We start from the raw sequence: 115343 nt of genomic DNA, 5'->3' as shown, positions 1-115343 counted from the left end.
AGAAACTCATACTGCGGTTTCTCAAGCACCACCAGATCTGCTGCCTTGCCAGGTTCAATACTGCCGATCTGATCTGCTTTTCCAACAGCAGCTGCCCCATTCAGGGTAAGTGCACACAAAGCTTCTTCCAGACTCATTTTCATATGGATCACTGCAAGGGCAAATAAAAGAGGGATACTGTTGGTAAAACAGCTTCCTGGATTATAGTCACTTGCCAGTGCCACCGCACATCCGCTGTCGATCATCTCCCTGGCCGGAGCATAAGGCTTATGGAGACAAAAAGCTGTAGCCGGAAGCAATGTGGCAACCGTATCCGAAGCTGCAAGTTTCTCACAGTCTGCTTTTCGTATCATCAGCAGATGATCTGCAGAAACAGCCCCGACCTCGGCCGCTACGCCGCTTCCGCCTAATGCTTCAATTTCATCCGCATGTATTTTCACGCCGAATCCCATTTCTTTTGCTGCCAGAAGATACCGTCTGGACTGCTCACAGTCAAACACACTGTTTTCACAGAAAATATCCACATACTCTGCCAGATTCTTTTCTTTTACTACCGGAAGCATTTCGCGGATCAGAAAATCAATATACTCATCTGACCTGCCTTTATACTCTTCCGGAATAGAATGTGCGCCAAGAAATGTATTTACCAGGGAAACCGGCTGTTCCTTTTTCAGGATTTCCAGTGCTTCCAGCTGGCGTAGCTCGCACTCTCTGTCAAGACCGTATCCGCTTTTTCCCTCCACTGTTGTAACGCCCATGGAAAGCATATCTGATAGACGTTCTTTTCCGGTCTGCACCATTTCATCCAGGCTCATGCTTCTGGTAGCCTGCACCGTGTTCCAGATTCCGCCGCCGGCTTTATGGATTTCCAGATAAGAGGCGCCATTAAGCCGCATCATAAACTCATCAGGCCGGTATCCTCCGAAAATAAAATGGGTATGGGAATCTACAAAGCCTGGAAGAATGCATTTTCCTGTCATGTCCTTCAGAATTATATTTGTTATATGATATTTTTCCACTGTTTCCTCATTTGGACCAACAGCAAGAATTTTTCCATCTTCTATTACAATCGCAGCATTCTTCAGGCGTTTTACCTTTCCCATATCTTTTCCATGAAGTGCCTTGCTCCCTTGTGGAGTAACCACTTCTGAAATATGAGTTAAAATTGTACGTTTCATAGGCACCTCATTTACGGTTCCTCTCTCTATGAATGGAGAAAGGAACCGTTCTTATTTTTATTCTTCAGTTCCACCGATAAAAGATCCATCGATCAAGGAATCCAGATCTGGTTCTGCATCAATCAGTCCCATATCCAGCCACAGATCTGCTGCCATTTTTGCAACATCCTGAATGTCACCATCATAGTAATCAGCATTTCCGTCTTTGTCATAGAATTTAACCTCTGCCATAGACGCCTGAAGGTCTTCCGGAGTCTCATCACCTGTGTACTCCATCATGATCTTGTATGCATCATCCGGATCAGATTCCATGTAGGCAAGAGCGTCATACCAGCCTTCTACAATTGCTTTTACAGTTCCCGGATACTGGGCTGCGAAATCCTTATCCATTGCAAGGGCATCTACGATAATACCAGGAGTTTCGCTGCTATCAATGAGAACGGACCCATTATCTGTTTCTTTTGCCTTGGAAAGCCATGGCTCCCAGGTTACCGCCGCATCCACTTCACCGGCCACAAAGGCTGCTCCTGCATCTCCGGAGCTCATATTCACAGCCTGCACATCATCTAAGGTCATTCCTTCCTGCTGTAACAGATACTGGAACCAGAAATAAGAAGCTCCACCGGAAGTATCAAGGGCTACTGTATGACCCTTCAGGGATTTGATATCCGGGATATCTTTCAGGGCACTTAATCCATCGCCGCCATCAGAGGTGTCCAGTGCCAGAACAATAGAAATGTCCATGCCGGATGCAGCACTCATAACATGGGTATCTACCGTTGTAGACATTCCCTGAATTCTTCCTGCTGCCAGAGCAGATTTGGAATCTGTTTTTGATTCAAAAAACTGTACATCCACATCAGCGCCATGATCATCGAAAAATCCTTTTTTATCTGCCAGATAAAGAGGCGCATAACCGATCCAGGATGCCTGTCCGAGAAGGACCTTGCCATCATACATTGCATCACCGGTGGTCTCCCCGGCATCTTCTGCTTCATCGGTAGTTTCTGTTTCTTCAGTGCTTTCTGTTTCTGCAAATACACAGACGCTGCTTCCGGCAATCCCCATTACTGCCATAACTGTAGTTAACAGTGTTGCTACGATTCTTTTCTTCATAGTTTTTCCTCCTCGTTCTTAGATGTGGCTGCTGTTGTTCCCTTCAGGCAAAAGCTGCTCTACAGTGAACACCGCATTAATTTACTTGCTTTTATGAAAACCTCTGGGGAACCAGTTCCCTGAGGGATTTTCAACTACTTTGCGTTTGGCTTTTTTCATTTAACAGTTTTATTTAACGGTTTAACCGTTCCATGGTTTCTTTCACTCTTCTGGAAATCTCCCGTTCACTTACTGTCGTCAGCTGCCCGTCTTTTACAGTGGGCTTTCCGGCTACGATCACGGTGCGTACCGCAGTTGGTTCCATGGAGTACACAATATTAGGAAGCATCTGCTCCAGAGAATCACTAAGAGGCATCATCGAAAGATCTTCCAGATCGATTCCTACAAAGTCCGCTTTATAACCCTCTTCAATTTTTCCAATCTTAAAGTTCAGAAGCAGGCCGCCATTTTCTGTTCCCATCTGGAACGCCTGTTCATAATTGACACAAAGAGCATCACAGGTTTTCGCTTTCTGCAGAAGAGAAACCATCCGCATTTCCTCAAAAACACTGATCCGGTTGTTGCTGCAGCCTCCGTCACTTCCAAGTGCAACGGTCACTCCGGCTTTCAACATTCCCGGAATATCTGTAATTCCATCTGCCAGAAACATGTTACTGGAAGGACAATAGACCAGGCCTCCTTTTTTCTCACCCAGAAGAGCGATTTCCTCTGGGGAAAGCCATACACCGTGGATGATAACCATGGAGTCATCCACAACGCCCAGCCGGTCCAGATATTCCAGAGTTCCAAGTCCATCATGTTCTTTTTTCACCTGTTCCACTTCGAAAGGCTCTTCTGCCACATGAATATGAAATTTCACATTCAGTTTTCTGGCAATTTCATGGCCCCTCTGGATCATCTCCGGCGTAGCAGCATGAAGACTGTGCGGTGCCGGAAGAATATTTACCATGGGATCGTCCTTGTATTCCTCTGCCAGATATAAGGTATTTTCCACAGCCTGCGGAACCGTTTCTACATATCCTGCCGGAGCCCCGTCCCAGTCATACATGGTCCGGTTCAGGGAAAGCCGGATCCCCAGATCCTTTGCAGCCTGTATGATCGCAAGGTCGCTTTCCCTTCCATAATTATGGAGGTAAAAGAAATCCCCCACTGTGGTTACGCCACGCTTCATCATTTCCCCAAAAGCGAACAACGCACCGTTATAAATATCCTCTTTGCTCATTTTCGGAGAATAATAATACAGGGATCGGTCTCTCCATTCCAGGAACGGCCGGTCTGCTGCAATTCCACGGAGAAGGCTCTGGAAACAATGATTGTGGGCATTGACCGCTCCTGGCAGAAGCACCTGTTCACTGAGATGGAGCTGCTTGGCCTGGGGATATTTTTCCAGAAGCTGTTTCTTAGGTTCCACGCTTATAATGGAATCTCCTTCTGTGAGCACTCCGTAATCTGGGTAAAATTTATTCTTATAATAAAGATATTTTGGAAATATTAGTTTCATGGCAATTCCTCGTCCATTTTTAAGATTGTATCAAGAGCAAGCTGGCCTGCTTTTATCACATCTGCATCTTCTGTAAATTCTTCCCTGCAATGTCCCTTGCCGCCTACACTTCTGGTGAAAATCATTCCGACTTTTGTAACCAGCTGCATATTTGCGGCATCATGTCCTGCCATGCTGACCATTACATTTTCCGGTTCCTTCATCTTCACCAGATTTTCTTTTACGATCCGCTGGATGTCTTCATCCATAAAACGTGCCGGCTGGTCCAGAAGGACAGAACGCTGAAGCTTTACGTTTCGGGAGTCTTCTATTTTCTTTGTCAGTGCATCCAGCTGTTTTACAATTTCTGTTATGATTTTCCGTTCACAGGTACGGATATCTATGATTCCAACTGCACTTCCAGGAATGATGTTGGCTTCATTGGGATTTACCTTCACATATCCCATCGTACCTACCACATCCGGATCTTCATAGGCTGCCACAATTTCGTTAAGTCCTGTTGCGAAATCAGCCAATGCCAGGAAAGCATCTTTCCGGTCAGGCATCATGGTGGTTCCCGCATGATTATTTTCCCCGCTGATTCGGATTTCTTCCCGGTAGATTCCTGTAATGGTGCTTACCCCGCTAAGATGAAGTCCCTGGGCTTCCAGGTGTCTGCCAAGCTCATTGTGCACTTCCAGGAACCCAGCAAGCTCTCCTGGCTGGATTCTTGCCTTCTCCAGCTCTGAAATATTGCCGCCCAGCCATTTGATAGTATCTTCCAGGCTTTTCCCTGTTTCCCGGTTATATATATGGGTAAGATCGTCCTTCCGGAGTCTTCCGCTGATCACTTTGCTTCCAAGTGTAGATAAATTATAGGGATTGGGTTCCTCTCCTGTGAAAGAAATGGCATATAGGGGATGCTTCAATGGAATTCCCTGTTCCACGATTGTTTCCAGTACTTCGGTGGCGATCAGCACTCCCATCGCCCCATCGTATTTCCCTCCATCTGGCACGGCATCGTGATGGGATCCGATTACCAGGGGTTTCCTGTTTTCAAGCCCCTGGTGTCTGACCCAGAGATTTGCGATGGGATCTGTTTCCGGTTCTGCTTCCAGGTGCTCCTGCCAGTAACTTTTCAGCCATTCACGGGTATCATAATCAGCCTGGGAACCGAGGCTTCTATCAATTCCACCTTTTTCGTTAAGTCCAAACTGGGCCATCCGGGTCAAATTCTGGAGAAGACGTTCTCCGTTGATCTGATATCCCATGTGGTCACCTCCCTGCTTTACAACTTTTTCTCCATGCGAATTATTTTGGATGTCAGTTCCAAAATGCCACGAATGAGTTCCAAGATCAAAAGCTTTATTGTGCAAGCACGAACAGCTTTCTAACCTTTATAGAATTTCCACATAGCCTTCATCTGCATTTACCAATACTGAGTCCCCATCTTTCACCGTTTTATAAAATTCAGGATCCACTTTATCAACCATTGGGATGTCCATGATGATCGCGCTGGAAACAAGTACGGTTTCCGGATACTGGATGATCATAGCTTTTGGCATATTCCCGTTTTTATTCAACTGGAACAATCCATCCGCCTGTACTACTGAGCTCCCCTTTCCGCTTGGGAAAATCAGGATTTTTCCGGCCATGGATTTTCCATATAAAGCATGTGCCGGTTCTATGACAACTCCGGTTTCCGGCCGGATCAGGTAAAACATAATGTCATCTTCTGACACAATCGCTTCCGCGGTTGCTTTTCCTTCTGAAATTTTGTGGCATGTAAATTTCTGTCCCATATATCGTCCTTTCCGGCTGTATTTTTAAGCCTGAATTTTCTTTTTCTATTTGCAGCTGTTCAAATTTTCATACAACAGTTCCTGTAAGTGCAGCCTCAATACAGGTATCCAGATCACGGATCACAAATTCAATTCCCCGGCGTTTCGGATAATATGCACATTTTGGAGATTCCGTAACACCGAATTTTCCGCTTAAACCATGCCAGCAGGGCTGATCCGGACAGGTATCGGGAACAATGTAACCGCCGGCTTTTTCAATTGTTTCAGATATTCCCATTCTGTCTGCAAGCTCTTTTACGTGATAGGAAGTAAGGATCCACATTGGAACCTTCAAGGTTTTTCCATCCAGCTTCCCTGCAATGTGCATGCACTGTTCCAGTGTAAAATGTGGACATCCGAACATTGCGAAATCAATTTTACGGTTTCCGGTGTTAGAAATCTCTTCCAGTATCTCGTCCAGATCCTCATTGGTAATGGTTACCACACGTTCTGGTTCTTTTCCGCCGAAAGCCTGTTCCAGTGTCTGCGCCTCAGGTGTAAATCCTTCAATGTGATACATTCCATAGGCTCCTGAGGTGTTCAGCTGTGCACCCAGGTTGGTAAGTGCCTCTTTCCCGATATGTTTTGGAAGGCCGGTAAATACCGGAATTCCCTGGCCAATTTTCTTTCCGCAATACCCCAGGAGATGATACTGGAAATCAGATTTCATATCCGCTTTCACTTCTACCAGGATATTTCCTTTTCTGTTTTCATCCAGAAGCAGGCCATATTCCGGAACATATCCGGTGATTGCTGCGCACAGGGCACTGTTGGCTCCTTCACGGTTGCTTCGCGCCCCCCACACGGAATTGATATAAGGAGTGGCACTGGATTCAGAAAATGCACAGATCTCGCCGAAGTTTGGCACGTTTGTTGCTACATATGGAGTACAGTTATAAGTAAGGATCGCACCAAGCCCTTTGTAAGCATTGTGTGTCCGCATCATCATGGCCGCATCTTCCTCGGATACCATGTTATGTTCTTTAAAAAAGGATACGCAAAAACCTGGATTTACAGTTGGTGCAACCCTACAGTGGGCTCCTGCTGCCAGCAGCTTTTCCGCAAACCAGAGGTCTGCATCCTGGTTGCTCAGTGCCACATGTGCCCTGGTAATGGGAACCATTCTCGGTGCATCAAAGGATTCCCCGATGGCCACCTGGATTTTCATGGCATAAGCTGTTCCCTCTCCGTATTTTCCATCCAGCATGTCCTGCTGTTCCTGTGTCAGCTTCATATATGATCCGCTCCTTTCAGATAGCAAAAGGCGCCCTTCTTATGAAGAGCGCCTTTGTTCTCAGTTTACTTTTGCTTCACGTTAATTTACTTTACGTTCACTTTGCGTTATTAAGTTTAGGTGAATAATAATGCTATTCCTGTTTTTTGTCAAGAATAATTTTATTATTTTTCAAAAAAATTATTTTTTAAAAAGTTATTTTCCGAAAAAATTATGGCACAAGACATCCTGTTTCTCAATCTGATCCAGACGTGCCTGCACATCCGGAATTTTTTTGGAAACATCTGTGATCAGCAAATTCATCAGTGCCATGGGCGTACTGTAAAGGTCAAAAATAGAGGAAACCGTTGTTGGCACCAGCAGATTTAAAGAAGAAAAGCGGCATAACGGGGAAAACCGGCTATCCGTTATCACAGCCAGTTCAAAACCGGCTTCTTTTAATTCTCTTGCCTTATCTACCAATACCTGTGGATATCTTGGAAAGCCCACGATCAGGATCAGGGTATCCTCTTTTTTCTTATTCAGTGAAAGGTAATCCCAGCTTTCCTGGCCTGGGGTAATCATCTCCACACCATCACGCAGCTTGTCCATGGTATATTTCATATATGGGAGTAAGGTTGCCGACATGCGCGCCGATAACAATATGATGTTTTTTTGCGCAGCCAGCTTTTCAACCACACTGGTATAAGCATCTTCCTGTACAATTTCCTTGAGAAGCCGAAGATTCTCCACCTCTTTCTCAATCACATCATCTGTATGATGCGAGCTGTTGGATGTGTAATAATAACGCTGAGGTGCAGTTATCTCTTTACCCACCATTTTTTGAAGGCAGCGGAGAAAATCAGCGTAGCCCTTGTACCCAAGAGCAATAAAAAACTTGGATACGCTTGCCTGGCTCACCGACAGCTTCCCTGCCAATTCCCCTGCTGTCATAAAGATCAGCTCCATATGATGATTTTCTACAAAGGCAGCTATTTTCTGATATACCACAGAATCCGCTGAAACCTCCAGCATCCGTTTTACTAATTCTTCCATTGTGGTGATTTCCAGTTCTTTCGTGATTTCCAGTTCTTCCTTTGCGGTAATTTCCATTTCTTTTTCCTTCATAAGCCCTCACCTGTCTGCCGTAATGGCTTCAACTGTCTATTCCAAACACCTGCTGGTGCAGCTTTCGTCCTGTTGGTGTCGCGGCCAGTCCACCCTCCGCCGTTTCTTTCAATGCAGCTGGCATGGCATCTCCCACTTTCTTCATGGACCAGATAACTTCGTCAGCCGGAATTGCACTTCGGATCCCGGCAAGGGCAAGCTCTGCAGCCACAAATGCACCTGCGACGCCAGAGGCATTCCGCTTGATGCAGGGAATCTCCACCAGACCGGCAACCGGGTCACAGACAAGACCGAGAATATTTTTCAGCGCAGTTGCCACCGCAGAAGCAATCATGTCAGGCGTCCCGCCAGCCAGCTCCACAATTGCCGCAGCCGCCATGGCAGATGCGGAACCGCACTCCGCCTGACACCCGCCCTGGGCTCCTGCAAGGGAAGCATTATTGGCGATCACCATTCCCACCGCCGAAGCTGTAAAAAGGGACATCACGCATTCCTTTTCTGTAAGCTTATACTGCTCCTGCATGGTCAGCACCGCTGCTGGAACAATGCCGCAGCTTCCGGCTGTAGGAGCTGCCACGATTCTTCCCATGGAAGCGTTTAACTCGGATACCGCAAGAGCGCGGTAAAGAGCGCCTCCAAGAAGGGGACCGGTAAGATTCCTTCCCTGTTCTACAGCAGTGCGCATCCGGTAGGCATCCCCTCCCGTAAGGCCACTGGTGCTTTTCAGACCCGGGGCACTTCCAGGCTGGATACAGGATGCCATAACCTGATAGTTTTCCTGCATTTTTTCATATATTTCCTGCTCTGGCAGCTCCATCTGCTCTGCCTGCTGTGCAAGAACCAGATCTGATAAGCGGCAGTCATTGTCCTTCGCCGCCTTTAACAGGGACTCTATTGAATGATAGTTTAATTCCACCATAACTTTTCCTTTCTATAACGCCAGCCTCGTACTTGAATAAATGTTCTCCAGGCAATTGATCCGCTCATTTAACTCCGGACCAAAATGGCTGTCACTTTCAATGGTCATAACAGCCAGACCACCTTTTTCCTTACGGGCCAGATGAAAATTACAGATATTCACACCAGACTCAGCCATCAGTTCCGTAACTGCTGCAATGGTTCCCGGCGCATCTTTATGAAGTACGATCAAGGCCGGATTCTGCCCGGTAAGAGAAACCTCCATTCCATTCACACGGGTGATCAGAATATTGCCGCCGCCAATACTGCTGCCCCGAAGGGATACTTTCTCCCCGCCTGCCCCCACAAGAGTAATCTCTGCTGTATTCGGATGGGCGTCCTCCAGCTCTCCTGTTTCAATCTGAATCTTCAGCCCCTCTTTTTTGGCAACATCAAGGGAAAAGCGAATACGCTCATCGTCTGTTTTCATGCCAAGGATTCCGGCTACCAAAGCCTTGTCTGTGCCATGTCCCTTATAGGTTTTTGCAAAAGATCCATGTAAAAAAATATGTGCCTGTACCGGTTTTTCCCCAAGAAGTGCCCGGGTCACCAGACCAATCCTCGCCGCTCCCGCTGTATGGGAACTGGATGGACCGATCATAACAGGCCCCAGAATGTCAAATACATTCATATCATTTTCCTCTTCCTTTTTACTGACAGCCATCAGATGCGTCTGCATCTGCTCTGTTATTATCCCATCTTAACATTAAAACATACGATTTACAACATGATTACAGCGTGTTGGTTGCCTGTATTGGTTTCCTGTTGGTTGCCTGAACCATAATCAGTTTACTGTTCACTCCGCGTACAGTAACCGTTTCGCGATGCACAGAAATCATGCATTCCCATGATTTCGCGCCGCATTTCCCGGATTTCCTGTAACCTTTGGTCACAAAAAACACATCGCAAATACCAAAAATATCTTTACAGCAATAAAATGATGTGCTAGAATGCGGTCATCAACATAAAAGAGAGTGAAAACAAAGCCGTTTTCGTGGTAATACGCCATGGAAGCGGCTTTTTTCATAGCACAAAGAGGGGTAAGAAATGAACGACAGAGCAGAAAAACACATCAGGGAAGAAGTAACGGAGCCTCAGAAAAAACAGGAAAGCTGTACTGCGGCAGAGGTGTTAGTAAAATGCCTGGAAAAAGAAGGCGTGGAATATGTTTTCGGCATTCCAGGCGAAGAAAACCTGGATATGATGAATGCATTGGAAAAATCCAGTATCCGTGTTATCGTTGTACGTCATGAACAGGGTGCCGCATTTATGGCAGACATGTATGGCAGACTTACCGGAAAAGCAGGCGTATGTTTTTCCACCCTGGGACCTGGAGCAGCCAATCTGATCACAGGAACAGCAGACGCCAATTCCGATGGTGCACCGGTAATTGCCATCACCGGCCAGGTGGGAACCGAAAGAATGCATCTGACTTCCCATCAGTACCTGGATCTGGTGGAATTATTCGCGCCCATCACCAAGCGCAGTAAGCAGATTGTCAATCCTGATTCCGTAAATGAGATCATGCGGATTGCTTTTAAATATGCCGAAAGCGAAAAACCAGGCGCATGTCACGTGGACTTGCCTACCAACGTAGCGAAAATGAAAGTAACACCGGGACTTGCAGAAATCCCCATTGATAAGCAGATATACTCCAAGGAATATGCATCTTTCAGCAGCATCGACCAGGCCGCAGCTCTGATCTATAAGGCCAAGCATCCTGTTATCCTTGCGGGACACAGTGCTGTCAGAAATCATGCGGGAGAGGCACTTACCAGCTTTGCAGATGAGCTGAAAATACCAGTAGTCAATACAATGATGGCAAAAGGTATCATCCCCTACAAAAACAAATATTCCATGTGGACCATCGGAATCCCCCAAAAAGACTACCAGAATGAAATCCTGGACATGGCAGATCTGGTAATCGCCGTGGGATATGACATTGTGGAGTTTGCCCCGGGCAAATGGAATGATAACGATAAGCATAAGATCATCCATATTGACCAGCGCCCTGCCCATATCAACATGCTCTATCAACCCCAGGTACAGGTTATCGGCGATATCTCCTATTCCCTGCAGCAGATCCAGTACCGCAGTGACGCCAAGGAGGAACCTACTGAAATCCTCGGTCTGAAAAAAGAAATGGTAGCGGAATACGAAAGCTACGCTGAAGATACCTCATTTCCAATGAAGCCCCAGAAAATCTTATATGATGTGCGGAAATTCATGGGAGAAGACGACATCGTGATTTCCGATGTAGGCGCTCACAAAATGTGGATTGCCCGTGAATACAACTGCTATAAACCAAATACCTGCATTATCTCAAACGGTTTCGCGACCATGGGAATCGCTGTTCCCGGGGCTGTAGCTGCCAAGCTGGTCAATCCAAATAAAAAGGTGCTTGCAATATCAGGGGATGGCGGGTTCATGATGAACAGCCAGGAATACGAAACAGCCCTTAGGGAAGGTGCCCCTATTGTAACCCTGATCTTTTCTGATGCAAGCTATGGACTGATCAAATGGAAACAGATGGATCATTTTGGAAAAAATTGTTTTGTAGATTTCACCAACCCGGATTTTGTGAAATATGCCGAGAGCATGCATGCCAAAGGATACCGGGTGGAAAAGGCAGAAGATCTGATTCCCATCCTGGAGGATGCCTTTAAACAGACCGTTCCCTGTATCATTGACTGCCCGGTAGACTACAGCGAAAACACGAAATTGTCGGAATATCTGCATGAGAAATTTGAATAGAGAAAGGTGATGGTTGCTGCTATACCTGGGTGAAAAGCTTGTGTAAAATCTTTGTCTTATAATTTTCCGTTTATTTTGCCTGGTTCCTGTGGTAGAATAACCACATAGATATGATTAGAATTAAATTCAAAAGCTATATTATTCTAAAGCTTGTTTGAAAAAGGCTTTCTGCAAAATACACCGCAAAGTGAGGTGTCCAGATTGCAGGAATGATTTTTCAAACATGCTCTCGCATTATAGAAATACAAATTCGGGAAAGGCAGGCAATTCATGAAACGAGTAATCACTTACGGCACTTTTGATCTGCTACATTACGGACATATTAATCTGCTCCGCAGAGCCAAGGCTTATGGAGACTATCTGATCGTAGCTTTGTCTACAGATGAATTTAACTGGAATGAGAAGCATAAAAAATGCTATTTCTCTTATGAAAAGAGGAAATCCCTGCTGGAAGCCATCCGTTATGTGGATCTGGTCATTCCAGAGGAAAACTGGGAGCAGAAAGTCAGTGACATTAAGGAATATCACGTAGATACTTTTGTCATGGGAGATGACTGGGAAGGGAAATTCGATTTCCTGAAGCCTTATTGCGACGTGGTATATCTGCCGCGAACACCTGAAATCTCCACTACGCAGATCAAGGCAGATCTGCAGAAATAAATAATGTAAATCATATGGAGTGTACCCGCAGAGATAATCCTGTAGGTACACTCCTGTTTTATTTTAAGTCTTGTGGATACACTCCATTTTATTTTAAGTTCTGGTAACACTCCCAATTTTATTTTCCAAGGCGAATCATGTTCCAGCTATGCTTTCCAAGTACTGTAGCGAGCTTACCGCCATCAATTTTAGATGCTTCTGATTTCGCCGGAACTACCGTATCTGGTGCCGCTTCTGTATTCACAGCTTTCATATCTTCATTAGTAAGTATAATGTGCTCTTTCACCTGATATCCCTCGAACTGGCGCAGGTCACAGCTAACCTCAAGATCCTCTTCCAGGCTCTTATTCACGGCAAAAATCGTAAGGGTGTCTTCCTCTTCATTCCATACACACACAGAGTCTAGATAAGAAACATCACTGTAGTTCCTGCTGTCATATACTGGTGCCAGAACCTGTGTATTCAGCACAGTTCCGCGGCCGAAAATGCTGGTGTACATATACGGGTAAAAAATAGTCTGGCGCCATGCTCCTGTATCAGAGGTCATAATCGGTGCAATAACATTTACCAGCTGTGCCAGGCAGGCCATTTTCACACGGTCAGCGTGACGAAGCAATGTGATCAGCATACTTCCCACCAGAAGTGCATCTTCGAAATTATACACATCTTCTAACTGATGCGGTGCTTTTCCCCATTTTTCCAGCTTCTCATCCGCTTCGTTGCTGTGATACCAGACATTCCACTCGTCAAAGGACAGATTGATCCGTTTCTTTCCATGCTTCTTCGCACGTACAGCATCACAAATGCTGACCACGCCGGAAATGAAATCGTCCATTCCCTTGGAATTGGCAAGGAAATCCGGCGTATCATCTGCTGCATTGCCATAGTACTGGTGAAGAGACATATAATCGACCAGATCATAGCATTCGTCCAGAACTGTATATTCCCAGTCACCAAAAGTCGGCATTCCCAGGTAGGAGCTGCCACAGGCAACTGTCTCGATTTCCGGATCCAGCATTTTCATAATACGGGAGGTCTCTGCTGCTGTCCTTCCATATTCATAGGCGGTCTTGTGCCCCATCTGCCATGGACCGTCCATCTCATTTCCCAGACACCAGGTCTTAATATTGTGAGGCTCTGCGTGACCATTTGCCTTACGCATATCACTGTAATAAGTGCCACCCTTAAAGTTACAATATTCCAGAAGATTTCTGGCTTCCTCTGGCCCCCTTGTACCCAGGTTCACTGCCATCATAATGTCTGTGTCTGCTTTCTTCGCCCAGTCCACGAACTCATCCAGACCGAAGTGGTTATTCTCGATCACGCCCCATGCAAGCTCTGGCCTGGCTGGACGCAGTTCCTTAGGTCCTACGCTGTCCTCCCAGCGGAACCCGGAAACAAAGTTACCACCTGGGTAACGGACAATGGGAACCTGGAGCTCTCTTACCAGTTCCAGAGTGTCCTTACGGAAGCCCTGTTCATCAGATAGATGACTTCCTTCCTGATAAATTCCTTCATAGACAGCACGGCCCAGCTGCTCGATAAAGGAACCGAAGATACGCTTGTCTACCTTACCGGTGAGAAAATATTTGTCAATAATGATCTGTGCTTTTTTCATGGGGATCCTCCTTTTATTTCAGCTATTTAGCAGCTGAACACTTCTATAATAATATCTGACTTTTCGTTTACAGCTCAATTTGCTGTATGCTCTTGTTTTCTATATCTTCTCGTTTCTGTTTGTTCTTATTTTCTATATGTTTCTATTTCTTATTTTAATAAAAACCAGCTATTTTTCCAGTTTTTTTCTTCCGATATAGTTGACTTTTTTTCCGATAATCACTACAGTGAAAGAAAGACCTGAAGGGAGGTTATATAATGAGTGATCCGAATGCTTCAGATATGAATTTTTCCATCCAGTTCTGCGAATATAATTATTCCAACCCGGATTATGACCAGATCTACCGCCCCAGTGGAAGCGGTGATTATCTGTTTCTGCTTTTTAAGACACCTATGAAGGTTTATCTGGACCAGAAGCTTTGCATTTCCAGGGAAAATGCCTGTATTCTTTATGCTCCCGGATATGAGCAGCATTATAAGGCAGTACAGAAATTCCGGAACAGTTATCTTCATTTTTCATGTAGGGAAAATCCAGGGGAACGTTTTGGGATTCCTTTGAATACTATTTTTTATCCCGGGAACCCGGAAGACATTGATAATTGCATCCGTCTTCTGCACAAAGAGCATATATCAAATGATTTATTTTCCGATGAGTATGAATACACTCTTTTCAGACAGCTTATGATCACGGTTGCAAGAGGACTTGAGTCACATCAGATACGGGGAAATGGAACAGAGGGGGAGGAGCTTTATTCGGCCTTCCGGAAGCTCCGGCTGGAAATGCTGACGAATTACGCCAGGCCATGGGACACGCAGGAGCTTTGTGCTTCTGTTAATCTGGAAAAAAGCCAATTCTACTCCTGCTATCAGAAGTTTTTCCAGAGTACCCCACATGCGGACCTTCTACAGATCCGGATGGATAAGGCAAAAAACCTGCTGACCAACCAGGCGCTCACCGTACAGCATATCGCGCGGGCGTGCGGATTTTCGGATTTTTCACATTTCAGCAGGTATTTTAAGAAACAGACAGGATACTCTCCGGCACAGTGGCGGAAGCGGCTTGTTACAATCTGCACATCTTAGCGGTACTTCCAGATACCATGAAACGCGTAGGACAGGAAAAAGCATGCACTTTTCAGCGGCCCGTAGCCAACGTACCGATATACCTGATACGTCATAGCTGCTGATTTCATTTTATTCCTGGACTTGCCGCCTTCGGACAGGCGGTATTTCAGATACGGCTTATCGATTCCAGTAGCATGACCATACTTACGTACTACCTTCAGCCAGGTGATGTAATCCTCATGGCTGTCGTCATGCTCCATAGGAAATTCCAGGGCTACCTCACGTAGGATCAGTACTGAGGAACAATTGATGCTGTTATGTTTCAGAAGCTGGCGGTAATCCAGTCTGGATTTAACTGGAATGTATTTACCTGTTGAGGTGCCATCTGGATTCATCAGATCACGGCCAGTGGAACACAGTACGTCACCAGTCTTGTCAAGTGCTTCCAGCTGGGCGGACAGTTTCCCATCTTCCCACCAGTCATCAGCATCCAGAAACGCGATATATTTCCCCCTGGCCATGGAGACACCACGGTTGCGGGAACCGGCTGCACCGAGGTTGTGCTCATTCTTTACATAGATAAAATCCGGGTGCTTTTCCCAAGGAGACAATGCTTCTCTGGTTCCGTCGGTGGAACCATCGTCAATGATGATCAATTCCAGGGGGACATTCTGGGAATAGACGGACTGAACTGCCTGGGCAATGTATTCCGCACCATTGTATACGGGCATGATGACAGAAACAAGGGGAGAAGGCTTCTGCGGACTGCTTTCTTCTTTCTTATGTTTATCTGGTGCTTCCTGGCTCTGCATTACTTTCCGATCATCTGCTCTTTCCACGTTCTGTATTCCTTTCGCTTCTTGCTTCTACAGGACTTGTGTTTCCTGATCTGCAATGATTTTCCTCATTATAATCCAGAAAGTTTGATTCGTCCAGCCTCTCCATAGTTTTCATGTTTTGAGCTTACGCCAGACCAAATTCTGTCATCATTTTTCTACGATATGTATTATCTGTGCTCGCCAGCAACAGATCATCTATACGGCCTTGGGAAATCAGCTTCTGGTTCAGTTTTCCCATAAGGTTTTCTCCCTCGCTTCTTCCCTCCATGCGGCTATCCTTCATCATATCATCAAACGCTTTACACATATCGAAATTACCTCCTACAATCTCTACTTCTTTTTTTATATTCTTCATTGCTCTGATTCCGGACAATACTGTCAATAGATCATAGGTGTCTTCTGACAGTTTAGAGAAAACACTTTTATTCGCTTCTATATATGTCAGCAATAAGCTGTTTTCCCCCCAAAATAACACCATTCAAAAGGTCTGCTATTCGGTGTAAATTCCTAAAATATTCAATTGATACCGCATTTGTCTCCTTCATGCACACTCCTTTCCAGGTATGATATTGTGTGTAAGATAAAGCAGACGAACGCTGGGGAATACTGGAATATACTAGAAAAACTATATTTTTGACAATTTCTTTATATTTAGCTCTTTATATCATTATATGTAATTTAGTTTTGTTTTTCAAGTATTAGTATATTTTTTTCTTTATCATTTTCACACATACATCATCGTTTAATATTCTAATCTTTAAATGGAACAAGCTGGTCGAATGACCGGATACAGATTCTTCTGTAAGATTCTTTTGTGAAATTTACTTCTATGAAAGCAGTTCTAGTATAAGACCACTGTAAAGAAATTGTCAATTAGACATTATGGACAAAATATCCTGTGATTGCTTGCATCAAGCTTTCACAGGATACTCTAAAATGCACTATTTTAAATCACGCTAAACCAGAAAAAACTTATTTAATAATCTTCACCCATGGGTCTCCGTAGGCATTTGGATTAGGTCTTGCCTGTCCTTTATAACCAGCTTTATAAACATACGCGGTTCCATCATCATCTATAAATATATCACCGTATGACGATTCAGGAACATTGCCTTGAGTATCAACATCATTGGATGTATAAAATCTACCCGAAACCATCGCAAAGTTGCTTTTTCTATTATCTGACATTGGATTAAAATATCCCCACTGATTAAATTCTTGTCTATTAGTTTCCAGAGATATATAGTATATACCTTCAAAACGAACAATTTGCCCCGTTTTCCAACTATACCAACCATTGGTGGGAGCAGTTGGCCAATCAACCATGCCATTTTTTTCTACAATCGACTTCCAAGCATCTCCCATTGAGGGTATCGGCGTCGGAGTTACAGAACCTCCTGTTCCCGGTGTAGAATTCTCTCCAGAATCTCCACTTCCACCACCAGTGCCACCATCACCCCCCCCCGATGTTCCACCAGATGTCCCTGAGTTTCCCCCGCTCCACTCAAACGAAACATACTCTCCCGTTGAGCCTGCCACCGGATGATATGTAACCTTACAATACCCATTCGGTCCCGGTTCGCCAATCCAATACGGTGATCCAGCGCTCGACGACACCCCTCCAATCGTAATCGGCAGCGCCGTCTGCCAGCCATCCTGTTTCTGTTTCAGAGGCTGTACCGTAATGGAATACTCATTTTTCTGTGAGTCATATATTGTCTGAGTACTGTCTTTCGTATAGATTGCAGTGGTATCCCCTGTTATCGCAGCCATCATCACTTCCGCGTAGGCTGACCTGACGTCTGAAAGATCAACTGCCTCCCGGCTTTTTTCCAGCTGGCTCGTAAAAATTGGAATGGCAATTGCTACCAGCACTGCAATAATTGCCACTACAATTAACAATTCTGCCAATGTAAAACCACTGACCGATTTCTTTTTTCTTTCCATAAACATTTCCTTATCTCTTGTATAAGTATTTTCTTACTCTTATGTATAAACATTTCCTCATCTTATATACGGCATTACCTTGCTCTGCTTATATAATTATAAGGAACAACTTACACAGCCCTTTTATTCTATGTTTTTATTAATTAAACGTATTTTTTGTCTTTCAATAATAGCACATAGCCATATAAAAATCCATTTACATTTTTTACAAAAGAATCCCCTGTTTTCGTAGAAAATACATATTGATCTAGAAATACCGAAGAAATAAGAAAACACCGACGCCAGTCTTTCTTATCAAAAAAATGATACCTGGACATATCGCAATATTTCCCGCACAATACATCCAGATATCATTTTTCCGATGCCAAAGCATATTCAAGCACAATTTTCACTCTGACACTTATTTCAGTTTCAAACCATCCTTAAAAGCATTTCCCACCTTTTCCCCAAGAACCAGGTAAGCATTGTTTACAGGGTCATAGCTGATTGGTTTTAATTTGGCAGGATCAATATGACCGTCAGTAAGAATGGCTTCATCTGCATTGATATTCACGATCTCACCAACCAGAATGCCATTGTCAAAACTTTTCACTTTGCACTCAAGTGCCATTGGAAGCTCATCGATCAGCGGTGCATTGACAAATTCACTTCTGGTCGCATGGAAACCGGCTTTTGCAAACTTGTCCGGTACTTTTTTCGCAGATTCAATTCCTACATAATCGCTGGCTGTAACGGTATCTGCAGTTGCCATGCTTACGGTGAAAGCGCCTGTCTTAGCCATATTTTCTGTAGTTTTGTGATCAGCCATGCTGATACTGATCTCATTCATATCCGTAATGATTCCCCATGCCGCATTCATTGCATTCGGCACACCATTCTCATCATAGGTCGCAATGATCAGCACTGGCATTGGGTATAGCCATGGTTTCGCTCCAAAATTAACTCTGCTCATAATTGATACCTCCCGTTTTTATACCATTTTTCTGGTTTGATTCTAACGCCTGATTCACAAAACAGCAAGATGGAATCTGGCACTGTTCCTAAAACTGTTTTCCAAAGTTCTCTATTTGATCGGCGTATTCAGGTCAGACCAGGCATATTTTTTTGCATTCTTTCCAATGTCCCCTGTTCCTTCCAAATAGTAGCTTTCTCCATTTCCATTTATTTGTACTCCATACCAGGTAACACCGGAACTTTTTTGTTTCATTGTCAGATTCTTTTGAATACCATTCTTCTCCAAAAAATCCCATACAAGCTTGTAGCCGTGAAGATTACCATCTGACGCATTATGGTATTGGACTCCATTAATAATAAGATCATTTTTAACCTGTCCATTATTTCCACTAAAGCCACCGTTTTTTTCATTCCGGGACACCACTACCTCAAGCATAGCATCTTTATTATTAAACACAAACGATTCATCGTTAATCGCATTCGCCAGCACACTTCGTATATTCCGGGCATTTTCCACGTCTACCGCCCGCCTTGCTTTTTCCAGCTGGGAAGAAAAAACCGGAATACTGATTGCCACCAGCACAGCAATGATCGCCACCACGATCAGAAGTTCTGCCAGCGTAAATCCGCTCTTTTTCCTATCCAAATTTCCTCATCCTACCTAAGTCTGTCAAATCAATCTTCTGTATCTCTCCCACTTCACCCGTCGGGGACAACGGGCAGACTGCGTAATTTCTGGTTTCATTTCCTATCCTAACCTTGGCTATGTAGTGCCAGCTGCGCCAATCATCTGAACCAATCGGGTAATCACCATAACAGTTATGAATATCATCAAAACCACCAATCAGTTCCGCAAACTGGCAAAGTGCAGCTGGTGAAGTGCAGGAATCCCAACGGTAAGATATGAAGTACGGGCTATTTGGCTCAGACGCCAGGGACACCAGATACTCTCCATGAACCGTTACATATTTAAAAAGTCCTGGCTTGGTGAGATACTCACATACTGCATCCATTTTTTCAAAAGGCGTCATGCCTGACGTGGTGGTCTTGTTAATAATATCGGTCATCCATGCCTTTGCAGCCTTATCATAATCCAGCACATTCAAAGTCATTCTTTTGGCAACCGTGTAACCGGTTAAAGAATATTCACGGAATTCAACATTATAAGTCCCCGCTTCCGAAAATCTTACATATCCGATATAACCGCCTTTTACTTTCTTCAAAGATGAGGTCTCAGAATCATCATTTTCGTAAGGAATATCCTCATATATATGAGTCGTACCACCAGAATACACATTTACGAAAGGACTTTTTCCATTGCAAAGCAGCTCAAAGGAATTCAGATCCGGATTGTCTGTCTTTATAAAAAGAGGCTTTATACAATCTGTATAAATATCCGCTTTCTGCTTATCCAGTCCATAAATTTCATAGGTATATCTGGCAGGTTCTGTGCCTTCCTTATCATAATTTGGCAGATCAACCTTGCGGATTTCACTCCATGGGCTTACGACTTTCACGTTATTGCGTACTGTGTAAGAACGAACCTTCACATAATAACTTCTGCCAGTATTTAAATAATAAAAACTGATACTTCCAATGCCATTGTACTCGCTAACGCATCGGCTTACCTGAATACTTTCCTTGAACGCATTGTTATAAGAAAGATAACCCTCATACCCGGTGTAAGCATCTGATGATGAAAAAGTTCCCGGGCAATTCAGCTCAATCCATTCATCTCCATAATCTACGGATTTCACATTCGGAACCGGAAGGCTCTTATCCAGAGTTTCCGATTTCACCTCATAGGAAGTCTCCACACGGGGATCATACAGTTTCTGGGTAACCTGAACAGTGGAAGTGATTTTCTGACCGTAAATATCTGTAATCGTGATCACACATTTTCCTGGCTCCAAAGTCTCGAAGTCACAATATCTGTTTCCTTTATCTCCTAAGGAATAAACAACTGTTTCATCGGAAATGTTGATATCCTTTATATTATTGGAAGTCTCAATTCCGTAGTATTTTCCACTTTCCAGGGTGATACTGGATTGTCCTTCTTCAAAAGTCAGCTTTGGCAATGGTTTCGTTGTAGGAGTTGGGGTCGGCTTTTTGGTTGGAGCTGGTGTCGGCTTTTTCGTTGGAGTCGGCTTCACAGCTGTATTACTGCTTTTTCCTGTAGTTTTGCGGGAAATCGCCACGGACCAGCCGGAGTAATATTTCTTTCCTTTTACAGTCATGTAAGTACGGACTTGCATATAATAGGTAGTTCCTGCTTTCAGACTACCGATTGCGAAGCTTGTCTTCTTATTCCCTTTCACAGTCAAAACCTTGGCATTTTTCAGCTTGGAATTGGTAGAATAACGGAGCTGATAGCCGCTTGTCTGGGCAGTCTGCTTCTTCACCACTACATTGATACCATTTTTCCTGGCACTGGCACTTATGATCTGTGTCTTCGGTGGCAAAATGGTAAACTGCCTCTTCACCGTCCCTGTGTAAGCGCCTTTTCCTATAATCTGAATGGTATAAGAGCCTACATTTCTGCATCCTGATGAATACTTCACCGTATAATTTTTCTTCTCTTTCAGCTTTTTGCCCTTATAGGTTACCGTCACTTTCGGGCGCTGCACTTTCTTATTATAAGTAAATTGCCCGGCTGATAATCTGATCTCGGCATTTTTCAGATTCACCTTTGACGCCGCAGATACCTGAATAGTGCCACCCAAAAGGATCAGGCAGAACGTCAAAAGATAGACCAGCCATTTTCTCTTATGTCCATTCTTTTCCATAAAAAATACTCCTTCTTTTTTGATTCGATTTTAGCACCTGACCACTAAAATAACAAGGTCTGGATATATCTTTTAAATTAGCTCCATAAAATTCTGTTTTTCTGTTTATTCTGTTCATGCCAGCAATCCATAAAATTGGTTGTGTTCAAAAACAATTATAATAATCCAATTTTTCATTTACTTTTTTCAGCAAAATAGTACAAATTCATACCTCAATGTGCTATATTAAGAGAAAGGTTAACTTTTGACCTTGACATCATATTTTACAAAAGGAAATAAGGTGGGGAAGGTAATGAAAAATAAGAAAGGCTTTACACTGGCAGAACTTTTGATCGTGGTTGCCATCATTGGCGTGTTGGTCGCAATATCCATTCCGATATTTAACAATCAGCTGGAAAAGGCCCGGCGGGCAGTTGATATCCACACCGCCAGGGATATCGAGTCTATACTGGCCACCGCTGTAAACGATGGAAGTGTACAGTTCCCGTCACAACTCGGATCTAATAATTATTCTATATGGGTTACACTTGCACGGGATGAAAATAGTTTTCCTAAAGACTATAAGAAAGACCAAATAAAACATGGAACTTTATTCTGCGGCGTAGATCCCGGCACAACTATAAATGGAGTCTCAAGTAACCCGTGGAATGCCTATCATCAGGGAATAGAAAATTTATTAACAAATTCCGGATTAAATGTCGATACCTTAAAAATAACCAGTAAATCAAATAAAAATAATGGGTGGGACTGGATAGTGATAAATGTGGGATATAACAAAAACAAACAACTTTCCACCCGAATATATAGTGGCATGGCTAATGCAGACAGCGAACCCACAAACACTACTGTTATGAACAACTCTAATATTGCCAAATATATTGGCGGCCAGAATTAGCTTGGAAGGCTCGCTTTTTTGAAAAAGGCAAGAATATACCTTTCAAAATTCCAATTTCTATCTGCTGCTATATCCCGCCTTCTTAAACTCCGAAAACAGGGCATCTATTTCCACTGGTGTGACACAGATCAGGTTCATAGGGGAGGCCAGCTTCTTTAAAGCCGTAAGCGGAATTTTCTTATACTCTGCGTGGGCATTGTAGGCTTCGGAAAATGGCTCGATCAGTTCCGCTTTTCCCATAATCTGCAGGCTTCTCAAATTGCCAAAACTGTCATATTTATCATAGACAGCCAGACATACATTCTCGTTTTTTTCCAAACCTATGAATTTCCTGCCACCCTCTGAAAGCATCCAGAACTTATCGTCGTGGAAGCTGTATTCTATAGGTGTACATCTAATGTAATCCCCAGTGCCTGTGGCAAGCGCGCAGGTATTATTTTCATTTATAAATTTATATACAGCCTGCTTCAATGTCTCCTTCGGCATCTCGGTCTGTTCTTTTTTATCCCAGTAGGTTGCTGCTTTTTCAAATTCTTCATGTGTCATTATGATTGCCTCCTGGAGTGTGCAGATTATATTTTTCAAACACGCTCTTTTATTTTTCTGGTTTGATTTTAGCACCTGACCTGATAAATAACAAGAGCTCAAAAAGGCAATCATATCGTCTGGCAAAGTGTATCACTACGCCACGTTTTCAACAGAAATCAATTTTTCCAATTCCCTTGCCTCTTCCAGAGACATCTTTACCGCAGTCCCGTTTCCGTTATCTTTCACTTTAAACACCTGAACTGCAATTTTTATATTATCACCACTTTTTAAATCATCTGCTTTCTTATAAGTATAAGTCTCATCTGACTCATATGTTGTGTTCACAAACTGCTTCTTTATATTATTATCTCTATAGTCTGTAACATTGAGTGTATAGTTTTCCTTGGAACCTGTAATATTACGTCTTCCAGAATTCACGATGATATTATTATCACTGTCCACAATAAAATAACCGATCTGATACGCATATCCTTCACTTATACCCTTTTGAAGCGTAGGACTTGCACTTGTAATTGCAGCTGTGGTAAGCTGCTGTTTCGTTCCATTTGTTGCAGTTAAAAAGTCAGTAATCGCATTGCAAGGCCAATTTGCGTCATTATGACTTCCTGCCGACGCATCTAAACGGTTATCATCCCCAACACTCCAATGATAGTTTACCCGCAAGGTTAAACCATTCCAGGTTAATGTTACTTCCTGATTAGTCATGTTATATGCGACGATACATTTTCCATCCCCCATAACATTCCCTTTCCACCGTGGATCATCAGAAGTAATCCCACCTACATTCAAAACACCCTTAGTAGTCCAGCCATCTTTCTTTTGCTTCAAGTAAACAATTTTATTATATTCTTTGGTAAAAGCGTTATAATATACACTATTCGTATCACCAGTATTCGCTTCTGCCATAATCTCCGCATACGCGGCACGCACATTGGCCAAATCAGTTGCCTCACGGCTTTTTTCCAACTGTGAAGAAAAAATAGGAATGCTGATGGCAACAAGCACACTGATAATTGCAACAACAATAAGCAATTCTGCCAGTGTAAAACCTTTATTTTTTGTATTCAATTTCAATACTTCCTTCCTTTGCTATGTGGATTTTATTATAGCAAAAGAGCAGGAATGTGTCTATTCCCGTTGGTATTGTACCTGGCTGAAAAATTATCAAGATGGAATAGTGTTTCCCTCACATGATTCCGTTTTCTCTCAAAACCTTAATCGCTGATTTTCCTTTTCTGCAGCCTCCGCCCGATTTTTCAGCAGGAACTCCTTTAGAATCCCTTCCTGAATGCATTCCTGCACCGCCTGTTCTATCGCAGTTTTCACAGGCAATGTCTTCTGGTGTTGCCTTACTCTTGCTACGAAATCTGCATATTCCTTCAAAATCTGGCATTGCTCCATCAGCTTCTGATTATGGCCTTCATTTATGTTAAGAACAGTGACCTTCAGCTCTAATTCCGGCTCCCCACTGAAATTCTCATATGCATCTGACAACCGGTGCTCGAACCGTTCCCCAACCTCAGACTTGCCGTTATAAAATACAATAAACCTTGGCGCTGGCAGTTTCTGCTGTCTGGTGGAATATAGGGAAATCTTCTTCTGCTTCACATACTTCTGATATTCCTTTGCAATATAAAGAAGGTCTCTCAACGGAATATTTGGATTATACGTGGACTGGTGTTCCCACAGGAAAATGTTGCAATCCAGGATAAACGCAAGATCATTCTTCACTCCCATGTAAATCGCACTGTCTAATGTCACAATTTCCAACAAATCCGGATCACGGTAATCTCTTCCGTTTAAGGCATTATACAAAGACAACAGGTTCTTCTTATCAGAAAAAAGCATTCGAAAAATCGTGTCCTTATATTTCACATTGCTGGAAAAATTGTCCTAAGAAAATTAGTTTCCTTCACATAATTCCGTTTTCTTTCAGAATTTCTCTTAACAGCAAGACTTCCTTTTCAGCAAAATCTGCTCGTATTTTTTCAGAATCCGCCCGTCTGCGTTCTCTCTCCGTATTCTTCCGTTCCCTTTCTTCTCCAATCCGAATTCCGATCTCCTTTCCGATCTCCTTCTCTTCCCTCCGTATAAGTTCCTCTTCCTCTTTCTGGTTATACTCAAATATGCTCATTTCAATAACCTCCGCCCGGTTTTCCAGCAGGAATTCCTTTAGAATCCCTTCCTGAATGCATTCCTGCACCGCCTGTTCTATCGCAGTTTTCACAGGCAATGTCTTCTGGTGTTGCCTTACTCTTGCTACGAAATCTGCATATTCCTTCAAAATCTGACACTGCTCCATAAGCTTCTGATTATGGCCTTCATTTATGTTAAGAACGGTAACCTTCAGCTCTAATTCCGGTTCCCCGCTGAAATTCTCATATGCATCTGACAACCGGTGTTCGAACCGTTCCCCTACCTCAGATCTACCATTATAAAATACAATAAACCTAGGTGCCGGCAGCTTCTGCTGTCTGGTGGAATATAGGGAAATCTTCTTCTGCTTCACATACTTCTGATATTCCTTTGCAATATAAAGAAGGTCTCTCAACGGAATGTTCGGATTATACGTGGACTGGTGTTCCCACAGGAACATGTTACAATCCAGGATAAACGCAAGATCATTCTTCACTCCCATATAAATCGCGCTGTCTAATGTCACAATTTCCAACAAATCCGGGTCGCAGTAATCCCTTCCGTTTAAGGCATTGTACAAAGACAAAAGATTCTTCTTGTCAGAAAAAAGCATCCGAAAGATTGTATCTTTGTATTTCACATTAACCGCCTTTGTCACCTCATCCGCCTGCTGTGAGTCCTGTTCTTTTACATTCGCTGCACTCTGTTTCACCATATTCAATTCTCCCTTCCCAGGAGACTCGAATCCTACGTTTCAGACATCTCCTGCTCTTACTTAATTTGGAATGAAAAGCATAGATTTCTGAAATGTATTTAGATGAAAATAGATGGCGCAGGACGCGCCCTGATAATTAGAAGAAATATGCTTTGTGTTTATACTAACATATCCGCGTGGTTTTGAGAAGAGCGAATATATTAAATAAGTATAAATTTTATCTTATTAGTTTTATTTTGTTATTATGCATGCTGTATTATCTATTATAGTCAATATATCAGTATGGTATTATACTTATAAAAATGAATATGCTACCGAAAAAAGCCAAAGAATTCTCAAACGTTCAAAAAATAAAAATCCTGCACCGATGATACAGATTGAAGCACCTTCACCAGTACAGGATTTTGTTATCTTAAAAACAGTATTTCATCTGACTTGAAAATCAATCTAGGAAAATTAACAAGATAGAATAATATTTCCTTCACATGATTCCATTTTCTCTCAGAATTTTCCTTAACCGCTGATTTTCCTTTTCAGCAGTATCTGCCCGAACACTTTCGGCATCAGCCCGAACGCTTTCGGCATCTGCCCGGGCACTTTCAGCATCGGCCCGCCTGCGCTCTCTTTCTGTATTCCTCCGTTCTCTCTCCGTATTCTTTCGCTCTCTTTCTTCTCCAATCCGAATTCCGATTTCCTTTCCGATTTCCTTCTCTTCCCTCCGTATAAGCTCCTCTTCCTCTTTCTGGTTATACTCAAATATACTCATTTCAATAACCTCCGCCCGGTTTTTCAGCAGGAATTCCTTAAGAATCCCTTCCTGAATACATTCCTGCACCGCCTGTTCTATTGCAGCCTTCACAGGCAATATCTTCTGGTGTTGCCTTACTCTTGCTACGAAACCTGCATATTCCTTCAAAATCTGGCATTGCTCCATCAGCTTCTGATTATGTCCTTCATTTATGTTAAGAACGGTAACCTTCAGTTCCAATTCTGGTTCTCCACTGAAATTCTCATATGCATCTGACAACCGGTGCTCGAACCGTTCCCCTACCTCAGATCTACCATTATAGAATACAATAAATCTTGGTGCTGGCAGCTTCTGCTGCCTAGCGGAATATAAAGAAATCTTCTTCTGCTTCACATACTTCTGATATTCCTTTGCAATATAAAGAAGGTCTCTCAACGGAATGTTCGGATTATACGTGGACTGGTGTTCCCACAGGAACATGTTGCAATCCAGGATAAACGCCAGGTCGTTCTTCACGCCCATATAAATCGCACTGTCTAAAGTTACAATTTCCAGAAAATCCGGATCACGGTAATCTCTTCCGTTTAAGGCATTATACAAAGACAAAAGATTCTTCTTGTCAGAAAAAAGCATCCGAAAAATCGTGTCCTTGTATTTCACATTGACAGCCATTGTCTCCTCATCTGTTTGCCGGGAACCCTGCATTTTTACGTTTGCTGCATTCTGTTTCACCATATTCAATTCTCCCTTCCCAGGAGACTCGAATCCTACTCTTCAGAAATCTCCTGCTCTTATTTAATCTGGAATTAAAAGCATAGATTTCTGAAATGTATTTAGATGAAAATAGATGGCGCGGGACGCGCCTTGATAATTAGAAGAAATATGCTTTGTGTTCATATTAACATATCTGTGCGGTTTTGGAAAGAGCAAATATATTAAATAAGTATAAAATTTATTTTATTAGTTTTTATTTGTCAAATATGCCAGCTGAAGAAGACGAGGAATCTCTAAACACTCAAAAAAAGGAAATCCTGCACCAACGATACGGATCGAAGCGCATTCGCCAGCGCAGGATTTTATTATTAAAAAAAAGTATTGTCCCAGGAAAAATCAACAAAATCAAATGACATTTTCTCACATGATTCCGTTTTCTCTCAAAATCTCCCTTAACCGCAGAATTTCTTTTTCAGCAGAATCTGCTCGAACGCTTTCGGCATCAGCCCGGGCACTTTCAGCATCGGCCCGCCTGCGCTCTCTTTCTGTATTCCTCCGTTCTCTCTCCGTATTCTTTCGCTCTCTTTCTTCTCCAATCCGAATTCCGATTTCCTTTCCGATTTCCTTCTCTTCCCTCCGTATAAGCTCCTCTTCCTCTTTCTGGTTATACTCAAATATACTCATTTCAATAACCTCCGCACGGTTTTTCAGCAGAAATTCCTTAAGAATCCCTTCCTGAATGCATTCCTGCACCGCCTGTTCTATTGCAGCCTTCACAGGCAATGTCTTCTGGTGTTGTCTTACCCTTGCTACGAAATCTGCATATTCCTTCAAAATCTGGCATTGCTCCATCAGCTTCTGATTATGGCCTTCATTTATGTTAAGAACCGTGACCTTCAGCTCTAATTCCGGTTCCCCGCTGAAATTCTCATATGCATCTGACAACCGATGCTCGAACCGTTCCCCAACCTCAGACTTGCCGTTATAAAATACAATAAACCTTGGTGCTGGCAGCTTCTGCTGTCTGGTAGAATATAGGGAAATCTTCTTCTGCTTAACATACTTCTGATATTCCTTCGCAATATAAAAAAGGTCTCTCAACGGAATATTCGGATTATATGTGGACTGGTGTTCCCATAAGAACATGTTGCAATCCAGGATAAACGCCAGATCATTCTTCACTCCCATGTAAATCGCACTGTCTAATGTCACAATTTCCAACAAATCCGGATCACGGTAATCTCTTCCGTTTAAGGCATTATACAAAGACAACAGATTCTTTTTGTCAGAAAAAAGCATCCGAAAGATTGTATCTTTGTATTTCACATTGACAGCCATTGTCTCCTCTTCTGCCTGCCGTAAGTCTTGGTCTTTTACATTTGCTGCATTCTGTTTCACCATATTCAATTCTCCCTTCTCAGGAGACTCGAATCCTACTCTTCAGACATCTCCTGCTCTTATTTAATCTGGAATGAAAAGCATAGATTTCTGAAATGTATTTAGATGAAAATAGATGGTGCTGGCGCGCCCTGATAATTAGAAGAAATATGCTTTGTGTTTATACTAACATATCCGTGTGATTTTGGGAAGAGCGAATATATTAAATAAGTATAAAATTTATTTTATTAGTTTTGAAATATATTTTTTCAATGGTATTACACTTGCCAGAAAAATTCATTAGAAAAATTACCGATAAAATCAACACGATAGAATAGAAATGCAACTAAGAAACGGAATCGCTACCTCAAAAAGATAAAAAAACACAAAAACTATTTACATGTTCCGGGCTAAATATTTACAACTTAAAAAGGTAACCAGCAAAAGTTCCCCAAAACGATGGCTAAGATTGGATTATTATAAATATTGGATATGTAAATGAAAAATAGAGGGACACGCATATACAATGAAATGAAAAATAGAGACGGTGATCCTAGTAAGACTCCCATTATAAATAGAATACTTCTAATACTGGGGAATTTGTAAATTGAGTGAAATAATATTTTTCATTTTACAACACTCAGATATGTAAAAGGACATTTTACGGCGCACATATTTAATAGAATAAAAGAATAAAGACTCAAGCAACAATCATTAAACAATAAAATTTATTGCTATACGAAAATACCTTACACAACTTAAATAGTAAGATTTAAATTGTGCAAGGTATTCCATCACCTTAAAATTCAGATTTTAAACCAATTTTCTCTTTTATATTAATCAACTTGGGTATAACCAGTTGGATCACTAGATACAACAGCAAAAGTTCCAGCCGCGCCACCAGTTGTACTTGGAGTATATATTACCCACACCTTTTTAGGAACAGTATTATTTGAACCCGTACCCATTATATCTTTTTCAGTGGTCGCCAGCTCACCTGTAAAATCAATTGTTGTCTGCCATTCTGCTTTTTTCTGTTTTACATCAATTGCCTTGGACTTAACTTTTGCAGAATCTTTTGTAAGAACCGCTGAAGCCACTTCCGCATATGCTGCACGTATATTAGCCGCATCTACAGCTTCTCTTGATTTTTCCAACTGACTATTAAAAATAGGAATACTTATCGCAACCAAAACAGCCGCCTAACACGCATCCTGCTCCAAGTAGTAATAGTTTGCAGTATCTCGTAAAGGGTGTCAAAACTGAAATGACACCCCAAGAATGAAAATGACACCCCTACCAAAAATTTGACACCCTTTAACAGAGAACTGTCCCAATGTTTAATAGCAATTCTATTTTCCCATTTCCTTTTCAATTCCCGTTTCTTCTACCGCCAAAACTTCTTGTAGCTTACTTTCAAAAACCCCATTATCTCTTCCTCCCAAATCAATATCTGTCTCAGAAGAGAAGATACGGCATCTGCCATCAGAAAACAGTACTACTCCATAGGAAGTCCATCCATCATTTTTTGTACTGTTAGCATGAACCTTGATTGAATGAAATCCTGTACTCTCAAACAACTTTCTCACACGGGCATAATCATCTCCATTATCCCCCTTCCAATCAGCTCCATCAACGAGCACTGTTCCGCTGGCGCGATAATATGTACCGTCTTTTTTTACAATCGCAGCAACATACGTTGTTTCTGTTGCATTTGGAAATTGAATGGAACCACTTGCATATGAATTCATGAGAATAGATTTCATATTTCTCGCATTTGAAAGATCCACAGCTCGTCTGCTTTTCTCCAACTGTGACGTAAAAATAGGGATAGAAATGGCAACAAGTACAGCTATTATCGCCACTACAATTAAAAGTTCTGCAAGTGTAAATCCATGTTCACTTTTTCCCCACCATATATATTCATTACTACATCGTGTTCTTCTATTGCATGGCTTTTCATTTTTCTCATGATTTCCCATAATAATCTTCCTCCAATATTGTAAGGAACTCTTTTTTGTGTCTATGAGTATTATATATGATTTACTACCTCTATACAAGCCGGAGTGTCGTTATTTTCGTTACCGAATCCTTCTGTTTCGTATAACGAGTCCCAGGGTTTCGTTGTGGGGTTAGCAATTTGAGAAACAAAACAAACTTTCAACGAAACTACCATAGAAAAACACTTCATGCAGAAATACACGGATAGAAAAAAATACAAAATCATTAACTCAGCTTCAACGCAAAGAAACCGCCGCACCAACGTTTCTTTCGTCGATGTGACGGCTTCCCGTTTCATTCATGAATGATTATTCTATCAACTACCTTGCCTTCCCGGGTGCTTGGTAGTTGAGTTATGTAGGGGAAATCCCGACACAAACCTGTCACCTATCATGCTCTATTTTGTACAAAAGTATATAGAACCATTCAGGGGTTCTGACTATTTTCCCATTCTTCTTGAAGCGTTTGATAATATGCGTAGGCATCGTTCAGATTATCAAATACCTTTTTCTTATCATCCTTACGAATAACAGTGTCCATTTCAAAGTCATTGTCAGAATGATTTGTTCTTCCATGTTCATCTCTTGAAATAACAAAATATGGTTGGTTCTGAGCACCGTCATTCTGCTTAAATAATGAAGCCATTCCTACTTGGATTGTTCCATTTTCTTTTTGTAATATGGCAGGAATCTTATCTCCAGCCTTCCAATTATCATGTTCACTAATATCTACTTCAGAAAATAGATAATTCTTGTTACCTTTTTCGTTATATGCGATGGTACTTGTTCTATCTGAAGAAAGAATCGCCCATGTTTTTATTTTACTTCCTTTATTCTGAAGTTCTTCATTAATTTTTTTTATTGAAGAATTATTACCTGTATATGTGGAATTTGCAACAATAAAACTCGTTGTATTTTTACCTAGAACAACGGATTGAAATGCACTTAGTATATCATTATTATATTGTACAGTTGAACCACCCGAAGCTGTACCTCCATTCCAGTTAAAAATAACACCTGTATCATCTTTATAAGACACTGTACATGTTCCATCAGGGCTTGGAAAACCTATCCAATGTTCGTTTTCTGGCTTATCTTTTGTAACAGTTACCTCTGCAATAGTAACAGGATAACTCTGCCAATCATTCTGTTTTTGTTTTAAATCAATTTTTGCTGAATAAACACCATCACTATAAATTTTTTCTCCGTTATATTCAACATCTTTATCTTCAGTAATAGCAGCAGACATTACTTCTGCATAGGCAGCTCTAACATTGGCTAGATCGGTTGACTCTCTACTTTTTTCAAGCTGTGAGCTAAAGATTGGAATAGATATCGCCACAAGAACACCTATTATCGCCACGACAATCAATAATTCCGCAAGAGTAAAACCACTTTCATTAAATTTATTTTTTCTATCTTTCATACAGATGTCACCTTTTTCTATTATCTAAAGTTTATCATATGTCATCGACTCAAGCATATTGTAGCAAATCCATCTTTCCAAATCAATAACTGAAAGGACATTTTTTATATTTTCTCTGTCTTCAACTGTAAGTACCGTTGTATCGCTTTTGATACTAAGAGAAATCGACACATAAAAAGAAAAACACAAAATCAGTAACTCAAATTCAACGCAAAGAAGCCACCATACCAAAGTTTGATTCGCCAATGTAACGGCTTCATGTTTTTTATTCGTCAATGAGTTTTCAATCAACTACCTTGCCGTTCGCGAGCGTTAACAGTTGAGTTATGTAGTGGAAAGCTGGACACATACCTGTCCTCCTGTCCTACAAATATTGAAACCCAGTAAGATGTGGTATCTTCTCCGACGGAAAGGATAATAGATGGTGTATAACTGTTTCTTGTAGCCAAATGTAAAAGTGTAATACTATTGCATCAATTCCCTCCATGCAACCGCAGCAGCATTTAACAAATCACAAGATTCATTATCCATACCCATCTTCTCCTTTGTCTAAATAATAAGAGCCCTGCCGAAGCAAGGCTCTCACTAAGCGTTTTTCTTCGATTCATAGAATCTATTCGGCTTGTGGTTTTCGCATAACCCACTGTCTGGCTCCACAATCGTCTGAAACCGAACCAGTCAATTGCTTCATCACCGCGATAGCTGATCATCGCCGCTACCCTCTAAAATCATTATATTACAAAATCTCCAAAGTTCAATACCTATGAAAAGTTTTGTGGTTCAAGAATTTCTTTACGCTCATTTATATTATATTCAGGATCAAGTAAAAATCAACACATTATTTTTCAATCCCATCCTCTAGTGGTCAATGCCTGTAAGAGAACCTCTGTATCTGCTTCCCAAGTGAGTGTACCGTTCTTGGCAATTTGTTTCAATCTGAACTCCCATCTCAAATAATGATAATGTTATTTCCTTTGCTTATTCTAATGCACCTATCATATTTCCACTTTCTGTCAATTGAATCCGGACAGAGAACCGTCCCCCCTGGCATATGGCTGTTTTCTTACTTCTAAAGATTTTAAAGCCTCTTCGGCAAGCTTATGCGCATCGTCATCTGTCTTCAAATTTACAACATCCTTGCCATCTTTTAGAACTCTAAAATTGGCACCAAAATAAGTATGAGCAGAATCAGTATAAAATGTATATGTAACCGTTTTGTTGCTAGATGTTCCTACATATTCCGTTTTTGCCAACCACTTCGAATCAGCATAATAAGTCTCGCCATCAGCTGCTGACCATTTATCATTTTTTACATCTGAAGGTGTACTCCCTTTAAACAGCAGTGTTCCCATTTGAACCTTATAATCTTCCTCATAATCTTCCGGTAGGGTAAATGTCACTGTATACTTTGTATTCGGTTCCAATTGAATCAGCTTCTCTGTACTCATTCGTTTAGGGGCATTATTATTAGTAGTATCCGTACCATCACCATTCCATGTTAAGAAATCTCTTTTTCCCATTTCGTTATAACGAAATGCTCCACCATTCCAGTCAATTAACAAAGGATTCTCTCCCTCGCCCACATTCGGATTATAGCGAACCGTGCACCATGATCCAGGCTCGTTTTTCATGCCGCCGTTTGCATAATTACATTCGGCAATGGTAATTTTATCCTTATCCATGACCCAACCAGGTCTCTGTTTTAAGGGAACCTCTGCTGAATAGAATTCACCATTCTTGATTTTAACACCATTATAAGTCGCGGTGGAATCCTCGGTCATAGCAGCAGTCATTATCTCTGCATAAGCCACCCTTACATTGGCTAAATCCGTGGCCTCCCGGCTCTTTTCTAACTGTGACTTAAATATGGGAATCGCAATCGCAACAAGCACAGCTATTATCGCCACTACAATTAAAAGTTCTGCAAGTGTAAATCCATTTTTTCCCCACCATGTATGTTCATTACTACATGGCTTCTCATTTTTCTTATGATTTCCCATCATAACCTTCCCCCAATATTGTAAGGAACTCTTTTTGTGTCTATGAGTATTATATATGATTTACTACCTCTATACAACCCGGAGTTTCGTTTTTTATGTTGTTTTCAAATAATCTGACACCCTTGACACCACGTTTAATCATTACATTAACAGAAATTTAATTAGCCGCTTTCTCTATCCGCATTGCACCAAAAATTAACGGCCTCACTACGATAGTGAAGCCGTTTTTCTCTATCATTATTTCTTACAAGCTGACATTCTTTTTCGTTCCATCCATGAATACAACAGTAAAATTGTTCTTATCCTTGACGATTATCTCCGTCAAAACCATTCTTGTGAGTTCTGTAATTTCCTCTTCTATCGTCCCCTCGGCCGTCAGTTCTATCATTTGTCTTCCTCGCAGCCTTTGCAGGACGTCTCCCTCGCGGATGCTCTTTTCCCATGCCGGAATGTATTCTTCCCGATTCTCAACAAGGCTGTTCCATACTACGACTACTGCCTTCCGAAGAGCTTCCTCTCGAATGTTGTCGGATAAGCAGGTACATCCCTTTGCCTTTTCTGCATTCGTGCATTTCCAAAAAACTGCCTTGATTCCTGTCCAGTACTTGCGGATATACTTGCCGCTACAATTCCCACAAAAAACCTTTGAGAAAAATGGATCAAAGGTACAGGAGCCAGTGTCCTTAATCTTGTGGACTTTCTTAAATCTATCTATTCTCAGGAGTTCCAACTGAGCTGCCTCCCAGGTATCCCGGTCTATGATTGCCTCATGGTTATCCTCAACAAAATACTGCTCAAGACTGCCGTCATTTTCTTCCTGTAACTTTGTCAAAAAATCTGCTGTATAGGTCTTCTGCATCAGAAGATCACCCTTGTACTTCTCGTTTTGAAGCATCCGGCGGATGGTCACAGCGCACCATTTCGATTCACCGTGGACTCCAGGAATGCCATCATCGTTAAGGCGCTTCGCGATTTCCGATAAGTTCCATCCCTCCATAAAATCCTGGAAAATTCTTTTTACAACCTTAGCCTGGTCTTCATTGATAACCAGATGCCCATCCGAATCCTTGTCATAGCCCATAAAATTATCAGCATTCAGGTGTGGAATACCTTTCTGAAATTTGGATCGAATTCCCCAAGACGTATTTTCTGAAATGTTCCTCGATTCTTCCTGCGCCAGTGAACTGAGTATTGTAAAGAGCAGTTCTCCCGTTGCATCCATCGTGTTAATGGATTCTTTTTCAAAAATGATGGGAATCCCCATGTTCTTCAACTTTCTTGAGTAGTTCAGACAGTCCTGCGTGTTCCTTGCAAATCTGCTGATGGACTTTGTAATAACCAGATCGACCTTGCCTTCTTCACAGGCTTTTATCATCTCCATAAATCCAGTTCTTTTCTTTGTACCGGTTCCACTGATTCCTTCATCCGCAAATATGCCTGCCATCTCATAATCGGGATTGCTGTTGATGTAGTTTGTGTAGTATTCCACCTGATTTGCAAAAGAACCTAACTGTTCTTCCTGGTCTGTGGATACCCTGCAGTATGCTGCAGCCCTGATTTTCTTTTTTTGTGTTCTGTTATTGCTTTTTTTGTTTATCTGGTTTGCGGGAATAACCGTAACTTTCTTTGCCATTCTTTTTCTCCTTTCCGATGTATGCATCTATAGTTAGTTCTCTCAAGGGCTGGAGCTTCTCATCCGGCACGCGGATACCTTTGCAGTATGCCTTTCCCAATCGGCTCGAATTATCACAGATCCATGTGACCTTTCCTGCGTTCGAGATAATTCTCCGTAGTCTTGAACCGCAATACTTGCAAAAAATCCGATTCATGTAAGGGTAGTTCTCTTCGCTAAGTTCGGGGACAGCTGCATGATGAATCTTCTTTTTATGGCATATCGACCATTCCGATTCTGGTAGGAAATCAAAGCCTGTAATTCTACCGCGGTCCTCCCTTGCTGAAATGTACTGTTTTTCTTCAAAAGGCAATGCCTCTCGAATCTCGTCATCTGTAATAATTACCCCTGAACAGAATTCCTGCGAAAATCTTCCCTTCCCGTTACACTCCCACAAAACTCTTCCTGCTCGTACTGCCCTGGACAAACGATGCCCACATTTCGCACAGAACAGATTGTTTCGATACGGATAATTCTCATCGTTCAGGGGTAGCGGTTTACTATTGGTCGGCTCAACCCTACGTGTTGCTGCATCAAGCGCCTGTTGTACCGCATCCCATAACTGTCTGGTAACAATAGGAATATGATCCTCTTCGATGTAATACATCTGCTTTTCGCCCTTGTTCAAAACAAGCCTGCGGTTTTCGTCCACGTAGTATCTCTGACATATAAAATCTCCCTTATAAGCTGCATTCCGCAAAATGCGTGTCACCCCAGTTCTACAATAGTTCTTACCGTTCTGTGTTTTGATTCCCTCTGCATTCAGATAATTTGTAATCTGCCCTACCGTGAATCCATCCGCTGCCATCTCAAACATTTCGATTACAAGCGGAGCATTCTTATCCGGCACAAACTCGCCATCCGCATTTTTACAATAACCAAGGCATCTGTGCAACTGTTGTGGTGGTTTTCCGTTTTCGTATCTCCGCTTGATTGACATGAGCGTGTGCATCCTTGCCCCTTCGCTTTCTGCCTGTCCGAAAGCTGCATAAAGTGTCATCAGTAGTTCACCCTCTTGCGATAAGGTGTTGATACCTTGCAGTTCAAAGAAAACACCAATCCCCAGTTCTTTTAATCGACGGGTTGCTTTCAATACCGTATCGGTATTTCTTTGTTTCCGTGACGGTGAGGCTAATACACCGTGCAAGTGTGGAGTACTGCCCGGAATTTACAGCAATATTATACAATTAGTTTTTTCCGTTTTCTGTAAATCATGCAAAAGAAAAAGACCGATCATCGGCCCCTTTCCTAAGTTTCTTTCTGTCATGTCACTATTTTGCGGTATTCATCTTGTGTGAATATCATAACCCATTTACAAAAATCTTGTAGCACTTCCATCTAATCAAGTGGGAAACGTTCAGTGTCTATCAGCACACCCTTTAAGGTTTGCAACAATGTAGTTGGCTATTTGGGAACGGATACACAAAATATTATCTATTCTCGAATAGAAGCAATATATCCCTCATACCCGATCTGTATAGAAAATCCCAGCATAGTACCCACCGCCAGTTTACCGCACTCACATAACGGTCTATTTGAATTCTCACCGCTTTGGGAAGGTTCAATTTCTGTATCTCTTCTTCGTATTTCTTAATCTCGTCAATCGCTTCACGGTACTGCTGATTCTGTTCTATTAATTCATTTTCTAGCTCGTCCGCTCTTGTTTTTATAAAAAAATCCAGGAGATGACCTGTTACTCCTTCTTCTGGATTCATGATTTCTTTCCTCAATTTTGCAAGCATATTTCCGTAGGAAAACATCATGGACTGACCCATATAGAAATGATATTCCCTCTCTATCATCTCCACTCTATCTTCCAGTTCAAAATATGTGTGTAATATCTCATGTTCTTCTGCTGTCAGCGTAACCGCATCCTCCGTCTCAAACACCGCATGTACATTCGGATACTGCTCCATCAGTTCCATTATTTTCTGTTTCGCGTTCCGATACTCTGCGTGGTGTCCTCTCAAATACTCACAAACTTTCTGATCTACTATTTCATCAAGTGAACATTCCATCCAGTATGAATCTTGTTTATTTACCATAATTCTAATCCCCTTTTCTGCTTGATGGCCTTTGTTAGCTTAGAACTATATCACTTTTTGGGGAAATAGCAATTCATCAGATGTACTGAAAGAGAGAGCGAGAAACTGGTAAATATATGCACCGGACATAACCCTAGGATATTATAATTTTTATCAGAAAAATGATTTGAAAATCTCCCTTGCCAAACGATATTCTTAATTTCGTTTGACTAGGGCTAATTTCGTTTGTCGAGGCCTTAATTTCGTTTGGCTAGAGTATTTTCGTTTGGCAAGATAAAAAATGCCCTCGGCAAACGAAATAAATAACGTCATCATATTTTTATGATTTGTTCACAATTTGGCTTTTTGATACAGTGTCAGCAACTCAGAAATTTCTCCCAGAAACACAAAAAAGCCACCACACCAACGTTTCTTTCGTCGATGTGACGGCTTCCCGCTTTTCATTCATGAATAATTTTTTTATCAACTACCATGCCTTCCCGGGTGCATAGTAGTTGAGATATGCTGTGGAAAACTAGACATAGAACCTTCCACTTGTCCTTCTCTTGCCGTTCACGGGCGTTGACAGTCGAGTTATGTATGGGGGCCGGACACGAACCTGTTCCCTAGCATAAGACCTTAGTAAAATACAATAAGATTCTTTACACTATCATAATTCAAATTGATTCCTCTGTTTTTGAAATGATATCCTCCAACTCCCCAAAGGTTACAGGTTTCACAGAAATAGGAATTGCTTTCCTCACATCCGTTTTCTTTAAAAACATAAGCTCCTTCCGGAGCATATACTACTCCTTCAGCAGGGAAAACAAATGAATTGCAGTCTTTCGTTAAATAAAAGTTTTTGAGTTTACATTTGCCACTTTCGGAATCTTTTCTTAATTCATCAAACGAATAAGTCGTCCCATCTATTTCGACTTCCTGCATATTATTGGCAATTTGCGCCAAAGCATACGCATCGCGCATTGCAGAATGATCGACAGCCAGTCTAGCTTTTTTCAACTGACTCGTAAAAATAGGGATGGAAATGGCAACCAGTACAGCTATTATCGCAACTACAATTAAAAGTTCTGCAAGCGTAAATCCCGCTTTTCTTTTTTTCATTTTATTCTTACAACCTCTCCCTGGATTTATTCCTTGATTGAAAAGAAACCGTCACACCAACGTTTCTATTGTTGATGTAACGGCTTCATGGTTTTTATTCGTCAATGAGTTCTCAATCAACTACCTTGCCGTTCGTGGGCGTTGACATTTGAGCAATGTAGGGGAAATCCGGACACCTACCTGTCCCCCTGGCCTTAGGAACTGGACAGAGAACCGTCCCTCTGTCCCTCATTGCCCCATTGCTTTTTCAATCCCTGTTTCTTTCACATTCAAAACCCCTTCAAGCTTTGTTTCAAAAACACCTCCAGAATTTCCTCCTAAATCAATATCTTTCTCAGAAGAGAAAATACGGCATCTGCCATCAGAGAACAATACCGCTCCGTAGCAAGCCCATCCATCGTTTTCTGTACTATTTGCATGAACCTTAATTGAACCAAATCCCGTGTTTTCAAACAACTTCTTCACACGGGCGTATGGATTTCCATTATCCCCGTTCCAGTTAACCCCATCAACGAGTACTGATCCACTTGCGCGATAATATGTACCATCTTTTTTTACAATCACAGCAACATAGGTTTTTACCTGACCAGGACCATTGACGTGTTCTGTTTCATTTGGGAATTGAATGGAACCACCTGCATATGAATTCATCAGAATAGATTTCACATTTCTAGCATTAGAAAGATCCACAGCTCGTCTGCTTTTTTCTAACTGTGACGTAAATATGGGAATAGAAATCGCAACCAGTACAGCTATTATCGCCACTACAATTAAAAGTTCTGCAAGTGTAAATCCCGCTTTTCTTTTTTTCATTTTATTCTTACAACCTCTCCCTGGATCTATTCCCTGGTTGAAAAGAAACCGTCACACCAACATTTCTATTGTTGATGTAACGGCTTCATGGTTTTTATTCGTCAATAAGTTTTCAATCAACTACCTTGCCGTTTGCGGGCGTTGACAGTTGAGGTATGTAACGGCAATCCGGACACAGAACCGTCCCCTTGTCCTTACTAGAACCGTTCCCCTGACCTTTGAGAACCGTCCCCTTGTCCTCCCCCTTCGGACACGAGAACCGTCCCCTGTCCTTCAACAGTTGAGTTATGTAAGGGCAATACGGACACAGAACCGTCCCCTTGGCCTTCCTGTCCTTCCGAGAACCGTCCCCTTATCATTCTTGACCTTTTCCACCACCATTCTGAGAAGCAGTGTATAACTTCTGTGTTGTTGCTGCTGTAGGTTCTGTTGTTGAAAATGTAGGTGCTGTACTTCCATCGCAGAAAACAGTAACATATACAGGTGTTCCTGTTACAAACGGCTGATTAGTATCATTGAACTTAACACCAGCAACTTCAGGATTTGCAGTTACCCAGCCCCCTTTTGTCTGTTTCATTTCCACCTCCTGTGCAACTGCTGTATATTTAGCAGTATCAGCAGTAATTGCCTCAGCAGAACACTCTGCATATGCTGCACGAAGGTTTGCAAGGTCGGTTGCTTCTCTACTCTTCTCCAACTGGCTTGTAAAAATCGGAATACTAATAGCAACCAACACCGCGATAATAGCTACTACAATAAGCAGCTCGGCAAGTGTAAAACCTTTTTTGTTCTCTTTCGCTTTCTTAAACATTTTAAAGCCTCCTATTATTATTTTTTCATTTTTTAAGATCTCGAAGCCTCCAGGACTTCTCAGTTATCCGGCACGGCAATCTTAATGATGCCTTTGTCGCCTTCCAGCTGAAGCTTCAGGTAACCGCCTACGGATTCGATGAGATCACGCATCTTGATGATGCCTTTATCGAATTCCCGGATCAGGTGGTCCTCACAGGAATACTGAATCTTGATCAGTGTCTGCTCCTGCATGTCCCGGCAACGGATTCTTATGTAACGTCCCCGTGGGGGTGTGGTCTCGATACAATTCGCTCTGGCTGTATCAAGGGCCATGCGTACAATCTGGCAAAGCTGATTACCGGATCGATTCTCTTTAAGCTCCTGAACCTCGGCAGATATCCAGATCTCATCTGCGTCTGCTTCTGCTGCAAATCTGTTTAATACTTCATTCATCTCAGGATAGGATGTATAAAAGCATCTGTTCTGTCTCTGATTCATTCCATCGATGGCATCCAACTTCTGTACTGCCACTATCCGTCTCGCTCCTTTCTCTTAGGATGATAGCATTATAACAAATTTTTTCGGATTTGTGTACATAATGTCAATAATAGCAACATTTTTGTAGAAATTGGATTTCAGATGTCGTTTTTTACATGGTTTTTGTCATTTTTGACACTTTTTCCTATTATTTTCCCAACATCTTATCAAACATAAATTTCTCTACATCTTATCGAATATATTTCTCCTGCACTTTATCAGACGCAATTTTCCACTACATTTTCTCAAACATATAATCATAATACATTTCCCGCGCTGCCCGCTGATACTTCCGGGAAATGGGAATTTCCACCGATTGTACTACGAATTTGCCGGCTTCCATTTTTTCCACAAAATACAGACTGATGATGTAGCTCTGGTGACAGCGGAAAAACAGGCGGGCCGGAAGCTGCTGCTCCAGTTCATCCAGCTTGGCATAGCTTTCGATCGTGGTGCCATCGTCCAGGTAAATTTTCACCTTGCGGTTGGCACTTTCCGCGTAAAGGATATTGCGGCAGAAAACCCTGCGGAAGCTTCCACCAGCTTCTTTCAGCATCAGAGAAGCACGGCGCTCCAGGTTTGGCTTCTGCCAGAAGAAGGTAATGCAGTTATGAAGCTCGCTTACATCAAATGGATAAAGCAGATACCCGGTTGCAAATACGGAAAAAGCTTCCGCATAGTATCTCTGGGAATCTGTAATGAAACAGATCATCACTTTCCTGTTCCGGGCGCGGACTCTCGTCGCCAGCTGCACCCCGTCTCCCTCGCGGATCAAGGTAGTGTTCAGCAACAAAATGTCAAAGGAAGAGCTATCTTCATCCACGTTTTCCAGGTAATCGTATTCATTTGTAAATTCACTTACCTGAATCTCTACATTCATCCCGGTAAGACCAGCCCGAATATATTCTCTGCGTTCTTTTGACTTTTCCACAATTGCTGCCCGCAACATAACCGGTTATCCCCCATCTTCCCCATAGTTATTATGAAAAATTTTATTTTTCAATTCTGTGTTTTTATTTCTTAATAGCTGCTATCTGCCAATTCCCCGGCGGCATCTGCAGCGGCTGACGTATCTGCCGGAAGGCCACTGTCTGCCTTTCCACCCTGCATGGTCTCATAGAATGTCGCAGTCACACCAACATTTACGCTTCCCACATTCAGGTCGTCACCTTCCCCAGCCACGTTAATATCACTTACGATGCATCTCCACTCTCCAGAGCAAAGGCTTTTCACCAGCTCTGCTGCCTTGTCATAGTTAGACGCTGAGAATGTCAGGCTGAAGGATCTGCGGATCAGATCTCCATCTCTTGTTACATCACTGAAACTGATATCGTATGTATTGGCATCCTTAAGGATCTGGTTCAGCTCATCCAGTTCCGCCTTGGAATTGTTGTAGCTGCCCATTTTTCCCAGGCCGCCGTCCTGCTCTATGGAGTCCAGCTCGCTCTGCATTCTGGACAAAGACGCTGCTTTCGTCTGTAAAAGCATCAGTTCGGTGTTCAGCTCGTCCTGCTGGCTTTTGGCCTCATTAATCGCGGTCCGGATGGGCTGGTCTACTACCACGTAGTATCCGGCTGCCAGAAGGATCAGTGTGAGCACCAGAAGCATTATTTTTTCTCTCATGGTAAAATCACGGCTCATGATTTTCATTCCTGTGCTCCTCCTTCCGCGCTGTCTCCAAATCCGTTGTCTGCTGCACTTCCATCTACTGTACCGCCTGCTGCCGCACCATCGTCTGCCGTACTGCCAGCCGCTGAACCATCTGTAACACCGCCAGCTGTCATACCGGCATCTTCCATACTTCCATCTGCCATTCCATCTGCCATTCCATCCGCTGTCACAGCCGCCTCTGCTGCATTCGCCTCCACCGTAAGCGGATCCAGCAGATAGATCACGATTTGCCCGGTTACTTTATCCGCAGCAGCTTCTGTCTCGGTATTTCCATCTGTCACCGCTGTCATCACATTGCAATAGTCCACAACCGGCTCCTGCTCCAGCTGCTGTACCAGGCTGTTGATATCGGACAGATTTTCTCCTGTCACCGGAAGAGTCAGCTGATTGCCGCTTACACTCCAGCTGCTTACTGTCACCTTCGGGAAAATCACATCTTTCATTAAATGAAGGACGTCCGGGCGGTTGAGATAACTCAGCTCGTCACTGGTCAGTCCCTGATAGGTGTAATGGGCATACGTCTCCTGAAGATCCCCGAAGCTGTCAATATAAGCCGTAATGTCATCCACCTGCTTTTGCAGCTCCGAAGCCGCGCTCTGGACTTCACTCATCTGCACCAGACGGTCTGCCACTGCAAATTTCCCAATAGCACCAGCCACCACCACAATCACACCGATTGCAGGAATGGCAACGAAATAATGCTTTTTCTTCTGGCCTGCAAGTGCCAGGTTGATCTGCTTCTTCGGCGCACGTGCAGTACGGCCAAGGGCAGTACCTGCCGCGATCATCCACAGCGAGGAGGTTTCCTCCTGATTGCCTGTCCCCATTCCCTCCAGGAGCTCACTGGCATCATGAAGCTTCACATCCAGGTTCTCCTTAAGGCTCTGGCGCAGGCTTGCTATGGAAGCACCACCTCCGCAAAGGTAAATATCTTCCAAACGGCTGTCCGGATTACTGAACTGATAGAAGTTCAGCGCACGCATCAATTCTACACTGATCTGGGAAAAAGCATCCTGACACACATCGCTGTTCACACAATCTTCGTGATTCGTAAGAAGCCAGGTATGTGCCAGATGGATGTCGATATGTAAACTGTCTGCAAGGAGCTCTTCTACCTGCTCCATGCCTCGCTCGATCACACGGGTAACCTGGTGCCTGTCCCCCTTGAAGATCAGAAGACGGCTGGATGTACTTCCCAGGTCAAGGATTCCGTATTCTCTCTCTTTGTCTGTCTCATTCTTCAATTTATAATGAAGCAGGTTCTCACAGGCGGAAACCTCCGGTGCTGCACAGGTCAGCTTCAGACCGGCCTTTCTCGCCATAAGCCGGAGATCATCCATAGCTTCAAGGGGTGCTGCGGCAGCAAGAAGCTCCATTTCCCTGCGTTCCTGGCCATCCTGATTCTCTGATACACCGGAAGCACCAAACGCCCCGGCGTTTCCAGCTGTTCCGGAGCCTCCAAATGCGCCTGCACCAGCTGTCCCTGTGCCTCCGGCCGCTCCCGCACTTCCAGAGCTCACTGAACTTCCAGATGCGTCCGGCTTCTTAGCTTTCCTGCTGCTTTTTCCGCCTTTTTTCAGCTTCTTTCCCTTCGGCATCTCCTCACTGGAGCCCCAGGAATAATCAAATGCATATTTCTTCAGTTCATCTGTAATATAATCACGGAATTCATAAGGCAGGTTATAAACCAGCTGCTCTGCCGTCATCTCCGGCATGGTCACATTACGGAGAAAGCAGATTCCTGAAGACACCACAACAGCCGCTTCTTTACAGCGGATCTTGTTCTCCTTCATGGTTTTGCGGATAAGCTCTCCTGTGGTCTCCACAGAAACGATCCTGCCATCCTTCAGAAGTCCCTCAGGCATCTGCACAGAGGCCGTCTTCTGAATGGTCTCCCCTTTCATCAGCACCAGTTTCAGCTGATCCTTTCCTATATCAATTCCAAGACATGATTTTGCCATATGTATCCTCATTTCTATGTCTCAATTTACTATGAAAGTCCTGTGCGGCAGCCATGAATCCAGCATGCTCGCATGGTGGATTTACGGATATCGCACAGGCTAGACTGTATGAGTAAGTAGGGCGATTGCCCGGATTACGAATACAGTCGGCGATTGCGGGAGCGCCATCGGCGCGGAGCAATCGACTTTCATTCATTCCCTCACAGCAATCCCATATACCAGTTCACCAGGCCGTCCCCATACAGCAGCATTGCATAAAATGCCAGCGCGATCGCAGGTCCGAATGGGATCTGGGGACTTTTCCCCTCTTTTCCACACTTCTGGATGGCTCCTGTAACAAGCCCGAGAATACAGGAAAAAAACAGAGCAAACAGGGACGCTGCCACTCCAAGGTAAAGTCCCATTACCACGAAAAGCTTCAGATCTCCGCCTCCCATGGTCTCTTTGCCAAGGATTTTATCAAAAAGCAGCACAAGAGCCAGCATAACAGCTCCATAGCCTACGCCGGAAAGTACATGGTAAAGCACATCCATTCCACTCATTCCCACAAATGGAATCGCCACGAACCAGGCGATCACCGGGATCAGCACACATCCATTTGGAATCTCGAAGATTTCCAGATCCACCAGGGAAAGACAGAACAAACAGCAGGCCAGCACCATATTGCGCACATACTCCGGGGAAAGATCGAACCGGAGAAGACTGAGCACGCTTACCAGGGCAAAAAACAGCTCCGTAAGCATGTATCTGGGACTGATCTTTGTTTTACAATAACGGCACTTTCCACCCAGGAAAATCCAGGAAAAGACCGGAATCAGATCCAGGAACCCCAGCACATGACCGCAGCTGGTGCAATGGCTTCTTCCTTTTATAAAAGATTCTCCGTGGGCGATCCGCCATGCCGCGCAGTTTAGAAATGATCCAAGCACGGCACCGAATATCCCTGCCAACACACAACAGTATATCATAAAAAAAGTATCTTCATATATAGACATTTGAAATTTTTCCTGTTTTTCTATACAAATTTGTCACCTGGCGGCGACATTGACATAATTTCCACCATAATCTGTCTGTTACATAACACTATATATCTGAAACATTGCAGTCATATAACGCTATACCTCTGAAGCATTACCGTTACATAACGCTATATCTCTAAAACATGGCCGTTACATAACGCTATACATCTAAAACATTTCCGTTACATAACGCTATACATCTAAAACATTTCTGTTACATAACACTATACATCTGGAACATTGCAATATAAACGGCCAGTACAATATACCCCGCAACGCCAGCCATGAAAACCAGCAAAGTTGGCTCCAGTTTTTTCAGAACATCCTGTACTGCCATGTCAAGTTCAGCCTCATAGTAACCGGAAACGGTATGCAAAGTGCCTTCCAGCTCGCCAGTCTCTTCCCCGACTGCAGTCATATCCACCAGGATATCCGGCAGACAATTCGCCTCACGCATACATTCTCCAAGAGTGTGTCCCTCTTCCAGACGGGAAGTCATCTTGCCCACGCACTGGCTGATGTAATAATTATCGATTACACGGGCGGTAATGCTGACAGCCTTTGTCAGCTGCAGACCAGCACCGATCAGGGTCGTCAGGTTCGCGGCAAACTCGCTGGCTGCGCCAAGGAGAGTTACATTTCCAAGCACAGGCAGCTTCAGGGCAAGCTTCGCCACGTTGAGACGGCCTTTTTCCGTATTGGCGTAAAGCTTGAAAATCAGGCCGATGGCAGCCAGAACCACAATGATCATGAAAATATACTTCTTAAAGAAATTGGATACCCAGATCAACGACTGGGTAATCAGCGGCAGCTCCGCATCATAGGATTCGAAAATATCCATAAAGGTGGGCACAACCTTTACCATCAGTACGATTACTACCACTACAGAAAGTGCAAGGACGAAAATCGGATAAATCAGGGCGTTCCGCACTTTTGCGCGCATTTTTATCTGTTTGTCGTAATGCTGGTACATGGTCTCGAAGGCCCTTGCCAGGTTACCGGATTCCTCTCCGGCACGGATCGTCTCTATGAAAACTGCCGGCAAAATCTTGCCGCCCCGTTCCTGAAAGCTTGCTGCCACGCTGCGGCCTGCTTCCACATCCTCTGCCACTTTTTTCAAAATACCCTTCAGCTTCTTATCGGTCATTTTGTCCCCGATCAGCCGGACGGTACGGCCAATGGGAATACCGGACTTCAGGATAATGGAAAACTGAGAGCACATCAGGGAAAATGCCTTGGTATTCAGACGGTTTCCACCGATTTCCATATTCAGAAGCCCAGGCTTCTTCTCTTCCACTTCCGTAAGCTTCAGGACAATATCGCAGTCCTGCTTGATACGGTCAACCGCATCAAATTCATTAAAGCCCTCTACAACACCGGAGACTTTCACTCCATCTTTGGAAATGGCTGTATATTTGTAGGTTGCCAATTCTTGCCCACCTTTCTGTTAAATGTTACAAAATTTAGTTTTTACGCGTTCTTCCTGATATACGCAGCATCGTGACCGTATTCCAGAGCTTCCGCCTTGTCGATCTGTCTGGATCTTACCAGACTTACCAGAGACTGGTCCATGGTCTGTCCGCCAATGGCAGCGCTGGTTGCAATGGCGTTGGCGATCTGCGGGGTATTTCCGCCACGGATCATGTTACGGATAGCGTCTGTTACTACCATAACCTCACTTGCCAGCACACGGCCGCCCATTTTTTTCTTCACAAGCTGCTGGGAAATAACTGCCATCAATGTCATGGAAAGCTGGAGACGGATCTGGTTCTGCATTCCTTCCGGGAAAACCTGCACCATACGGTCAATGGCATCTGATGCGCTTCCTGTGTGCAGGGTTCCGAACACCAGATGTCCGGTCTCAGCTGCTGTGATAGCAGTTTCAATGGTGTCCTTGTCTCGCATCTCACCGATGAGGATAACATCCGGGTCTTCTCGCAGGCTGGCACGCAGACCTTCGGAAAAGCTTGCCGTGTCTTTTCCCACTTCTCTCTGGTTGATCACGCAAAGATCCGGGGCATAAACATACTCGATAGGATCTTCCAGGGTTACGATATGGTTCTTTCTGGTATGATTGATCTCATCCAGCATAGCCGCCAAAGTGGTAGATTTACCGGAACCGGTCTCACCAGTTACCAGAACGATTCCTTTGTGAAGTCTGGTGAATTCCAGTGCTGAGGGCGGAAGTCCCAGTGAATCCAGTTTTGGAATGGATTCGCTAAGCAGACGGATGGCGGCTGATACCTTGCCCTGCTGCTTGAATACATGACATCTGCAGCGGATTCCCCTGATCTCACGGGAGAAATCCAGTTCCCCCGTGTATTCCAGTTTCTCATACATGGCGTCCTTTGCCAAATCCTGGCAGAGCCTGCCGCAGTCGTCCTCTGACAACCGCTCATCTGCCATGTTTTCCAACTGTCCATCCAGACGGTATTTCGGCGGAAGGCCGCATACCAGATGGATGTCGGAAGCACCGTTTCGTTTCGCTAGTTCGGTTAAGTCTTCTATATTGTACATAATCTAGTCTCCTTACTTTCTGTTATCTCACTCTTCTTCTGCGCTCTTCACATCCCCGGTCTCATAAATAACACGCTGCACTTCTTCCGCAGTGGTAATTCCCTCTTCCACCAGCTGGATGGCGTTTTCCCGCAAAGTCTTAAAATCGCTGTGGTCGCTTGCCAGCTCTTTCTCAATAGCCGGGCGGCCGGCCTGCTGGGAAATCAGCGGGCGGATTTCCGGAGTGATCTCCAATATCTCAAATACACCGATTCGTCCACGATAACCGGTATTAAAGCAGTCTGCGCATCCTTCGCCACGGTAAAAAATGTGCTTATGGCCAGTATCCATCCCCAGACGGCGCACTTCCTCATCAGATGCCTCATAGCTCTTTTTGCATTTCGGGCAGATACGACGGACAAGTCGCTGGGAAATAACGGCACGAAGAGCAGTTGCGATCAGATACGGCTCTACGCCAATATCCTCCAGACGCTCAATGGTTCCCACCGCATCATTGGTATGGATAGTGGAAAGCACAACATGTCCTGTGATGGCGGCACGCATACTGATCTGGGCGGTCTCACCGTCTCGGATCTCTCCTACTGCAATGATATCCGGGTCCTGACGGAGAATGGCACGAAGTCCATTGGCAAAATCCATACCGGTTTTCTCGTTGATCTGTACCTGGTTTACACCGTCAATATTATACTCAACCGGATCCTCCAGGGTTACTACATTGACTTCCTCTGTATTTAACTGGGAAATCATGGTGTTCATAGTGGAAGATTTACCACTTCCGGTAGGTCCTGCGATCAGGATAACACCACTGTTACAATGAATGGCGCGCTGGTATTTCTTCAGATTATCTCCCATAAGACCAATGGAATCCGGGGTAAGATATCCGGCTCTTTTGTCCAGAAGACGGGCAACGATTTTCTCTCCATAAACAGTAGGCAGGGAGTTTACACGAAGGTCAAACTCACGCTTTTTATTCTTTACATTGAAACGTCCATCCTGTGGAATACGTCGTTCTGCGATATCCATTCCACTCATGATCTTCAGACGGGAAATAACAGAGTTCTGCAGGTTCTTCGGAATGGTAAGGATTTTACGGAGCACACCGTCGATACGCATACGCACCTGAAGCTCTTTTTCCTTTGGCTCAATGTGAATATCACTGGCACGTTCCAGAATGGCACGCTCGATAATGGAGTTTACCAGACGGATAGTCGGGGCATCGTTGATATTATCATTAAGGATGTTTCCTGAGAACTGGGTTTCCTCTGTATCCTTCTCTTCTGTGGGTGCCTCACGCTTCATGGCCTCAATGGCTCTGGCAGCACCCTCATTTCCGTAGAGTACCAGGATGGCATGCTCTACACCCGCGGCAGTGGCGATCATCGGAATGATTTTCTTACGAACCGCCTTCTTCACTTCCTCGATCGCGTAGAAGTTCATCGGGTCACTCATAGCCAGATACAGCTCATCCTTCTCGATGCGCACCGGCACTACCTGGAACTGTTTCGCAATATTTTTCGGAACCGCCTGCGCCAGTGAAATAGGAATGGTTGTCTTCGAAAGATCTATGTATTCAATACCCAGCTGAAGACGAAGGGCTTCGATCAGCTCCGCCTCTGTGATGATCCCAGCAGAAATCAGAGCTGCACCAAGTCGCTCCTTGGTCTGTTTCTGCCGCTGTAAGCCCATATCCAGTTCTTCCGGGGTAATGGTACCTGCCGCGATCAGCAGGTCACCAAGACGTTTGTATGCCATTGGGGTCTCTCCTTTGTGTTGTAAAATGTTGATTCTTTATATTATTATAGATTACTTCGTTATCTTAATCTTGTTTACCGGAAGTACATCAAATGCATTGGTAACAAGTAATTTTCCATTTTTATCACTAATATTTAATACTACATGAAACACATTATTTGATTCATCATATGTTATGTTCCCCGCCTCAGCCTTCAGATCATAGGAACTATAGCTTGCAGAAGAAATCAGCTTCTGCCAGATTATTGCATTGGTAGTTTTATCGGTTACCTGTATGGCCAATTCGCCACCATCTGTACCTGATATCACGTTTCCATTTTCATCCAATGCGCAAAAACCGCTTTTTGTCTGTCCATAAACTACACTGAAATAAGCCGTTAAACGATTGCTTCCGTCCAAAGCTGCACTGGTAGCATATCGAAGTTCTGTTTCTATGGAATTCGTCAATGTAGAGCAAAGCTGCTTGGCATGAGAACGGGATAATGTCTCATTGTACATTCGTGTTGCAAAAGCAATTCCCTGTGCCATTACTTGACTTGCCAGCAGCAAAATAATTGTAGCCGCCAGCAATTCCCCCAGGGAAAAGCCTCGTCTTTCTGACAGCTTACCACGTATTCTGTTTATTATTCGTTTTTTCGCTGTGTGTTTCATTGCTTTTCTCCTGTGGAAATCATAAGACTGAAAGCCTAAAATTTTGCAAATTAATTTACTTCATAGTAAAAGTTACATAAATTATTGTACTTCATAATATTTATAGCCATTTTCTGTTTCGTGAAAGTTTACTGAAATCGAAATTTCTGCAGCCGTGCCTGCTTTTGAGCCGTCTGTGATTGTCACTTTATCATGCGTTACAATTTCACTTTCTGTAGAAAATGAGGTATCAGTATTATCAGCTTTTTTATTGACTCTTGCAGATGTAACTACCGCTCCCGCCAGCATTAGAACTGCCAGTGAAAGTATAATCATGGTAACTAATGTTTCTGCAATCGTCTCTCCAGATGTACTATTTATTTTTTTTCGAAAAATCTTTATTCTATTTCTCATGTGCCAGCCTCCGAAGTACGCTCCTGATCTCCGTAAATAAAATCGGTTGCCGTCCAGGTATATGTTTTATTAACAGTTGTAGTAGTAGTTCCTTTATTGGGGTCATTTATTGTATCAAACTTCTCATTTACTGCACCCGTCAGATATACCACAATCTGACAGTCATCTGCAGTTGCCCCTGTTGACAGCTTTATAGTAATATCATATCCATTTCCGCTTTTTGCCTCTTGGATAATACAATTCGCAGTCACCGGCACAAAAGTTTGTCTGAGCTCTGTCCCCTCTGCCGTTGGTACAGAAATATTATACGTTCGCTTTAATGTATTAGAAGATACTGAACTACGTTCTGCAAAGGTCTGAACATAATCCTGAAGAGATTGGGCAAACTCTGTCGAGATTGATGTATTTTTCGGATTACTTTTCCAGCGTTCAGCTTCAGGTGTATCCTGTTCTACCATGCCTCCTGTTCCCTGTACTCTTATAACAGTGCTTCGATAATATGTTATACTTGTATTTACAATTTCATCCCGCAACAGCTTTGCTGCACTGGAGCAGGTCAGATAATTCTGTTCTACCTTCTTATCGGATTCCACCCGTTTTACAGTGGTAACAGAAGCACTCAGCATTACCGCGCTAAGAATAGACGCAACCATAAAAAGTAACAATCCAAAAAATATGGAGGTACCCCGATTTGACTTCAGTTTTTTCTCGATTCTAATTCTGAGCATTTCAAAGCACCTCCTTTCTGTTACAATTTGTCTTTTTCCCGTGCAGAACAGCGCGTCAGCCTTCCCATCCAGCAAGATCATCTGAGAATCCATCTGCTTCCTGATTTGGAATCATATCCACTCCCTCATTATTCTGGTCTTCCTGATTATTGCTTTCTTCTGAAGTAAATCCAGAATCCTCAGTCGGCGTATCTGATGAAATAATCTGATTCGTTTCATCTGTTCCATTTGTTGCAGCTATTTTCGTCTGTGCCGTAAAGATGCAAAATGCACTGTAATCCTTATTATCTTTTCCTTTTGCATTTACTGTAAGCCGGTAGGTTCCAGGAGCAGATACTGCCACCGTAACATTATACCCATCTGTGACTTTCTCAATAGCAACAACGCTTGCTCCCACATCGGATGCCGCCTGAGCCACAACTTCATCTTCTGTAGCATTCTGCTGGGAAACCTCGTTTGTTACCGTAAAGTCAGATAATGCCAATGTTTCTGCAAGGCATCCTGTTGCATCCTCTAAAAAGAATGTAGCCTTTACAGGATTCGTAGCTGTCGTTGTTGCATTTAACACTACAGACTCGTTTGCGTTATTCCAACGAATTTCCGCCTCATTCTTAGTCGTTACTTCTACCCAGGCAATTCCACTGTAATCAACATTATTATAAGTATAAGTTCCGGTAACCGTCAAGGTTACAGGCGCATCCAAAGTTCCATAACATTGTACACTAAATCTGCCTCCGGATACTGCAGTACATCCAATTATATCCGGATCATCCGATGTGATCGTCCACGTCATCCTGGAAGCAAGATCCTTTCCTGTAGTCTGCGCAGTTCCCGCAGCCACTTCTTCTGCTTCATTATCTGTTACAATGTCTACATAAGAATTTTCATCTATCGCTTCGTCATCACTTCCAGCTACCCATCCATCGTTTCCGGCGGATTGGACTTCTGTAACATCCTCGCCATCTAATATCGGAGAAGAAGCAGCATTCGCATGCACCTTAACCGCAGCGGTTTCCCCTGTATTCATTTCCAGCTTTTCCGGGTCCGTTGATACACTAAGATCTGCACTTACACTAAGATTGAAAGAAGCACGGTATTCATTCCCATTCACATCTTTGGCTGTAACAGTGATAATGGTTGCTCCCGTTCTCAAAGCCCGAACCGTAGCAATATAACACTTATTTACTTCATCATAACGAATGTCCCTGACTTCTGCAATCAGATCTTCCCCAGTTAATTCAACAGTACCAGGTTCTTCTGTCTGCTGGGCACTTTCTGTGGAAGCTCCCACTTGCGAAACATCCGAATCACCTCCACTTGAAAAGCCCTCCGAATCACCAATCTCACTGTCTCCATCTGAAAATGTGGCTATATTCGCTTCCCCATCTTCTCCAGCAAATGAAGCCACTGCTGTATTGGTATCATCTTCTCCATTGCTATAACTGATGGTAAACTGATTATATCCTGGTGCCAAAACAGGTACCGGATCCAAAAGCCGGAATTCTTTTTCGGCCCACACCGTTTCTGTCTGCGCAGTGGTATCTTCTACTTGTAAATCTTCAAAAATATCCATAGTTGCGCGGTTCTCTTCCCAGTATATACCTTCCAGCGGCCATTCACCATAATGAATATTAATATTGCCGTTCTGTTTCAAAATTGTGGGGAAAGGATAGTTCTCTCCATCCAATTCACCATGATTGCCAGGGAAAGTATATTTACCATCAACATCCTGGCCATTTTCAGAGGTCGTAACGGTAGAGAATTTATTTTCCTCTACCTGATTTTCATTTAACAACTCTACTAATGTTTTTCCGTTTATTTTTTCTATGCCGGCCAGTTGTTTCCAAGTAATAGGTTTCGCATCACTGTCTATATTCGTCCATTCTCTATATACATTCTGTTTTAAATCAGAATTCCAGAATGTTCCAGTAGTATATCCTGGGCTATGGTCTTTAACCTGGAATTCTTTTGTTTTAGGAATATTATTGCCATAATAATAACAATTTTTCACGAGAACCTTTACATGATAATTGCTTTGATTTTCAAACGGTGTTTCTCCATTACTGCCAATTGGTTCTATTGACTTGATTCTGTTAATTTCCTCATTTTTGGACGGCATTTTTATATATGTATAACAATTTGTAATTTCGGTTGTATTTGTTTCACATTTTTTTCCATTTTCAGCCCCATAAGCCGTTGTATCTTTAGAAGAATTTGTCCATCCTGTAACACCTAACACTGTCTTTCCAAGAAGCTTCAGGAAGTTTCCACTTCTCATGCAAATTCCACCGGTAATACCGCCGAGAAATAATTTCGAGCCATAAGACTGCCGTGCATTTTCCAGGCATCGCGGCGTAATTGATATCTCACCGCCAGTATAGCAATCACTTATTTTTCCACGCATACTGCCAACCAGACCACCGGTTCGCACAGATACACCATCGGTTTTTATTCCCTTCCCATTGGTATATTCCGTATTTAATATAATATTATTAACTGCTGTACATTTCTTCAAATCCATTGTACTCATGCCAAACATTCCACCAATACATGCATCTCCCCATGCACTTTTTGTGCTGTTATCCTGAATATTATAGCCTGATACCGTACAATTCGTTATGTATACAGAGCCTGACTCTTTTTCCTGTCCTACAGCTGCAAGGCCACATAATCCTCCCATTACATACCAGGTTTTAGCATCTGATGTTCGTTGAATATAATTTCCATTGTCCGAATATAAAACAACGTTTTCAACATTTGCACCTATAATACAGCCAAACAACCCTACAGCTGTATTCCCACTGTTTATTTCTATATTTTTAATAGAATAAGTATTTCCATTGTATGCGCCACTAAAAAATGCCATATATGCATCTGCCCTTGCAGCCGCATTTCCATCAGCAGATCCATTTGCATCAAACAGAGAACCAATCGGATAAAAAAGCTCTGTAGTCTCATTTGGCTTCATATTTGCATCCACATCATGTGTCTGATTCCAGAAATAATTGGCAGATCCAATTTGGTCTCCCCTAGTCTCAGCTGTATACATATACCCCAAGTATGTATATCCTTCAACGATATTTGTATTATTACTGGTTATATCCGTAATAGCATTCTTAGTACTGCAATTCCAATTCAAATACTCCAACTGGTCATCTGAACGGATTTCATATTTACATTCTGCTGTTCCAGGCATTGGATATGCACTTTCCGCCTGTGTGGCAATTCCATTTTCTGTCAGGCTTAAGCTCTTCGGCATACCATTATCGCTGCTGGTTCCATACTGCATTGCATTGGCAAAGAATGGATTAAACGTAAATGTATACTTCAATCCCTGGTATAAGAATGTCCATTCACCATTTGCAACAGATCTTTCATTCGCAACCATGCACATATAATCATCAGAGTCAGCAGTTCCGATTGCCGGTTTGGTGGTATATGCAACCACTGTAAAGCCATCCAGACGGCTGCTCAAAGCCTGGGAAGCCTCACTATTCCAGTTGCCAGTCTGGAAGTCCTTCTTTTCGTTTATTTTCGGAACATTTGCTCCTTCACTGGTATCTGCACTCCAATCCTCTCCATCTATACTTGCATAATAATAGCCATAGCCATATTCCGTAATAACACCGCCATCATCATGCTGCCTGCACAGAGTGCTTCCACTGATCATCTCTAACGCATCGTCATTTCCTTTATAACCTTTATAAGAGAAATGATATCCATCGTTAGAGCCCCCCTGTTCAAGTTCCCAATAGACAATGCCAATTGCACCAAGATTTTCTTTTATTTCCCAGTTTCCATAGTGACGTGCATTTCCTTCTTTGTCTGTAATAACAGTTTTAAATGGATAACTTAAATTGCTGTCACTGCCGGTTGCACTGTGACAGCGGGAATCATTTTCGCTATTTACTTCCATGTCTTTATAGCTCTTCTTCGTGCCACCGCCATTTTCATTATCAAAGGCATATAATTCACCTATATAACGGAATGTACCACCACTAAGATAACTGCAATCTGATACATTTCCACGAGGGGAAAATCCATAAGATGTAGTATTAGCTCCAGACGCAGTCAACGCAACTGTGCAGTAGTCCCCCCCTAAATATCCGGCATTTCTGGAAGCAAAGCCACTGATTACCGTCTTTCCACCTTTTGCATTTTCAATCATAATATGACCGATTGCATAGCTGTTCCGGATTCTTCCTCCCGAAGCATTTTCGCCGGCAAAACCGGCAAGATATGCATTTCCATAAAGAATCTCTGCATTAATCAGAGGAGTATCCGCTTCACAATTGAGAATGGTTCCGCTATTGCTTCCTGTCAGGCCGCCAAAATAGAAGGTTCCATTGCTTCGCACAAATACTTTTTTCGTTGTATTCATGGTATAACCACTGACTGCGCAGTTCTGGATTCTTCCACTGTTGACTCCCACCAGTGCTCCCATATAGATTGTTTTGTTTGTTCCAATGGTTCCCTGATATTCCAGATATGGATTAGAGCCGCCTTCTTCATAATCAGAAACAAGAAAAACATTCTGCACAAGTCTACGGTTCTCTCCAATAAATCCTACTGTTGTTGCCGATGTAGAGAAACTGATTCCGCGAATTTCATAACAGTTTCCATTATATGCAGCTGTAAATGGAGTAATATTTTTGTTTCTTACTCCGATAGGTTCCTGTACCTGTACCAGATAGACTCCTGCATATTCATTCCAGGAATAGTCTCTGTAATCAATATTTGTTTCCTGAAAAAATGTGCTGTTTTTCACTTTTTCCGCATAATCAGGATAGTAAAGGCTTAAATGATATAGTTGTCTGGCTGTACGAATGCTGATATTCGTTGGAACAGCTGGTGCCTCAGTGGCATTTACAGCAGTTTTGGCAAAATGCGGATTATAGTAAAATACGCTTCCTGAAATTTCCTCTGCACTTTCGTCTGTGTCCGCAACGCCTACAGCACCTTCCCCTTGAATTACCAATTTCTGATAATAGGTATCTGGGATTGCCTGTGCATTTACAATTTCAGAGGAAAGTGGATATACATAATAAGTTTTTTCTTCACTTTCGCTATTTACTGTTACAGAATATCTGATTGCATCATCCGCTGTACTAATTTCACCTTTTTCTAATGTATCTTTATCTTTTGTTTCATAAAAAATCGTAATTTTATCTGACGGAATTTCCGCCCCTGCCTCATATGCAACTCCATATCCATCTCCAATAATGGTCTTATCATCTGATAACGTAGAGGGCATATTACCGCCAAACACACCATAAGATACATTCTCACCTTCCCGATAGATTTCATAATAAACCAGACTTCCAGACTCAAATGTAGCTTCCCAGTCTCCGTAATGTGCAATGTCCTTCAGTGCCGGGTATGAGTATCCCGTTAGGCCCTGGTTTTTCAGATTATAGGCATTGGTAGAAACAGCAGTACTGGTAAAGGCTTCTCCCAGCTTTGCAGCCATAGCAGTACGGTTACTCAACGTTTTGTAGTCTACTTTTGTTCCTCTTCCAGAATTTTCCCCGAATTCACCCGGTGCTTTCATATAGTCTGTTCCACCATTCAGAAAGTAGCTGTTCCTTGCGGTTCCAGAAGCAAGAGATGCAATCTCTGCATTTCCTGACTGTGAAGTATTGGAAACGGTATTCCATTTAACCGCTGAATAGCAGTTTACCATATCTGCCCCCGTTGCTCTCCCTACCTTTGCAACAAGTCCTCCGCCATTTTTCAAAGGAGTCTGATAGCCTACAGTATAGCAGGAATTGAGATTGATACTGATTTCACTTTCGGAAGCTGCTATAACTCCGCCTGTGACAGCTCCGGTCAGGTAAGAATCTGTATATGAATTTGTAACTGTAACTGTTGCTTTACTATTGTTGTCAGGCACTCCAGTCCTTCCAATCATTCCGCCAACCTGCGTTGCATCCGTAGCCCCCATGACAGTCGAAGCAAAACATTTGTCAATTGTTACATTTCCATAAGTTCTTCCAATAAGTCCCCCCTGTATTTTGGCGCCTGTAATCCAATAGTCCGCTTCTGTTTTTCCGGTAACATCTTCATTGCTTAAGAATACCTGACAGTTTCTAAGTGTTACCGCACCAGCAGCTTCACCTGCAACTGCACCTGCAACAGAATTTTCACTATGATTTCCCGTTATACTGGTTCCAGACAAACGTACCGAATCTACGGTCATGCCATCTTTCAACGTTGCAAATAATCCAGCTTTATTTTCATTCGCTACATTCAGATGATAAATAACTGGCGTATTTCCGTTTGTATCAACTGAATAATTCGCTGAATAACCTGTCAGATTGTTATTTGTAATCGGTGTAAAGGTTTTATCTTTGTAGCAGCTATACCAGGAGCTTGTATTTTCTGTTTCTTCATCCAAGTCATCCTGTTTTTCAAAATGAATATCCTTCTGCTGTATCGCAGATGTAATTTTGTTCGTCACACCAGAAGTCTGATCCAGATTCTGAAGGTGTCGGCCATACATAATAACCGCCTCATTTTCTGAAGAGTTATCTGCAAAAAGACTGTTTGTAGTGGCACTGACTTCTGCTGAATCAGCAAACGCTCCAGAACTTTTTACCGTTGCTGTAATTTTCAAACTGCTACCCGGAGTCAGCCTTTTCGTCATATCTGTCACTTTGTTAGAGCTGTACAGATTAGAAAAACGGGATTCCGCATTTTTCAAATCATCCAAAGTCAGTTTCAGTTCATACCTGATACCTCTGACTGTACCCTCCTCATTCTTTGAGGTCGGCTGATTTTCTACATACATATCGTCTGAACGGTGAACCATTGTACCTCCCTGTGCTTTATAGCGCAAAGTCAGGGAATGGCCCTCACTGTCTTCCATTGTCACATCAAACAGCAGATCATTGGCATCTGGTCGTTTGCAGCTGATTGTGGCCACCAGTTTTTCTTCATTTGTAATCGTCAAAGTCGGCGCAAGGGTAGATGTGTTTCCTCCTGCAATCATATCTCCACCGTAATAACCTACTTCTGCCCCATCAGCCAGTCTTGCCTTTTTATAACGAAGAGAATTATAAGTAATCGTATCATAGTTATCTCTTGTTTCACTATAGAACACCGCATACACACTGGCACTGTCCGGATTATATTCTACCACCCAGTAATGATTGTATAGGTCATCATCAACGGTATCCTTTGTGACTAAAACACTTGCTACATTTCCTGATGTCTCCCTTTCGCTCGCAGTAACATAATACAATATAGAGCTCTTATCGCCATCTGCATCACTTGGATTCGCTGTTACCGGATTCGCTTTATCCTTCGCATACAACGAACTATTACCATTACTCTGCATCTTCACCAGATTGTTCTGCACTGCCGTGTAAATCAGCTCTGCCTTATTATCCAGGGCTTTCTGGCGCAGGTTTCTTTGTATGGCAAAAATTGCCGGTATGGCAATCGCCATAAGAACCAGAAGTATGGCTACTGTGAGCAGTACCTCGGCCAGCGTATATCCTTTTCTATTTTTATTTTTATCATATAAATTCATGGTTTTACCTCAATATATTTTTATTCATTTCCGTAATTCGTCTCATCTGCAGTTTTTATTTAAACAGCCCTTGTCAGAGCGCATTTAAAAAACGATACAATTCGACATATCTCATTATAAAACATGGTTTGGGCTTTCGCAACCTTCTGAATGTGAAAAAAATGTGGCAAAAAGGGCGAAAAAAAGGAGGGAAACGTGATGTTTTCCTCCCGGTTTTCCGTCAGTTATAAATGTTTTAAATATAGCAGTTTTTCCAGATTAAATAAAATCACATTTCAACCGGATGATCGTTGTATTTCTCAAATTCCTTCTCCATCTTTTCCAGGATATCAGAATACCCCAGCAGTTCTTTTACCCGCTGTTCTTTATTGTCATATTGCTTCTTATAGGATACCCGGTGCTCCATGGCGGCCCAGAAGTCCATGGAGATGGTGCGCAGCTGGATTTCCACAGGATAATATTCGTTGGCATCCAGACAGCATACATTCACTCCCAGAATAATATGGTGGCTGCGGTAGCCATTTGGCTTGGGATTTTCGATGTAATTGCTTTCCCGGATAAAGATCAGGTCTGGCTGTTTTTTCAGCATGTTTACCAGATTATTCACATCCCCCACGAAATAGCAGATAATACGCACTCCTGCAATATCCTGCAGCTGGTCTTTCGCATTCTCCAGGGTTGGCTCAAATCCCCGGCGCACCAGCTTTTCTTCAATGCTGTCTTTCTTTTTGATCCGGTACTGTATATTGTGAATAGGTTTCCCCGTTTTCGTTTCATAAATTGAATGGTTCAGCACTTCCAGTCTGGTCAGAAACAGCTTCATGGCATCCTCATAAGGCTGGATCAGGCTGTAATATTCCTTGTCAGTCATAAAAACCCTCCTTCTTGTTCTCCATGGTAATATAAAAATGTGTTTATTTGGTGAGAAAGAAATAAACAGAGCATAAACAAAGAGACCGTCTAAAATATATTTTTCTCTGCTCCATTCCCCTTGAAATCCCTCTGCCTAACTGGTACTATTAGAAGTAAGTAATTGACGAAATGATTGCATTTTTGTCTAACGAGCGCAGATGAAAGTATTTCATATGCATTATGGAAAGAGATAAGGAGTTTTTGATGAAGTCTTTCAAAGTCAGCATCATTTTACCGGTGTATAATGTGGAAAAATACCTGGGAGCCTGCCTGGACAGCTTACTTGCGCAGACCCTTGGGGAAATAGAGATCGTAGCTGTCAATGACGGCAGTACAGATGGAAGCCTGCAGATTCTGCAGGCTTATCAGGCGTTAAATCCATGGAAGCTCTTTATCTATTCCATCGAAAATCACGGCGTAAGCTATGCGCGTAATTATGGGTTCGCCCACTCACACGGAGAATATGTGTGGTTTGTGGACAGCGACGATTATGTGGAAGCCGAAGCCTGCCGTCTTCTTTATGAAAAAGCCATTTCCGATGGCAACGACTTAGTACTTTTCCGCTATTATAATGTAGATTCCCTGACCGGTGAGCGGACTGAATATGAGAATTCCTGTTATAACCAGAATTTCCGGATTGCAGATAAGCCTTATGAGCTTCCTGCTATTTCCCCTTATCCGTGGATCAAATTCATCCGCAGAGACCTGTTTATGGGGCTTCATTTTCCGGAAGGCATCCGTTTCGAAGATCTGCCGGTTGCCTATCTTCTGGCTGCGAAGGCCAGATCCATCGGTTATCTGGACCATTGCTTCTACAATTACCGTAAGAATGTAGGATTTCTCAGTTGCCTGACACCATCCACCCTCCATATAAAGAATGCCATCATTTTTCTAAAGGAGGAAATGCAGAAGCTGGGATTCTGGGAACAATACCGGACAGAACTGGATTTTATTGCGGTCCGCCACTTTTTTTACCGCTTCTGGAAGCTTCTTACCAATTATGAAGCGGACAAGAAGGAGCTGAAACTAAGACTGGTCAATGAACTTTTTGACTATATGGAGGCCGAGATCCCCGACTGGGAAGACAATCATTATGTTCTCTATTCCCTCCCCAGTCACATTGTACGGCTGCTCTGTCTCTACGGTTCCCGCCAGGAGATGCTCCACTTTATCGAAGCCTGCAACGGTATGTCTGTCCAGCAGCAGAAAGCCTGGATCAAGGATTACAAGGCTTCTCATAAAGCCCTCCCTGATATTCCGGCTTCTGAAATGATCCGCCGTGAAAAGACAGCTTCCCAGTTTTACCGTTTTGCTTATACCGGAAGCCTTGTCCCGGATCCAGAGCAGATTTTTCTGGAATCCTGCCAGGGCAACGAGATATCCGCCTGGGTTCTTAAATTACTTGCCCATCTGATACAGAACTTTGGAGAACACCATATCATCCTTTCCCTTACACAGGAGAAGCACTCACTTCTCCAGGCTCTTCTGAACCGTTATCTGACTGGTAACGGAGCATTACCGGACAATATTACATTAATCAGTCCAAACACAGAAGAATATGGAAAAGCCCTGGCGCTCTCTGGATACCTGATTACAGATGGACCACTGCCTTACTATTTCAGGAAACAGAATGGACAATTTGTACTTCTCCACTGCGGGCACAGCCTTTATCCTGAAACGTCCCTGAATACGCCGGCATCCAAAGCAGATACCGGTCTGTGGCAGCATACCATGTTTCTGGCAGATGCGCTGTATTTCAACAGCATCCAGAACCGTACTATATATATGAAAGAATGCATGACTGACCACATCTGCCCAACTCCATATATAATAGGTAACTCCACAGAAGCTCCGGTGATTCCGCAGAAGTCCCACAGGGAAAAAATCCGCCGCAGCTTACAGCTGGAGGGGATGCAGACCATTCTGTATGCCCCCCTTCTTCCAGGCTCTTACATGACAGACACCGCCCAGACTTTCCGCAATTTCATGTCTGCCCTTTACATACTGGATCTGGAGCTTAGTGAGGGGCAGGTTCTGTATCTCCATTTTGACGGGGAAAAAGAGATTGATTTTTCTGTATTTACACATATAAAAGAAATGCCACGGGATTTTGACGTTTCCGATTTTGCATCTGCCTGTGATGTTTTTGTTTCTGATTATCACAGTGCACTGTCGGCAAAATATAGCTCTGGCACCAGGGTTCTCAGATTTCTCTGCGGAAGCTTTGGCAAACAGACTATCTGTCAGATAGACCATCTGGGAAACCAGCTGGTCACAGATGAATTTTTCCCGGACTTTCCTGCATTTTGCAATGCGCCACAGCTAGTACGTTTTATTGGACAGTTGAATTGTGACGCTAGATGTAATTGTCCAGAAGTTACTGTTTCACCGACGGGTATCTTTTTGGCAAACGAGACTTTCACCAGAGCAGTTAATACTGAGCTAATTTCTTCTGGTACAATTTCCGCTGGTGCAAACCATGTTGCTATTTCCACAAAAATAGGCTCCGCACCGCAGTACCTTATTACGGACATTCTGGATTTTCTGCTTAACGGACGTCCATTGCCCTACTACAGCGAGCCAGGCCAGGAGGCTTCCGTTTCTTCTAACGTGATTACAGAAGGATCTTCCAGTAGAGTTTCAGAAGTCCCTTCCACCATGGCTTCAAAAGTTTCTTCCACCAGGATTCCAGCGGCACCGCGCACCCGGGTTCTCTTTTTCACCGGCCGTAAGCTTTCCCAGAATCTGATCCGGGATTTTAATGCCCTGGCAGCCCATGCACCGGATAAAGAATTCTGGCTTGCATACAACGACTTCCGCAATCCGGATTCTGCCAGATACTTGGCACAGCTGGCGCCAGGATGCTCCTGTCTGCCTCTCAAGCCAGACCCCGAACGTGGAACCCGGTGGAAGCTGGCCAGCATCCTTACCAGCCGGATGGGACTTTTCTCTATGTATCCACTGTCCCATATTCTGAACCTTGGGAAGAAAGAATGCCAGAAATATCTGGGAAATGCCCAGTTTGACCAGGTGATTATCACCTCAACAGACAGCATCAAGACCGTTGCCACTTTGCTTGCTGCTGCCCCTGTGGCTTCCTATACCTTTGATACGTTCAGCCCGGAGCGCTACAGCACCTCCAGGCCTTACAGGCACCAGATCGCATTTCTGTGCCGTCTGTTGAAAGATACTGGAAACCTGGAACTGCCAGAAGAGCTCACCAGATTGAAGCTGACACAGATTTCTGGAGAAAATAAAGATAAAACTACCCTGTAAACTATTAGAATTCTTTTTGAAAGATATGCTACGAGGATTAATCCGATGAAACTAACCACTATCATCCCAGTCCACAATGCCCAGAAATATATCACCGCCACCCTTGACAGTGTCCTTTCCCAGGATCTGGGCGGCCAGGGAAATCCGGAAGACCTGGAAGTCATCTGTGTAGATGATGCTTCCACAGATGCTTCTGTTTCTCTTATAAAAGAATATCAGCAAAAAGACTCCCGCATCCGTCTTTTCCAAAACGAAAAGACACAGTATGCAGGAGTCTGCCGTAACAAAGGAATCCAGGAAGCCACAGGAGACTACATCCACTTTCTGGATGCCGATGACCTGGTCGAAAAAGATGCTTACCAGAAATACCTGGCCATTGCAAAGCAATCCGATGCAGACATGGTAAAAGGCTGTGCCCTCTGTTTCGATAACGAAACCGGGGAACTTTCTGACACACCACTTTTCGCACTGTCAGATGTTCCCGTCAGCTGTTTCGATACGGTTCTGGATTTCCACCAGTCCCCCGAGGTTTTCAGTCATATCAGTGTGGTTCCCTGGAACGCCATTTACAAACGGGAATTCATTCTGGAAAAAGATCTTCGGTTCAACAACCTGGTCTGTGTCAATGACCGTTCTTTCTACAGTGAAGCCGTATTCACCGCCAGCAAAATCTGGCTCACCCATGAGCCGATTGTCCGTTACCGTGTGAATAACAGTGCTTCCCTTGTAGGAAACCGTGCCAGAAATTTCCACTGTGAATTTGATTCCTGGCAGCTGATCATGGACCAATGTGCAAAATATAATATTCAGGGCAGGGAACTGGCCATTGTAATGGAGCGTGAACTGATTGACATTTTCATCTGGTACCGTAAATACAAAAAAATTCCGGAAATATCGGAAGAAATCACTTCGCAAACCAAAGCATTTGCCCAGGGACTTGATATTTCGCCTCTTGAAGCATTCCCGCCTGCTTTCAAGTGGTACTATGATTATCTCACTTTTATGCCGGAATTTGAAACCCTTACCCAAAATTATAACAATATTGCCAATTTCAAAAAGCAGGCCAAAAAAATAATGCCAGAGTGCAAGAGCTTAGCAGAATTCCGCCAGCGGATCCAGGAAGCCCCTGCTTCCGCAGCAAGCCACTCCAGCCAACCAAGTTTATTTAAACGGCTGCTTTCTCATATTCATGGTCCTAAACATTAGAATCTGTAAAAATAAAACCTGTTTGAAAATATAAGAAACAGTTCTGGTATCTTATCGTTACCAGGGCTGTTTCTCACCGTAATTTTTTCATTAACTGCGCCTCTGTTTGCTAACCGAAAACTGTGCTCGCTGTTTTTTGATCACTTAAATACAAAATACCGCATAAAGTGGAACAATCTTTTTATCATCTTCAAAAGCAAAATTCTTCGCAGAGAGTTTAATCGCATATGCCGGTTTATACGTATTCATATAAACATTTAAGCTCTTGGCTCTGGTATTGTCAGCAGATTTCACTTCAATAGGAATCAGCTGTCCATCACGCTGAATCACAAAATCTATCTCTGCTCCTCTCTCAGATTCCCAATAATACGTACTGTATCCATTAATAGTAAGCTACACATTTACATAATTTTCAGCCATACCACCTTTAAAATCATTCAATTCCTCAACCATATACAAAACATCATTAGCCGCCACCTCTTTTTTCGCACATAATAATCCCAGATCCGATACATAAATTTTAAACGAATCAATATCGCGGTAATTTTCCAAAGGCTTTCTGATCTGCTCTAGTTTATAAACCTGTGATACGATACCTGACAGGCAAAGCCATTCAATAGCATTCTCAAATTCAGAAGCCCGCCCGCCCTTTTTTATTAGTTTGTACTGAAAACGAGTATTTTTCTTTGAAAGCTGAACTGTGATGTTATCATAAGCAAGTCTGGTTTTTTTATCTCATTCAAATTATTATATTTGCTCATATCATTAAGGTAACTTACGAGTATCGTATCCTGAGTATGTCGCACAAGAATATAATCTCTCGTCTGAACGAACTGCATAACACACTCAGGCATACCTCCCACAACAAGATACTGCCGATAGAGTTGCATTGCTGCAGTATGAAGCGCAGAAGGCATAGGAGTATCTGACGCAAAACATTTTTTTATCTGTTCTACAAGTGCATTCTCCTCCATGGCAAGCATAAATTCTTCCATATCCATAGGATACAATGTTTTCATATCTACTTTACCCACAGGAAATGAAAATTTAGTCCTGTTCACCGCCACTCCCAGCAAACTGCCCGCCACAATAATGTGATAATCCGGGCTGATACTTTCCTCAAAGGTCTCAGACAGCTTCGGATTGGTTTCAAAATTAAAATATGCCACATTCTCATAATGAGTACGCCCAAATTCCAGAATAGAATAGGTCTTTCCAGCATCTACTATTTAATATCTGGTATATGAAGTATTCGTGTAAAAATCAACGAAAATATTTATAATTTTAACATTAATTTACATGAATATTTTTCTGATATTCACATCAAATCGCGCGAATATTTTATTTCTATGCTTCTGCTCAGCGACCTTTTTTATGCAAGCGGCCATATATGATACATTGGCACAACTTCCCACAGCCTTAAGCAGGTTAGTTATGAAAACATGTTTCAAAAAACTTTCTGCAAAATATACCACCAAGCAAAGTATGCAAAGCGCACAGATTGCGTTTAAATCAGATTCGCCGCCCCTTTCTTTTCCCACACGTCCATAATCATAAACACGGTAAGTCACATTGGAATTCTGCTGAATTTCCGCAATCAGGATATCTTTGCCAATAGCATGAATAGTTCCGGACTGGATGGACAGGTATCAGGCAGAATTACCGGGTAATCCCAGAAATGAAATCCGTCAATTCCCGTATCGCTCTCTACAACTGCAAAGAAGGATTTTCTGTCATTTCCTTCCACACGGACTACCAGATAATATTTTCCATTTAACTCAATGGCACAGTAATTCAGCACTGTATTGATTCCAAGGCGTTCCATGAAATAAGGATAAGAATACAGATCAATAAGGCTGTTCCAGGTGCGGTCAAAGAAAACCTCCTGTCTTCCAATCTCTTTGTTGCAGACTTTTTCGCCGAAAACATCCATCATAAAACTATGATAAAATTCTCTATAATATAAAACGGCTCTGACAAACCAAACATTGTCAGAGCCACTCTATGTTTCCAATATTTATCTGTTACATTACCGGTTCTTTTTTCCGTTCTTTATCTTATTTTCCATTATGACATAAGCTTCCACAATTAAATCTGTTGCAATCAGAACTGCCACAGACAGGAGCAGGCATCCTGCTACACTAAATTCGTAAAAAGCAGAAAAACCGCCGATCAGAAAGTAGACGCCTATATGTACTGCATACATTTTGGATATATGCCGGGAATAATAGCACAATTTGTTATATCCGAATTTCCATTTTTCCACGAATGGTGTAATCCAGAACGAAACCGCAAAGACAAGCATAATACTGCAATAAGATCCTATTACCTTTACAAGCCCAGGTATTCTGTACTGCATAAGCATATATTCAAAGAATTCTTCAACTCCCGGATGCGATACGATACAGCCAGCTAACCAGATTGCTGCTATGATTCCACATATGGTTCCGCTCCTCTTATAGAAACTGCCTTTTTCATTTTCAGGTACTGTTCTGATCACTTTTCCAAAAACATATCCCAGAAATACATAGCTCAGATACGGAAAAAAGCAGAAGCTTGTTTCTCCTTTTCCACCAAATGTCATATCTAAAATCCAGTTCAGCACCTGATTATCTGAAACCAGCTGCCCTGCAAACGGCGAGACGATTCCTACTATTATAACACTTATAATGTATCCGCCCAGTTTTACATTTAATTTCTTATACAGGGCAAGGACAAGATAACACATACCAGCTATAAAAAATATGTTTACAAATGTAAGCATGGAATACAGGTTCGCCTCATACACCTCCCTGCTGCCTGGCACTTCACCAGTAACAGCATTTCTGATGTAATAGCTGACCGTCATCACAGCTCCTACGCATAAATTGCTTAAACCCTGATAAAATAATAGCTTTACGCCATTTTTCACCATATCCTTCGGTTCGGAGTGGCGTGTAAATCCACTTCCAAATCCCATGGTAAAAAGGAAAAGACAGGCTCCTGTGGGCATAAACAGGGCAAACATAATTTGATATACCTTTGATGTTGCAGCATCCAGACTTCCTAACGTCTGAAATGAATGGATAAATACAATCATGATCATCAGGAAGCCTTTTACTAAATCAAGCTCCTTCTGCCGGCCGGTATTCACTTCTTTTTCGCTTAAAGAAAACATCACCTTTCTCCTCTCTCTGGTGTAACCGCTTTATTCTTTCACTTTACTTTTACACTTTCTTTCTCCACAACGTGCCCCGCCACAATGAATCATTTATAAAAAATGTTTTATTATTATACTCTTACAAAGTGATACAATCTGCTCTTTGCATCTCCCCAGAAGTCCTTAAACAGGAACCCTGCTTTCATCAGCATTTCCCCAGTGTAAACCTTGCCGGTCTCTTCCAGACGGTAATCTGCCGTCGCATCAAAGCCATCCAGACGGAGTTTCCGGCTGTGCATATTGGCCGCTGCCAGAACCTGTACATAAGTAACCAGCACTTCACTCTTATCCTTCGCAGCCACCGCCCAGCAGTCATAATAATGATTTTCCCTGTAGGAAGCAATGCGGTAATAATCACCTTCGCGGACAAGATCATGGTATTTGTGGTACATCTTCGTCTGTTCCTGCACGATCTTATGCTCTTCTTCGCTAAGCTTGGTGATATCCAGCTCGTAGCCAAAGGTTCCTGCAAGCGCCACATGTCCTCTTGTCTCAAATGGTGTCACCCTGCCAACGGTATGGTTAGGGCAGACACTGACATGTGCGCCCATGGCAGACAATGGGTAGATCAGAGCTGTTCCCTCCTGAATCCGCAGTCTCTCAACGGCATCTGTATCATCGGAGCACCAGATCTGCGGGCTGTAATACAGCATTCCCGGGTCGAAGCGGGCACCGCCGCCAGAGCAGTTCTCCAGAAGCAGATCCGGAAATTCTCTCACCAGACGCTCCTGCAGTTCATATACTCCAAGCACATAACGGTGGAAAAGCTCCTGCTGGTTTTCCCTGCCAAGCCAGATGCTTCCCATGTCACAGAGCTGGCGGTTCATATCCCATTTCACATATTCGATATTGGCACTGTGAAGCACCTTGGAAATACAGCCATATACATAATCCCGGATTTCCGGACGGGAAATGTCCAGCACATATTGCTGGCGGCTCTGGGTTGCTTCACGCCCTGGGATCTGGATCGCCCAGTCCGGATGTGCCCGGTAAAGCTCTGAATCCGGGGAAATCATCTCCGGCTCCATCCAGATACCGAATTTCAGGCCGATCTTATTCACCTCATCCACCAGATGCTTCAGACCGCCTGTAATTTTTTCTTCATTTACTGTCCAGTCACCGAGGGAACAGTTATCGCTGTTTCTCTTTCCAAACCAGCCATCGTCCATGACAAGCATTTCGATGCCGTCTGCCTTCGCAGTTCTGGCAATATCCAGCAGCTTGTCTGTATTAAAATCAAAATAAGTCGCTTCCCAGTTGTTGATAAGAATTGGGCGCTTCTTGTGATTGTAAGCGCTCCGGATCAGATGATCCCGGTAAAATCCGTGGAAGCTTCTGGTCATTTTTCCAAGGCCCTCCCCGGAATATACCAGTACTGCCTCTGGTGCCTGGAATTCTTCGCCAGGGTCCAGGATCCAGCAAAATTCCTCGCTGTTGATTCCCATAGTCATGCGGACAGAATCAAACTGGGTAAGCTCTGCCTGTGCCGTAAAGTTACCGGAATAGATGAAATTCATTGCATAAACCCGTCCCTGCTGCTGGGTAGTCTCTGGTGTGACCAGGGCAATAAACGGGTGCTCCTGATGACTGGATTCCCCACGCAGTGAGGATACCCGCTGTTTTCCATAATGAAGCGGTCCCCGCTGGATCTGGCGTTCTCTGGCCCAGGATCCATGAAGGGAGATCATCTGGAAGTTCTCATTGTCCATATCCAGGCAGGCGCTGTAGATTTTCTCCACCTTCAGGGTCTGGCTGCCTGTATTTGCCACACGGACATTTCTGGTGATCACATTTTCCTTTTCAAATACAGAATAGGAAAGAACTGCCTCAAGCCCCAGAATCTCGTCCCTGCAGGTAATGTCCAGAGTCTCTACTTCTCCTTCTTTTCCGAAGGATGCCGGAAGGCCTGCAAGCTTGTTCTTCCCTTTATAAATCTCATGGGATGCATAGGTAAGCTCACAACCCATGCGCCCTTCTTCGTTGCGGATATTCAGGCAGCTTTCACGGTAATCCCCGATTCCGCCTGTAGGCAGCTCCATAGGGAAAAAGTCCAGGAATGCGGATTTCTCCCGTTTGTTTACTGATGGGGTGAATGGAGCTTCTTCCATACGGAGAAGATAGTTGTCAGCCTCCTTTGCAAGGCGGTCACCATAATAGATATGTCCCACATAGCCTTCTGATGAAAGTCCGATCACATAGGTAGTATCGGCTGTGTCTAATTTGAATATTTTACCGGATTCATTGTATGTAATTGCCATGTTAACTCCTTTTTGTATTTATTTGTAACAAAAGCGCATATTTTCTATCTATGCAAAATGTGTTACTGCCGTTTTTTAATAACTTTTTTGTAATCCATCGCTTAAACTCCTCCCAATATCCATATGCTGTTTCTGTGGTTCATTTAAGTTTAAAATATCATTAGCTTTAATTAATATCAGCTTAATTTTAATTATATTAAGTAAAAAAAGCCAGAAAGCTGTTCATGCCTATACAATAAAGCTTTCTGGCCTTTTACTTCCTTATACATCCATCTGATTATTTGCCTTGCTTACAGACTTCCGCCTGTTCTTCTTCGCTTCATACAATTGCCGGTCTGCAAGAGAGATTACCTGCTGGATATCTGTAGAAATATTAGGCCGGAATTCTGCGATTCCAAGGGAGATTTCTACCAGGAATGGTTTCCCTGATTTCTCATTAAACAGCCGACAGGCTGTTTTCACACGCTGGCGGAAAGTTTCCCCGAAATCCGTTTCTTCACATTCCAGCATGATGATATATTCATCTCCGCCTACACGCCCCAGAATATCATTGCTGCGCAGGCAGCCTTTTAATATTTCAGCCACACTTTTCAGGGCAAAATTCCCTGCCGGATGCCCCCAGGTATCATTGATCTCTTTCAAATGGTCCAGATCCCCATAGATCATATAAGCCCGCTGTCCATTGCCAGCCCTGCATACCCTCCTGGTGTGCTCCATAAATCCCCGCAGGTTCAGAAGACCTGTCAACTCGTCATACTCAGAAATAATGCCCAGGACACGGTTTTTCTCCTTAATCTCCTCCATATCACGGGACATTTCCAGTCTTCTTGCCGCCTCTGCCTTGCTGATTTCCAGATAATGCAGGGAAAGACCAATCTGCAGACTGATCACATAGAAAAATGGGAAATCCTCCTGGTCAATGTCACATGCCAGAAGCCCGTACTGCTTCTCCCCTGAAAAAAGGAGAAATACCATAAACTGATGCCGGTCTTCATCCTCCATCAGGTCACAAATCCCATTTTCCTTCATGACCTGAAGCCGGTCATAAGGTGCCCTGGTTATGATCTGTCCATTCTTATAGCTGGCTGCGAGATGAAGGTTATAGGGACAGGTCCATTTTCTTTTGCCATCATAAACAATCGGTTCGTCCAAAAGAAACAGGTGGGTGCAGCGGGTATGGAGTTCTTTCATCTTCTCCATGATTTCCTTCAGAAAAGCCTGCTCATCATCCATACAGTCATTCAGATCCCGGGCGAGAACGGGAATAAACCAGGATTTCCGCTGGAAACCGATCAGCTCCAGCTTCATTCTGGCAATTGTTTTATTCAGCCTGTGCACCTGCGCACCAAGGCTTACCGGAGTCTCTTTCTCCTCGAAGCCTTCCGATATACAGCCACAGGATTCTCTTCTTACAAGGGAAACCGGCACTCTCTGGGAGGTAGCTTCCAGGTCGGTGGCCTTTCCATTCAGACGGTTTACCAGATCGTAAACTGCCATTTTCCCCATTAATTCCCCATCCTGGGAAACCGTAGTAAGGGGCGGTTCCATTCCGGATGCGCGCTCACAGTCATCAAATCCGGTGAGCATAATATCCCGTCCCACCACAAGACCTCTTTTCTCACAGACACGGTAACCGGCAAACGCCATCTCATCATTGGAAAAAACAATCGCCTGGGCATCCGGATTATCGTCCAGAAGACGCTCCACCTGCTTATCTACAAATTCAGAATAATCCCCCTGGGCGATCATCTGATGCGTTACAGGAAGTCCATACTTCTCCATTGCTTCCAGATAGGCTTCCTTCCGCTCAATGGCATCTGTATTGTGCTCCGGTCCTGCTACGAACAGGATTCTGGACAGATGATGCTCTTCTACCAGATGCTCCATGATCATCCGGATCCCACCTTTATTGTCACAGATCAGAGAATGACAATTGGGCACATCTACAACCTCTGTGAGAAATACTGTAGGAATCCCATTATATTTCCTGGCAAATTCATCCGGGTCATCCTCCCGCAGCTGGATACCCAGAGTCCCATAATTAATGATCAGACCATCCAGCCCTCCGATCAGACTGTAGTCATGAATGGTATTAAACTGATAATCATAAGAATTTTTCTGATTGCCGCCGAGAACATCTTCAAAAAAATCCTTCGTCTGGGTACCCAGAAAAAAACAAACATTTACATTCAGCTCACTGGCCGCTTCTGAAATTCCCTTGATATGTTCTTTTGGAAAATAGGTATGCACTCCGCCAATGAGGATTCCAAGATTATACCTCTTTTTTTCTTCCATTATCACACCTCTTGCTGTAATGTTTTTACTTTTCCTGACATCGCATTTTATCAACATTTAACATCATTTTTCTAAAAAATCCGCATTTCAGTTTTCGTCTATTATAACAATAATTACCCATTCATGTAAAGTCATTTTTGTGAGCTTTCGCTAAATATGTGAATATTTTTGCCCTTCATTGCAGTGCAGTTTTTTTTCTGATATACTATTTTATAAGACACCAGGGTCAAAAGGTCAGGAAGCTGTTCGTGCCTGCACGATAGGGCCTTGTTGACCTGGCATCATTTTACATCAGGTGGGCAGCTTCAGACTGCATCCGGGCTTCCGGCACCTGATAAGAAAGTAGGAAGGAACAAGAAATGGCAATTAACCCAATGAAATTACTTGAATTAAGTAATCTCTGGAGTGCATTTACAAGACGGCACCCTAAATTCCCCCAGTTTCTTTCAGCCGTGCAGCAGGCCGGCATTTCTGAAGGAACCGTGATCGAAGTACAGATCACCACTCCCGACGGCAGAACTTTTACTTCCAACCTGAAGGTACAGGCAGAAGATATAGAGGCTGTGAAAAGTCTACAGAATTACCAATGAAAATTTAGCTAAATTTTATCTGGATTTTACAGTTTTTTTGCACAAAAAAATTGAAATTTTTGTACAAAGATTGTATAATATATCTCAAAGAAATGAAAGTGAGGGTTCACCATGAAACAGAACAGTATGTTAGCAATGATTCTGGCAGGCGGCCGTGGCAGCCGTCTTCATGATCTTACCAACAAAGTGGCTAAACCGGCAGTTTCCTATGGCGGCAAGTACCGTATCGTCGATTTTCCTCTCAGTAACTGTGCCAACAGCGGCATTGACGTAGTAGGCGTACTGACCCAGTATGAGTCAGTTGAGCTGAACAGCTACGTTGCAGCTGGCGGACGCTGGGGACTGGATTCCAAGGACAGCGGCGTATACGTACTTCCACCACGTGAGAAAGCAGACACCGGACTTGACGTATATCGCGGAACAGCCGACGCGATCTCCCAGAACATTGATTTTATAGATCAGTATGACCCGGAATACCTTCTGGTTCTCTCCGGCGACCACATTTATAAAATGAATTATGACAAGATGCTTGCTTACCACAAGGAGAGACAGGCCGATGCTACCATCGCAGTTATCGAAGTTCCTCTTAAGGAAGCCAGCCGTTTCGGTATCATGAACACAGACGGCCAGACAGACCGTATCACCGAATTTGTTGAGAAACCACCTGTCCCACAGAGTAATCTCGCTTCTATGGGTATCTATATTTTTAACTGGAAGCTTCTGCGCAAGCTTCTCCTTGCAGATATGAAGAATCCGGATTCCAACCATGATTTTGGTAAGGACATCATTCCTACCCTTCTTAGCGATGAGAAGAGACTTTTTGCTTATCGTTTCAAAGGCTACTGGAAAGATGTTGGAACCATTGATTCCCTCTGGGAAGCAAACATGGATCTTCTCAGCCCGGACAATGAGCTTGACTTAAGCGACCAGACCTGGAAGATCTATACAGAGGATGTAACAGCCCTTCCACAGTATATCGGTACAGAAGCCAAGATTCAGAATGCTTACATAACCCAGGGTTGTGTCATCGAGGGTGAGGTTACCAATTCTGTTATCTTTACCGGCGCGAAAGTAAGGCCCGGTGCCAAAGTAATTGACAGTGTACTTATGCCAGGTGCTATCGTAGAAGATGGCGCTGTAGTCGTACGTGCCCTTGTTGCCAATGGTATCACCATCGGTAAGGGTGCTCTGGTAGGAAGTGCAGACAGCGAGCACATCGAGCTGATTGCGAAACGTGTAAAGGGGGCCGAATAATATGTATAAAGCATTTGGAATTGTAAACTCATCATCCAGAAACATCCGGGTAGAAGGACTTGAAGACTACCGTCCGATTGGTGCTTTCTCTTTCCTGGGCAGATACCGTGTTATCGACTTCCCGATTTCCAATCTGAGCAACAGTGACATTGACCGTATCCAGATCTATGTACAAGAGAAACCCCGTACACTGGTTGCACATATCGGCACCGGCCGTCACTACAATATTAACTCCAAGAGCGGCAAGCTGCAGATCCTTTTCTCCGATGCAGGTCAGAGAAATGATATTTATAACACAGATATTGCTGCTTACTATGAGAACCTGAAATGCATCGAAGAAATGCATCATCCATATGTAGTTATCACACCGGATTACATGGTATATTCCGCAGATTTCTCCAAGCTGATCGAGCAGCACATTGAATCCGGAGCAGATATTACCTTACTTTACCATGCAGTAGACAATGCCAAAGAGGCATTCCTGAACTGCAATATTCTGGATCTGAATAAGCAGAAAGGTGTCCTTTCCATTGAACCGAACCACGGTAATGCCAAGAACCGCAATATTTTCATGGATACTTATATCATGAAGAAAGACCTGTTTGTAGAACTGATCCGTAAAGCAAGAGCGATCTCTTCCGCATTCACACTGACTGATATCATCAATGAGATGCATAATGACCTTGATGTACGTGGTGTTTCCCACCGTGGATTCTTCGCTTCCATCACAGATTTCCAGAGCTATTATGATGCAAATATGGATCTGATCGATATCAAGGCTGCACAGACTCTGTTTGATCCGGAATGGCCGATCTATACACGTACCAACGATTCCTGCCCGACTCATTATTATAATACGGCAGAGATCCGCAATTCTGTTGTTTCCAATGGCTGCCAGATCGAGGGTACCATTGAGAATTCCATTATTGGCCGTGGCTGCGTGATCCATAAGGGTGCCGTGATCAAGAACAGTATTGTTCTGGCAGGCGCTGAGATTGGCGAGGGAGTTCATGTAGAGAACCAGGTTGTAGACAAGCTGGTTAAGATTCTTCATGTGAAGGAAGTTGTTTCTGCTGATGGACTTCCGGGATATATTAAGAGAGGCGACACCATCTAAACTATCGCTTTGAGATATTTCCGATGAAATATCCCAGAGCACAGAGGAATGTCCTGTGTATTTAAAGCCGCACAGGACATTCCTTTTATTTTATACAAGAAAGAATCCTGCTTTGCAGGATTCTCCGCCTGCGGCGGGTCGCTATAAGCGACATCTACCTTTCCGCCGCAGTGCGATCCTGCCCGGCAGGGCTTTTTATGCTATAGGGAATTCCAACGGAATTTCCTATAGCACAAAAAAGACATGTGCAGATACTTCCCACATGTCTTTTCTTTCATTTAAATTCTTATTCAGAATACGCTTTACATCTTTCCAAAAATCAGATCCGTACCTGATCCAACAGGTCATCTACCTTGCCTGGTTTGCACACGCCTGTGATCGTCAGTTCCAGCTTCACACCAGGAAGCTCTACAAATACCAGTGATTCTACTTTCCCGCGGATATCTTCCAGCATTTTTTCAAAATTCTCACTGGTAATATCGGAGAATACCATCACAAAGTCATCACCGGAATAGCGCAATGCATCGCCGCTCTCGCCCACAACCTCATGAATGACACTGGCAACCTGACGGAGCACATCATCTCCTGTCTGGTGTCCAAAATTCTCATTGATCTTCTTGAAGCCCTTAATATCTGCCATAGCAAGAGCATCAACGGTCTCCATTCTGCAAAGCTTCTCTGTATAATAACGCTTATTATAAATTCCTGTCACCCGGTCTATGTACATCTTTTCTTTATGGATGCGGATAGAATTCAGCACCTCTTCTCTGCTATATCCCTGCGGGATAAAGGAATCATCCAGCTTCACTACCAGCTCCAGACAGCAGGGCTTACCTTCAAGCTCTACATACATTGCTACGACCTGGAAAATGTCATCCTGGGTAACTTCAACCTTCATAATGCGCTGCTTCGTGCGCAGACAGGTGGCTGAAATACAATTACTACAACTCTCTCCACGTCCCCATACTGCATAACATCTAAAATCTGACTCCCATACACGGCCATCCTGTTCTACATGGAGAAGCTTCTTAGTGACCGGATTTACAAAACGTACCAGATCATAGGTAATCTGCAGATACTGAAGCAGAATCCATGCCTCATCTCCTGTGATCGCAAATCCCTGCGTCTTGAATCTGTCATAAAAATGGGAAAAAGCAGAACTACGGCTATATTCCAGCGCAGCATCCTTAGCGGCACTTACAATACTGTAGTCCTCATCAATGTCTGTAAGCTTTCCTACAACCCCGGTATACTCTTTGGAATCATCAGAAGCCCAGATCATCTTACAGTCGCAGCGGTAACGCTCTGGTTTCCTTCCATCCTTAACCTGGATATCACTTACTACATTCGGTCTCTCACGGGTAGCCTGTCTGATCTTATTCAAAAGACGCTCCAGAGAGCCTTCTTCGATCAGATTCCCAAGAGTTCCTTTCTCAAGTGGAGAAAGCACCGGTTCCCGGATACCACTCCTCTTCATTCCGGATTCATTCAGATTCAGAAGCGGCGGTGAAACTGTATAGGTAAATACAATATGTTCCGAACCATCTGCAAGGAAATGGAAACACTGTCTCTCACATTCCAGCTGCTGTACGATCTTCTCAGAAGAATCCATCTCGAAATCATGGAACCGGTTCGCCATATTGGTCATATTGGCTCCATCATATCCAACCTTGGATTTCACGCCCATCTCTTTCTTAAGGGCACTGGAAATATCCAGCAAGCACTCCAGAAGCAGTGGATTAAACACACCGCACTGACCTGCAAGGATCATCTCGATGGCCTTCTCATGGGAGTATGCCGCTTTATAACAACGCTCACTGGTAAGGGCATCATATACATCTGCCAGCGAAACAGCCTGGGCGGAAATCGGAATCTCTTCTCCCTTCAGTCCGTCCGGGTAGCCACCGCCATCATACCGCTCGTGATGCCAGCGGCAGATCTCATAGGCCGCCTTCACCAGCGGCTCATCCTTCTGCTCGAAAGGAAGCTGCTCCAGCATATTGGCGCCAGCCATGGAGTGTCCCTTCATTACCGCAAATTCCTCGGCAGTCAGCCTGCCTGGTTTATTCAATATCTCATCCGGAATGGTGATCTTGCCAATATCATGGAGTGCAGATGCTGTACTGATCAGACCGATCTGTTCCTGGCTTATGGTATATGGGTTATTCTCCTTCTGTACCAGATGACGCAGAAGCATATCTGTGATCACCTGGATATGGAGAACATGAAGTCCGCTCTCACCATTACGGAATTCAACAATATGGGAAAGAATGCTGATCATCAGCTTACTGCTCTTCTCTTTCTCATATATCTGATTGCTCACAATACTTGTCATACGTCGCTGCTTGGCTCCAAGCAGAATCGCATTCGCCGAACGGCGGCGTACCATATTGGCATCAAATGGCTTGCCAATAAAGTCTGTCACACCCAGATCATAGCCTCTCTTAATATAGGCGGGAGAATCCTCTGCAGAAATAATGATCACCGGAGTATAGTCGATCCAGTGCTCCTTATTCATATATACAAGCACCTCAAATCCATCCATCTGAGGCATGACAAGATCCAGAAGTACCAGAGAGATCTCCTCTGCATGCTTCTGCAGATAGTCTACTGCCTGTACTCCGTCACGTGCCTGTATAATATCGTATTCATCTTCCAAAATCGTAGCAAGGAGATCGCGATTCATCGCCGAATCATCTGTAATAAGAATCTTCTGTCTCTGCTGTGTTACTGCTTCACTCATTCATACTTCCTCAGCAGGTGTGGTTACCCCCCCCCACCCTGTTTCCACTGCTTTCCGACAGCTTTTGTAATTCTGGGTGCTATCAAATCTCAACATTTCTGTTACGTCAGGTGCTTTCCATATCGCCCTTGTATCCTTCTTAGAATTCCGGTATTTTGTGTAGGGGCTTCGTCAACAGAATTGTCAAGAGTATTAAGATACGTAATTATAGTTTAGCAGTCTAATATGGTAATGTCAACCTCATTCCCGACAAAAAACAGGTAAAAACAACTATAATCAACAACATACTAAAACGTTTTCCGGCACACTCTTGCACAATCTCACACCTTATTTTATAATGAATCTGCACAATTTACATTTACAGAACATTGCGTTCATTTACTTGTGAAAATGTGCCTTATCGTACATAAAAAAACAGTTACTGTTCTACCATATATTTTCCAGGAGGATTTCCATGCAGATTACAAGACCTGATTACTATAAAGAATTTTCCTGTATCGCAGGCGTCTGTCCGGATACCTGCTGCGCAGGCTGGCAGATCGTCATTGACGAGAAAAGCCTTAAGAAATATAAACATGTGAAGGGTGCTTTCCGAAACCGCCTTCACAATGACATCAACTGGAAGGAGCAGGTTTTCCGCCAGTACAATAAGCGCTGTGCATTTTTAAATGATGAGAATCTCTGTGACATTTACAGTGAAGTGGGAAAAAGAATGCTCTGCGATACCTGCCGGAAATACCCACGGCATATTGAAGAATTCGAAGGACTCCGGGAATATTCCCTGTCTCTTTCCTGTCCGGAAGCAGCCCGTATCATTCTTCAGAGAAAAGAAAAAACAGGCTTCCAGTCTGCCGAAGTTCCATCTGAAGAAGAAACCTATGACGACTTTGATTACCTGCTTTTCACTGCCCTGGAAGACACCCGGGATTATTTTCTGGAAATCATCCAGAACCGCCAGATTCCCATGCGCCTCCGCATCTGGAAGCTTCTTGCTGCTGCCAGCGATTTCCAGCTCTGCCTGGATAAAAATGAGCTTTTCAAATGGGAAGAGATCCGTGGACGGCACCAGGCTTCCGGTTTTGGCGAAGCTTTCACTTCCAAGGTTCAGACGCATATGAATAAAAATGATGCTCCAGAGGAGCTTCTGAAACAGATGTGGCAGGTGATCGTCCCAAAAATGGAGGTACTCCGTCCAGGATGGCATGAATTTCTGGATGAAAATCTGAGATCATTATATTCCTGTGTTTCTGGCACAGACACTTCCGAAAAGCCACAACCTTCTTACAGTGAACACCAGACTGACTTTAATAAGGCTTACCCAGACTGGAACATCCAGGAGGAGCAGCTTCTGGTCTACTGGATCTACACCTATTTCTGCGGTGCTGTTTATGATGGTGAGATTTTTTCCAAGGTGAAAATGGCCGTGGTCTGTACCCTGCTGATCCATGAGCTGGATATGGGTACCTATCTGAAAAATGGCCGCATCTTCTGCCTGGAGGACCAGATTTCTATCTGCTACCGTTTTTCCCGGGAGCTGGAGCATTCTGACCTGAATCTCAATGCCCTGGAGGATCTGCTCGCACAGGACAAGCTGTTTTCCCTGGAAAATATGTTAAGAATCTGCTGAAAGACTGTGCAATATCCATAAATCCAACATGCAAGCATGCTGGATTCATGGCTGCTGCACAGGACTTTCATAGTAAAATCCCATAAAAGGAGGCCATTTTCCATGCCTGTTACCATCCGTCCCGCCACACCTGCCGACGCAGAAGCACTTCTTGCCATCTATGCCCCATACGTGGAGCACACGGCCATCACATTCGAATATGACGTTCCCTCTGTGGATGAATTCCGGCAGAGAATTATAAATACACTGCAGCTTTACCCGTATCTGGTCGCAGAGAAAACTACTGATACCAGCTGCCCGGAAATCCTGGGCTATGCCTACGCCGGCCCCTTACACGCCCGCGCTGCCTACGCCTGGTCTGTAGAAACCTCCATCTATGTGAAAGAAACCGAACGCAGGTCCGGCGTTGGCAAAATCCTTTATGCCGCTTTGGAAAAAGCCCTGAAAGCCCAGAATGTCACCAATGTAAACGCCTGTATCGCAAGCCCCCAGGTGGACGATGAATATCTGAACCACAACAGTATCCAGTTCCATGAGCACCTGGGCTATTCCATGGTGGGCGAATTTCATAAATGCGCTTACAAATTCGGCAGATGGTACAATATGGTCTGGATGGAGAAAATGATCGGGGAACATCAGGTAAAACAGCCGGATTTTATTCCCTTTTCACAGATTCAGCGCTAGAGCGTGTTTAAAAAAAGGCTTTCTGCAAAATCTCCCCGTTTGTTCCGATCACATCTTTATAGAAATATGCGGAATCCTTTAATGTACGCTTCTGCGTATTATAATCTGTATAAACAAGTCCAAATCGCTGTGAATATCCATATGCCCACTCGAAATTATCCAATACAGACCATGCAAAATATCCCGCCAGATCTACCCCGTCTTCTGCTGCGCGCTTATAAGTCCCAAGATACCGTGCCATAAAATCCACACGCGCCGGGTCATGCACCTTGCCGTCGAGGCTTACCCAATCATGAGATGCCATACCATTCTCAGTGATCATAAACGGTTTCTTATAACGCTCATACATAAATTTCGGTGCCCAGTATAAAGCCTCTGGCGTTACCGGCCATCCGATAGCTGTCTGCGGAAATCCACTGTAACGTGAAACGCGCTCTGGTTTTCCATCTTTACCTGCACGGACGGTTACTGCATTATAAATATTCTGTCCAAAGAAATCCAGCGGCTGGGAAATCAGCTTCATGTCAGCCTCTGTCACTTCTGGAAAATACTGGCCAAATGCACTCATGATATCCTCCGGATATCTGCCCAGGTATACCGGGTCGCAGACAAACGCTACATCCCAGTTACATGCAATGGCATTTTTTTCCGGAAGCCCGAAGGTTGCCATTCTTGCAGCTTCGATATCCTCCGGCTTATCTGTCTCCGGAATATACAGTGCCCCGCAAGGCGCCATGCTGATCTTCACCGGCTGTTTCGAATATTCACGGAGTGCTTCAACAGCCCGTCCATGGGCTTTCAGCACATTGTGCCAGATCTGGAAATAGTCTGTTAATCCAACCTTCAGTCCGGGCGCATGCTCTCCTGTCTGATAACCCAGCCCTACAATGCACTGGATCTCATTGATCGTAAAAAAATTTTTCACTCTGTCTGAGAAATGCTCTGCCACAACCTTCGCATATTCATAAAACCATGACGGTGAATCTGGATTCAGCCATCCACCTTTCTGGTGAAGGGCATATGGCAAATCCCAGTGATATAAAGTCACATAAGGTTCAATCCCATTATCCAGCAGCTCATTGATCAGATTATCGTAGTATTCAATCCCTTTCGGATTTACTGCCCCGGTTCCTTCCGGCATGATCCTTGCCCAGGAAAGGGAAAAACGATATGCTTTCAGCCCCATTTCCTTCATAATCTGAACGTCCTCTTTATAGCGGTGATACTGGTCACACGCCACGTCGCCTGTATGATTTTCCAGTACATGACCGCCTTCCTTACAGAAAACATCCCAGATATTCAGTCCTTTTCCATCGTCATAAGCTCCGCCTTCCACCTGATAGGAAGCGGTTGCCCCGCCCCAGATAAAATCTTTCTTAAATCCCACTTTTCATTTCCTTTCTTTTTCTTACTTTTCTCTGATGTTACAGATTGTCCTGCAGCTATGCTTGCTAATCCGGCAATTCTTCTTATTCCGGTGCTTTTACATGCCGTCAGGACCCAAAGTTCCTTTATAACTTTACCTATATGTATGGTAAACATCATAAATACGGATTCCATCACTGGAAATCTTTGTCCCTTCTTCGGGCGTAAAGATAACCGCCCGGGCATCCGTAAATGCTGTCACATTTTTTGTCCAGACCGTATCCGCGCCTACACCTTCCAGCATACAATACGGCACAAATGTATTTGTCTGGACCGAAATACTTCCGTCACTGTTTTCTGTCACTTTAAATGCAGGATCTTTCAGCTCCAGATATTTTACAGGGACAAATGTCTCAAATTCTTTTTTGGAAACCTTCTTTCCATTCTGTTCATATTCATACTCGACAACAATGAACAGACTGTCCTCCCGTCCGCAGATCAGTTCTTTATACTCTTTCTCATGAAGGCATTCTGCATGCAGTGCCGGAATTTCCTTTGTCACCAGATGCTGTTCCAGTACTTCAAAATCCAGTGTTTTCACTGAAATCCTGGCAGTTACCGTTACTGGCTCCCGTGTCTCATTTGAAATCCAGAATCCCATATGGCTTTCTTTTTTCTCAATGCTTCCAGCCACACTGTCACAAAATTCCCTGGCCATATAATGAAGTGCCTTATATCTGCCATAATAGTCCATACTGGACCAGGAGGCTACCGGCCAGTTATCATTGAACTGCCAGTAAATACTTCCCATACATCTGCCTCGGTTCCTTCTCCAGTGTTCCGTCGCTTCTTTCATGGCATATCCCTGAAGGATCTGGCTTAAGAAAATCAGGCCTTCCAGATCTTTCGGGTAACGGAAGGTTTCTGACAGGTAATACAGAATCTTACCATTTGCCGCCGGATTTTTCTGATGACTTTCCATAACTCTGGAAAACAGATTGCGGTCTTTCTCCTCCGTAAAGGTCTCTACTGTCTTAATAGAGGGAAGCGACTGGAACCCAAACTCCGAACAGAACCTGAAATAATGTTTCATATATTCGCTGAATGGTTTCTGTCCATGCCATACATCCCAGTAATGGCAATCACCCCGGTTCTGGCTGCCCGGATCATCGAAGCTGCCCCCTGAGGATGGGGATGATGGCCAGTAAAAGGTATCTGGCGCAATCTCTTCTACGATCTTAGGAATCACATACTCAAACTGCAGAAGATAATCTCTTTTCAGAAGCGGGGAATGATCCTTCACAGCGGCCCAGTCCACCCATGCACTTTCCATTTCATTATTTCCGCAGATCAATGCAAGACTTGCATGATTACGGATTCGGATAACATTGTCTCTTGTTTCCGCACAGATATTGGCCTCAAACTCTGGTGTGAAGTCATAAATATTGCAGGCATACATCAGATCCTGCCATACAAGCATACCATTCTCATCACAGAGATCATAAAATTCATCTGATGGATAATAGCCGCCGCCCCATACACGCAGGCAGTTAAAATTGGCAAATACAGCAGCTTTCACATCACGTTCCAGTATCTCCCGGGTAATCCTGGAATAAAAGCAGTCGTCCGGAATGTAATTTGCACCTCTGGCAAAAATCTTCACTCCATTTACCATAATGGCAAATTCCTGGCCCCACTGGTCATCCTCACGGGATACTGTAAGGGTACGAAGGCCTACCTTATACGTTCTGGTATCCAGTATTTCTTCCTCTTTTTTCAGTCGTATGATCAATCTGTAAAGCGGCTGGCCACCATAACCATTCGGCCACCATAGCTGTGGAGCTGTTATTTTTATATCGGATTCGTTACCTGAATAAATAACTTTGCCAGACGGATCCTGCAATTCATAGAGAAGCTGTAATTCGCAGACCGGACACCCGTTTTCTATGACAACCCCTGCACGCTCTGTGATTTCTGTATTTTTTATAATTTCTGTAATTTCTGAGTCTCCGGTCTGTCCGCTGACCTTCTCAATTTCACTCTTAATATGCAGAGTAACCAGTTTCTCTCCCTGCTGATTCTCTCCATGCTCCTGGCGGATTAAGACGTCTCCAAGCCTGGCCACATCAAAACAGCAAAGCTCCACGCCACGGAAAAATCCCGCATCAGGAAGTTTCGGGCCCCAGTCCCAGCCAAACATGGAATGCGCTTTCCGGATATACTGGCTTCCTTTTTCAGTTCCAGTATTAATAAAATCGATTTCTTTTCCCTTTGCAGGCTGATATGCATTTACAAAATTAACCGGAGACTCAATATGAAGCTCCAAAAGGTTCTCTCCCTCTTTCACCAGCTTCTTCACAGGATACACCCAGGTCCGGTGCATATTCTCTGTATGGCCAAGCTTCTCCCCGTTTAAAAACAGATCTGCAACTGTATCAATTCCATAGAATGTCAGAAGAATCTCATCTCTGGAAAGCTCTTCCTCCGATAATGTGAAAGTTCCCCGGATATCAAAATCATTCTTCCAAAATTCAGTCAATTTGTACTCATTGGTTCCATAATATGGATCTGGAAGGATTCCTTCACGGCAAAATGTATCCATAGCTGACCCCGGTACTGTCATCGGATACCAGGCATCCTGTCCACTGATGGAAATCCGGAATCCTGTATCAATGTTTCGTTTTATCATCCTTTTTCCTTTCTTGTAAAGCCCATATATCTTCAATGCCCAAGAAACATTTTCACCGGGCATTGATACTATTTATAAATACCAGGTAACAGGCGAAATCCCCAATCCGTTTCCGGTTAGCAGGATCATCCTCCAGATGGCCCAGAGTGTCTCTCCAGGCAGCTGGTTTTCCCTGCATTTTCAGATAGCGGGCAAGCATGTTGAATTTCACGATCAGGGAATCGTGGCAGGATGTCCGCCGTTCGTCGATCTCCATTTTCTGTTCCCGGGTCATAAGCGCCCAGCGGGCACGGATATTGCAGTATTCATTTGCCTTTTCCAGAAGCTCATCCAGAAGTTCAAGGGCATCCTCATCACCGGATACTTCCGCTGCAATGTCCTGATGAAGTCTTTCCATTTCTTCTAAGGTAAGCGCGCCTGAACACTGTTGGTATTCTTCATAGGTTGAAAACATGATTTTTTCCTCTCCTTGTTACTAAACGAACTTTCATAGTAAACAGACATGTCTGCTTACGCAGACATCACCATAAATGAAAGTCGATTGTGATCCGCCCCTTGGCGCTCCCACAATCATAATAATTCTATATTCTGACATACCATATATCACATCAAAAAGCAAGCAGGAATTTGCCAGTTTTAATTTCTTTACGACAAATTCCTGCTTCATTTTTTCATATGACGTATTTTACATTCTTACATCCATCCGGCATCCATATCACTGCACGCGATTACAACGCTGTCGATTCCAAGCAGGATCAGATAGAAACCAATGATAAAACCTGCGGAAAACAGGGCAATTGCCGGCCATATGATCATCAGACAGCCAAGGATGATTCCCATGATATTTACGATCATGGTAAAATAATAGAAAAAGCTTCCTGCCAGGCGGACCAGCGGCAGATGGGTCAGTCTGGAAACTGAGTGGGCAATGAACCAGATTGGAAGGAGCAATGTCATGATCAGCTCTCCGGCATTTGGATACATCAGAAGCATCAGGCCAGCAAGAATACTTAATATCCCGGATACCAGCGCAATGGTTGGTCCGAAGCCAATGTACCGCTCTGTTTTGGCATAAAATACAATGTCTGAAATACCGGTAATCACCGCCAGGATACCATATATGAACGTAATTCCCCGGATCATGTCACCAGGATTAAATAATGTGTAAATTCCAAGAAGGATCAGCAGGATTCCTTCAATGAGTTCCAGCCAACCATAACGTGAACGTCTTCTCATTTTTCCTCACTCTCCTCTTTTTTATTCAAAATCTCCATAAACTCTTCACCGGTTATGGTCTCTTTTTCGTAAAGGAACATTGCCAGCTCGTCCAGCTTCTTACGGTTATCTGTAAGGATTTTCTTCGCTTTTTCATGTTCCCGTTTCACAAGCTCTACTACTTTCTCATCAATCTCTTTCTGGGTATCTGCAGAACAGGAAAGAGAGGCGTCACCGCCCAGATACTGGTTGGTAACAGTTTCCATGGCTACCATGTCAAATTCGTCAGTCATTCCATAACGGGTGATCATGGCTCTGGCAATCTTGGTCGCCTGCTCGATATCATTGGAAGCACCGGTAGTGATCTCGCCAAATACGATTTCCTCCGCAGCACGTCCGCCGGTAAAGGTAGCGATCTTGTTTTCCAGTTCCTTCTTCGTCATCAGATATTTATCACCAGTCTCCACCTGCATGGTGTAGCCAAGGGCTCCGGAGGTACGCGGAATAATAGTAATCTTCTGTACCGGAGCGGAATGGCTCTGAAGGGCTGCAACCAGGGCATGTCCGATTTCGTGATAGGATACCACCTTTTTCTCCTGGTCAGACAGGACTGCATTTTTCTTCTGGTAACCTGCGATTACCACCTCGATACTCTCTTCCAGGTCTGCCTCTGTAACTACAGTACGTCCACTCCGGACAGCACGGAGAGCTGCCTCGTTAATGATATTTGCCAGTTCTGCACCGGATGCACCAGATGCCATACGGGCGATTGTATGGAAATCCACATCATCCGAAGCTTTGATCTTCCTTGCATGAACCTTCAGGATCGCTTCACGTCCTGCAAGATCCGGAAGTTCCACTGGTACGCGGCGGTCGAAACGGCCTGGACGGGTAAGTGCCGGATCAAGGGATTCCGGACGGTTGGTAGCTGCCAGAATGATAACACCGTTATTTCCCTCGAAACCATCCATCTCTGTCAGCAGCTGGTTCAAGGTCTGCTCACGCTCATCGTTACCGCCAACCTGACCATCACGCTTTTTACCAATGGCGTCAATCTCATCAATGAATACGATACAAGGTGCTTTTTCTTTAGCCTGTTTAAAAAGATCACGGACCTTGGAAGCACCCATACCTACGAACATTTCCACAAATTCAGAACCTGACATGGAGAAAAATGGTACATTGGCTTCTCCTGCAACTGCCTTGGCGAGCATGGTTTTACCAGTACCTGGAGGGCCTACAAGAAGAACACCTTTCGGCATGGAAGCACCTACATCAGTGTATTTCTTAGGATTATGCAGATAGTCTACGATCTCTGCCAGATTTTCCTTCGCTTCATCCTCACCTGCCACATCTGTGAAACGGATACCTTCGCTGGACTGTACATAAACCTTGGCATTGCTTTTTCCCATGCCAAATGCCATGGAGTTCTTGCCACCGACCTGTTCCATTAATTTTTTGGCCATATAGTTTCCAAGAACGATGAAAATGATCAGTGGCAGAAGTCCGGTTACCAGAAAGCTCAGAATCGGAGAGGTCTGCTGGTCGATATCCTTGGCAAAGGTTGCTCCGCATTTATACAGACGGTCTGTAAGATTTGGATCATTCATAAGACCTGTTTTATATATTTTTTCATTGTTTTTGTCTGTAAATACAATCTGGTTGTCTTCTACTTCTACTTTACCAATATCTTTCTTATCAATCATGCTCATGAAGGTACCATAGTCCGTCTCTTCTACCTGATGTTCCATTAAAATAGGAGAAACTACCAGGTTAAAGACGATCAGTACAAGAAGCACGATGCCGTAATAATAGATCAGCGGCTTTTTGGGTGTTTTCACTTCTTTCATGGTTTTACTCCTCTCTTTATTGTATCTTGAAATGTATCGTTTTCAGAAATAACCTATAATCGTTTATTTCTGAAATCTTTTAAATACTCTTAATATTTTTATTTTAATCCCCGCTATTCAGACTGTCCATAGACAAAATCTTTATTCTGTATAGATAACGCGCCATGATTTAAATAATATGCAAAAAGGCAGAATGTAATATTACACCTTGCCCTTAACATGGTTCTTTTCTTTAATTGTTATCCTAAAATTTCCAACCAGCCTCTGCTTCTTCCAGTTTTTCTTGCAGAATATTTTCGAGATCCGCAAAAGCAGGAATAAAACTATCACGTATAAGCAGAATCATTTCATCTATTTCTTTTTCATTATAGATATGAACAGCTGTATTGCGTTTTTTTAACATTAACAGCCATACCGCCGCATCATTCACAAATCCAAGTTTATAACCAAGCTGCAAAATTTCCCTTGGAGATCCTGTTTCTGCTCCAGCAGCCCCATGTAATCTCAATATTTCCTGTAATGCTTTCCACGCAAGTTCAAATGTCAGATTAAATTGCCCGATTACACCAGTTCTATATATTTCATTATCATCAGCAAGCTTAAAATCAGCATTTTTCAACACAGTAAGACAATTTGAAAAGTTATCTAGCTTTTTCATAAATCACCACCCCGTCTCTGTCAATTTCTTCTTTCAGCTCTTCTGATATTCCCTTATCACCTTCAATTACATCAAAAGTTAATAGAGAATGCATATTTTCTTTAACTTCCCAGTAAAATGAATCAAAATCCCCGCCATATACAATTATATCCACATCACTTCTCTCTGTATTATTCCCTCTTGCACGGGATCCAAAAAGAATCACTTTTGCAACAGAATATTTTTTTGCAAACAAAGAAATATCTCTTAGAACTCTCTCCGGAAGATTATATTTCATATATTACTACCTCCAGTTTTGCAAATATTCTTCAATCCAATCATTGTTCCTCAATATTCTTCGTTTCTTCAACATTCTCTGGCTCTTCAGTATTCTCAGTTTTCTCAGTATTCTCTGATTCTTCAGTATTCTCTGGTTCTTCTACATTTTCTGGCTCTTCAGCATTCTCTCTTGCTTGCATGGCGGCTCTTTCCCGGATGCTCTTTTTCGGTGCTGCCGGCTGACTCTGACGGGCAGAGTTCTTCTTCGCAGGATCTACCGCAAATTTCCGCTCTGGATCAGCCTTGGCAACTTTCCGAAAACGGGTAGCACCCCAAAGCAGAAACAGTGGTAATATAATCGCCGTAAAAAGAATTCCCAGGTTCATAAGGCCGGTAACGAACAGAAGAACCTGCATAAGAATTTCTGCCACAAACAAAGATATTATCATTTTCACAGAAAGCTGGCTCTTATCAATCCTGTTGGAATTCTTCACTGAGAAAAGTCCGACTATCACTTCCCAGATTCCAACCGCTACGAAGCAGATTCCAATTCCCTTTAAAAGACCACTCTGCATGCCTGCCTTCTCAAGCAGTTCCACATATTCAGCAGTTCCCTTCTCTGCCTCCAAGGCTGTCATAAAGAAATTGATTCCATACATAAGCGTGGATGTAACCGCAGAGAACATAAGAAAAATCCCTCCAAGCAGAAGACACATCTTGCCATTCATCGCCTGACGTTCCACTTTTTGCCGTTCAAACTGATCCATAATTTTATCCTGCCTCTCATTTATGATAATATTCCATCTGACGCTATAATTGATTAAAATATAACACATTGATTTCTTTTTTTCAATGTTCCCAGTATGCGCGCAGAGATCAACTAATCTGCCACTTCACATGGCTGCCCTTCTCATCCTTGCTGACGATCAGCTGATCTTCAATCTCCTGTTTCAGCTCTGTTACATGAGAAATGATTCCGATCAGCTTACTTCCGCCGGCAAGCTCCCGGAGTACTTTTACTGCCTGCTCTCTGGAATGCTCGTCCAAAGAACCAAATCCCTCGTCCACAAACATCACATCCAGATTGATTGCAGCTGAGCTTTCCTGAATCTGATCTGCCATTCCAAGAGCCAGGGATAATGCCGCCATAAAGGATTCTCCCCCGGAAAGCGTACGGACTTCCCGCTCTTTTCCAGTGACATTGGAATAGACCATAAGATCCAGACCACGGTTTTTCCCTTTTCCTGCATTTTCCTCATTTACCATACGAAGTTCAAACTGTCCAGCGGACATATCCAGAAAGCGCCTGTTCGCTGCATAAAGAATCTTCTCCAGGTAATACCTTTGTACAAAAGTCTCCAGATCCATCCTGTTTCCAGACATATTTCCAGACAGAAGCTTATATAAGGTCTCCAATTTCCCATGTTTCTCAATAATCTTTCCACGCTTTTCCATCTGCGGGGTAAGGATATCGCAGGCATCCTTATCTGCTTTATATTGCTCTTTATACAGCTCCAGGTTCTTTTGGGCCTGAATACGTTTTGCTTCCGACTCTTCCATCTGTATTCTGGTCTTCTCCATATCCGGTCTCTTTCTGCCATCGATGGCTTTTTTCGCAGTTTCCTCTGCAGTCTGTGCTGCGATCAGATTCTGCCTCCAGGTATCTGTCTCCATTTGAATCAGATCTATCGTTTCCCTGGAATACTGATCAGCTATAGCAGACCATTCGCTTTCTGTCATATCCCGGGCAGTCATTAAATCCTGATAAGAAACAAGCCTTTCCTGACAACTCTTCTGTAAGCCCGGAAGCTCCAGCTCATACCGCCGGATCAGGCTGGTGCAGTTCGTCAAAAGCTCTATCGCAGATTTTTCTTTTTCCTGGGATGCCTTCGCATTCCCATCTGCCATCTTCCATTTGGCCTTCGCCTGGTTAAATTCCTGCATGGCAGCTTCCTCAGAGGGGTATTCCCTGGAAGCCAGAAGCTGTTCCAGGAGTTTTTGATTACTTTTGGCTGCAGCAGCTGCTTCCGTCAGTTTTTGACCGGCAGCTTCTACTGCCCGTTTTCCTGCTTTCTTCTTTTCTTCCATCTGATTCAGGGCTTCTTGAAGCTGAAGCAGGTTCTGTCTGTCTGCCATGAGCCCTGCACCTTCTGTCTGTAGGATTTCATCCCAGTTTTTGAGAATTTTTTCTATTTCCCCTGTGTTGTCACATTTCTCCGTGCCAGAAAACAGATTTCTCTTCTCCAATATCTGTCCGCATAATTTTGCTACCCGTTTTGAACATTCCTTTTCTTTTACTGCAGCTAAATCAGCAGATGAGCGCACGGCTCCTGCGGCCTGTTCCTGCCGGCTGCGAAGATCTGAAACCTCTTTCCCTGCCTGTTCCAGAGATTCCCGGGTAAGATCCTCGTGAACTTCAGGTGCTTCGCATGGATTTGGGTGCTCCAACGAACCACATACCGGGCAGGGTTTCCCGCTTCGAAGCTCCCTGGCGAGAAAGCCAGCCTGTTCATCCAGAAAAATGCGCCTCATAGATTCATATTTCTGATTCTTCTCTTCATACTGGCTGCTTATTTTCATGTACTCCAGCCTTGCAGTTTCGGCTTGTCTCTTCTGAGTTTCGATATCTTTCAGGAGTTGTGTGATTTCCTTTAAATCTCCGTCAAGAATTTCCAATTCTTGCTTTTTTCCCCTCCAGACAGCAATTTTTTCATTAGTATCTAAAAGCTTTTCACACTGGCTTCTCCAGTCTGTTTCTTTTTTTTCAAGACTTTCAAGTGCTTCCCTGGCCTTTTTGTCTGCAGTCTGTGCTGCATGCCAGCTATTCTCACTATTCTTTACATCAGTCTCTGCTTCTTTGATCTGTTTCAGAAGTTTCACTTCTTTATTTACCCGTTCATAGACACTTGTATATGCCTGAAGCTCCTGATCTGCTGTATTTTTTGCCTCCTTAGCTTCATCTGACGCTGTCTTTGACTGGATTTCCAGCACAGGCTTTTTCTCTTTTTGCTCTTTTAATGCATTTTCACAGGTATACATATTTTTCAGGGAATCCTGATAGCGCACATATTCCCCTTTAATCTCATACGCTTTTTTAATCTGGGCAGAAAGCACAGCCTTTTCGTTCATCTGTGCTTCGACTTTCTTACATGCTTCCAGCCGCATGGTGGCAGCTTCTAACTGACTATACAAATTTTTCAGCTGGCTGGCACTATTGTAGGTATCTCTTTTTTCATCCCGGATTTCCGAAGCAGCTTCCAGTTCTTTCTTAGCAATTCCCACATTTGTACGCAGATTCCCACACAGTTCTGTCAGAAGCCCGAGAAACTGGTCCATAACTACAATTTCGCCATTCTGGATCTGCTTCTTCAGGTTTTCCATTTCCTCATGCTTCTCATATTCCCGGGGAATTATCACATGTGCAGCCTCCGTCTGGCACGCTGTCTTAATCTGTGCGATATCCTTCTCAAGAGAGCGCTTCCGGTTCATCAATTCTTCTACAATATTCTGATATAATTCTGTATTAAACAATTTCCGGAAAATTACTTTCTTATCATCGGATCTGGCACGAAGAAGCTCCATAAATTCTCCCTGCGCGATCATTGCAACCTGCATAAACTGGCTTTTGGTAAGTCCAAGAATCTCTCCCAGCTTACTGTCAGCTTCCTTCTGGGGATATTCTGTTCCATCTGGCATGGTCAGACTTACAGACCCTGCCACCTCACGACTGCCACTATTTTTCCCTGCGCCTCTTGTAAGCAGCTTCAGGTGTCTGGGCACACGGCGAACTGTATAAAACTGACAGTCTTCACCAATTCCTTCTGAAAAAACCAGTTCTACAAAAGGCTCTACATTCAATTCCACATACTGGCTCTGGAGAACAACGCCCTCTTTCTTATTGGTACTGGAGCTGGTCTCTCCATAAAGTGCAAATACAATGGCATCAAATATGGTGGTTTTTCCTGCGCCAGTATCTCCGGTTACAAGAAAAAGATTCTGATTGGGCTCCCGAAAATCAATCTGCGTCAGTTTTCCATAAGATCCAAATGCCTGCATTGTAAGCTTCACAGGTCTCATTTCGCCACCCCCTGTACTGTATTGATAACATCCTGAATAATTTCTTTCTCTTCCTCATCTGCATCTGCAAGAAACTGACAGCAAAGTTCAAATGGATTCAATTCTTTCTCGCTTACAGCTCTTCTGGTATAGTCTGCCTGCCGTACTGTCTCACGGCGAATCTCCAGCAATCCCGGAAATGCCAGGCGCAGACGATCCTGCATATCGATCACATCCAGATCAACCTTATCAGTGAGAACAACTGTTACATAATCCTGGCAGGCCTGTCCCAGAACGCTTTCCAGATCACCCTTGATTATTTTTATCTGGCGCAGGGGAACAAGTGGAAGCACTTCTGTGCTGATCTCTCCTTTTCGCTTTATGTCAACCAGTATGATTCCTTTCCTCTGACCTGCCTCACTTACAGAACATGCCAGAGGAGTACCACTATAGCGGTAAAATTCACTGCCTACTTTCATCGGTTTATGGATATGACCAAGAGCCGCATAATCAAATTTCTCCAGAATATCCGCAGATACCTGGTCAATATTACCAACAGTTCGGATTTCAGAATCCATTCGCTCTACTGAATCAGCGTTTTCCCCTATAGACAGGTAAAACTGATGGCTTACCAGAATATTTCGCTGCTCCTTGTCGATTTCTTCCCTTTCGATCAATTGGTGAATGGCATCATTATAAGAAAAATTATTTCCATTCTCATCTGTGCCTGTGATCAGCTTCACCATAGACGGTTTCACAAAAGGAAGAAGATAAAAATTCACCGTGCCATATTCATCCTGAAGCACAACCTTCTCAATGTGGTCTTCTTCCGTCTGTGGCGGTATTCCGATCATGTAAATTTTCTGATGTCCCAGTACACTCCGGAAACAGTTTACACGGGGTGCGCTGTCATGATTACCACTGATCATCATAATTACGCAATCTGGCACGGCTTCTCGCAGCGCCCCGATAAAATGGTCGAAAATTTCCACTGCTTCTGCAGATGGAACTGCCTTATCGTAAATATCTCCAGCGATGACGATTGCATCTGGCACTTCTTCCTTCGCTTTCTGTATGATCTGGTCCAATATATATTCCTGATCCTCCCTAAGATCACGGTTGATCAATTTCAAGCCAATATGTAAGTCTGACAAGTGAAATATTCTCATATACAACTCCCTGCTTCTTGTATTTTACTTTTTGTACTTTACTTCAGATATTTCTTATTAACTTCTCTCTCAATCCACTCCATCAGAACATCCACTACATATTCCTGTTGTTCCTTGGATAACGGTATTCCAGATGGAATTCTATGCCATTTATATAGGCAGCCCCTACAGCAGCACCCAGTCGCATGCTGGGCCAGAAATACCGGGTGCCCACGCATGGGAGTCTGCTTGCCATCATTTGGAATCCGGGCAGGTGCCAGCCGCGTCCGCACAAAATCCTGGGCATGACTGCGGATGGTATCCATCCCTTTCTCCTGGATATACTGTAAATCCTTCTCTTTTAGATGAAAACGGCTGCGAAAATCAGAGTGGGACAATCTCTGAAATAAATCCTCAAAATCCCCCTGCTTATGGCAGTATTTTCCAAGATATTTCTCGTAACCAGACAAAACCTCTGCTAATTTCAGATTCAGCTCCGCACAATTATAGCGGATTTCCTCTTCTTCCACCCGGAAATAGAAGTCCACATCCTTTTTTATTTTACTTCTGCTCCACTGATTTCCTGAATATTTTCTGCCTTTTTCTCCAACGATATTACTGCTGCATCTGCTGTTATTATATCCACCACAGCTTCTTTCTGCCCGCACAAGCAGCTTCACCTGTGCCGCATGTTTCTTCAAAAGAGGAATTATACAAAAGTATAGCCTGTCATCATCCATATGCAGATACCCTAATACCTGTCTGGACTTATTCATAACCTGGATCTGGTTCCCCTGAAAAGTTCTCGGATAAAGATACTCTTCCGGCTGCAGCTGGGATATGAGTCTGCTCTCTGCAGTACCCGCTTCTGCCGCCAAAAATGCTTTAAACAGATAAATCCTCTGCCCTTTCCCATCTGTGGTCTCTGGTATTACCATTGAATCCAATGCCTGGATCGGATTCACATACTCCATGGATAAATATTCAAATATTTTTGCCTGGACGCGGAAACGATACTCTTTCAGATTGGGAACAGCGGATAAATCACCAGAAATCCTGCTCTCTGTTTTCTCCAGAAGTTCTGCTGATGCCTGGCGCAGACTTGTAAGAAAAAGCGTAAAATCTTCTTCCTCCGGATCCCACAGATATTTGCCTCTGGCTGTCTGATAAAAAAGCTTCCCTGCAGAAGCTGCTTTTTCTTCTTCGGATAGTTCCATATTGTAATGCATATAGATATTTCTTGGAATAAAAGCAGTCTCATTTCGTTCCCCGCTCCATTCCTGCGAAGCAGTCTGCTGCTGAGCCGCCTTTCCCTTCCGTGTCTGCTCCTGTGTCATCCTTTTACCAGCTGCTGCCGTCCGCTTTCTGCTGTGCAATCCAGTTTCAACACTTTGGCATAACAACCGGTAGGCTTCGTTAATCTTCTGGGCGCGGCGGATATGTTCTTCGCTGACCTCGCTTACGGAGTCCGGGTGAAACAGACTGATCATCTTATGGTATTTTCGTTTAATCTCACGTTCATCATCCTCTGGATCAATCTCCAGAATTTTCATAGCTTCTTTGGTATTCATTGCATTCCTTTACAGCATTTTATATTCTTAAATTCAGTATACACGATTTCTTATTAGAGAACCATAATTTTCCTTGTTAAAGAAATAAAAAATTGTAACTGTTCAGAGCCAACCTCCAAAATGCTTCGCATTTCGTCGGTGTGGCGTATCCGCCAAATGGATTTATGTACAAAAGTGTTCATTCATGCAAGCATGATTCACACTTTTGTACATAAATCCGCTTGGCTCTGAACAGTTACAAAAAATTTATTATTGCTATTATGGAGATTTACAGATATTGTTATAATTTATGGCTGAGAATCTGCTTCCCAGCCATTTTTCTGATGTGTTTTGTTATAGGTTATCGGATGTGCCTTGCGAAATGTAATTCCTTGTGGTTTATACTCTTTTGTACTCTAAATTCTTTGGTGTACTATTGTTCCTTCGTACTTTCGTTTCTTTGGTATGATATCATTCTTCTGTACTTTAGCTTCTTTCGTGTACCAGGATTCTTCTGTACTTTGATTTCTTTACTCTACGATCGTTCCTTTGAACTTTATTATCTTTTGTACTTTATAAATCTTTCGTAGAACCACAGAACTTTCGTGCTTTTTGTTTCTTTTGTATTTTATGACTTTCTTTCGTAGCTTAGGTTTCTTAAGTATTCTTCGTATTTCTCTTTTGTTGATGTATTTATACTACCATACTTGTCGCTTTTTGTCATCTGGCAAAGTGAACATATTTTCGATTGGATTTTCATTTATTTTTTATTCTATCAATATAAGCAATAAAGTTAATGAGTAAATCTATACTTCATCCAATCTTCCGCCAGCTTGATCCAGGACTGGCACTCTGGCTGGATTCCAAAACCATCGAAGCGCTTTGTCTCTTCATCAGCAAGACCCAGGCCATGAGGTCCCACCGGATAAATATGCAATTCCACAGGAACCTCATTACGGTGAAGAGCTTCGAAAAACAGCAGGGAATTTTCCACCGGGATAGATTCATCTGTTGCCGTATGCCACATAAACACTGGCGGGGTATCCTTTGTCACCCACTTTTCCAGGGATACACTGTCACGCAATTCTTCATTGCTGTAATCCTCTCCAAGAAGATATTCAAAGGAGCCCTGATGCGCCTTTTCCCCGGAAGTAATTACCGGATAGCTGAGGATCAGACCATTTGGCCGGAATATTTCAGAAGATATTCCCAGCTTTTTTTCCAGAAATAATTTTTTCCAGAATACTCCCAGACTTGCTGCAAGGTGGCCGCCAGCAGAGGAGCCCTGAAGGACAATACTATCCTTATCAATATGCCACTTCTCTGCATTTGCGCGAAGCAGTGCCACAGTTTTCGCCAGCTGAAGCAGAGCCTCCGGATATACAGCAGGTGATACACTGTAACGCAGAACTACCGCATGATATCCCATTGCCAGGAATCTCATTGCAAGTCCTTCTGCTTCCCTGTCTGATGTCATAACATAACCGCCTCCCGGGCAGATCACTACAACCGGGCGCTTTCTTTTCGGATCGATTTCCGGCGAATTATCGAGAAAATATGTATACAGCTCTGCTTTAAATTCAGAGCCTTCGACTTGAATTTCCATTATTTCATGAATCATGATTTTACCTCCAAATTAAGCACGCTGGAGCGTGTTTGAAAAAAGCTTTCTGCAACATCTTCCGCAAAGTGAGACATGCAGATTGCAGGAATGATTTCCCAAACACGCTCTGGAGCCTGTTTAATCTCTTTTCGCAGTAAGAATTTCCATAAGAACTCCTGCCAGCTCCGGATCAAGGTCACCTGAATAGAGATCTCCAGCCAGAAGAACCGGGTCTGGCTGTCTGCGTACAGATGCGATGATCTTCTCTTTTAATGTGAAAGAAATCTCTGCCTGCTGCAGGAAATCCAGAATGCGCTGTTCTACATGATTGCTTCCAAGCTCTGTTTTTTCTGTAAACTGTACCAGAAGTGAGTCAGCGTTTTTGTGTCCATTAATTCGGACAGTAAGTACATTTTTCCCTGCATCATAGAAATTCTCACATTCCACTTCTCTTCCACCGTCTATCACTTTCACCTGACTCTCGGTAACTCCCCAGAATTCCAGCGTCAGATCTCTCATTTCCGGAACCAGGACACTTTCACCTGTCACCGCTCCGACTTCAAATACTGGCTTTTCGCTCCAGGTAAGCTTCATCGGTGTAACAGCACAATGTCCCTCTTCATATCCACGGGTTTCATTGTCATCCTCATAAAGCCGGAAGTCTCCATCTGCCCCTGCATATACGCGGATTCTCAGGGATTCTGGATTCCTGGAAGCTGCTTCTCCATAAATTTCATCTGTCATAGGCACAATACCACCAGCCTTTGCCAGCACCGGAAGAGATGCGATATCACGGTAAAAATTCACTTTCCGCTCTTTGTCTGACTGATAGATCATTCCGTTGAAAATATCAATAAAAGTTCCCGCCGGCAGCCAGCCTTTTGTTTTTGCCACATGAAGCTTCGGAATCCTCGGTGTAGTCACCGGAAAAGCCAGCAGCTCTGTGCCAAAGAAGAAGCCGTTTTTCACATTATAAGTCTCTTCTGCATCCGGATACTGATAATACAGCGGCTCTACAAGAGGTTCGCTATCTGCATAGCTTCTGTAATTCATTGTATATAAATATGGAATCAGCTTGTGACGCAGACGAAGGAAATCGTTCATCACCTGATGAATCTCCAGCGGGAATCTCCACGGCTCTTTTCCCAGGAATTCATTCTGAGTACTGTGCAATCTCATGATCGGGGAAAATACACCCAGCTGATACCAACGTGCTTCCATCTCATCATCACGATAGCCAAACATATGACCACCAATATCATGGCTCCACCAGCCATAACCGATATTAGATGCAGTCGCAGTGAAATACGGCTGGAACTGCAGGGATTCCCAGGTCACAATGGTATCTCCTGAGAAGCCAATGGGATATCTGTGGCTTCCCGGACCTGCATATCTAGAAAATACAATCGGTCGCTTTCCTTCCCTGCCGCTGTCCAGATAATGGAAATGATTCAACATCCACAATGGATCAAGGCCTTCCACTTTCGTGTTGCCACCCTGCTGCCAGTCGATCCACCAGAAATCCACTCCCATTTTTTCATAAGGATGATGCAGGATCTCAAAATATTTTTCCAAAAATTTCTGATCGGAAATATCAAAGTTCACAGGAAGCTCTTTGGATTTGTCAACACCCATGGCATCTGCCATTTCCTCATACATATCTTCATAGGCCTGAACACCATCTGCCGGATGCACATTTAAGGTCACGCGCATTCCTCTCTTATGCAGTTCCTGCAGGAAGCGCTGTGGATCCGGGAAAAGATCCCGGTTCCAGGTGTATCCGGTCCAGCCCTCCCCATATTTCGGATCCACTTCTGTCACATGCCAGTCCATATCAATAACGCCCACAGTAAATGGAATCTGTTCTTCCTGGAATCTATCCATCAGCTCCAGGTATGTTTTTTCAGAATATGGATAATAACGGCTCCACCAGTTTCCAAGCGCATATCTTGGAATCATAGGTGTCCTTCCGCAAAGATGATAATAAGCCTTCAGCGCTTCCTTGTAATCTCTTCCATAACAGAAAAAGTACAGATCTTCCTCTGCCTCTTCTCTCACCTTTATCCAGGAATCTCCCCCGATCAGAAGGGATTTGCTGTCATCCAAAAGGGCATAGCCGCTTTTTGACATGATTCCATCTTCCAGAGGGCAGGCACCGTCCACTTCGTCCAGTGTTCTTACGGTTCCTCCAAGATTGTCTTTTTTCTCCCCATAATGCCATGCAAGGCGGGTCTGGCCTTTTATGCTGAGCCCGTGAGAAGAAAATTTCTTCTTATTGTAGATCAGATGAAGACGGCTTGTGATAATCTCCAGCTGATCCTCTTCCTCTTTTACCAGATATTCCGGGGTCTCAAAATCACGGTTCCATACAGTCTGGGTTGCTTCATCCACGAAATTCCCGCTTTCACTGTATTCCAGACGAAGAAGTCCTTCTGTCAAAACAGTAATTCTATACTTTTCTCCTTTTACCACGCTGGCTTCCCTGCATTTGGGAAATGTGGTTACTTTATAGTAGTCTTTCATTATTCTGCTCCTTGTGCAATTCTATATTTCCCGCATTTTGCATTTATAGATTTCTTGTTACGGTTCAGAGCAAAGCACTTTTTCACAGGAATCCATTTGGCTCTGAACCGTAACGATTTCTTATAAGTTCTTTACATTTTACTTTACATATGTCAGACTTACATCCTCATAATGCAGCCGGAAAAATCTGCCGCATGCAGACTCCTCCGCCACTCCCATTTCCGGGTGGGCAAGCACCAGCTGCCCGCAATCCAGATATTTCTGAAAATAGGAAAAATCCAGTGGTATTTTATGGTGTCCCGGACAGATCACCTTGCATTTTCCTACCTGCGCTTTCAGGAAACAGATGCTTTTCATAAATTCTTCTACTGGTACAGATTCTGTAAAATTCAGCATTACACCCATGCTGCACACTGTATCCCCGGAAAACAGGATTTCATTTTTTCTGTCATAAAAGCAGACAGAGCCTTTTGTATGCCCCGGAGTATGAAGTACTTCTAATACCCGGCCGCCTAGATCAATCTGAAGCGGCATATTCCGAAGTTCTGCTTTTCCCTGAACCGCTATTCCACTTCCGCATTCCATTTTTTCCGCAACCAATCTCTGTTTTCCCGCTTCCTTCGAGCTTTCCGATATAAATGCCCGCTCCACTCTGTCACAGCTAAGTACCTGCAGAACTTCGTCCGTAAGATTCAGGTTCAGCTCCCGGTTCATTCCCGCGATCACTCCGGCGCGATAAGAAGCCTGCCTGTGTTTCTCATACACTGAAAAATCATCCTGATACAGGTAAACCGTATCAAACTCATCATTTCCACCGATATGATCCAGATGCCCATGAGTATTCAACACGATAACCGGCTTATCAGTAAGCTTTTCCACAAGCTTTCGAAGCCCTGGAAATCCCATACCAGTATCGATCAACGCGGCTTTTTGCGTTCCCTCCACCAGATACATATAGTCTCCAAATAAATCCTGAATATGGAAAACACCATCCGCAAGCGGTTCCCATTTATAGAATTCTGTTTCCATCTTTTTGCCTCATACATGGTTACCGCTCACATTCAAAGGAAACGGCAACTTCTGTTTTCTCTCTTTATTCTTCTACTGCTTTCAAAAGATCAGCAAATGTGGTCAGATTGTAGGTTGCTTTTCCACATCCAACTGCATCGCCGATTGCAGCACTGTCCATATGTCCCGCAATGGCAGCGTCAATTCCAGCCTCTGCGTCCTCTACTACCATGCATTTCTCTGCCGGTAAGCCAAGGAATTCGGCTGCTTTCACAAATACCTCCGGGTCTGGTTTGGAATGGGTGATATTATTTCCATCAGAAACAGCATCAAAGAAATCGCCCAGTCCGATTCTTTCCAGAATGTATGGAGTGTTCTTACTGGAAGAACCGATTGCAAGCTTTAATCCCTTTGCACGGAGTGCATGCAATGTATCTGCCACCTCTTTGGAAAGGTCTTTTTCGCTCATATTCCCAAGAAGCTTTTTGTACACCTCATTTTTCTCTGTAGCGTACTGTTCCTTCTGCTCCTCTGTAAGCGGCTCCCCTTCGTAACGCTCCAGAATGATCTCCAGGCTCGCCATACGGCTTACACCTCTGAGACGGTTGTTAATCTCACGGTCAAAATAAATTCCCAGCTTGTCTGCTAATGTTTTCCATGCCTGATAATGATATTCATCTGTATGGCAGATTACGCCATCAAGGTCAAAAATAATTCCTTCGTATTTCATTGTGATATCCATCCTTTCTTTTTATTTAAAGTGCAAATACAAAGCCTGCAATATTTATAACAATATTCACAAAATTCAACATATAATCATGCATCTATCACTGTATTCATCACTATTTCCAATACATTCCCCATTTGTCCGAATCACATCCGCATACCAGTATCCGGAATCCTTCATAATACGCTTCTGGGTAGGATAATCCACATAAACCAGTCCGAAACGCTCCTGATATCCACATGCCCACTCAAAGTTATCCATAAAGGACCAGTGGAAATATCCCATAACCGGCACAAGCTCAGCTGCCTCTCCCAGCTTCTGGAGATAGCGCTCCAGATATGCAATTCGGCATCCATCGTGTACTTTTCCATCCAGGGATACCAGATCCCCATTGGAAATACCGTTCTCTGTCACTACCACTGGTTTGCCGTACCTTTCATAGAGAAACTGCGGCATCCAGTACAGGATCTCCGGTGTAACCGGGCTCTTCATATGGGTATGGGCAAATCCAAGAGGTTCCGGGGAAAATACCGGCTTCCCATCTTTTCCCATTTCTACCATTCTGCCATCATAAATATTCTGGCCTACAAAATCTAACGGCTGGCAGATCAGCTCCATATCCTCTTCTGGAAAATCAGGAACAATACCCTTATATTGCTCCAACGCATCCTCCGGATATTTTCCAAAGAATACCGGATCACTCCACCAGGTCATACTCCATTCCCATTCTGTTATTGCGATTTCATGGAACATCATATCCTTGGCAGCCTGAATATCCTCTTTGCTGTTGGTTTTCGGATAAGTAAACCTTCCTGTAGGTGCGTATCCGATCAGAAGCTCCTGTTTTCCATATTTTCGCAAAGTTTTTACTGCAAGCCCATGTGCCATCAGAACATGGTGTGCTGCGAGAAAGGCTTCCCGTGGAGAGCAGTTCAGTCCCGGTGCATGGACTGTTCCGTAATATCCAAGTCCAATAAAACACTGTGGTTCATTAAATGTGATAAAATATTTCACACGGTCAGAAAAAGCTTCTGCCACAATTTTCGTATACTCGCCAAACCACTGTACAGAATCCGGATTCAGCCATCCCCCTTTTTCCTGCAATGCCTGGGGCAGATCCCAGTGGTATAAGGTTACAAAAGGCTCAATATTATGGGCCTTCAGGCAATCGATCAGATGATTATAGTAATCAATTCCTTTCTGGTTCACTTCTCCGGTACCCTCTGGCAGGATTCTTGACCAGCTTAAAGAAAAACGATAGGCTTTCAGTCCCATCTGCGCCATTAACGCAACATCTTCTTCTACATGCTCATACTGCATGCAGGCATTTTCCCCAGAGCTTCCATCCAGAACCGCTCCTTTTTTTTCACAGAAAACATCCCACACGGAATCTCCGCGTCCATCTGCATGGGCAGCGCCTTCTACCTGATAAGCCGCAGTGGCTGCTCCCCACAAAAAATCTGATTTGAATTTCATATATGTAATCTCCTAATACAGTCTCCTTATTTCATATGTCATACCAACGAAATGCGAAGCATTTTGAAGGTCAGCCTGAATATTTACAAAATGCACAACATACGAGAAACAACGGATTCATGCAAAAAGCCCGGCAGGGTCTGTGCCTACAGACAAGCTTCCCTGCCCCAAATCACCAGACACCCGCCGGGCTGTTTTCACAAAGCATTCCGCTTATGCAAATTCCAAAGATTCTTTTAACGGATATGCCCCATTCATTATTTCAATGCAAAATGCAGACTGTTTTCCAGTACACATTTTTCACCATATACATGTAACTCTACCGGCTCTCCACTCTCTAATGTGAAAGTAGTGCCGTCTTTATTTACCTCTACCTGAATATGTCTTCCCAGGTAGATCAGTTTAAAGCGATATGCATCCCACTGTTTCGGAAGTGCAGGTGCAAACCAGGCTCCGCTTTCTTTCAGGCGGAAGCCGCCGAAGCCGTAGACAATTGCCATGTAGTTTCCACCCATGTTTGCAGTGTGGATTCCATCCTTTGTATTCTGATGGGTATTGAAAAGATCCAGCTTCGCGGAATCCCCGAAATACTCATATGCCTTATCAGCCAGTCCCAGTTTGGAAGCTACAATACTGTAGATACAGGTAGAAAGTGAGGAATCGTGAGTGGTAACCTTCTCATAATATGCAAAGGACTTACGGATAGTCTCAATATCCTGGGCATCCTCGAAAATAAAGTGTGCCAGAACGGTATCTGCCTGCTTACATACCTGATATCTGTAAATATACATAGGATGGTAATGCAGAAGTAACGGATAATGATCCTTCGGTGTATGCTCGAAATCCCATACTGCTTTGTGCAGGAAAGAATCGTCCTGTGGATTGATTCCCAGTTCCTCATCATATGGAAGATACATCGCTTTTTCTGCTTTTTCAAACTCTGCGATCTCTGACTCTTCCAATCCAATCTTCTTTGCAACCGGTTCAAGCTTTCCAGCTTCTTTAAGCAGATTATAAAGTCTTACCGCCCAATGCAGGTTATACTGGGCATCCAGATTGGTGTAATAGTTGTTGCTTACCAGACAGGTGTATTCATCTGGTCCTGTCACTTCATGAAGCTGGAAGGTTCCTTTATACCAGCAGCCCAGATCCAGCCACATACGTGCAGTTTCGAAGATGATCTCCGCACCTTTTTCTGCCATAAAATCCAGATCTCCGGTTGCCAGATAGTAAGCAACTGTTGAATATGCAATATCACCACTGATATGATACTGCGCAGAACCAGACGGGAAATAACCGGAGCATTCTCTTCCTCTGATGGTACGCCACGGATAAGCCGCACCCTTCTTATGTCCCAGGATCCTTGCATTTTTTCTTGCCTCATCCAGTGTGGAATAACGGTACTCTACAAGGTTTTTGGAAACCTCCGGATTGGTCAGGGTAAAGAATGGCTGCATATACATTTCTGTATCCCAGAAATAGTGTCCTTCATAACCTTCACCGCTTAAGCCTTTGGCTGCAATGTCACAATATGGATCTTTTCCAACAGACTGGATCAGCTGGTAAGCATTGTAGCGGACCGCTGCACAAAGGGCGTCATCACCATCAATTTCCAGCGCAGAGCTCTCCCAGAATTTGTCCAGGTATTCTCTCTGCTCTTTGTAAAGCACATCCAGGGAAACAGCAGTTACTGCTTCCATCTCATCCTGTGCATCTTCCTGAACATCCTCATAACGGATGCTGTCTGCAAAAACCATATATTTCACAAAGCGGATGGCTTCACCCTGTTTTGCGGAAACAGTAAATTTCTGAACTGCATGGTGTCCTTCCAGAACGATTTCACCGGTCTGTACTTCATCCGCAGAAATGATATTTTTCACACCTGTACATACCTGAAGTCCGGAAGTAGCTGTATTTGTTACAAGATAAGACGCTCCATTTACCACGTTCCCATGATCCGGGATCAGGTGCTGGAAGCTCTCCCCTGCAACTCGCGGGTCGTTAGGATTGCAGTAGTTTCTCACATTTCCCTGATGTTCTGATTCGATTCTGACCTCACCGGAAAAGTTCACCGGTGTTACCTGATAATCGATCACAAACAGCTGCAGATGGGAGAAAGAAGTCATTCTGCGAATTTCAATCTCCGCTTCTTTCCCATTAGGCGCTTTCCACAAAACTTTACGCACTGTATAGCCGTTCTGCATATCCAGCCAGCGGCTGCCAGAAAGAACCGCTCCATCAAACATGGAAAATTTCTCTCCGTCCAGATAAACCCGGATTGTCTGGCCATCTGCCACATTCAGCATGGTTTCTTTTTCCTCTGCCATGCCATAAAGCTTCTCTGCCTGCTTCATTTCCGCGATATCATAAAAACCATTGATATAGGAACCGCGGATCGTATCGTATCCTTCCGGATATCCTTCCTCAAAATTGGAACGTACTCCAATATATCCATTTGCATTATGGAAAATTGTTTCATTTACCAAGAGGGCCTCGTTATCCAGCTTAAGATCATCAATTTTGTAAATCCATTTCTCGTTCATGCCTTCCCTCCGAAGTTGTTATTTTTCGTTGACATTATTTAACCGCACCGGCAGCAACACCTTTGATGATGTATTTCTGTGCACACAGGTAGAAGATAACTACCGGGATAATGGTCAGTGTCAGACCTGCCATCGCCATATTCCACTGAATGGTGAACTGTCCGAAGAAAGAGAATGTAGACAGCGGAATGGTTCTGTTTGCCTTGCTGGAAAGTACCAGGGAAGGAAGAAGATAGTCATTCCAGATCCAGATGACGTCCAGGATGATAACCGTCATAGTGGTTGGTTTCAGCATTGGGAAAACGATCTTCCAGAATACTCCGAACTTGGTGCAGCCATCGATGGTAGCAGCCTCTTCCAGAGATACCGGAATGGATTTCACGAAGCCATGATACAGGAACACAGCCATACTTGCACCAAAACCGATATACATATATACAAGTCCAAGCTTATTGTCCAGCATCTGGATATGTAACGTATCACGGATCCAGCCCATTTCCTGCATCAGAGGCATCATAAGGGTCTGGAACGGAATCAGCATGGTAGCAACAAAGGTGCTGAAAATGATCTTGCTCAGTAAGTTATTTGCACGAACCAGCATCCATGCAGTCATAGAAGCCAGAATCACAATGATCACAATAGAAATGATGGTTACAAAAAGGGAGTTTCCAAAAGCATGGAAGAATTTCATCTTCTTCATTGCTTTTTCATAGTATTCAAAGCTGAAGCTCTTTGGCCATGCCAGCATGTTCTCATACAGCTCTGCCCTGTTTTTAAATGAGTTTACGAATACAATATATACCGGGAAAAGCCATAAAATCGACAAAAGGATCACAAGTACATTTGCAACAATAGATTTTCCTTTTTTCATTACATTTCAACCTCCCTTTTTTTAGTCACAGAAACCTGTACAAGGGTAATCGCAGCAATTACAAGCAGGAACACGATTGCTTTTGCCTGTCCATATCCATAATTACTCTGGGAGAAGATCTCATTGTAAATGTTCATGGCGAACATCTCCGTAGCATTGTTAGGACCACCACCGGTCAGGGACAGGTTTACATCGAAGATTTTGAAACAGTTGGAAAGTGTCATAAACAGACAGATTGTAAAGGATGGCATCAGCAGCGGGAATTTGATCTTTAACAAAGTCTGCCAGAAGCCTGCACCATCTACAGAAGCGGCTTCCAGAACATCGTCCGGAATCGCCATAATACCGGTAATATAAATGATCATAATGTAGCCAGCCATCTGCCAGGTACTTACAATGATCAGCGCAACCATTGACATAGTGGGATCCAGCAGCCAGTTGGAAAGAAGCTTGCTGCTGCTTCCAAGAGCCTCTGCCACATAGGAAAGTCCATCACCAAGAATGAATTTCCAGATATATCCAAGGATCAGACCACCGATCAGATATGGCATGAAGAGCATTGCTCTTGCTGCGTTTCTTACTTTCAGCTTCGTAGTTACGATCAGGGCAAATGCAAGACCGATCACATTGATCAGAAGCACGGAAAATACGGTAAAGATTACGGTATGTCCTGCGGAGGTCATGAAACGGCTGTCAGAAAACAGACGTACATAATTCTTGAATCCTACGAAAACTTTTGGGTTCAGTGGAAGTCCGTCCCAGGAGAAGAAAGAGTAACCCACGCCGATGAAAAACGGGATCAATACGATTGTTGCAAATACGAATAACAGCGGCACTGTAAACAGGGCGTACCAGCCTGCATCTTTTCTTTTCTTTTTCTTCATTTTTATTTCTTCCTTTCTGAAGTATGAAGCCATTGCCAGAGCATGTTTGAAAAAGGCTTTTAACCAGATGTCCATTTACAGAATAAACGCCCGGCCATGAAAGAGCTTGCGTTTTCATCAGCCTCCCATTGCCGGGCGATTCCTATTTCATTTCAGTCATGGAAATTCAGACTGATTCTGTTTTCATTACTGACTGGATTTATTTTGCCTCGTTTGCCTGTGCCCATGCATCATCAAGTGCTGCAAGGAAATCTTCGCAGGACATGTCAGAAGTAAAGAACTCCTGTGCAACCGGTACAAGATATACATCTACGATACCAGCCGGCCAGTCATTCATCGGCCAGGAGATTGTCTTTCCTTCAGCTGCATAATCAGCAACCTGCTGGGAAATCGGGTCAAGGCTTTCATTCTCCATACCATCAACAACCGGAAGGAATCCGAACTCGTTCATCAGGTAATCCTGTCCGCTCTCAGATGTGTACAGCCACTCAAGGAAATCTTTACCAGCTTTCTGCTCAGCCTCAGATGCCTGAGAGTTTACATACCATGCAGCCGGAACACTTACAGCGATCTTATCGTTTCCGCAGATCGGAAGTGGAGCAAGTCCCATATCGAAATCTACATCATAATCAGCGAACATGCTGTAGCACCAGTTACCCTGATGGATTGCTGCTGTTTTACCTGTTGCGAAATCACCACACTCTTTATCATAGTTTGTTTCAAGTGGGTTGTAAGAGTTGTCACGGATTGCTGCATAGAATTTTGCAAATTCCTGGAACTCTGGTGTATCTGCCATCTTAACTTCACCGGCATTTAATTTCTCGATGAACTCAGTTGGGTTCTCCTGAAGAGCAAATGGTGTATTTAAGATATGTCCGATCAGGAAGTAGCTCTCCTGGGAAAGACCAAATCCGTTGATTCCGTTTGCTTTCTGGTCTTCCAGCATTTTTACGAAGGAATCATAATCTGTTACTTCATCTGCATTGATGAGGTCTTTGTTGTAAACCATTCCAAAACCTTCCATTGTGTATGGGATACCAACAGTCTTGTCATCAATAACATCAGCCATGCCATCTGCGATCTTGTCAACGAAGCTTAAGTCGCTAAGATCTGCTTCATAGTTCTTCATGGTCTCTGACTCAGCGCCAGGAAGCAGTGAATATACGGTCGGTCCCTGTCCGTTAGCCAGTTTGGTCTTTAACTGCTGAAGGTAATCATCACCTGTGGTTCCCCAAACCTCAACCTCTACGCCAGTCTCATCTTCGTATGTCTCAGCCAGCTCTTCCAGCTGGTCGATGATCTCTACTTTAGACTGGAAAACGATGATCTTGTCTACGCTGTCTTCCTCGTCTGCGTAGCAGTTAACAGTTGCGGATGCAGTCATTCCTGCGATCATTGCGGTAGCCAGTGCCAGGCTCATCACTTTTTTAGCTTTCATTCTTTTTCCTCCTTTAATTGATTTACCGTGCTTGTTTTGTAAATCGTTATACTAAGATAATAGCATAAAACGCTAATTTGTCAATTGGTTTTCATCGTTTTTCCGTCGTTTTGCTCATTTTCAGTACTTTTTGCTGTAAAAATGCACAAAAAAGCCTGTGTTTCAACCGTCTATTGGGCAATTTCAACACAGGTTTTTACTAATCATTTTACTATTTTACCTTTTATTTTTGTTTTTTTACTAAAACAGTCTTTCTCATCTTTACTTTTGGGGATATCTGGAAGGTTTTTGCAACCTCTTTGCCATTTAAGACTTCCAGCAGATAAAGGGCTGCCAGATAGCCGCGCTCATAATCCGGGACCGTGACCGTCGTAAGGCCTATTTCCTGGGCGCGGTCCACATCATCAAAGCCTGTTACCGCAATATCCTCCGGCACACGGATTCCGTTTTCCTTAAATGCTTTCATTGCACCGATGGCCATATTATCATTGGCACAGACCAGGACTTCCGGCAGATTGTCCGTCAGGGATATTATTTTGCCTGCTGTATATCCGCTTTCCTCGCGGTAGTCTCCCACAAAGTAATTTTTCTGGGGAAAATGGATGTTATTTTTCTCAAGTGTATCGCGAAATGCCCGGTAGCGCTCCATATTATCCAGACTGTTCTCCACACCGCTTAGGAATGCGAATCTCCGGTAACCGCTGTCTATAATGCTCTGGAGCATTTCGCACATAGGTGGATAGTTGTCTACGATTACACTCTTTACATAGGGGGAAAATACATTTCTATCCAGTGCTATGATCGGATAATTCTCATTTGCACATCTCAATATGGTGCTGTCTTTCAAGCCAATATCCAGAACAATACAGCCGCTGCTCATATTATTTCTCATAAATTTCTCGCAGGACCGCTGGGTGCAGATGAGGAGATCGTAATCTTTATTCTTAAGATAATCATTTACGCCTTTTATGACTTCCAGATAAAAATTCCTGTCAAAATCACTGAACACAAACAGAATCGTATTGTTATCCTTTCCTTTCAACATTTTCCCGGCTTCATTGGGAACGTAGTCCATTTCCTCGATCAGCTGCAGTACTCTTTCCCTGGTACGCTTTCCCACGTTCCGCTTTCCATTGATCACATTGGAAACTGTAGAAATGGAAACCCCTGCTGCCTCTGCAATATCTTTGATTCCTACCATATTATTTTCCCCCACAATTTTATTTTATGTTTTTGCCACTGTTCCAGAGCCAAGCAGATTTTTTCCATATTCTAAGAGCTTTCCCCGACCATGTGTATTTTTCTATTTTACATTATTTTAGTAAAATTATCAATGATTTTACATGTTTTTTGTAAAAATCATTGTAAAAAAGAGGGATATTACACGAAATCTTTCACTTACGTATAATATCCCTCTGTTATACTTATTTCTACTATTTTGTTTGCCTGCAAATTCTGTCAGACATACTATAACTACGCTTCTTCCACAGCTGCTTTCCTGGCGAAAATTTCTCGAATAACTTCCGGGGCAAATTTCGGTTTCCTGTCATAGGTATATAAACCATTCTGTTCCTGTTCCACATCGGTAAGCTGGGTATAACAGAACCCAAACATATTCTCATTGTCCAGAAGCACATCGGTAAGCCCCTTCAGGCGCTTAAGGTATGCCTCCGGTGATTCCGGAATATTTCCATAGCCCCATGCATCCCCCTTAAGGCTCCAGCCGATTCCGCCGTATTCGCTTACAAAAAACGGACTTTTCCCGTCATAGGTCTGCCGCTCTTCCAAGGCCTGTGGGAAATTAAATCTGTTTGTTTTTCCAAGCTCTTTATAATGCTCTGCAAAAACAGCCGGATCCTGCTCATAATCGTGGAGATCGTAAACATCTGTCACCACATGGTAATTTCCGCTTGTATCAATGCAAGGTCTGGTAGGGTCAGCCGCTTTCGTTGCTTTATAGACAGTGGCAAGCACTTCATCAAACTGTTTTCTGTTGTTCTGGTCCCAGGTCTCATTGAACGGACACCAGCCAATAATGGCAGGATGGTTGAAATCCCTTTCCACTTCCTCCAGCCATTCCGGAAGCACTCCGTAAATGCTGTCTGCATAGGAATGATCCAGTCCCCAGTTCGGAAACTCTCCCCATACAAGATAGCCATGCAGGTCACAATAATACAGGAAGCGCTCTTCAAAGATTTTCTCATGAAGGCGGGCGCCGTTGAATCCCATTGCCAGGGAACGCTTAATATCATTTTCCAGTTCTGCGTCAGATGGTGCCGTGTAAATCCCATCCGGATAAAATCCCTGATCCAGGACCAGACGCTGGAATACCGATTTCCCATTTATAAGAAATTTCCGGTCTTCAAGCCGGATGGAACGAAGGCCAAAATAGCTTTTTACCACATCCTTATCATACGTGAGCACCAGATCATACAGCCTTCCATTTCCAACCTCCCACAAATGTTTTTCCTGAAGCCTGAGGGTAAGAACTGCCATGCCGCCTTCTGAGATCCGGCTGGCATTTCCCATCTGTTTTCCCTGATAAAAAGCTTCTGCCAAAAAAGTCCCCTTACCGGCAAGTTCCGCTATAATTGTAAGGGTTCCAGATTCAACGTCTGTTATATATTTTACTTTCTTTATGTAGTTTTCCGGCACAAATTCCAGCCATACAGTCTGCCAGATTCCCGTTGTGCGGGTGTACATACAGGCATAAGAATTGTATTTTTCACTCTGCTTTCCAGAAGGAATCAGACGGTTCCGGGTGTCATCCACTGCGTTTACAATAATGGTATTGGTTCCCGCCTTCACATGCTCCGTAATATCTACAGCAAAAGAAACGTATCCGCCTTTATGGCTTCCGCATTTCGTCCCATTGATATAAATAGTTGCCATATAATCCACTGCACCAAAGTGTAAAATCACCCGTCCCTGAAGCTGGCTTTCTTCCAGTTCCACCTCACGGTAATACCACACAGAATTCATAAAATCTTTGTATTCGATTCCGGACAGCTTGCTTTCCGGGCAAAAGGGAACCTGAATGTGGCGGGAATAGGACGCCACATTTTTATAAAGGCCTCTTTCTTCCCAGCTGGATCCCGGATCCAGTTCAAAATTCCAGTCTCCATTTAAATTCTGCCAGTTTTCACGCATAAATTGCGGTTTCGGATGTTCTGCTCTGTAAATCATCTGAATTCTCCTTTTCTTTTTCTGAAATATGTTTTCTGATTTTTCCCCAAAAACGATTTGTGTTTTTTAAAGGCTTTTTAGCTTCCTCAAGTTCAAGAACTTTTCTTGTTTCAATAATATAAAATTCCCAGTTTTTTACAAGGTACTATTGCCCTGAAAAAGTTGACATATCCTACTATTGTTTTTAAAATGATACTAGAGCCAGTTTAAAAAACCATTCCTGCAATTTGCACGTCCTAGAGCCTGTTTGAAAGGAGAATTTTTATGATAGAATTATCCCAGCTAAGGCACGCCTATCCGGAGCGTACCCTTTACATTGACCGTCAGCATGGACATCCGGAATATACGTTTCTCCATTTTTTCACAAGCATGAAACTGACCTATAATGGGAAAAGCATAATAACAGAACCCCATTCCGTAATTATTTTCCGCCCTGGTACCCCTCAGCATTTCGAGAGCGACACGCCAATGATCCATGACTGGATTCATTTTCACGGTGATATGGAGCCCATTTTACAAAATATCAGTCTGGAATTAGATACCTTGTATTATCCTTCCCAGACAGAATTTATCACGGATCTGACCCGAGAACTGGAAACCGAATTTTATAATGCCAGAGCAAACCGGGATGCACTGATCCAGTTGAAATTCCAGGAACTTTTTATAAAGCTTGACCGGGCAGTATCCGGAGAATCAGAGCCCGTTTTTGACACAGAAATCACAGAAAAATTTCGCAGACTTCGCGGAAAAATGTTTATCAGTCTTCAGGAAAAATGGTCGGTGGAAAGAATGGCGGCAGAGGTGGGATTCAGCAAATCCAGATTTTACAATATTTATAAATCCATTTACGGAATCACGCCTACAGCCGACCTGATCGAAGCCCGGGTAAACAGCGCCAGAAATATGCTTCTCTCTACCTCTAAAAAGATTGAAGATATTTCTTATCTTCTGGGATATGAAAATACCACTCATTTTATAAGGCAGTTTAAAAAGTGGACTGGCTATTCACCGGCAGCTTACCGGAAAAGAGAGCGCACAACATAAAAGCCGTTATACCATGCAACATATATTTTAGTTTTGCACTCTATGCAAATTTCCTCTTTTGGATTTACCTGTTAGGTTAATTTAAATCATTGACACATGTAGCTAATCAGAATATAATATATTTACCTCAAAGGTAAAAACCACGAAAGAGGTGATGGATTGGAAATAACATATAAAACTCGCAAGATTGAAAAGGTGTGTACAATCGCAAGCGAAGCCGAAAAGAAATACGGTTCAGAAATGGCCGAAAAAATCCATCAGCGTATAGATGAAATAGATGCCGCCGATACCGTTGAAGAAATGGTCCAATTTCATATCGGAAGATGTCATCCATTAAAAGGCAATCGAAAAAGTCAGTACGCAATGGATTTAGTTCATCCCTACCGACTGGTTTTTAAAAAAATAGGGAATGAAATTCAAATTGCTAACGTAATGGAAATTGTGGATTACCATTAAATTTCCATTTCACTCAAGGAGGTATTACGATGGTGAAAAGTCGCAGTTTTATTGCAACACCACCGGGAGCAACTATTAAAGAGCAGTTGCTTGATAGAGGACTTAGCCAGAAAGAATTGGCTTTACGCATGGGTATGTCCGAAAAACATATTAGCAAATTAATTAATGGCGAAGTTCAGTTGACTCCAGATGTTGCTGTTCGTCTAGAAATGGTACTAGGTGTTCCTGCTAAGTTTTGGAACAATCTAGAAACTACTTACCGTGAAAAACTTATAAAAGCAAATGCTGAAAACGAAATGGACGCTGATAAAGAACTTGCCAAAAAGTTACCTTATCATGAAATGTCAAAGAATGGCTGGGTACCCGAGACCAGAGACGCAACCGAAAAGGTAATTTATCTTAGAAAATATTTTGAAGTTGTAAACCTCGAAATTATCGAAGATATGCAGTTATCAAAAATCGCATGTCGTAGACTGGTCGAAACAGAAAAAGGCAATCTTGCTCTATTAGCATGGGCACAGAAAGCCAAGCTAGAAGCGCGTACTATCGAAACTTCATTAATTGATTTAAGAACCCTTAAGAAAAAACTGCCACAAATCAGAAGCATGACGACAATGAATCCTGCCGACTTCTGTCCTAAACTGATTGAGATTTTGGCCAGCTGTGGTATTGCACTCGTTTTCCTTCCTCATATTGGTGGCTCTTTCTTACATGGAGCAACTTTCTATGATGGAAATAAAATAGTTGTTGGATTAACAGTCCGTGGTAAAGATGCAGATAAATTCTGGTTTAGCCTATTCCATGAACTTGGTCATATTTTACTAGGCCACATCAATCAGCCAAATGGCACAACCGATGAAGACGAAGATGCCGCTGACAGTTTTGCAAAAGAAATATTAATTCCAACTGCAGAATTCAATGCATTTACTTCCAAGAATGATTTTTCAAAAGCATCCATTTGCTCTTTTGCCCAGAAACAAAATATTCTTTGTGGAATTGTTGTCGGACGCTTGCAAAAGGAAGGTTTCATAAACTATAATCGCTGCAATGATTTAAAGACCAAATATGCATTATCAGCATAATCAGTAAAAGAAGCATTATTCATCTTAGCAACGGCCATACCGGAAGCCTCTCCGATATGGCCGTTATCTACTATTCTATATAATTGTCTCTGGCACTGTTATTTTTATGCCAGTTCTGGCTCCAGTGCTTTCGCCAGTTTCTCCTTCTCAGCCTCTGCCTCAGCAAGATCTTTACCAAGTGTGGTGTAATAAATCTTGATCTTCGGCTCTGTACCGGATGGGCGGACAACAACAGTCTCGTTATTCTCCAGCTTGTAGATCAGCACATTGGCTGCCGGAAGTCCGGTCTCCTCAGGTTTCTTGTAGTCTGTAACCTTTACTACCTTGTAACCTGCAATCTCTGCCGGCGGGTTATCACGGAATTTCTGCATGATTCCTGCCATGGTATCCATTCCGCTAAGTCCTGGGAATTCAAAGCTGTCTACCTTGTTCAGGTAACGGCCATACTGTGCATAGATTTCCTCAAGTCTCTGCTTCAGAGAACTTCCAATGCTTCTGTAATAAGCAGCCATCTCGCAGATCAGCATAGATCCGATGATTGCATCCTTATCACGTACATATGGTCCTGCAAGGTATCCATAGCTCTCCTCAAATCCAAAGATAAAGCGGTCTACCTCACCAGCTGCCTCAAGCTGTGCGATCTGGTCGCCGATCCACTTAAATCCGGTAAGCACGCTTCTGAGCTCTACGCCATAATGCTCTGCAACAGCGTCTGCCAGAGGTGTGGATACGATAGATTTCACTGCTACAGGGTTCTTCGGCATTGTGCCTTTCTCAATGCGACCTGCTGCTATGTAATCAAGAAGGAGAACTCCAACCTCATTACCGCTAACCAGCTCGTAGGAACCATCCGGGCATTTCATAGCGATACCAACACGGTCTGCATCCGGGTCAGTAGCAAGCATAAGGTCTGCGCCAGTCTCCTTGGCAAGCTTCAGTCCCTGTTCCAGAGCTGCGAAGATCTCCGGGTTCGGGTAGCTGCATGTGGTAAAATATCCGTTTGGATATTCCTGATCCGGAACGATAGTAACATCTGTGATTCCGATGTCTTTCAGAATCTGGGTAACCGGTACAAGTCCGGAACCATTCAGAGGGCTGTAAACCAGTTTCAGGCCGGCAGTCTTACAAAGACCTGGACGAACCTGGCGGGATTCGATGGCATCATAAAGAGCCCGCTTACAGTCATCACCAACAAAGCGGATCAGACCTTCCTCAACACCCTCTGCAAAAGACATGTATTTCGCTCCGGTAAGAACGTCTGTCTTCTGAAT

The 115343-nt window shown here is 43.4% G+C and carries 87 protein-coding genes and 3 pseudogenes (2 of these 90 running past the window's edge); 14 read left to right on the top strand and 76 right to left on the bottom strand.

Translation table 11 applies throughout. From position 1 onward, the window contains the following. The 9 genes from hutI to sdaAB all read right to left on the bottom strand — a co-directional run. Window positions 1-1178: the 5' portion of an imidazolonepropionase gene (hutI, locus tag ACTQWB_RS09920; protein ID WP_441501096.1), read on the bottom strand. It extends 73 nt beyond the left edge of the window; 1178 of the gene's 1251 nt are visible here — the first part of the coding sequence; it begins with the start codon at window positions 1176-1178; its stop codon lies off the left edge, out of view. 57 nt (window positions 1179-1235) lie between these two features. Further along, on the bottom strand, window positions 1236-2294 hold the full coding sequence (locus tag ACTQWB_RS09915) for an ABC transporter substrate-binding protein (RefSeq protein WP_441501095.1): 1059 nt from the start codon (window positions 2292-2294) through the stop codon (window positions 1236-1238). 172 nt (window positions 2295-2466) lie between these two features. Beyond that, a complete protein-coding gene (locus ACTQWB_RS09910; RefSeq protein WP_441501094.1) occupies window positions 2467-3795 on the bottom strand; it encodes an amidohydrolase family protein in 1329 nt (442 codons plus the stop codon). Beyond that, window positions 3792-5045 carry a Zn-dependent hydrolase gene (locus ACTQWB_RS09905; protein ID WP_441501093.1) on the bottom strand — a complete coding sequence of 418 codons (1254 nt, stop codon included), beginning with the start codon at window positions 5043-5045 and terminating at the stop codon, window positions 3792-3794. Before ACTQWB_RS09905 ends, ACTQWB_RS09910 begins: the two co-directional genes overlap by 4 nt. A 126-nt stretch (window positions 5046-5171) precedes the next feature. Next, window positions 5172-5576 (bottom strand): aconitase X swivel domain-containing protein, encoded by a 405-nt coding sequence (locus ACTQWB_RS09900; RefSeq protein WP_441501092.1) that lies wholly within the window; start codon window positions 5574-5576, stop codon window positions 5172-5174. Between the two features lie 67 nt (window positions 5577-5643). Next, window positions 5644-6849 carry an aconitase X catalytic domain-containing protein gene (locus ACTQWB_RS09895; RefSeq protein ID WP_441501091.1) on the bottom strand — a complete coding sequence of 402 codons (1206 nt, stop codon included), beginning with the start codon at window positions 6847-6849 and terminating at the stop codon, window positions 5644-5646. Window positions 6850-7044: 195 nt separating this feature from the next. Then, window positions 7045-7956 carry a MurR/RpiR family transcriptional regulator gene (locus ACTQWB_RS09890; RefSeq protein ID WP_441501090.1) on the bottom strand — a complete coding sequence of 304 codons (912 nt, stop codon included), beginning with the start codon at window positions 7954-7956 and terminating at the stop codon, window positions 7045-7047. Between the two features lie 28 nt (window positions 7957-7984). Continuing rightward, window positions 7985-8875 (bottom strand): L-serine ammonia-lyase, iron-sulfur-dependent, subunit alpha, encoded by an 891-nt coding sequence (sdaAA, locus tag ACTQWB_RS09885; RefSeq protein ID WP_441501089.1) that lies wholly within the window; start codon window positions 8873-8875, stop codon window positions 7985-7987. A 12-nt stretch (window positions 8876-8887) separates the two neighbouring features. After that, on the bottom strand, window positions 8888-9544 hold the full coding sequence (sdaAB, locus tag ACTQWB_RS09880; protein WP_441501132.1) for an L-serine ammonia-lyase, iron-sulfur-dependent subunit beta: 657 nt from the start codon (window positions 9542-9544) through the stop codon (window positions 8888-8890). Between the two features lie 416 nt (window positions 9545-9960). On the opposite strand from sdaAB, the gene ACTQWB_RS09875 reads away from it, so the two are divergent. Together ACTQWB_RS09875 and tagD are read left to right on the top strand one after the other, a co-directional pair. Continuing rightward, window positions 9961-11667, top strand: a complete 1707-nt coding sequence (locus tag ACTQWB_RS09875; protein ID WP_441501088.1) for an acetolactate synthase large subunit — start codon at window positions 9961-9963, stop codon at window positions 11665-11667. Between the two features lie 270 nt (window positions 11668-11937). Then, a complete protein-coding gene (gene tagD, locus ACTQWB_RS09870) occupies window positions 11938-12327 on the top strand; it encodes a glycerol-3-phosphate cytidylyltransferase (RefSeq protein ID WP_118584161.1) in 390 nt (129 codons plus the stop codon). 118 nt (window positions 12328-12445) lie between these two features. Here the strand turns inward: tagD and arfA are convergent, their stop codons facing one another. After that, entirely contained in the window at window positions 12446-13945 is a 1500-nt protein-coding gene (arfA, locus tag ACTQWB_RS09865) for an arabinosylfuranosidase ArfA (RefSeq protein ID WP_441501087.1), read from the bottom strand. A gap of 257 nt (window positions 13946-14202) precedes the next feature. Between arfA and ACTQWB_RS09860 the strand changes: the two genes are divergently transcribed. Continuing rightward, window positions 14203-15027, top strand: a complete 825-nt coding sequence (locus ACTQWB_RS09860) for a helix-turn-helix domain-containing protein (protein WP_441501086.1) — start codon at window positions 14203-14205, stop codon at window positions 15025-15027. On the opposite strand, the gene ACTQWB_RS09855 is transcribed toward ACTQWB_RS09860, so the two are convergent. The 6 genes from ACTQWB_RS09855 to ACTQWB_RS09830 form a co-directional block, all read right to left on the bottom strand. Next, window positions 15024-15848: a glycosyltransferase family 2 protein gene (locus ACTQWB_RS09855; protein WP_441501085.1), complete on the bottom strand. Its 825-nt coding sequence runs from the start codon at window positions 15846-15848 to the stop codon at window positions 15024-15026. The two genes, ACTQWB_RS09860 and ACTQWB_RS09855, sit on opposite strands and share 4 nt — an antisense overlap. A 124-nt stretch (window positions 15849-15972) precedes the next feature. Continuing rightward, a complete protein-coding gene (locus ACTQWB_RS09850; RefSeq protein WP_441514609.1) occupies window positions 15973-16326 on the bottom strand; it encodes a hypothetical protein in 354 nt (117 codons plus the stop codon). A gap of 494 nt (window positions 16327-16820) precedes the next feature. Beyond that, window positions 16821-17795 (bottom strand): type IV pilin protein, encoded by a 975-nt coding sequence (locus ACTQWB_RS09845; protein WP_441501083.1) that lies wholly within the window; start codon window positions 17793-17795, stop codon window positions 16821-16823. Between the two features lie 400 nt (window positions 17796-18195). Continuing rightward, entirely contained in the window at window positions 18196-18747 is a 552-nt protein-coding gene (locus ACTQWB_RS09840) for a flavin reductase family protein (RefSeq protein WP_441501082.1), read from the bottom strand. Between the two features lie 111 nt (window positions 18748-18858). Then, entirely contained in the window at window positions 18859-19395 is a 537-nt protein-coding gene (locus ACTQWB_RS09835) for a type II secretion system protein (RefSeq protein WP_441501081.1), read from the bottom strand. Next, on the bottom strand, window positions 19388-21535 hold the full coding sequence (locus ACTQWB_RS09830; protein ID WP_441501080.1) for a hypothetical protein: 2148 nt from the start codon (window positions 21533-21535) through the stop codon (window positions 19388-19390). The genes ACTQWB_RS09835 and ACTQWB_RS09830 overlap by 8 nt, the downstream gene beginning before the upstream one ends. A gap of 292 nt (window positions 21536-21827) precedes the next feature. On the opposite strand from ACTQWB_RS09830, the gene ACTQWB_RS09825 reads away from it, so the two are divergent. Then, window positions 21828-22430 carry a type II secretion system protein gene (locus ACTQWB_RS09825; RefSeq protein WP_441501079.1) on the top strand — a complete coding sequence of 201 codons (603 nt, stop codon included), beginning with the start codon at window positions 21828-21830 and terminating at the stop codon, window positions 22428-22430. Window positions 22431-22487: 57 nt separating this feature from the next. Here the strand turns inward: ACTQWB_RS09825 and ACTQWB_RS09820 are convergent, their stop codons facing one another. The 29 genes and pseudogenes from ACTQWB_RS09820 to ACTQWB_RS09680 form a co-directional block, all read right to left on the bottom strand. Continuing rightward, a complete protein-coding gene (locus tag ACTQWB_RS09820; RefSeq protein WP_441501078.1) occupies window positions 22488-22976 on the bottom strand; it encodes a pyridoxamine 5'-phosphate oxidase family protein in 489 nt (162 codons plus the stop codon). Window positions 22977-23111: 135 nt separating this feature from the next. Continuing rightward, window positions 23112-24047, bottom strand: coding sequence for a type IV pilin protein (locus ACTQWB_RS09815; protein WP_441501077.1), 936 nt, complete (start codon window positions 24045-24047; stop codon window positions 23112-23114). Window positions 24048-24221: 174 nt separating this feature from the next. Next, a pseudogene (locus tag ACTQWB_RS09810) lies at window positions 24222-24827 on the bottom strand (hypothetical protein); the annotation flags it as partial. Between the two features lie 64 nt (window positions 24828-24891). Continuing rightward, complete coding sequence (locus tag ACTQWB_RS09805; RefSeq protein WP_441501076.1) at window positions 24892-25830, bottom strand: hypothetical protein; 939 nt, start codon at window positions 25828-25830, stop codon at window positions 24892-24894. Between the two features lie 481 nt (window positions 25831-26311). Continuing rightward, window positions 26312-27313 carry a hypothetical protein gene (locus tag ACTQWB_RS09800; protein WP_441501075.1) on the bottom strand — a complete coding sequence of 334 codons (1002 nt, stop codon included), beginning with the start codon at window positions 27311-27313 and terminating at the stop codon, window positions 26312-26314. Between the two features lie 399 nt (window positions 27314-27712). Beyond that, window positions 27713-28693: a hypothetical protein gene (locus tag ACTQWB_RS09795; protein ID WP_441501074.1), complete on the bottom strand. Its 981-nt coding sequence runs from the start codon at window positions 28691-28693 to the stop codon at window positions 27713-27715. An 812-nt stretch (window positions 28694-29505) separates the two neighbouring features. Continuing rightward, window positions 29506-29862 carry a hypothetical protein gene (locus ACTQWB_RS09790; protein ID WP_441501073.1) on the bottom strand — a complete coding sequence of 119 codons (357 nt, stop codon included), beginning with the start codon at window positions 29860-29862 and terminating at the stop codon, window positions 29506-29508. 159 nt (window positions 29863-30021) lie between these two features. Further along, entirely contained in the window at window positions 30022-30651 is a 630-nt protein-coding gene (locus ACTQWB_RS09785) for a type IV pilin protein (RefSeq protein ID WP_441501072.1), read from the bottom strand. A gap of 445 nt (window positions 30652-31096) precedes the next feature. Continuing rightward, entirely contained in the window at window positions 31097-32095 is a 999-nt protein-coding gene (locus ACTQWB_RS09780) for a type IV pilin protein (RefSeq protein WP_441501071.1), read from the bottom strand. A gap of 1013 nt (window positions 32096-33108) precedes the next feature. Continuing rightward, window positions 33109-34098: a type IV pilin protein gene (locus ACTQWB_RS09775; protein ID WP_441501070.1), complete on the bottom strand. Its 990-nt coding sequence runs from the start codon at window positions 34096-34098 to the stop codon at window positions 33109-33111. Between the two features lie 241 nt (window positions 34099-34339). Continuing rightward, window positions 34340-35728, bottom strand: a complete 1389-nt coding sequence (locus tag ACTQWB_RS09770; RefSeq protein WP_441501069.1) for a recombinase family protein — start codon at window positions 35726-35728, stop codon at window positions 34340-34342. Continuing rightward, a complete protein-coding gene (locus ACTQWB_RS09765) occupies window positions 35673-36914 on the bottom strand; it encodes a recombinase family protein (RefSeq protein WP_441501068.1) in 1242 nt (413 codons plus the stop codon). Before ACTQWB_RS09765 ends, ACTQWB_RS09770 begins: the two co-directional genes overlap by 56 nt. A gap of 283 nt (window positions 36915-37197) precedes the next feature. Next, window positions 37198-37812, bottom strand: coding sequence for a DUF6664 family protein (locus tag ACTQWB_RS09760; RefSeq protein WP_441501067.1), 615 nt, complete (start codon window positions 37810-37812; stop codon window positions 37198-37200). A 618-nt stretch (window positions 37813-38430) separates the two neighbouring features. Next, complete coding sequence (locus tag ACTQWB_RS09755; protein ID WP_441501066.1) at window positions 38431-38913, bottom strand: type IV pilin protein; 483 nt, start codon at window positions 38911-38913, stop codon at window positions 38431-38433. A gap of 228 nt (window positions 38914-39141) precedes the next feature. Beyond that, a complete protein-coding gene (locus ACTQWB_RS09750) occupies window positions 39142-39726 on the bottom strand; it encodes a type IV pilin protein (RefSeq protein WP_441501065.1) in 585 nt (194 codons plus the stop codon). A gap of 355 nt (window positions 39727-40081) precedes the next feature. After that, on the bottom strand, window positions 40082-40537 hold the full coding sequence (locus tag ACTQWB_RS09745; protein WP_441501064.1) for a type IV pilin protein: 456 nt from the start codon (window positions 40535-40537) through the stop codon (window positions 40082-40084). Between the two features lie 59 nt (window positions 40538-40596). Further along, window positions 40597-41049, bottom strand: a complete 453-nt coding sequence (locus tag ACTQWB_RS09740) for a hypothetical protein (protein ID WP_441501063.1) — start codon at window positions 41047-41049, stop codon at window positions 40597-40599. Window positions 41050-41290: 241 nt separating this feature from the next. Further along, on the bottom strand, window positions 41291-42004 hold the full coding sequence (locus ACTQWB_RS09735) for a LytR/AlgR family response regulator transcription factor (RefSeq protein WP_441501062.1): 714 nt from the start codon (window positions 42002-42004) through the stop codon (window positions 41291-41293). A 71-nt stretch (window positions 42005-42075) separates the two neighbouring features. Next, window positions 42076-42705 (bottom strand): type II secretion system protein GspM, encoded by a 630-nt coding sequence (gspM, locus tag ACTQWB_RS09730; protein WP_441501061.1) that lies wholly within the window; start codon window positions 42703-42705, stop codon window positions 42076-42078. Then, on the bottom strand, window positions 42702-44687 hold the full coding sequence (gene pilM / locus ACTQWB_RS09725; RefSeq protein ID WP_441501060.1) for a pilus assembly protein PilM: 1986 nt from the start codon (window positions 44685-44687) through the stop codon (window positions 42702-42704). Before pilM ends, gspM begins: the two co-directional genes overlap by 4 nt. 200 nt (window positions 44688-44887) lie before the next feature. Next, the gene (locus ACTQWB_RS09720) at window positions 44888-45682 is read right to left on the bottom strand and encodes a prepilin peptidase (RefSeq protein ID WP_441501059.1); all 795 of its coding nucleotides are present in this window, start codon (window positions 45680-45682) and stop codon (window positions 44888-44890) included. Window positions 45683-45920: 238 nt separating this feature from the next. Then, window positions 45921-47135 carry a type II secretion system F family protein gene (locus ACTQWB_RS09715; protein ID WP_441501058.1) on the bottom strand — a complete coding sequence of 405 codons (1215 nt, stop codon included), beginning with the start codon at window positions 47133-47135 and terminating at the stop codon, window positions 45921-45923. Between the two features lie 41 nt (window positions 47136-47176). Beyond that, the gene (locus ACTQWB_RS09710) at window positions 47177-48223 is read right to left on the bottom strand and encodes a type IV pilus twitching motility protein PilT (RefSeq protein WP_441501057.1); all 1047 of its coding nucleotides are present in this window, start codon (window positions 48221-48223) and stop codon (window positions 47177-47179) included. Window positions 48224-48250: 27 nt separating this feature from the next. Further along, window positions 48251-49975, bottom strand: a complete 1725-nt coding sequence (locus ACTQWB_RS09705; protein ID WP_441501056.1) for a GspE/PulE family protein — start codon at window positions 49973-49975, stop codon at window positions 48251-48253. Between the two features lie 51 nt (window positions 49976-50026). After that, window positions 50027-50626, bottom strand: a complete 600-nt coding sequence (locus ACTQWB_RS09700; protein WP_441501055.1) for a hypothetical protein — start codon at window positions 50624-50626, stop codon at window positions 50027-50029. A gap of 81 nt (window positions 50627-50707) precedes the next feature. After that, the gene (locus ACTQWB_RS09695) at window positions 50708-51019 is read right to left on the bottom strand and encodes a hypothetical protein (RefSeq protein ID WP_441501054.1); all 312 of its coding nucleotides are present in this window, start codon (window positions 51017-51019) and stop codon (window positions 50708-50710) included. Further along, on the bottom strand, window positions 51016-51747 hold the full coding sequence (locus ACTQWB_RS09690; protein ID WP_441501053.1) for a hypothetical protein: 732 nt from the start codon (window positions 51745-51747) through the stop codon (window positions 51016-51018). Before ACTQWB_RS09690 ends, ACTQWB_RS09695 begins: the two co-directional genes overlap by 4 nt. A 55-nt stretch (window positions 51748-51802) precedes the next feature. Then, window positions 51803-59281 carry a type II secretion system protein gene (locus ACTQWB_RS09685; RefSeq protein ID WP_441501052.1) on the bottom strand — a complete coding sequence of 2493 codons (7479 nt, stop codon included), beginning with the start codon at window positions 59279-59281 and terminating at the stop codon, window positions 51803-51805. 268 nt (window positions 59282-59549) lie between these two features. Then, window positions 59550-60152: a GTP pyrophosphokinase gene (locus tag ACTQWB_RS09680; protein WP_441501051.1), complete on the bottom strand. Its 603-nt coding sequence runs from the start codon at window positions 60150-60152 to the stop codon at window positions 59550-59552. 245 nt (window positions 60153-60397) lie between these two features. On the opposite strand from ACTQWB_RS09680, the gene ACTQWB_RS09675 reads away from it, so the two are divergent. After that, window positions 60398-63469, top strand: a complete 3072-nt coding sequence (locus ACTQWB_RS09675; protein ID WP_441501050.1) for a bifunctional glycosyltransferase/CDP-glycerol:glycerophosphate glycerophosphotransferase — start codon at window positions 60398-60400, stop codon at window positions 63467-63469. Window positions 63470-63514: 45 nt separating this feature from the next. Further along, a complete protein-coding gene (locus tag ACTQWB_RS09670) occupies window positions 63515-64675 on the top strand; it encodes a glycosyltransferase family 2 protein (protein ID WP_441501049.1) in 1161 nt (386 codons plus the stop codon). Between the two features lie 144 nt (window positions 64676-64819). On the opposite strand, the gene ACTQWB_RS09665 is transcribed toward ACTQWB_RS09670, so the two are convergent. The 7 genes and pseudogenes from ACTQWB_RS09665 to ACTQWB_RS09635 form a co-directional block, all read right to left on the bottom strand. After that, window positions 64820-65005, bottom strand: coding sequence for a hypothetical protein (locus ACTQWB_RS09665; protein ID WP_441501133.1), 186 nt, complete (start codon window positions 65003-65005; stop codon window positions 64820-64822). Window positions 65006-65020: 15 nt separating this feature from the next. Beyond that, window positions 65021-65332: pseudogene (locus ACTQWB_RS09660) on the bottom strand (DUF4143 domain-containing protein); the annotation flags it as partial. After that, complete coding sequence (locus ACTQWB_RS09655; RefSeq protein ID WP_441514608.1) at window positions 65332-65844, bottom strand: hypothetical protein; 513 nt, start codon at window positions 65842-65844, stop codon at window positions 65332-65334. The pseudogene ACTQWB_RS09660 and the gene ACTQWB_RS09655, both read right to left, overlap by 1 nt. Before the next feature lie 452 nt (window positions 65845-66296). Next, window positions 66297-66512, bottom strand: a pseudogene (locus ACTQWB_RS09650) (glycosidase); the annotation flags it as partial. 192 nt (window positions 66513-66704) lie between these two features. Next, window positions 66705-67832: an acyltransferase family protein gene (locus ACTQWB_RS09645; protein ID WP_441501047.1), complete on the bottom strand. Its 1128-nt coding sequence runs from the start codon at window positions 67830-67832 to the stop codon at window positions 66705-66707. A 113-nt stretch (window positions 67833-67945) separates the two neighbouring features. After that, complete coding sequence (locus ACTQWB_RS09640; protein ID WP_441501046.1) at window positions 67946-70132, bottom strand: alpha-galactosidase; 2187 nt, start codon at window positions 70130-70132, stop codon at window positions 67946-67948. A 261-nt stretch (window positions 70133-70393) separates the two neighbouring features. Continuing rightward, a complete protein-coding gene (locus ACTQWB_RS09635) occupies window positions 70394-72427 on the bottom strand; it encodes a diguanylate cyclase domain-containing protein (protein WP_441501045.1) in 2034 nt (677 codons plus the stop codon). Window positions 72428-72786: 359 nt separating this feature from the next. On the opposite strand from ACTQWB_RS09635, the gene ACTQWB_RS09630 reads away from it, so the two are divergent. The 3 genes from ACTQWB_RS09630 to glgD all read left to right on the top strand — a co-directional run bounded on the left by ACTQWB_RS09630 (window position 72787) and on the right by glgD (window position 75388). Beyond that, on the top strand, window positions 72787-73017 hold the full coding sequence (locus tag ACTQWB_RS09630; RefSeq protein ID WP_441501044.1) for a hypothetical protein: 231 nt from the start codon (window positions 72787-72789) through the stop codon (window positions 73015-73017). A gap of 111 nt (window positions 73018-73128) precedes the next feature. Further along, window positions 73129-74271 carry a glucose-1-phosphate adenylyltransferase gene (locus tag ACTQWB_RS09625; RefSeq protein WP_441501043.1) on the top strand — a complete coding sequence of 381 codons (1143 nt, stop codon included), beginning with the start codon at window positions 73129-73131 and terminating at the stop codon, window positions 74269-74271. Window position 74272: 1 nt separating this feature from the next. Beyond that, window positions 74273-75388 (top strand): glucose-1-phosphate adenylyltransferase subunit GlgD, encoded by a 1116-nt coding sequence (gene glgD / locus ACTQWB_RS09620; protein ID WP_441501042.1) that lies wholly within the window; start codon window positions 74273-74275, stop codon window positions 75386-75388. A 319-nt stretch (window positions 75389-75707) separates the two neighbouring features. Here glgD and ACTQWB_RS09615 read toward each other — a convergent pair whose 3' ends face one another. Then, complete coding sequence (locus ACTQWB_RS09615) at window positions 75708-78131, bottom strand: HD domain-containing phosphohydrolase (protein WP_441501041.1); 2424 nt, start codon at window positions 78129-78131, stop codon at window positions 75708-75710. A gap of 454 nt (window positions 78132-78585) precedes the next feature. On the opposite strand from ACTQWB_RS09615, the gene fliB reads away from it, so the two are divergent. Together fliB and ACTQWB_RS09605 are read left to right on the top strand one after the other, a co-directional pair. Then, on the top strand, window positions 78586-79758 hold the full coding sequence (gene fliB, locus ACTQWB_RS09610; RefSeq protein ID WP_441501040.1) for a flagellin lysine-N-methylase: 1173 nt from the start codon (window positions 78586-78588) through the stop codon (window positions 79756-79758). Window positions 79759-79860: 102 nt separating this feature from the next. Further along, window positions 79861-80442 carry a GNAT family N-acetyltransferase gene (locus tag ACTQWB_RS09605; RefSeq protein WP_441501039.1) on the top strand — a complete coding sequence of 194 codons (582 nt, stop codon included), beginning with the start codon at window positions 79861-79863 and terminating at the stop codon, window positions 80440-80442. A gap of 7 nt (window positions 80443-80449) precedes the next feature. On the opposite strand, the gene ACTQWB_RS09600 is transcribed toward ACTQWB_RS09605, so the two are convergent. The 22 genes from ACTQWB_RS09600 to ACTQWB_RS09495 form a co-directional block, all read right to left on the bottom strand. Further along, window positions 80450-81829: a GH1 family beta-glucosidase gene (locus tag ACTQWB_RS09600; protein ID WP_441501038.1), complete on the bottom strand. Its 1380-nt coding sequence runs from the start codon at window positions 81827-81829 to the stop codon at window positions 80450-80452. A 132-nt stretch (window positions 81830-81961) separates the two neighbouring features. Next, window positions 81962-84496 carry a beta-mannosidase gene (locus tag ACTQWB_RS09595; protein ID WP_441501037.1) on the bottom strand — a complete coding sequence of 845 codons (2535 nt, stop codon included), beginning with the start codon at window positions 84494-84496 and terminating at the stop codon, window positions 81962-81964. A 52-nt stretch (window positions 84497-84548) separates the two neighbouring features. Next, window positions 84549-84950 carry a hypothetical protein gene (locus ACTQWB_RS09590; RefSeq protein ID WP_441501036.1) on the bottom strand — a complete coding sequence of 134 codons (402 nt, stop codon included), beginning with the start codon at window positions 84948-84950 and terminating at the stop codon, window positions 84549-84551. A 239-nt stretch (window positions 84951-85189) separates the two neighbouring features. Further along, complete coding sequence (locus ACTQWB_RS09585) at window positions 85190-85732, bottom strand: HdeD family acid-resistance protein (RefSeq protein ID WP_441501035.1); 543 nt, start codon at window positions 85730-85732, stop codon at window positions 85190-85192. Beyond that, complete coding sequence (gene ftsH, locus ACTQWB_RS09580) at window positions 85729-87561, bottom strand: ATP-dependent zinc metalloprotease FtsH (RefSeq protein ID WP_441501034.1); 1833 nt, start codon at window positions 87559-87561, stop codon at window positions 85729-85731. The genes ACTQWB_RS09585 and ftsH overlap by 4 nt, the downstream gene beginning before the upstream one ends. Before the next feature lie 244 nt (window positions 87562-87805). Beyond that, complete coding sequence (locus ACTQWB_RS09575; RefSeq protein ID WP_441501033.1) at window positions 87806-88219, bottom strand: HI0074 family nucleotidyltransferase substrate-binding subunit; 414 nt, start codon at window positions 88217-88219, stop codon at window positions 87806-87808. Beyond that, entirely contained in the window at window positions 88203-88496 is a 294-nt protein-coding gene (locus tag ACTQWB_RS09570; RefSeq protein ID WP_441501032.1) for a nucleotidyltransferase family protein, read from the bottom strand. Before ACTQWB_RS09570 ends, ACTQWB_RS09575 begins: the two co-directional genes overlap by 17 nt. Window positions 88497-88536: 40 nt before the next feature. Further along, window positions 88537-89244 (bottom strand): hypothetical protein, encoded by a 708-nt coding sequence (locus tag ACTQWB_RS09565; RefSeq protein ID WP_441501031.1) that lies wholly within the window; start codon window positions 89242-89244, stop codon window positions 88537-88539. Window positions 89245-89353: 109 nt separating this feature from the next. Beyond that, window positions 89354-92554: an AAA family ATPase gene (locus ACTQWB_RS09560; RefSeq protein WP_441501030.1), complete on the bottom strand. Its 3201-nt coding sequence runs from the start codon at window positions 92552-92554 to the stop codon at window positions 89354-89356. Beyond that, entirely contained in the window at window positions 92551-93702 is a 1152-nt protein-coding gene (locus tag ACTQWB_RS09555) for an exonuclease SbcCD subunit D (protein WP_441501029.1), read from the bottom strand. The genes ACTQWB_RS09560 and ACTQWB_RS09555 overlap by 4 nt, the downstream gene beginning before the upstream one ends. Window positions 93703-93740: 38 nt before the next feature. Next, window positions 93741-95252, bottom strand: coding sequence for a DUF4186 family protein (locus ACTQWB_RS09550; protein WP_441501028.1), 1512 nt, complete (start codon window positions 95250-95252; stop codon window positions 93741-93743). Between the two features lie 772 nt (window positions 95253-96024). After that, window positions 96025-96852, bottom strand: coding sequence for an alpha/beta hydrolase (locus tag ACTQWB_RS09545; protein WP_441501027.1), 828 nt, complete (start codon window positions 96850-96852; stop codon window positions 96025-96027). 120 nt (window positions 96853-96972) lie between these two features. Continuing rightward, window positions 96973-99357, bottom strand: coding sequence for a TIM-barrel domain-containing protein (locus ACTQWB_RS09540; protein ID WP_441501026.1), 2385 nt, complete (start codon window positions 99355-99357; stop codon window positions 96973-96975). Window positions 99358-99495: 138 nt separating this feature from the next. Then, window positions 99496-100386, bottom strand: a complete 891-nt coding sequence (locus ACTQWB_RS09535) for an MBL fold metallo-hydrolase (protein WP_441501025.1) — start codon at window positions 100384-100386, stop codon at window positions 99496-99498. A gap of 64 nt (window positions 100387-100450) precedes the next feature. Then, on the bottom strand, window positions 100451-101095 hold the full coding sequence (gene pgmB / locus ACTQWB_RS09530) for a beta-phosphoglucomutase (protein ID WP_441501024.1): 645 nt from the start codon (window positions 101093-101095) through the stop codon (window positions 100451-100453). Between the two features lie 75 nt (window positions 101096-101170). Beyond that, window positions 101171-102568, bottom strand: a complete 1398-nt coding sequence (locus ACTQWB_RS09525) for a GH1 family beta-glucosidase (RefSeq protein WP_441501023.1) — start codon at window positions 102566-102568, stop codon at window positions 101171-101173. 257 nt (window positions 102569-102825) lie between these two features. Beyond that, window positions 102826-105111: a glycoside hydrolase family 65 protein gene (locus ACTQWB_RS09520; protein WP_441501022.1), complete on the bottom strand. Its 2286-nt coding sequence runs from the start codon at window positions 105109-105111 to the stop codon at window positions 102826-102828. A gap of 34 nt (window positions 105112-105145) precedes the next feature. Then, the gene (locus ACTQWB_RS09515; RefSeq protein ID WP_441501021.1) at window positions 105146-105982 is read right to left on the bottom strand and encodes a carbohydrate ABC transporter permease; all 837 of its coding nucleotides are present in this window, start codon (window positions 105980-105982) and stop codon (window positions 105146-105148) included. Then, window positions 105982-106866, bottom strand: coding sequence for a carbohydrate ABC transporter permease (locus tag ACTQWB_RS09510; protein WP_441501020.1), 885 nt, complete (start codon window positions 106864-106866; stop codon window positions 105982-105984). The genes ACTQWB_RS09515 and ACTQWB_RS09510 overlap by 1 nt, the downstream gene beginning before the upstream one ends. 199 nt (window positions 106867-107065) lie before the next feature. Continuing rightward, a complete protein-coding gene (locus ACTQWB_RS09505; RefSeq protein ID WP_441501019.1) occupies window positions 107066-108304 on the bottom strand; it encodes an ABC transporter substrate-binding protein in 1239 nt (412 codons plus the stop codon). A gap of 223 nt (window positions 108305-108527) precedes the next feature. After that, on the bottom strand, window positions 108528-109505 hold the full coding sequence (locus ACTQWB_RS09500; RefSeq protein ID WP_441501018.1) for a LacI family DNA-binding transcriptional regulator: 978 nt from the start codon (window positions 109503-109505) through the stop codon (window positions 108528-108530). Window positions 109506-109777: 272 nt separating this feature from the next. Continuing rightward, on the bottom strand, window positions 109778-111490 hold the full coding sequence (locus ACTQWB_RS09495; RefSeq protein ID WP_441501017.1) for a glycoside hydrolase family 2 protein: 1713 nt from the start codon (window positions 111488-111490) through the stop codon (window positions 109778-109780). 264 nt (window positions 111491-111754) lie between these two features. On the opposite strand from ACTQWB_RS09495, the gene ACTQWB_RS09490 reads away from it, so the two are divergent. The 3 genes from ACTQWB_RS09490 (at window position 111755) to ACTQWB_RS09480 (ending at window position 114072) form a co-directional block, all read left to right on the top strand. Beyond that, complete coding sequence (locus ACTQWB_RS09490) at window positions 111755-112534, top strand: helix-turn-helix domain-containing protein (RefSeq protein WP_441501016.1); 780 nt, start codon at window positions 111755-111757, stop codon at window positions 112532-112534. Between the two features lie 159 nt (window positions 112535-112693). Next, on the top strand, window positions 112694-112990 hold the full coding sequence (locus ACTQWB_RS09485; protein ID WP_441501015.1) for a type II toxin-antitoxin system RelE/ParE family toxin: 297 nt from the start codon (window positions 112694-112696) through the stop codon (window positions 112988-112990). A 29-nt stretch (window positions 112991-113019) separates the two neighbouring features. Beyond that, complete coding sequence (locus ACTQWB_RS09480) at window positions 113020-114072, top strand: HigA family addiction module antitoxin (protein WP_441501014.1); 1053 nt, start codon at window positions 113020-113022, stop codon at window positions 114070-114072. A gap of 104 nt (window positions 114073-114176) precedes the next feature. Here the strand turns inward: ACTQWB_RS09480 and ACTQWB_RS09475 are convergent, their stop codons facing one another. Then, window positions 114177-115343: the 3' portion of a phospho-sugar mutase gene (locus ACTQWB_RS09475; protein WP_441501013.1), read on the bottom strand. It continues 516 nt past the right edge of the window; only the last 1167 of its 1683 coding nucleotides appear in the window; its start codon lies beyond the right edge, outside the window; the stop codon is at window positions 114177-114179.

The organism is Blautia sp. HCP3S3_H10_2 (assembly GCF_052122375.1).
Taxonomy (GTDB): Bacteria; Bacillota; Clostridia; order Lachnospirales; family Lachnospiraceae; genus Blautia_A.
This window is presented reverse-complemented; position numbering and strand designations above follow the sequence as displayed.

Coding starts and splice junctions, on each gene's coding strand:
- ACTQWB_RS09860 (WP_441501086.1), top strand. CDS start 14,203: ATGAGTGATCCGAATGCTTCAGATATGAATTTTTCCATCCAGTTCTGC.
- sdaAB (WP_441501132.1), bottom strand. CDS start 9,544: ATGAATGTATTTGACATTCTGGGGCCTGTTATGATCGGTCCATCCAGT.
- ACTQWB_RS09800 (WP_441501075.1), bottom strand. CDS start 27,313: ATGGTGAAACAGAATGCAGCAAACGTAAAAATGCAGGGTTCCCGGCAA.
- ACTQWB_RS09555 (WP_441501029.1), bottom strand. CDS start 93,702: ATGAGAATATTTCACTTGTCAGACTTACATATTGGCTTGAAATTGATC.
- ACTQWB_RS09745 (WP_441501064.1), bottom strand. CDS start 40,537: ATGTTTAAGAAAGCGAAAGAGAACAAAAAAGGTTTTACACTTGCCGAG.
- ACTQWB_RS09850 (WP_441514609.1), bottom strand. CDS start 16,326: ATGGTGTTATTTTGGGGGGAAAACAGCTTATTGCTGACATATATAGAA.
- ACTQWB_RS09875 (WP_441501088.1), top strand. CDS start 9,961: ATGAACGACAGAGCAGAAAAACACATCAGGGAAGAAGTAACGGAGCCT.
- ACTQWB_RS09525 (WP_441501023.1), bottom strand. CDS start 102,568: ATGAAATTCAAATCAGATTTTTTGTGGGGAGCAGCCACTGCGGCTTAT.
- ACTQWB_RS09500 (WP_441501018.1), bottom strand. CDS start 109,505: ATGGTAGGAATCAAAGATATTGCAGAGGCAGCAGGGGTTTCCATTTCT.
- ACTQWB_RS09515 (WP_441501021.1), bottom strand. CDS start 105,982: ATGAAAAAAGGAAAATCTATTGTTGCAAATGTACTTGTGATCCTTTTG.
- ACTQWB_RS09705 (WP_441501056.1), bottom strand. CDS start 49,975: ATGGCATACAAACGTCTTGGTGACCTGCTGATCGCGGCAGGTACCATT.
- ACTQWB_RS09680 (WP_441501051.1), bottom strand. CDS start 60,152: ATGACTGACAAGGAATATTACAGCCTGATCCAGCCTTATGAGGATGCC.
- ACTQWB_RS09565 (WP_441501031.1), bottom strand. CDS start 89,244: ATGGATCAGTTTGAACGGCAAAAAGTGGAACGTCAGGCGATGAATGGC.
- ACTQWB_RS09910 (WP_441501094.1), bottom strand. CDS start 3,795: ATGAAACTAATATTTCCAAAATATCTTTATTATAAGAATAAATTTTAC.
- ACTQWB_RS09510 (WP_441501020.1), bottom strand. CDS start 106,866: ATGAAGAAAAAGAAAAGAAAAGATGCAGGCTGGTACGCCCTGTTTACA.
- ACTQWB_RS09755 (WP_441501066.1), bottom strand. CDS start 38,913: ATGAAAAAAAGAAAAGCGGGATTTACGCTTGCAGAACTTTTAATTGTA.
- ACTQWB_RS09825 (WP_441501079.1), top strand. CDS start 21,828: ATGAAAAATAAGAAAGGCTTTACACTGGCAGAACTTTTGATCGTGGTT.
- ACTQWB_RS09595 (WP_441501037.1), bottom strand. CDS start 84,496: ATGATAAAACGAAACATTGATACAGGATTCCGGATTTCCATCAGTGGA.
- ACTQWB_RS09775 (WP_441501070.1), bottom strand. CDS start 34,098: ATGATGGGAAATCATAAGAAAAATGAGAAGCCATGTAGTAATGAACAT.
- ACTQWB_RS09605 (WP_441501039.1), top strand. CDS start 79,861: ATGCCTGTTACCATCCGTCCCGCCACACCTGCCGACGCAGAAGCACTT.
- ACTQWB_RS09535 (WP_441501025.1), bottom strand. CDS start 100,386: ATGGAAACAGAATTCTATAAATGGGAACCGCTTGCGGATGGTGTTTTC.
- ACTQWB_RS09750 (WP_441501065.1), bottom strand. CDS start 39,726: ATGAAAAAAAGAAAAGCGGGATTTACACTTGCAGAACTTTTAATTGTA.
- ACTQWB_RS09720 (WP_441501059.1), bottom strand. CDS start 45,682: ATGTCTATATATGAAGATACTTTTTTTATGATATACTGTTGTGTGTTG.
- sdaAA (WP_441501089.1), bottom strand. CDS start 8,875: ATGGTGGAATTAAACTATCATTCAATAGAGTCCCTGTTAAAGGCGGCG.
- ACTQWB_RS09640 (WP_441501046.1), bottom strand. CDS start 70,132: ATGGCAATTACATACAATGAATCCGGTAAAATATTCAAATTAGACACA.
- ACTQWB_RS09490 (WP_441501016.1), top strand. CDS start 111,755: ATGATAGAATTATCCCAGCTAAGGCACGCCTATCCGGAGCGTACCCTT.
- arfA (WP_441501087.1), bottom strand. CDS start 13,945: ATGAAAAAAGCACAGATCATTATTGACAAATATTTTCTCACCGGTAAG.
- ACTQWB_RS09635 (WP_441501045.1), bottom strand. CDS start 72,427: ATGGAAGAAAAAAAGAGGTATAATCTTGGAATCCTCATTGGCGGAGTG.
- ACTQWB_RS09770 (WP_441501069.1), bottom strand. CDS start 35,728: ATGGCAAAGAAAGTTACGGTTATTCCCGCAAACCAGATAAACAAAAAA.
- ACTQWB_RS09830 (WP_441501080.1), bottom strand. CDS start 21,535: ATGGAAAAGAATGGACATAAGAGAAAATGGCTGGTCTATCTTTTGACG.
- ACTQWB_RS09495 (WP_441501017.1), bottom strand. CDS start 111,490: ATGATTTACAGAGCAGAACATCCGAAACCGCAATTTATGCGTGAAAAC.
- ACTQWB_RS09760 (WP_441501067.1), bottom strand. CDS start 37,812: ATGGTAAATAAACAAGATTCATACTGGATGGAATGTTCACTTGATGAA.
- ftsH (WP_441501034.1), bottom strand. CDS start 87,561: ATGAAAGAAGTGAAAACACCCAAAAAGCCGCTGATCTATTATTACGGC.
- ACTQWB_RS09785 (WP_441501072.1), bottom strand. CDS start 30,651: ATGGGAAATCATGAGAAAAATGAAAAGCCATGCAATAGAAGAACACGA.
- ACTQWB_RS09550 (WP_441501028.1), bottom strand. CDS start 95,252: ATGAATACCAAAGAAGCTATGAAAATTCTGGAGATTGATCCAGAGGAT.
- ACTQWB_RS09590 (WP_441501036.1), bottom strand. CDS start 84,950: ATGTTTTCAACCTATGAAGAATACCAACAGTGTTCAGGCGCGCTTACC.
- ACTQWB_RS09560 (WP_441501030.1), bottom strand. CDS start 92,554: ATGAGACCTGTGAAGCTTACAATGCAGGCATTTGGATCTTATGGAAAA.
- ACTQWB_RS09695 (WP_441501054.1), bottom strand. CDS start 51,019: ATGAGAAATAGAATAAAGATTTTTCGAAAAAAAATAAATAGTACATCT.
- ACTQWB_RS09710 (WP_441501057.1), bottom strand. CDS start 48,223: ATGTACAATATAGAAGACTTAACCGAACTAGCGAAACGAAACGGTGCT.
- ACTQWB_RS09630 (WP_441501044.1), top strand. CDS start 72,787: ATGGCAATTAACCCAATGAAATTACTTGAATTAAGTAATCTCTGGAGT.
- gspM (WP_441501061.1), bottom strand. CDS start 42,705: ATGAAAATCATGAGCCGTGATTTTACCATGAGAGAAAAAATAATGCTT.
- ACTQWB_RS09615 (WP_441501041.1), bottom strand. CDS start 78,131: ATGAGTGAAGCAGTAACACAGCAGAGACAGAAGATTCTTATTACAGAT.
- ACTQWB_RS09645 (WP_441501047.1), bottom strand. CDS start 67,832: ATGTTTTCTTTAAGCGAAAAAGAAGTGAATACCGGCCGGCAGAAGGAG.
- ACTQWB_RS09545 (WP_441501027.1), bottom strand. CDS start 96,852: ATGATTCATGAAATAATGGAAATTCAAGTCGAAGGCTCTGAATTTAAA.
- ACTQWB_RS09520 (WP_441501022.1), bottom strand. CDS start 105,111: ATGAACGAGAAATGGATTTACAAAATTGATGATCTTAAGCTGGATAAC.
- ACTQWB_RS09900 (WP_441501092.1), bottom strand. CDS start 5,576: ATGGGACAGAAATTTACATGCCACAAAATTTCAGAAGGAAAAGCAACC.
- ACTQWB_RS09480 (WP_441501014.1), top strand. CDS start 113,020: ATGGTGAAAAGTCGCAGTTTTATTGCAACACCACCGGGAGCAACTATT.
- ACTQWB_RS09735 (WP_441501062.1), bottom strand. CDS start 42,004: ATGTTGCGGGCAGCAATTGTGGAAAAGTCAAAAGAACGCAGAGAATAT.
- ACTQWB_RS09905 (WP_441501093.1), bottom strand. CDS start 5,045: ATGGGATATCAGATCAACGGAGAACGTCTTCTCCAGAATTTGACCCGG.
- ACTQWB_RS09690 (WP_441501053.1), bottom strand. CDS start 51,747: ATGCTCAGAATTAGAATCGAGAAAAAACTGAAGTCAAATCGGGGTACC.
- ACTQWB_RS09505 (WP_441501019.1), bottom strand. CDS start 108,304: ATGAAAGCTAAAAAAGTGATGAGCCTGGCACTGGCTACCGCAATGATC.
- pilM (WP_441501060.1), bottom strand. CDS start 44,687: ATGGCAAAATCATGTCTTGGAATTGATATAGGAAAGGATCAGCTGAAA.
- ACTQWB_RS09840 (WP_441501082.1), bottom strand. CDS start 18,747: ATGAGCAGAGTTAATTTTGGAGCGAAACCATGGCTATACCCAATGCCA.
- ACTQWB_RS09805 (WP_441501076.1), bottom strand. CDS start 25,830: ATGGTGAAACAGAGTGCAGCGAATGTAAAAGAACAGGACTCACAGCAG.
- ACTQWB_RS09570 (WP_441501032.1), bottom strand. CDS start 88,496: ATGAAATATAATCTTCCGGAGAGAGTTCTAAGAGATATTTCTTTGTTT.
- ACTQWB_RS09915 (WP_441501095.1), bottom strand. CDS start 2,294: ATGAAGAAAAGAATCGTAGCAACACTGTTAACTACAGTTATGGCAGTA.
- ACTQWB_RS09890 (WP_441501090.1), bottom strand. CDS start 7,956: ATGAAGGAAAAAGAAATGGAAATTACCGCAAAGGAAGAACTGGAAATC.
- ACTQWB_RS09625 (WP_441501043.1), top strand. CDS start 73,129: ATGAAACAGAACAGTATGTTAGCAATGATTCTGGCAGGCGGCCGTGGC.
- pgmB (WP_441501024.1), bottom strand. CDS start 101,095: ATGAAATACGAAGGAATTATTTTTGACCTTGATGGCGTAATCTGCCAT.
- ACTQWB_RS09685 (WP_441501052.1), bottom strand. CDS start 59,281: ATGAATTTATATGATAAAAATAAAAATAGAAAAGGATATACGCTGGCC.
- ACTQWB_RS09845 (WP_441501083.1), bottom strand. CDS start 17,795: ATGGAAAGAAAAAAGAAATCGGTCAGTGGTTTTACATTGGCAGAATTG.
- ACTQWB_RS09575 (WP_441501033.1), bottom strand. CDS start 88,219: ATGAAAAAGCTAGATAACTTTTCAAATTGTCTTACTGTGTTGAAAAAT.
- tagD (WP_118584161.1), top strand. CDS start 11,938: ATGAAACGAGTAATCACTTACGGCACTTTTGATCTGCTACATTACGGA.
- ACTQWB_RS09670 (WP_441501049.1), top strand. CDS start 63,515: ATGAAACTAACCACTATCATCCCAGTCCACAATGCCCAGAAATATATC.
- ACTQWB_RS09700 (WP_441501055.1), bottom strand. CDS start 50,626: ATGAAACACACAGCGAAAAAACGAATAATAAACAGAATACGTGGTAAG.
- ACTQWB_RS09540 (WP_441501026.1), bottom strand. CDS start 99,357: ATGAAAGACTACTATAAAGTAACCACATTTCCCAAATGCAGGGAAGCC.
- ACTQWB_RS09585 (WP_441501035.1), bottom strand. CDS start 85,732: ATGAGAAGACGTTCACGTTATGGTTGGCTGGAACTCATTGAAGGAATC.
- ACTQWB_RS09675 (WP_441501050.1), top strand. CDS start 60,398: ATGAAGTCTTTCAAAGTCAGCATCATTTTACCGGTGTATAATGTGGAA.
- glgD (WP_441501042.1), top strand. CDS start 74,273: ATGTATAAAGCATTTGGAATTGTAAACTCATCATCCAGAAACATCCGG.
- ACTQWB_RS09895 (WP_441501091.1), bottom strand. CDS start 6,849: ATGAAGCTGACACAGGAACAGCAGGACATGCTGGATGGAAAATACGGA.
- ACTQWB_RS09820 (WP_441501078.1), bottom strand. CDS start 22,976: ATGACACATGAAGAATTTGAAAAAGCAGCAACCTACTGGGATAAAAAA.
- fliB (WP_441501040.1), top strand. CDS start 78,586: ATGCAGATTACAAGACCTGATTACTATAAAGAATTTTCCTGTATCGCA.
- ACTQWB_RS09795 (WP_441501074.1), bottom strand. CDS start 28,693: ATGGTGAAACAGAATGCAGCAAATGTAAAAGACCAAGACTTACGGCAG.
- ACTQWB_RS09780 (WP_441501071.1), bottom strand. CDS start 32,095: ATGAAAGATAGAAAAAATAAATTTAATGAAAGTGGTTTTACTCTTGCG.